General features: G+C 65.0%; 110 protein-coding genes and 3 pseudogenes (1 of these 113 only partly in view). 56 read left to right on the top strand and 57 right to left on the bottom strand.

The genetic code is table 11. From position 1 onward, the window contains the following. Positions 1-670, top strand: the 3' portion of a protein-coding gene (locus WKW80_RS14595) for an LD-carboxypeptidase (RefSeq protein WP_340364291.1). Its footprint begins 269 nt before the window's first position; only the last 670 of its 939 coding nucleotides appear in the window; the start codon falls outside the window, past its left edge; the stop codon is at positions 668-670. A 32-nt stretch (positions 671-702) separates the two neighbouring features. Here the strand turns inward: WKW80_RS14595 and WKW80_RS14590 are convergent, their stop codons facing one another. Further along, positions 703-1,035: a hypothetical protein gene (locus tag WKW80_RS14590; protein ID WP_340364290.1), complete on the bottom strand. Its 333-nt coding sequence runs from the start codon at positions 1,033-1,035 to the stop codon at positions 703-705. 321 nt (positions 1,036-1,356) lie between these two features. Between WKW80_RS14590 and WKW80_RS14585 the strand changes: the two genes are divergently transcribed. Next, positions 1,357-2,304 carry an adenylate/guanylate cyclase domain-containing protein gene (locus tag WKW80_RS14585; RefSeq protein WP_340364289.1) on the top strand — a complete coding sequence of 316 codons (948 nt, stop codon included), beginning with the start codon at positions 1,357-1,359 and terminating at the stop codon, positions 2,302-2,304. 6 nt (positions 2,305-2,310) lie between these two features. On the opposite strand, the gene nhaR is transcribed toward WKW80_RS14585, so the two are convergent. After that, entirely contained in the window at positions 2,311-3,207 is an 897-nt protein-coding gene (nhaR, locus tag WKW80_RS14580; protein ID WP_340364288.1) for a transcriptional activator NhaR, read from the bottom strand. A 138-nt stretch (positions 3,208-3,345) separates the two neighbouring features. On the opposite strand from nhaR, the gene WKW80_RS14575 reads away from it, so the two are divergent. From WKW80_RS14575 to WKW80_RS14545, 7 genes are all read left to right on the top strand, one after another. Further along, positions 3,346-4,044: a Bax inhibitor-1/YccA family protein gene (locus WKW80_RS14575; RefSeq protein ID WP_340364287.1), complete on the top strand. Its 699-nt coding sequence runs from the start codon at positions 3,346-3,348 to the stop codon at positions 4,042-4,044. 7 nt (positions 4,045-4,051) lie between these two features. Continuing rightward, positions 4,052-4,624: an Rrf2 family transcriptional regulator gene (locus tag WKW80_RS14570; RefSeq protein ID WP_340364286.1), complete on the top strand. Its 573-nt coding sequence runs from the start codon at positions 4,052-4,054 to the stop codon at positions 4,622-4,624. 149 nt (positions 4,625-4,773) lie between these two features. Further along, positions 4,774-5,856 carry a 3-phosphoserine/phosphohydroxythreonine transaminase gene (serC, locus tag WKW80_RS14565; protein ID WP_340364285.1) on the top strand — a complete coding sequence of 361 codons (1,083 nt, stop codon included), beginning with the start codon at positions 4,774-4,776 and terminating at the stop codon, positions 5,854-5,856. After that, positions 5,849-7,036, top strand: a complete 1,188-nt coding sequence (locus WKW80_RS14560) for a phosphoglycerate dehydrogenase (RefSeq protein ID WP_340364284.1) — start codon at positions 5,849-5,851, stop codon at positions 7,034-7,036. The genes serC and WKW80_RS14560 overlap by 8 nt, the downstream gene beginning before the upstream one ends. Before the next feature lie 97 nt (positions 7,037-7,133). Beyond that, a complete protein-coding gene (locus WKW80_RS14555; RefSeq protein ID WP_340364283.1) occupies positions 7,134-7,649 on the top strand; it encodes a DUF4231 domain-containing protein in 516 nt (171 codons plus the stop codon). A gap of 6 nt (positions 7,650-7,655) precedes the next feature. Continuing rightward, a complete protein-coding gene (locus tag WKW80_RS14550; RefSeq protein WP_340364282.1) occupies positions 7,656-8,231 on the top strand; it encodes a hypothetical protein in 576 nt (191 codons plus the stop codon). A gap of 6 nt (positions 8,232-8,237) precedes the next feature. Next, positions 8,238-9,581, top strand: a complete 1,344-nt coding sequence (locus WKW80_RS14545) for a TRAFs-binding domain-containing protein (RefSeq protein WP_340364281.1) — start codon at positions 8,238-8,240, stop codon at positions 9,579-9,581. Between the two features lie 14 nt (positions 9,582-9,595). Here the strand turns inward: WKW80_RS14545 and WKW80_RS14540 are convergent, their stop codons facing one another. Then, positions 9,596-10,750 carry a patatin-like phospholipase family protein gene (locus tag WKW80_RS14540; protein ID WP_340364280.1) on the bottom strand — a complete coding sequence of 385 codons (1,155 nt, stop codon included), beginning with the start codon at positions 10,748-10,750 and terminating at the stop codon, positions 9,596-9,598. Next, positions 10,747-11,541, bottom strand: a complete 795-nt coding sequence (locus tag WKW80_RS14535) for a hypothetical protein (protein ID WP_340364279.1) — start codon at positions 11,539-11,541, stop codon at positions 10,747-10,749. The genes WKW80_RS14540 and WKW80_RS14535 overlap by 4 nt, the downstream gene beginning before the upstream one ends. Positions 11,542-11,625: 84 nt before the next feature. Here WKW80_RS14535 and WKW80_RS14530 point away from each other — a divergent pair, with 84 nt between their 5' ends. Together WKW80_RS14530 and WKW80_RS14525 are read left to right on the top strand one after the other, a co-directional pair. Further along, a complete protein-coding gene (locus WKW80_RS14530; RefSeq protein ID WP_340364278.1) occupies positions 11,626-13,239 on the top strand; it encodes a hypothetical protein in 1,614 nt (537 codons plus the stop codon). Between the two features lie 48 nt (positions 13,240-13,287). Next, positions 13,288-14,874, top strand: coding sequence for a caspase family protein (locus tag WKW80_RS14525; RefSeq protein ID WP_340364277.1), 1,587 nt, complete (start codon positions 13,288-13,290; stop codon positions 14,872-14,874). A 21-nt stretch (positions 14,875-14,895) separates the two neighbouring features. On the opposite strand, the gene WKW80_RS14520 is transcribed toward WKW80_RS14525, so the two are convergent. Then, positions 14,896-15,486 (bottom strand): NADPH-dependent FMN reductase, encoded by a 591-nt coding sequence (locus WKW80_RS14520; RefSeq protein ID WP_340364276.1) that lies wholly within the window; start codon positions 15,484-15,486, stop codon positions 14,896-14,898. An 81-nt stretch (positions 15,487-15,567) separates the two neighbouring features. Here WKW80_RS14520 and WKW80_RS14515 point away from each other — a divergent pair, with 81 nt between their 5' ends. Beyond that, the gene (locus WKW80_RS14515; protein ID WP_340364275.1) at positions 15,568-16,503 is read left to right on the top strand and encodes a pseudouridine-5'-phosphate glycosidase; all 936 of its coding nucleotides are present in this window, start codon (positions 15,568-15,570) and stop codon (positions 16,501-16,503) included. On the opposite strand, the gene WKW80_RS14510 is transcribed toward WKW80_RS14515, so the two are convergent. From WKW80_RS14510 to WKW80_RS14500, 3 genes are read right to left on the bottom strand one after another with little or no spacing between them, the layout of a single operon-like run. Then, positions 16,500-17,324, bottom strand: coding sequence for an amidohydrolase family protein (locus WKW80_RS14510; protein WP_340364274.1), 825 nt, complete (start codon positions 17,322-17,324; stop codon positions 16,500-16,502). The genes WKW80_RS14515 and WKW80_RS14510 overlap by 4 nt on opposite strands. 6 nt (positions 17,325-17,330) lie before the next feature. Continuing rightward, complete coding sequence (locus WKW80_RS14505) at positions 17,331-18,338, bottom strand: NAD(P)-dependent oxidoreductase (protein ID WP_340364273.1); 1,008 nt, start codon at positions 18,336-18,338, stop codon at positions 17,331-17,333. A gap of 3 nt (positions 18,339-18,341) precedes the next feature. Then, positions 18,342-19,397, bottom strand: coding sequence for a LacI family DNA-binding transcriptional regulator (locus WKW80_RS14500; protein WP_340364272.1), 1,056 nt, complete (start codon positions 19,395-19,397; stop codon positions 18,342-18,344). Positions 19,398-19,847: 450 nt separating this feature from the next. On the opposite strand from WKW80_RS14500, the gene ligD reads away from it, so the two are divergent. The 4 genes from ligD (at position 19,848) to WKW80_RS14480 (ending at position 25,650) form a co-directional block, all read left to right on the top strand. Beyond that, positions 19,848-22,322: a DNA ligase D gene (gene ligD, locus WKW80_RS14495; protein ID WP_340364271.1), complete on the top strand. Its 2,475-nt coding sequence runs from the start codon at positions 19,848-19,850 to the stop codon at positions 22,320-22,322. A 536-nt stretch (positions 22,323-22,858) separates the two neighbouring features. Further along, a complete protein-coding gene (ku, locus tag WKW80_RS14490) occupies positions 22,859-23,797 on the top strand; it encodes a non-homologous end joining protein Ku (RefSeq protein ID WP_340364270.1) in 939 nt (312 codons plus the stop codon). Next, positions 23,794-24,663 carry a tetratricopeptide repeat protein gene (locus WKW80_RS14485; protein WP_340364269.1) on the top strand — a complete coding sequence of 290 codons (870 nt, stop codon included), beginning with the start codon at positions 23,794-23,796 and terminating at the stop codon, positions 24,661-24,663. Before ku ends, WKW80_RS14485 begins: the two co-directional genes overlap by 4 nt. Positions 24,664-24,849: 186 nt before the next feature. Continuing rightward, positions 24,850-25,650: an alpha/beta fold hydrolase gene (locus tag WKW80_RS14480; RefSeq protein ID WP_340364268.1), complete on the top strand. Its 801-nt coding sequence runs from the start codon at positions 24,850-24,852 to the stop codon at positions 25,648-25,650. Positions 25,651-25,716: 66 nt separating this feature from the next. On the opposite strand, the gene WKW80_RS14475 is transcribed toward WKW80_RS14480, so the two are convergent. Continuing rightward, positions 25,717-28,029, bottom strand: a complete 2,313-nt coding sequence (locus WKW80_RS14475; RefSeq protein WP_340364267.1) for a helicase C-terminal domain-containing protein — start codon at positions 28,027-28,029, stop codon at positions 25,717-25,719. A 188-nt stretch (positions 28,030-28,217) separates the two neighbouring features. Here WKW80_RS14475 and WKW80_RS14470 point away from each other — a divergent pair, with 188 nt between their 5' ends. Then, positions 28,218-28,391, top strand: coding sequence for a DUF3563 family protein (locus tag WKW80_RS14470; protein WP_340364266.1), 174 nt, complete (start codon positions 28,218-28,220; stop codon positions 28,389-28,391). Here the strand turns inward: WKW80_RS14470 and WKW80_RS14465 are convergent. The 17 genes and pseudogenes from WKW80_RS14465 to WKW80_RS14385 form a co-directional block, all read right to left on the bottom strand. Then, positions 28,379-28,534 carry a hypothetical protein gene (locus tag WKW80_RS14465; protein ID WP_340364265.1) on the bottom strand — a complete coding sequence of 52 codons (156 nt, stop codon included), beginning with the start codon at positions 28,532-28,534 and terminating at the stop codon, positions 28,379-28,381. The two genes, WKW80_RS14470 and WKW80_RS14465, sit on opposite strands and share 13 nt — an antisense overlap. A 9-nt stretch (positions 28,535-28,543) precedes the next feature. Then, entirely contained in the window at positions 28,544-29,233 is a 690-nt protein-coding gene (locus WKW80_RS14460) for an alpha/beta hydrolase family protein (protein WP_340364264.1), read from the bottom strand. A gap of 24 nt (positions 29,234-29,257) precedes the next feature. Beyond that, positions 29,258-29,635: a VOC family protein gene (locus tag WKW80_RS14455; protein ID WP_340364263.1), complete on the bottom strand. Its 378-nt coding sequence runs from the start codon at positions 29,633-29,635 to the stop codon at positions 29,258-29,260. 31 nt (positions 29,636-29,666) lie between these two features. Next, complete coding sequence (locus WKW80_RS14450) at positions 29,667-31,145, bottom strand: SRPBCC family protein (protein ID WP_340364262.1); 1,479 nt, start codon at positions 31,143-31,145, stop codon at positions 29,667-29,669. A gap of 22 nt (positions 31,146-31,167) precedes the next feature. Then, entirely contained in the window at positions 31,168-31,602 is a 435-nt protein-coding gene (locus WKW80_RS14445) for an SRPBCC family protein (RefSeq protein WP_340364261.1), read from the bottom strand. A gap of 4 nt (positions 31,603-31,606) precedes the next feature. Next, positions 31,607-33,295, bottom strand: coding sequence for a flotillin family protein (locus WKW80_RS14440; RefSeq protein WP_340364260.1), 1,689 nt, complete (start codon positions 33,293-33,295; stop codon positions 31,607-31,609). 25 nt (positions 33,296-33,320) lie between these two features. Beyond that, positions 33,321-34,151: a phosphoenolpyruvate hydrolase family protein gene (locus tag WKW80_RS14435; protein WP_340364259.1), complete on the bottom strand. Its 831-nt coding sequence runs from the start codon at positions 34,149-34,151 to the stop codon at positions 33,321-33,323. Positions 34,152-34,185: 34 nt separating this feature from the next. Continuing rightward, positions 34,186-35,391: pseudogene (locus WKW80_RS14430) on the bottom strand (Tm-1-like ATP-binding domain-containing protein); the annotation flags it as partial. Positions 35,392-35,940: 549 nt separating this feature from the next. Then, positions 35,941-36,435: pseudogene (locus WKW80_RS14425) on the bottom strand (ABC transporter ATP-binding protein); the annotation flags it as partial. Beyond that, a complete protein-coding gene (locus WKW80_RS14420; protein ID WP_340364258.1) occupies positions 36,435-37,274 on the bottom strand; it encodes an ABC transporter ATP-binding protein in 840 nt (279 codons plus the stop codon). The pseudogene WKW80_RS14425 and the gene WKW80_RS14420, both read right to left, overlap by 1 nt. A gap of 16 nt (positions 37,275-37,290) precedes the next feature. After that, positions 37,291-38,547 (bottom strand): ABC transporter substrate-binding protein, encoded by a 1,257-nt coding sequence (locus WKW80_RS14415; RefSeq protein WP_340364257.1) that lies wholly within the window; start codon positions 38,545-38,547, stop codon positions 37,291-37,293. 17 nt (positions 38,548-38,564) lie between these two features. Continuing rightward, positions 38,565-39,698 (bottom strand): branched-chain amino acid ABC transporter permease, encoded by a 1,134-nt coding sequence (locus WKW80_RS14410; RefSeq protein ID WP_340364256.1) that lies wholly within the window; start codon positions 39,696-39,698, stop codon positions 38,565-38,567. 46 nt (positions 39,699-39,744) lie between these two features. After that, on the bottom strand, positions 39,745-40,686 hold the full coding sequence (locus tag WKW80_RS14405; protein WP_340364255.1) for a branched-chain amino acid ABC transporter permease: 942 nt from the start codon (positions 40,684-40,686) through the stop codon (positions 39,745-39,747). After that, the gene (locus WKW80_RS14400) at positions 40,683-41,966 is read right to left on the bottom strand and encodes a metal-dependent hydrolase family protein (protein ID WP_340364254.1); all 1,284 of its coding nucleotides are present in this window, start codon (positions 41,964-41,966) and stop codon (positions 40,683-40,685) included. Before WKW80_RS14400 ends, WKW80_RS14405 begins: the two co-directional genes overlap by 4 nt. Positions 41,967-42,033: 67 nt before the next feature. Beyond that, positions 42,034-43,323: a metal-dependent hydrolase family protein gene (locus tag WKW80_RS14395; protein WP_340364253.1), complete on the bottom strand. Its 1,290-nt coding sequence runs from the start codon at positions 43,321-43,323 to the stop codon at positions 42,034-42,036. Positions 43,324-43,349: 26 nt separating this feature from the next. Continuing rightward, positions 43,350-44,147 (bottom strand): alpha/beta fold hydrolase, encoded by a 798-nt coding sequence (locus WKW80_RS14390; RefSeq protein WP_340364252.1) that lies wholly within the window; start codon positions 44,145-44,147, stop codon positions 43,350-43,352. A gap of 3 nt (positions 44,148-44,150) precedes the next feature. After that, the gene (locus WKW80_RS14385) at positions 44,151-45,017 is read right to left on the bottom strand and encodes a fumarylacetoacetate hydrolase family protein (RefSeq protein ID WP_340364251.1); all 867 of its coding nucleotides are present in this window, start codon (positions 45,015-45,017) and stop codon (positions 44,151-44,153) included. 169 nt (positions 45,018-45,186) lie between these two features. On the opposite strand from WKW80_RS14385, the gene WKW80_RS14380 reads away from it, so the two are divergent. From WKW80_RS14380 to WKW80_RS14370, 3 genes are read left to right on the top strand one after another with little or no spacing between them, the layout of a single operon-like run. Continuing rightward, positions 45,187-46,716: an alpha/beta hydrolase fold domain-containing protein gene (locus tag WKW80_RS14380; RefSeq protein WP_340364250.1), complete on the top strand. Its 1,530-nt coding sequence runs from the start codon at positions 45,187-45,189 to the stop codon at positions 46,714-46,716. Next, on the top strand, positions 46,703-47,356 hold the full coding sequence (locus tag WKW80_RS14375) for a phosphoribosyltransferase (protein WP_340364249.1): 654 nt from the start codon (positions 46,703-46,705) through the stop codon (positions 47,354-47,356). Before WKW80_RS14380 ends, WKW80_RS14375 begins: the two co-directional genes overlap by 14 nt. Beyond that, a complete protein-coding gene (locus WKW80_RS14370) occupies positions 47,343-48,290 on the top strand; it encodes a LysR family transcriptional regulator (protein WP_340364248.1) in 948 nt (315 codons plus the stop codon). The genes WKW80_RS14375 and WKW80_RS14370 overlap by 14 nt, the downstream gene beginning before the upstream one ends. Positions 48,291-48,295: 5 nt before the next feature. On the opposite strand, the gene WKW80_RS14365 is transcribed toward WKW80_RS14370, so the two are convergent. After that, positions 48,296-49,567: a cytochrome P450 gene (locus WKW80_RS14365; RefSeq protein ID WP_340364247.1), complete on the bottom strand. Its 1,272-nt coding sequence runs from the start codon at positions 49,565-49,567 to the stop codon at positions 48,296-48,298. A 14-nt stretch (positions 49,568-49,581) separates the two neighbouring features. Between WKW80_RS14365 and WKW80_RS14360 the strand changes: the two genes are divergently transcribed. Beyond that, the gene (locus tag WKW80_RS14360; protein ID WP_340364246.1) at positions 49,582-50,403 is read left to right on the top strand and encodes a metallophosphoesterase family protein; all 822 of its coding nucleotides are present in this window, start codon (positions 49,582-49,584) and stop codon (positions 50,401-50,403) included. Between the two features lie 12 nt (positions 50,404-50,415). On the opposite strand, the gene WKW80_RS14355 is transcribed toward WKW80_RS14360, so the two are convergent. Then, positions 50,416-50,898: a cyclic nucleotide-binding domain-containing protein gene (locus WKW80_RS14355; RefSeq protein ID WP_340364245.1), complete on the bottom strand. Its 483-nt coding sequence runs from the start codon at positions 50,896-50,898 to the stop codon at positions 50,416-50,418. 251 nt (positions 50,899-51,149) lie between these two features. Here WKW80_RS14355 and WKW80_RS14350 point away from each other — a divergent pair, with 251 nt between their 5' ends. The 17 genes from WKW80_RS14350 (at position 51,150) to WKW80_RS14270 (ending at position 67,499) form a co-directional block, all read left to right on the top strand. Continuing rightward, on the top strand, positions 51,150-51,662 hold the full coding sequence (locus tag WKW80_RS14350) for a cupin domain-containing protein (RefSeq protein ID WP_340364244.1): 513 nt from the start codon (positions 51,150-51,152) through the stop codon (positions 51,660-51,662). A 34-nt stretch (positions 51,663-51,696) separates the two neighbouring features. After that, positions 51,697-52,704 carry a hydroxyquinol 1,2-dioxygenase gene (locus WKW80_RS14345; protein WP_340364243.1) on the top strand — a complete coding sequence of 336 codons (1,008 nt, stop codon included), beginning with the start codon at positions 51,697-51,699 and terminating at the stop codon, positions 52,702-52,704. A gap of 59 nt (positions 52,705-52,763) precedes the next feature. Beyond that, the gene (locus tag WKW80_RS14340) at positions 52,764-54,506 is read left to right on the top strand and encodes an FAD-dependent oxidoreductase (RefSeq protein WP_340364242.1); all 1,743 of its coding nucleotides are present in this window, start codon (positions 52,764-52,766) and stop codon (positions 54,504-54,506) included. 58 nt (positions 54,507-54,564) lie between these two features. After that, positions 54,565-54,942, top strand: coding sequence for a c-type cytochrome (locus WKW80_RS14335; protein WP_340364241.1), 378 nt, complete (start codon positions 54,565-54,567; stop codon positions 54,940-54,942). 16 nt (positions 54,943-54,958) lie between these two features. Next, positions 54,959-55,423, top strand: a complete 465-nt coding sequence (locus WKW80_RS14330; RefSeq protein WP_340364240.1) for a nuclear transport factor 2 family protein — start codon at positions 54,959-54,961, stop codon at positions 55,421-55,423. Positions 55,424-55,464: 41 nt separating this feature from the next. Continuing rightward, complete coding sequence (locus WKW80_RS14325; protein ID WP_340364416.1) at positions 55,465-56,928, top strand: aldehyde dehydrogenase family protein; 1,464 nt, start codon at positions 55,465-55,467, stop codon at positions 56,926-56,928. 5 nt (positions 56,929-56,933) lie between these two features. Next, entirely contained in the window at positions 56,934-58,001 is a 1,068-nt protein-coding gene (locus tag WKW80_RS14320) for a maleylacetate reductase (RefSeq protein WP_340364415.1), read from the top strand. Positions 58,002-58,045: 44 nt separating this feature from the next. After that, positions 58,046-59,305 carry an ABC transporter substrate-binding protein gene (locus WKW80_RS14315; RefSeq protein ID WP_340364239.1) on the top strand — a complete coding sequence of 420 codons (1,260 nt, stop codon included), beginning with the start codon at positions 58,046-58,048 and terminating at the stop codon, positions 59,303-59,305. Between the two features lie 6 nt (positions 59,306-59,311). Beyond that, the gene (locus WKW80_RS14310) at positions 59,312-60,031 is read left to right on the top strand and encodes an ABC transporter ATP-binding protein (protein WP_340364238.1); all 720 of its coding nucleotides are present in this window, start codon (positions 59,312-59,314) and stop codon (positions 60,029-60,031) included. A gap of 148 nt (positions 60,032-60,179) precedes the next feature. After that, on the top strand, positions 60,180-60,881 hold the full coding sequence (locus WKW80_RS14305) for an ABC transporter ATP-binding protein (RefSeq protein WP_340364237.1): 702 nt from the start codon (positions 60,180-60,182) through the stop codon (positions 60,879-60,881). A 15-nt stretch (positions 60,882-60,896) separates the two neighbouring features. Next, positions 60,897-61,757, top strand: a complete 861-nt coding sequence (locus WKW80_RS14300) for a branched-chain amino acid ABC transporter permease (RefSeq protein ID WP_340364236.1) — start codon at positions 60,897-60,899, stop codon at positions 61,755-61,757. Next, the gene (locus WKW80_RS14295; protein WP_340364235.1) at positions 61,754-62,827 is read left to right on the top strand and encodes a branched-chain amino acid ABC transporter permease; all 1,074 of its coding nucleotides are present in this window, start codon (positions 61,754-61,756) and stop codon (positions 62,825-62,827) included. The genes WKW80_RS14300 and WKW80_RS14295 overlap by 4 nt, the downstream gene beginning before the upstream one ends. Next, entirely contained in the window at positions 62,811-63,686 is an 876-nt protein-coding gene (locus WKW80_RS14290; RefSeq protein ID WP_340364234.1) for an intradiol ring-cleavage dioxygenase, read from the top strand. Before WKW80_RS14295 ends, WKW80_RS14290 begins: the two co-directional genes overlap by 17 nt. Before the next feature lie 166 nt (positions 63,687-63,852). Beyond that, positions 63,853-65,157 (top strand): NRAMP family divalent metal transporter, encoded by a 1,305-nt coding sequence (locus tag WKW80_RS14285; RefSeq protein WP_340364414.1) that lies wholly within the window; start codon positions 63,853-63,855, stop codon positions 65,155-65,157. A gap of 125 nt (positions 65,158-65,282) precedes the next feature. Continuing rightward, positions 65,283-66,641, top strand: a complete 1,359-nt coding sequence (gene chrA, locus WKW80_RS14280) for a chromate efflux transporter (RefSeq protein WP_422822910.1) — start codon at positions 65,283-65,285, stop codon at positions 66,639-66,641. A 93-nt stretch (positions 66,642-66,734) separates the two neighbouring features. Then, entirely contained in the window at positions 66,735-66,923 is a 189-nt protein-coding gene (locus WKW80_RS14275; RefSeq protein ID WP_340364233.1) for a hypothetical protein, read from the top strand. 18 nt (positions 66,924-66,941) lie between these two features. Further along, positions 66,942-67,499 (top strand): DedA family protein, encoded by a 558-nt coding sequence (locus WKW80_RS14270; RefSeq protein ID WP_340364232.1) that lies wholly within the window; start codon positions 66,942-66,944, stop codon positions 67,497-67,499. 18 nt (positions 67,500-67,517) lie between these two features. On the opposite strand, the gene WKW80_RS14265 is transcribed toward WKW80_RS14270, so the two are convergent. The 4 genes from WKW80_RS14265 to WKW80_RS14250 are packed head-to-tail and all read right to left on the bottom strand — an operon-like array spanning position 67,518 to position 72,134. Continuing rightward, positions 67,518-68,486 carry an ABC transporter permease gene (locus tag WKW80_RS14265; protein ID WP_340364231.1) on the bottom strand — a complete coding sequence of 323 codons (969 nt, stop codon included), beginning with the start codon at positions 68,484-68,486 and terminating at the stop codon, positions 67,518-67,520. Beyond that, entirely contained in the window at positions 68,483-69,472 is a 990-nt protein-coding gene (locus WKW80_RS14260; protein WP_340364230.1) for an ABC transporter permease, read from the bottom strand. The genes WKW80_RS14265 and WKW80_RS14260 overlap by 4 nt, the downstream gene beginning before the upstream one ends. Next, positions 69,472-70,995 (bottom strand): sugar ABC transporter ATP-binding protein, encoded by a 1,524-nt coding sequence (locus WKW80_RS14255; protein WP_340364229.1) that lies wholly within the window; start codon positions 70,993-70,995, stop codon positions 69,472-69,474. The genes WKW80_RS14260 and WKW80_RS14255 overlap by 1 nt, the downstream gene beginning before the upstream one ends. A 14-nt stretch (positions 70,996-71,009) precedes the next feature. Beyond that, on the bottom strand, positions 71,010-72,134 hold the full coding sequence (locus tag WKW80_RS14250) for a sugar ABC transporter substrate-binding protein (RefSeq protein WP_340364228.1): 1,125 nt from the start codon (positions 72,132-72,134) through the stop codon (positions 71,010-71,012). Between the two features lie 331 nt (positions 72,135-72,465). Here WKW80_RS14250 and WKW80_RS14245 point away from each other — a divergent pair, with 331 nt between their 5' ends. Genes WKW80_RS14245 through WKW80_RS14235 form a run of 3 tightly spaced genes read left to right on the top strand, consistent with a single transcriptional unit; the run spans position 72,466 to position 75,067 of the window. After that, positions 72,466-73,893, top strand: a complete 1,428-nt coding sequence (locus WKW80_RS14245) for an NfeD family protein (RefSeq protein WP_422822906.1) — start codon at positions 72,466-72,468, stop codon at positions 73,891-73,893. Continuing rightward, complete coding sequence (locus WKW80_RS14240; RefSeq protein WP_340364226.1) at positions 73,890-74,648, top strand: slipin family protein; 759 nt, start codon at positions 73,890-73,892, stop codon at positions 74,646-74,648. The genes WKW80_RS14245 and WKW80_RS14240 overlap by 4 nt, the downstream gene beginning before the upstream one ends. Positions 74,649-74,704: 56 nt before the next feature. Further along, positions 74,705-75,067 carry a hypothetical protein gene (locus WKW80_RS14235; RefSeq protein ID WP_340364225.1) on the top strand — a complete coding sequence of 121 codons (363 nt, stop codon included), beginning with the start codon at positions 74,705-74,707 and terminating at the stop codon, positions 75,065-75,067. A gap of 15 nt (positions 75,068-75,082) precedes the next feature. On the opposite strand, the gene WKW80_RS14230 is transcribed toward WKW80_RS14235, so the two are convergent. Both WKW80_RS14230 and WKW80_RS14225 read right to left on the bottom strand, forming a co-directional pair. Continuing rightward, entirely contained in the window at positions 75,083-75,391 is a 309-nt protein-coding gene (locus tag WKW80_RS14230; RefSeq protein WP_340364224.1) for a hypothetical protein, read from the bottom strand. Positions 75,392-75,878: 487 nt separating this feature from the next. Further along, positions 75,879-76,142, bottom strand: a complete 264-nt coding sequence (locus WKW80_RS14225; protein ID WP_340364223.1) for a hypothetical protein — start codon at positions 76,140-76,142, stop codon at positions 75,879-75,881. A gap of 401 nt (positions 76,143-76,543) precedes the next feature. Here WKW80_RS14225 and WKW80_RS14220 point away from each other — a divergent pair, with 401 nt between their 5' ends. The 4 genes from WKW80_RS14220 (at position 76,544) to WKW80_RS14205 (ending at position 81,748) form a co-directional block, all read left to right on the top strand. Continuing rightward, positions 76,544-79,504: an ATP-binding protein gene (locus tag WKW80_RS14220; RefSeq protein ID WP_340364222.1), complete on the top strand. Its 2,961-nt coding sequence runs from the start codon at positions 76,544-76,546 to the stop codon at positions 79,502-79,504. 329 nt (positions 79,505-79,833) lie between these two features. Beyond that, positions 79,834-80,214 carry a response regulator gene (locus WKW80_RS14215; protein ID WP_340364221.1) on the top strand — a complete coding sequence of 127 codons (381 nt, stop codon included), beginning with the start codon at positions 79,834-79,836 and terminating at the stop codon, positions 80,212-80,214. Continuing rightward, a complete protein-coding gene (locus WKW80_RS14210; RefSeq protein ID WP_340364220.1) occupies positions 80,211-81,323 on the top strand; it encodes an adenylate/guanylate cyclase domain-containing protein in 1,113 nt (370 codons plus the stop codon). The genes WKW80_RS14215 and WKW80_RS14210 overlap by 4 nt, the downstream gene beginning before the upstream one ends. A gap of 125 nt (positions 81,324-81,448) precedes the next feature. After that, on the top strand, positions 81,449-81,748 hold the full coding sequence (locus tag WKW80_RS14205) for a hypothetical protein (RefSeq protein ID WP_340364219.1): 300 nt from the start codon (positions 81,449-81,451) through the stop codon (positions 81,746-81,748). A 43-nt stretch (positions 81,749-81,791) separates the two neighbouring features. Here WKW80_RS14205 and WKW80_RS14200 read toward each other — a convergent pair whose 3' ends face one another. The 8 genes from WKW80_RS14200 to WKW80_RS14165 form a co-directional block, all read right to left on the bottom strand. Beyond that, positions 81,792-82,493 (bottom strand): ABC transporter ATP-binding protein, encoded by a 702-nt coding sequence (locus WKW80_RS14200; RefSeq protein ID WP_340364218.1) that lies wholly within the window; start codon positions 82,491-82,493, stop codon positions 81,792-81,794. A 253-nt stretch (positions 82,494-82,746) separates the two neighbouring features. Beyond that, the gene (locus tag WKW80_RS14195; RefSeq protein ID WP_340364217.1) at positions 82,747-83,490 is read right to left on the bottom strand and encodes an ABC transporter ATP-binding protein; all 744 of its coding nucleotides are present in this window, start codon (positions 83,488-83,490) and stop codon (positions 82,747-82,749) included. Positions 83,491-83,668: 178 nt separating this feature from the next. Further along, positions 83,669-84,622 carry a branched-chain amino acid ABC transporter permease gene (locus WKW80_RS14190; protein ID WP_340364216.1) on the bottom strand — a complete coding sequence of 318 codons (954 nt, stop codon included), beginning with the start codon at positions 84,620-84,622 and terminating at the stop codon, positions 83,669-83,671. Positions 84,623-84,746: 124 nt separating this feature from the next. Beyond that, positions 84,747-85,616, bottom strand: a complete 870-nt coding sequence (locus WKW80_RS14185; protein WP_340364215.1) for a branched-chain amino acid ABC transporter permease — start codon at positions 85,614-85,616, stop codon at positions 84,747-84,749. Positions 85,617-85,740: 124 nt separating this feature from the next. After that, on the bottom strand, positions 85,741-86,907 hold the full coding sequence (locus tag WKW80_RS14180; protein ID WP_340364214.1) for an ABC transporter substrate-binding protein: 1,167 nt from the start codon (positions 86,905-86,907) through the stop codon (positions 85,741-85,743). Beyond that, a complete protein-coding gene (locus WKW80_RS14175; protein WP_340364213.1) occupies positions 86,904-87,701 on the bottom strand; it encodes an alpha/beta fold hydrolase in 798 nt (265 codons plus the stop codon). Before WKW80_RS14175 ends, WKW80_RS14180 begins: the two co-directional genes overlap by 4 nt. After that, positions 87,698-89,251 carry a benzoate-CoA ligase family protein gene (locus tag WKW80_RS14170; protein WP_340364212.1) on the bottom strand — a complete coding sequence of 518 codons (1,554 nt, stop codon included), beginning with the start codon at positions 89,249-89,251 and terminating at the stop codon, positions 87,698-87,700. The genes WKW80_RS14175 and WKW80_RS14170 overlap by 4 nt, the downstream gene beginning before the upstream one ends. Before the next feature lie 47 nt (positions 89,252-89,298). After that, positions 89,299-89,763, bottom strand: coding sequence for a 4-hydroxylaminobenzoate lyase (locus tag WKW80_RS14165; RefSeq protein WP_340364211.1), 465 nt, complete (start codon positions 89,761-89,763; stop codon positions 89,299-89,301). 168 nt (positions 89,764-89,931) lie between these two features. Between WKW80_RS14165 and WKW80_RS14160 the strand changes: the two genes are divergently transcribed. The 5 genes from WKW80_RS14160 to WKW80_RS14140 all read left to right on the top strand — a co-directional run bounded on the left by WKW80_RS14160 (position 89,932) and on the right by WKW80_RS14140 (position 95,922). Further along, positions 89,932-90,843 (top strand): helix-turn-helix transcriptional regulator, encoded by a 912-nt coding sequence (locus WKW80_RS14160; protein ID WP_340364210.1) that lies wholly within the window; start codon positions 89,932-89,934, stop codon positions 90,841-90,843. 144 nt (positions 90,844-90,987) lie between these two features. Then, the gene (gene boxC, locus WKW80_RS14155; RefSeq protein ID WP_340364209.1) at positions 90,988-92,667 is read left to right on the top strand and encodes a 2,3-epoxybenzoyl-CoA dihydrolase; all 1,680 of its coding nucleotides are present in this window, start codon (positions 90,988-90,990) and stop codon (positions 92,665-92,667) included. A 45-nt stretch (positions 92,668-92,712) separates the two neighbouring features. Beyond that, positions 92,713-94,140, top strand: coding sequence for a benzoyl-CoA 2,3-epoxidase subunit BoxB (gene boxB / locus WKW80_RS14150; protein WP_340364208.1), 1,428 nt, complete (start codon positions 92,713-92,715; stop codon positions 94,138-94,140). 50 nt (positions 94,141-94,190) lie between these two features. Continuing rightward, entirely contained in the window at positions 94,191-95,465 is a 1,275-nt protein-coding gene (gene boxA, locus WKW80_RS14145) for a benzoyl-CoA 2,3-epoxidase subunit BoxA (RefSeq protein WP_340364207.1), read from the top strand. 19 nt (positions 95,466-95,484) lie between these two features. Next, the gene (locus tag WKW80_RS14140) at positions 95,485-95,922 is read left to right on the top strand and encodes a MaoC family dehydratase (RefSeq protein ID WP_340364206.1); all 438 of its coding nucleotides are present in this window, start codon (positions 95,485-95,487) and stop codon (positions 95,920-95,922) included. Positions 95,923-95,946: 24 nt separating this feature from the next. On the opposite strand, the gene WKW80_RS14135 is transcribed toward WKW80_RS14140, so the two are convergent. From WKW80_RS14135 to gcvA, 6 genes are all read right to left on the bottom strand, one after another. Beyond that, positions 95,947-96,720, bottom strand: a complete 774-nt coding sequence (locus WKW80_RS14135; RefSeq protein ID WP_340364205.1) for an enoyl-CoA hydratase/isomerase family protein — start codon at positions 96,718-96,720, stop codon at positions 95,947-95,949. A 61-nt stretch (positions 96,721-96,781) separates the two neighbouring features. Then, on the bottom strand, positions 96,782-97,036 hold the full coding sequence (locus WKW80_RS14130; protein ID WP_340364204.1) for a hypothetical protein: 255 nt from the start codon (positions 97,034-97,036) through the stop codon (positions 96,782-96,784). A 354-nt stretch (positions 97,037-97,390) separates the two neighbouring features. Next, positions 97,391-97,705 carry a YciI family protein gene (locus WKW80_RS14125; protein ID WP_340364203.1) on the bottom strand — a complete coding sequence of 105 codons (315 nt, stop codon included), beginning with the start codon at positions 97,703-97,705 and terminating at the stop codon, positions 97,391-97,393. A 19-nt stretch (positions 97,706-97,724) separates the two neighbouring features. Further along, the gene (locus tag WKW80_RS14120; RefSeq protein WP_340364202.1) at positions 97,725-98,690 is read right to left on the bottom strand and encodes a Bug family tripartite tricarboxylate transporter substrate binding protein; all 966 of its coding nucleotides are present in this window, start codon (positions 98,688-98,690) and stop codon (positions 97,725-97,727) included. A 36-nt stretch (positions 98,691-98,726) separates the two neighbouring features. Continuing rightward, positions 98,727-99,632 (bottom strand): SMP-30/gluconolactonase/LRE family protein, encoded by a 906-nt coding sequence (locus tag WKW80_RS14115; protein WP_340364201.1) that lies wholly within the window; start codon positions 99,630-99,632, stop codon positions 98,727-98,729. 196 nt (positions 99,633-99,828) lie between these two features. After that, on the bottom strand, positions 99,829-100,725 hold the full coding sequence (gene gcvA, locus WKW80_RS14110; RefSeq protein ID WP_340364200.1) for a transcriptional regulator GcvA: 897 nt from the start codon (positions 100,723-100,725) through the stop codon (positions 99,829-99,831). A 101-nt stretch (positions 100,726-100,826) separates the two neighbouring features. Here gcvA and WKW80_RS14105 point away from each other — a divergent pair, with 101 nt between their 5' ends. The 4 genes from WKW80_RS14105 to leuB are packed head-to-tail and all read left to right on the top strand — an operon-like array spanning position 100,827 to position 105,026. Next, positions 100,827-101,807 carry a Bug family tripartite tricarboxylate transporter substrate binding protein gene (locus WKW80_RS14105; protein ID WP_340364199.1) on the top strand — a complete coding sequence of 327 codons (981 nt, stop codon included), beginning with the start codon at positions 100,827-100,829 and terminating at the stop codon, positions 101,805-101,807. 23 nt (positions 101,808-101,830) lie between these two features. Next, the gene (gene leuC, locus WKW80_RS14100) at positions 101,831-103,270 is read left to right on the top strand and encodes a 3-isopropylmalate dehydratase large subunit (RefSeq protein WP_340364198.1); all 1,440 of its coding nucleotides are present in this window, start codon (positions 101,831-101,833) and stop codon (positions 103,268-103,270) included. A 21-nt stretch (positions 103,271-103,291) separates the two neighbouring features. After that, the gene (gene leuD / locus WKW80_RS14095) at positions 103,292-103,900 is read left to right on the top strand and encodes a 3-isopropylmalate dehydratase small subunit (protein ID WP_340364197.1); all 609 of its coding nucleotides are present in this window, start codon (positions 103,292-103,294) and stop codon (positions 103,898-103,900) included. A 19-nt stretch (positions 103,901-103,919) separates the two neighbouring features. Then, the gene (leuB, locus tag WKW80_RS14090; protein WP_340364196.1) at positions 103,920-105,026 is read left to right on the top strand and encodes a 3-isopropylmalate dehydrogenase; all 1,107 of its coding nucleotides are present in this window, start codon (positions 103,920-103,922) and stop codon (positions 105,024-105,026) included. A gap of 15 nt (positions 105,027-105,041) precedes the next feature. Here leuB and WKW80_RS14085 read toward each other — a convergent pair whose 3' ends face one another. The 5 genes from WKW80_RS14085 to WKW80_RS14065 form a co-directional block, all read right to left on the bottom strand. Then, a complete protein-coding gene (locus tag WKW80_RS14085) occupies positions 105,042-105,215 on the bottom strand; it encodes a hypothetical protein (RefSeq protein ID WP_340364195.1) in 174 nt (57 codons plus the stop codon). A gap of 63 nt (positions 105,216-105,278) precedes the next feature. After that, positions 105,279-105,857 (bottom strand): hypothetical protein, encoded by a 579-nt coding sequence (locus WKW80_RS14080; protein ID WP_340364194.1) that lies wholly within the window; start codon positions 105,855-105,857, stop codon positions 105,279-105,281. A gap of 505 nt (positions 105,858-106,362) precedes the next feature. Further along, positions 106,363-106,872, bottom strand: coding sequence for a hypothetical protein (locus WKW80_RS14075; protein WP_340364193.1), 510 nt, complete (start codon positions 106,870-106,872; stop codon positions 106,363-106,365). A gap of 4 nt (positions 106,873-106,876) precedes the next feature. Next, positions 106,877-107,047, bottom strand: a complete 171-nt coding sequence (locus WKW80_RS14070) for a hypothetical protein (RefSeq protein WP_340364192.1) — start codon at positions 107,045-107,047, stop codon at positions 106,877-106,879. Then, positions 107,013-107,486: a hypothetical protein gene (locus tag WKW80_RS14065; RefSeq protein ID WP_340364191.1), complete on the bottom strand. Its 474-nt coding sequence runs from the start codon at positions 107,484-107,486 to the stop codon at positions 107,013-107,015. Before WKW80_RS14065 ends, WKW80_RS14070 begins: the two co-directional genes overlap by 35 nt. 100 nt (positions 107,487-107,586) lie before the next feature. Here WKW80_RS14065 and WKW80_RS14060 point away from each other — a divergent pair, with 100 nt between their 5' ends. Continuing rightward, entirely contained in the window at positions 107,587-107,736 is a 150-nt protein-coding gene (locus WKW80_RS14060) for a hypothetical protein (protein ID WP_340364190.1), read from the top strand. Positions 107,737-107,844: 108 nt separating this feature from the next. Here WKW80_RS14060 and WKW80_RS14055 read toward each other — a convergent pair whose 3' ends face one another. Beyond that, positions 107,845-108,516: a hypothetical protein gene (locus WKW80_RS14055; RefSeq protein WP_340364189.1), complete on the bottom strand. Its 672-nt coding sequence runs from the start codon at positions 108,514-108,516 to the stop codon at positions 107,845-107,847. Positions 108,517-108,659: 143 nt separating this feature from the next. Between WKW80_RS14055 and WKW80_RS14050 the strand changes: the two genes are divergently transcribed. Next, a complete protein-coding gene (locus WKW80_RS14050) occupies positions 108,660-109,028 on the top strand; it encodes a hypothetical protein (protein ID WP_340364188.1) in 369 nt (122 codons plus the stop codon). Positions 109,029-109,983: 955 nt separating this feature from the next. On the opposite strand, the gene WKW80_RS14045 is transcribed toward WKW80_RS14050, so the two are convergent. The 3 genes and pseudogenes from WKW80_RS14045 to WKW80_RS14035 form a co-directional block, all read right to left on the bottom strand. After that, positions 109,984-110,292, bottom strand: a complete 309-nt coding sequence (locus tag WKW80_RS14045; RefSeq protein WP_340364187.1) for a hypothetical protein — start codon at positions 110,290-110,292, stop codon at positions 109,984-109,986. Positions 110,293-110,404: 112 nt separating this feature from the next. Continuing rightward, on the bottom strand, positions 110,405-110,986 hold the full coding sequence (locus WKW80_RS14040; RefSeq protein WP_340364186.1) for a hypothetical protein: 582 nt from the start codon (positions 110,984-110,986) through the stop codon (positions 110,405-110,407). After that, positions 110,983-113,025 (bottom strand): annotated as a pseudogene (locus WKW80_RS14035) (hypothetical protein); the annotation flags it as partial. The pseudogene WKW80_RS14035 and the gene WKW80_RS14040, both read right to left, overlap by 4 nt.

Genomic DNA, 113,025 nt, shown 5'->3' with positions numbered 1-113,025 from the left:
CGCCAAGGCCATTGCGCATGGCACCGAATTCGTCGGACTCAGCGACTTCACCGCGTTCCAGAACGCGCTGCTCGCGAAAACCGGCGCGGTGACCTGGTCGGGCCCTGCCGTGGGGGAAGACTTCGGCGCGGAAGGCGGTGCGGACGACATCATGGAAGCCTGCTTCGACGATCTGCTGTCAGGGCAGGGCGAAGGCACCGGCTGGCGCCTGCCGGCGCGCGACGCCGAGGCTGCGAGCGGCATGCGCAGCATCCATGGTGCGCAACTCTGGGGCGGCAATCTCTGCGTGCTGACCAGCCTGCTCGGCACGCCGTACTTTCCGACGATCGACAAGGGCGTGCTGTTCCTGGAAGACGTCGGCGAGCATCCTTACCGCATCGAGCGCATGCTCGAACAACTGCGCCACGCCGGCGTGCTGGCGCGCCAGAAGGCGATCCTGATGGGCCAGTTCAACGGCTACCGCAAGGTGCCGAACGATCGCGGCTTCAGCCTGCAATCGGTCGTCGAACGCTTGCGCACGCAACTCAAGGCGCCGGTGTTGACCGGCTTGCCGTTCGGCCATGTGCAGACAAAGGTGCTATTGCCGGTCGGCGCCAACGTCGAACTGGCGGCCGACGGGCGCGATGTCTTCATGGTCTGGGGGCACCGTCATGCTCATCATCACCACTGAGCGACGGAGGGGCGCAAATGGCGCCCGCAGGGTCACATGTTGAAGCGCTGATGCGGGCGCGGGCCCATCGTGTCGGGCAGGCGGCCCTTGAACATGCTGTTGATGGGGTGCAACTGGCGGCGTGCCGCGGCTTCGCCATCGAGTTCGCTGAGCGCGGACATCATGTCTTGACGCAAATACCAGAGGGCTTCAAGATCGCCCGCAAAACGCACGCGCTGGGCGACGCGCTGGACGCCGTGGCCGCCGTGCACCTGCAGCAATGACAACATCGCGTGGCGCACGCGGCTCGTATGGCGTTGCTCCGAATCGCGCAGGCGGAAGCCTGGAAGCGAAAAAAGCCGGAGGAAACTGCTGGGTAGCACCATGACGCAAAGGCAAATAAGCCGGAGCCGTTGATAGCGTTACCTTACGAGGCGCCAAGGGCGACCACAAGACGTGGAAACATTATTTAATGTTTAAAAACAACATTGTTCACGAAAATGCTGAGGCGTTGGTTGAGGAAACAATACATTAGTTCTACATTTGGTAACCCATTGAGTGTGTGGTGGGGATTTCCTCTTGGCGAGAGTTCCAAATTGCGCGTAATTTGCGATAGTTTGCGAAGTGTTCCATGCAAGACTCCAAACCAACGGCGGGGCAGGGCCTTGCCATAACTGGCGTGCGATCGCGCCCCACAACTCTGTCCAATGGCTGCTCCCCCCACTGTCGTTTTCGCTGATCTGACTGGAAGCACGCGCGTATTCGAGGCGATGGGCAATGCGCGGGCAACAGAAACCGTGACGCGCCTGGTGCAATGGATCGGCGGCGTGTGTGAATCCCATAAAGGCCGTGTCGTAAAAAAGCTGGGTGATGGCATCTTTGCGATATTCCCGAACGCCGCTGATGCCGTCGACGCGGTGCTCGAGATGCAGCGCAATCACCAGAAGCGCCTGATGACCTGGCCAGTGCCGCTGCGGATGGACCTGCAGATTGGCGTGGCGAGCGGCGAGGTGGTGGAGGTCGATGGCGATTCGTATGGTGACGCTGTCAATCTGGCGTCGCGGCTCAGCGATCTGGCAGGGCCCGGGCAGATCTGGGCCACCGAGTCGGTCGTTGATCAAGTCGTCGATCCGGCCTTGCGGCACCGCAACCTGGGCCCAATCAACATTCGTGGCAAGACAGAAATGCCGGTCGTGCATCGCATCGACTGGCAAGAAGAAATCACGGATTTCGTGACCGTGCCGGGCCCGCTCGCGCATCAGATCCGGTCGCCGGATTCTTCATTTGGCCAGATCGAACTGTCCTGGCTCGACATGCGTTCGATGTTTCGCGCGTCGGACCTGCCGATTCATCTCGGCCGCGTCGATGAGGCCGAGTTTGTCGTCAACGATCCGCGTGTTTCCCGCCTCCATGCCCGTATCGAAGCGCGGCAGGGCAGTTGCGTGCTCGTCGATGTCAGCACTTATGGCACCTGGGTGCGCTTTCACGGCCGCGCCGGCGCCAGTGGGGAAATCGCCCTGCGACGCGACGAGTGCGTGTTGCATGGCAGCGGCGAGATCGGCCTGGGCGCACCGCTGAGCGATTTCAGTGCCCCGACGATTTCCTTCAATACCACCGGCGGCAATGTGCTGCTGGCGCGCAAGGATGCGCGCTGAGCAGCCCTAGCTTTTCAGGAACTGCAGCCGCGCGGCCTGGGTAATTGCAACCACGCAGGGATGCGTGATGCGCCGCTCCACCGAGATCGCGAAGAACTCCTCCACAAGCCCCTGCGCCCGACCCAGCACCTCGACCCCGTACTGGGCGCTGGTCTCGTCCTCCAGCACGGTGGGTGACATGAATACGCCGCGGCCCTCGCCGCCAAACGCCTTCAGCAACGCGGCGTCGTCGAATTCGCCGATCAGCCGGGGCCGCAAACTGTGCTCCGCGAGCCACAGGTCCAGGCGTTGCCGTACCGCCGATGACGCGCCCTGGATTAGCATCGGTGCGCCATCGAGGCAGGCTGGAAACGCGCCAGTGAGCGAGCGCATCAATGCAGGCGCTGCGAAGAAACTCATTGCTGTGTTGCCGAGGGTGTGGTTGAACGCCTTGACGCTCGTTTGCTTGCCCATGGGCTCGTCGGCGATCACCAGGTCGAGCCGCTGCACCGACAGTTGCGCCAGCAGGTCGCGAAAGTTGCCTTCGTGGCAGATCAGCCGAACCGGCTCGGTGATCGCCAATGCGGGCTCCAGCAATCGATAGGCGATGGCCTTGGGGACCGCATCGGCGATGCCGACGCGGAAGCTCAGTGTTCGCGTGCCTTCCCCACGGTTGCCCAGTGCCATCTCGAGTTCATCGCCGAGCGCGAAGATCTGGTCGGCGTAGCTCAGGGCGGTGCGCCCGTCGGGGGTCAGTTCGAGGCCGCGGCCGTGCTTCTGGAAGAGGTGGCAGCCAAGGCGGTCTTCCAGCAGCTTGATTTGCGTCGACAACGTTTGCGGTGTGACGTGCAGTTGTTCGCCCGCCCGGGCGATGCCGCCCGCCTTGGCCGCGGCCCAGAAGTAGTAGAGATGCTTGAAGTTCACGAGCCCTCCAGGTAACGATCGATCAGTTTAATCAGAATGATCGATGTCGAAAATGCGACTTTTCTTGAATGCTCGAAGTCCATAGATTCGGGACACGACGATTTGCATTCCTGCATCCGTCGAACTCAAAGGAAAGCCATGAACGAAAACCTCCAGACCTTCGGCCGCGCGCCCGTAGCGCCGGTCCATGAGGCAGGCCAGCGCAACGCAGTGCTTCGCAACACCTACTGGTTGCTGGCGCTGTCGATGGTGCCCACGGTGCTCGGTGCGTGGATCGGCGTGGCCACCGGCCTCGTCGGTGCGATGTCCCCCGGCATCAGCATGATCGTGTTCCTGGGCGGCGCCTTCGGTTTCATGTTCGCCATCGAGAAGACCAAGGAATCTGCGGCCGGTGTCCCGGTGCTGCTGGCCTTCACCTTCTTCATGGGACTGATGTTGTCGCGCCTGGTGGGCAGCGTGCTGGGCATGGCCAACGGCGCGAGCCTCGTGATGATGGCCTTCGCCGGCACCGGGACGATCTTCCTGGGCATGGCCACGCTGTCGTCGGTGATCAAGCGCGACTTGTCGTCGATGGGCAAGTGGCTGTTCATCGGTGCGGTGATGTTGCTGGTTGCGGGCATCGCCAATTTCTTCATCCAGTCGAGCGCGTTGATGATCACGCTGGCGGTGATAGCCGTCGGCATCTTCTCGGCGTTCATCCTGTACGACCTGAAGCGCGTGCAGGACGGCCACGAAACCAACTACATCACCGCCACGCTGGGCGTCTACCTGAGCATCTACAACGTGTTCCAGTCGCTGCTTGCCCTGCTGGGCATTGCCGGCGGCCGCGACGAGTGAGGACGTCATGCGTCTGACCACCAAGGGCCGTGTGGCCGTCAGCGCGATGGTGGACCTGGCCTCGCGCCGGCGCGGCGGACCCGTGTCCCTGGCCACAATGAGCGAGCGCCAGCAGGTGTCGGTGTCCTACCTCGAACACCTTTTCGGCAGTCTCCGGCGGCATGGCCTCGTCTCGGCGACGCGCGGGCCGGGTGGCGGCTACACGCTGGGCCGTGGTGCCGCGGCCATCAGCGTGGCCGACATCGTGCGCGCCGTCGAGTCGGGAGGGGCCGACTCGGCAGGCGCCGACTCGGCAGGCGCCGGCCCGCAAGCGGAAACGCACGCGGGCGCGGAGCGGTCGTTGGAAACACAGCGCTGCCTCACGCCCGAACTTTGGGCGTCACTCAATCGGTGCATCATGGAGTTCCTCGATGGCATCACCCTCCAGTCCATCGCGGGCGAAGTCGCGCGGGCCGACATGCAAGCGGAAGTGAAGGCCGAGGCCGGGCGGCGCCGGACTCCGGCGCGTCGCGCCCGGCCGGTTGAAGAGAATCACGCGATGCCGGTCAATTCGGTGTTCGCGCTGGGCCGCGCCAGGTAACTGCGGCTTCGATGCCTGCCGATGGCGGTCCGGCCACGGACTGTCCATCGCCCACGGGTTGCACGCCTTCGTGCTGACTCTGTTGCAATTTGCAGCGTCCTCCTGTCGAATGGCGAGCCTTTTCCTCGCCACTTCCTGGAGATTCTTCGATGACGCGTGTCTTTAATTTCAGCGCCGGCCCCGCGACGCTGCCCGAAACTGTGCTGCGCCAGGCTGCCGACGAAATGCTCGACTGGCACGGGAGCGGCATGTCGGTGATGGAGATGAGCCATCGCGGCAAGGAATTCATCGCGATTCACGCGGAGGCCGAAAAGCTGCTGCGCGAGTTGATGGGCGTGCCGGCCAACTACAAGGTGCTGTTCCTGCAGGGCGGGGCGATCGGCGAGAACGCCATCGTGCCGATGAACATGCTGCGTGGCCGCAGCGGCGCCGACTACATCGACACCGGCGAATGGTCCAAGAAGTCGATCAAGGAAGCGAAGAAGTACTGCAAGGTCAACGTGGCCGCGAGTTCGGAAGCGGACAACTACACCAGCGTCCCGAAGCAGGAAACCTGGAAGCTCGACAAGGACGCCGCCTACGTGCACATCTGCTCGAACGAAACGATCGGCGGCGTCGAATACCACTGGACGCCCGTCACCGGCGACGTACCGCTGGTGGCCGACATGTCGAGCAACTTCATCTCGCGCCCGATCGACGTGAGCCGCTACGGCCTGATCTACGCGGGCACGCAGAAGAACGTCGGCCCGGCCGGCGTGACGATCGTGATCGTGCGCGACGACCTGATCGGCCAGGCGCTGCCGATCACGCCCTCGGCCTTCGACTACAAGATCCAGGCCGACAACGATTCGATGTTCAACACGCCGCCGACCTACACCATCTACATGGCCGGCCTGGTGTTCAACTGGATCAAGGCGCAGGGCGGGCTGACGGCGATCGAGGCCAGCAACCGCAAGAAGGCGGCCGTGCTGTACGACCACCTCGAGACCACCTCGTTCTTCTACAACCCGGTCGCGCGCGAGGACCGGTCGCTGATGAACGTGCCTTTCAAGTTGCGCGACGAATCGCTCGACGAAGCCTTCCTCAAGGGCGCGCAGGCCCGGGGCATGGTGCAGTTGAAGGGGCACCGGTCGGTCGGCGGCATGCGCGCTTCGATCTACAACGCGATGCCGATCGAAGGCGTCGTCGCGTTGGTTGCCTACATGAAGGAGTTCGAGGCGAGCCATGGCTGAGCGACTTCAGATCCTGGTGCTGAACGAGATATCGGAGAACGGACTCCGGCGCCTGCCTTCCGATCGCTATGCGTCCGGAAAGAACATCGCGATGCCCGATGCGGTGCTGGTGCGCTCGGCCGACATGCACAAGATGGAGGTGCCGGCCAGCGTGCGTGCGATCGGGCGCGCGGGTGCGGGCACGAACAACATTCCGGTCAAGGCCATGACCGCGCGCGGCGTGCCGGTGTTCAACGCACCGGGCGCCAACGCCAACGCGGTGAAGGAACTGGTGCTGGCCGGCATGTTGATGGCGGCGCGCAATCTCTCGGGCGCCCTGCATTTCGTCGGTGGCCTGGCGCCCGAGCGTCCCGACCTGGAAAAGACGGTCGAATCCGGCAAGAGCACCTTTGCGGGATTCGAACTTGCTGGCCGAACCCTGGGCATCGTGGGCCTGGGCAAGATCGGCTGCCTCGTGGCGGACGCGGCCATCAAGCTGGGCATGAACGTGCTCGGCTACGACCCGGACATCACCGTCGACGCGGCCTGGAGCCTGCCGTCGCAGGTCAGGAAGGCTGGCAGCGTGACCGAGGTCTTGCGCATCGCGCAGTTCGTGACCTTGCATGTGCCGCTGGTCGACGCCACCCGCGACATGGTGAATGCGGAGAACATCCGCCTGATGCAGCCCGGCGCGGTGCTGCTGAATTTTTCGCGCGAGGGCGTGGTGAGCGACGATGCGGTGCTGGCCTCGCTGGCCACGGGCCACCTGGGGCGCTACGTGTGCGACTTCCCGAGTGCCGCACTGCTGCGGAACGAACGCATCGTGTGCCTGCCGCACCTTGGCGCGAGCACGCGCGAGGCGGAGGAGAACTGCGCCGTGATGGTGGCGGACCAACTGCGCGACTACCTCGAGGACGGCAACATCGCGAACGCGGTGAACTTTCCGAGCGTGAGCATGGCGCGCGAGTCGGCGTTTCGCGTTGCGATCGCGAATGCCAACGTGCCCAACATGCTCGGGCAGATCTCGACCGCCATGGCGCGTGCCGGGCTGAACATCCACAACATGGTCAACAAGTCGCGCGGCGACATGGCCTACACGCTGGTCGACGTCGACAGCGCAGTGAGTGATGCGGTGCTCGCGGACATCGCGGCGATCGAGGGAGTGCTGTCGGCACGCTACCTGCCGCTCGTGCCGGGTTGAGGGTACGCTGCCGCCTGCCTCTGGCTGGACGGAGCGCAAGTGGCTATGCTGGGTCGCGCCAGCGTGGCGCATGCGCAAGCCTGAGATTGGAGTACTCGTGGCCCCACAACCCGACAGCGCGGGTGCCTTCCAGGTGCCGCCCGAAATTGCCCGCCATCCGGCATGGCTGCGGCTGGAAGACCAGCTCGGCTATTACAGCCGCAGCAGCGGCACCTATCGCAAGCACTACCAGCGCGTGAAGATCGCGCAGATCGTGCTCGGCGCGGCCATTCCGGTGCTGGCTGTCCTGCCGGGCTTGCCGGAACCCGCCTTCAAGCTGCTGAGTGCGTTGTTCGGTACGTCGATCGCCGCGCTGGAGGCGCTGGTGCAGTTGTTCCAGTGGCATGCGCTGTGGCTGCAGTACCGGGGGACGGCCGAACGACTCAAGCGTGAAAAATGGCTGTTGCTTTCGGGTGCCGAACCGTACGCCGGCGGGCCGACCAACGCGGCGATGGTCTTGCTGGCCGAACGGATCGAAGCGCTGATGGCAACCGAGCATGACGCTTGGGTGGGCACGTTGTCGCAGGCGGCGTCCAAGGGGGCGGCCTCCGCCGCAGCGGCGCACAAGGCGTGAAGCGTCATGGATGCGCGCCCCGTGCCCGGACAAGTCCTGCTCTTCAGCGGACACATGATCGACGCGCCCGATCGCAAGACGCCGCGCTTTCCCGCCGACAAGGAGCCCATCGCACGCAAGGCCATCGAGGGCTTGCTGGATCGGCTGGAGGCGGGCGCGCAGGACCTGGCCATCTGCGGCGGCGCCTGCGGCGGTGACCTCCTGTTCGCCGAGTCGGCACTCGCGCGCGGCGCCGCACTGGAGATGTACCTGCCGTTCGACGTATCGACCTTCCTTCCCAAGTCGGTCACATTCGCAGGAGGCGATTGGCTTTCGCGCTTCGAAGCGGCGAAGTCGGCATGCACGTTGCACATCCTGCCGGCGGAGCGCGGCGCGTTGAAGCCGGACGAAGATCCGTACGAGCAAGACAACCTCTGGATGCTCGAAGCTGCCAGCCGCTTCGGCGCGGACAAAGTTCAGTTCATCTGCCTGTGGGACGGCAAGGGCGGCGATGGCCCGGGCGGTACGCAGCACCTCATGGAGGAGGTCCGTCGCCGGCATGGCCATGCGCACTGGCTCGACACCACGCAACTGTGGAAGTGAGGTGCCATGTTCAAACCGTTGTGCTTCATGGTGATGCCCTACGGCCGCAAGGCGACGCTGGCCGAACCGGGCAAGGGGCCGGTGGAGATCGACTTCAATGCGCTGTGGGACAAGGCCTATGTGCCCGTCATCGAGGCCCTGGGCTACCAGCCGATCCGCGCCGACCAGGACACGGGCGCGCTGATCATCACGCAGATGCTGGAGCGCCTTTACTTCGCGGACCTGGTGCTCGCGGACATGACGATTGCCAACGGCAACGTCTACTACGAGATCGGCATCCGCCATGCGGCGCGTCGCAGGGGGTGTGTGCTGCTGGCCGCGGACTGGTCGCGACAGTTGTTCGACCTGGCTCAACTGCGCACGGTTCGCTATCCGCTTCCGGAAGGAGCGATCCTCGACGGCACTGCCGTCGCGATCCAGGCCGCGATCAAGGATGCGATCGGTTCGCTCGAAGGCGGCATCTCGCCGATGCACGGTGCGATTCCGGGCTACCCGACCGAGGTCAATGAAAGCACGGCCGCCGGCATGAAGGACCAGATGGCGCAGCTGTCGGAATTCCAGGCCGAAGTGCGCGCCGTGCGCGCGGTGCCGAAGGCGGAAAGGATGGGGCGCGCGCAAGCGCTGGTGGACGCCTACTCGCGTGGGCCGATGACAGGTGCCGTGGCCATCGCCCTGATGCTGATGCTGCGCGACTGCGCCGACAAGGCCGATGACTGGAACCTGGTGCTGAAGTTCATCGATGGCCTGAACGATGAACTCAGGTCGATCGCCGAAGTCACCGAGCAGCGCGCGCTTGCCCTGTCGTATGCCGGGCGGCATGTCGACGCGATTGCCGCGCTCGAGGCGCTGATCGCCACGGCCGGACCGACGCATGAGCGCCTCGGCCTGCTGGGCGGGCGCTACAAGCGGCTGTTCGATGCCGCAACCACGCCGGGCGACAAGCAGAAGGCCCTGGCCCGCTCCATCGACAACTATGAGCGTGGGATGCAGCTGGACTTGAACGAGTACTACTGCTCCAGCAACTTGCCGAGCCTGTACCGCATCCGCAATCGCGCGGGCGATGAGAAGCTGGCGCAGTCGGTCGTGCAGTTCGTGATCGCGGCATGCGAGCGGGCCCGGCGACGCGGCGCGACGGACCCCTGGTTGCGCGCCACCCTGCTCGTCGCGGCATTCGACTCGGGCGATGCAGACAAGGCCGAGGCGCTGGCCGATGAAGTCGAGAGCGGCGACGCGGCCGAGTGGCAACTCAAGAGCATCATCGGCTCCTTGACGCTCAGCCTGTCGCACGTGACGGACGATGCGGGCAGGGCACGCCTGTCGGCAGTGATCGACAGGCTCAGGCCAGCCTGACGGCGGCGCGCGTTTCAACTGAAACCGTCGAAGTGATCGGCGCAGAGGTTTGCTTTCGCGTAGGCCCGTCCGACTTGCTGGATCTGGTCCATGTGATCGACCGAGTCGAGTTGCTGCACGTTCGCGGGATTGATGCTGGACAAGCCAAGGCTGGCCAGCCCTTCGGCCGATAGCTCGGGGTTGTATCGAAGGTAGCTGAACAGCTTCGGCACGGATGAGTTGGACAGGCCTTCGTCGGTCGGCCCGACCATCGACCCGAACTCCCGGTCGATCGGTGCCCCGAAGACGCACTCGCCGACGGTGCGGCAGGCCATGTCCCATCCGGCCGACGCGGCGTTCATCAATGCCGATGGAATCGATGTCGCGTTGTAGAGCAGGTTCATGCTGCCGGCGCTCAGTTCGGCATTGGCCAGGCTCGAGCCGCCGGTGCCGACCGACACGATCAACAGCGCTTGCTTGCCGGTCTTCCAGTTGAGCTGGTAGGGGTTCGCCGTCACCATCTGGAAGGCGAGGAAGGCCGGGTTGTTGTACGCCGTCACGCCACCGTCGACGAAGATGAAGCTGTAGCTCTTGCTCGACTGCCCCGGCGTGCCGAAGTTGACGACCTCGGGCGGGAAGTAGGTCGGTGCCGCGGTGCTGGCACGCACGAGTTGCCACAGCGGCAGTTGGAGGTTGCAGTCGTCGCGCGACAGGGCGTTGTACCGGGCGAACGGATTGTTGGACAGCGGCCACGGCGAATCGGTGGTGGCATTGCGCAGCACCATCATCAGGACGGTGCGCAGCTTGTCGCTGCCGAGCGTGGTGTCGGGGCCGAGTTCGGTGCGCAGCTTCACGGCGAGCGGTTCGTCGTTGTACTTGAAGCGCAGGCGGTTGAGCAGGGAGGCCTTGTCGAACATCTGCTTGCCGCTCGCCTCGTAGAACGTGCGCACGCGCGCCATGGGCATGCCCATCGACACGCAGGTCGCAATCACCGCGCCGGTGCTGGTGCCGCAGACGTAGTCGAAATAATCGGCAAGGACGAAATCCGGACCCTTCCCGAGCTTGATGCGCAATGCATCCTCCATAGCCGCCAGGATCTCGACGGTGATGAGGCCGCGAATGCCGCCGCCGTCGCAAGCGAGGATCTTCTTCGGCGTGTCATTGCGAATCCGGGACTGGAGCGCGTTCATTGTCGGACCTCCGCAACCCCCGTGGGGATTGCAAGAATCGAGCTGTCGGTGGCGGCGATCGCTGTGCGATACGCCTCGGCGACCCCGGCGTAGGCGGCGGCCGAAGGCATGGCGGCAAGCGGCTCCCACTGGGCAGGCGACAAGCCCGCAAGGGTCGCATGCCGCTTGATTTCAATGCGCGGCGGGGGCGATTGCTCGTGATAGCCGGGGTCGCGCGACGCGATGGCAGTCTGCCTGTCGAAGATCGCAAGCTGCATGCCGACGTGCATGCCCAACTGGTAGAGGTGTCGGTGGCGAATGCTCACGCGCTCACCGATGCGCGCCTCCATGCCGGTGTCGTCCGCCTCGATGCGCCTGCGCAGGCTGGCGGCCTCGAACACGCTCTTCGACTCGATGACGACCGGGCCTTCGACCTGCAGGAATGCGGCATTCTGCTCGGCCTTCGAGATCAGGGGCTCCAAGGCTGCACGTGCGCGCTGCTGCTCGGCGGGGGGCGAGTTGGCGAAGCCGCTGAGATATTGACTTGCGTAGCCCATGCCCAGGCCGAGGTTCCAGGCGGCGAGCCGGTGTGCCGGTGTCAACGCTGTCTCGCGCGTGGCAGACAGAATGGCGACCTGTGCTGCTTCACGTTCGAGCGCGGGCTGCGAACCGCGATCGACGTACCACATCATCAGGGGCAAGCTCAATGCGCTCCACGACTCGGCTACCGCGACATACAGCAACGCGAGCGCAAGCGTTGCGATCAGCATCCGGCGACCGCCGCCTCGCAGATGCACCGACGTGGAAGACATGCGCAAGCCCCGAAAAGCCGCTGGAGTTCTATAGTAGGTGAGAGAGCGGCGGCATCGCAAATCCAATCACGCGAGGTGCATCGGATGCTGGAAGGCGAACTGGCTTCCCACTTTTATGTAACGCTCATCGTCGGCGTGTTCGTCGTGGCGTTCGTCCAGTGGCGCTATCGGGTAGTAGTGCTCGAAGGCATGCTCTCCGTGCCGGGCGAGGTTGTCGCCGCACGCGCTGCGTCTGCGGCGCAGATGCAATCAACGGATGCGGTGGAAGCGGGCGCTGCACCCGAGGGAAGGGCGCTGGCATGGGAGCGAGCGATGCATCGGCGTGTCATTGCCGGGTGGCTGGTCTCGGTGGGCCTGCCCTCGCTGGTGCTCGCGATCACCTACAACGCCAGCGCCGGGATCGCCATCACGCTCGCGCGCATTGCGCTGGAGGTGGGCGGATACCTGTGCGTGGTCGTACCGATGGTCGCGGTATCCCTCGCATGGCCGTGGACCCGGGGCGCTTTGTCTTGCGCGGTGTTGCTGGTGGCGGGTGCCGTGGCAACCGTGCTTGCATCGCTGGTGCAGCGCGCCCTAGGAACAGGCGCTGTCTCTATCGACCAGTTGCGCGGCGCGGTCTTCTTCTTTCAGTTTGCAGCGGTGCTGCTCCCGATACCGATGGTCCTGATATTGGGCAGTGGCGTGTCGAGGATTCGGGGTGTCATGCCGATCACGTTTGCGGGGTTGCTGATTTTCGGATTCGCCCCTTTTCTTGGCGCGCACGCGACCAACGCGCTGGCCGAGTCACGCGCGGGCGGCGCGCTGGTGCTGGCGGGCTACGGCCTGCTGGGGCACTGGGCCTCGCACGCGACGTTCGTGATCCTGGCGCTGCCGGTCGGCTGGCTTGCGTGGCGGCGCCTGCATGCATTGGCACGCGCCTACGAGGCCAAGCGCTTTTCCGATGTCCAGTTGCTGGGCCGAGCGTGGTGGCTCATGTTCGTGGCCGTGCAGGCCACGACCGTCGGCGCAAGCGAACACCCTTTCTGGGGCCTTGCCGGTTGCGCGATGGCCTACTGGATGTTCGTCTTCGTGAACAACCGGGTCTTCCAGTGGCTTCACGTGGCGCGCGATTCGCCGCCGCCGCGCACGTTGCTCCTGCTGCGAGTGTTTGGCCATGCGGCACGAACCGGGCGGTTGTTCGATCGCATCGGCGCGCGCTGGCGCTACTTCGGTCCGGTGACGGTGATCGCGGCGCCGGATGTGGTCGCGCGGACCATCGACCCCGGCGACTACCTGCACTACATGCTCGGCACGGTCGACGAGACCTTCGTGCGTTCCGGCGCGGACTTGCAGCGCCGGCTGGCGGCACACGACGAGGAGCGCGACCCCGACGGGCGTTTTCGGGTCAACGAGTTCTGCTGCGCGGACACGACCTGGCAGGCAACCGTGGTCGAACTGATGGCCCGGGCCGAGGTCGTGCTCATGGACTTGCGGGGCATCTCGCGCGAGCGGCTGGGGTGCGAGTACGAATTGCGGCAACTGGCCGCTTTCGTGTTGCCGCGGCGCGTCGTGCTGGTGGTGGATGGCACGACCGACGCGGCATTGGTCCGCGGCATGCTGGGGGCGGCCGCAGGCGGCGTGACTTTCAGGGACGTGGGCAACTCGCGCGTGGTCCGCACCGATCCGTTGTTCATCGACTTGCTGCGCGCCGCACGCTGAGCACCTGGACGGTTGCAATCGCGGCGGCGCGGGGGGATAGTCAGCGGCATGTCTGTCTCGCGTCTTGCCGCATGCTGGTTGTCACGGGCCTTCGCGCTGGGGCTTCTGCTTGCACTGCAGGTCTTCGCTGCGCATGCGCAGGATCGGTCGGCTGACAGGCGCATTGCCCTGGTGATCGGCAATTCCGAGTACTCCAGGGCGCGGCTGGGCAATCCCGAGAACGACGCGCGGCTGATGGCCGGCAACCTTCGCAAGCTGGGCTTCGAGGTCAACGAGCAGCTCAACATCGGGGTGCTGCAGTTCAGGCGGGTGCTGCGCGAGTTTGCGCGCCAGGTGCAGAAGGACGACGCCACCGCGGTGCTGTATTACGCCGGCCACGGCATGCAGATCGACGGGCGCAACTACCTGCTGCCTGTCGACATCAACCTGCGCGACCAGGAGGAGGTGAAGGACGAGTCCGTCGACATCGACGAGCTGTTCCTGAGCCGTATCGACAAGGTGGGCTCGCATCCGCGCATCGTGATCCTGGACGCTTGCCGGGACAACCCGTTCCCGAAAAAGACGCGCAATATTTCCTCGGCCGGCGGCTTGGCGGAGATGGGCGCGCGCGGCACGCTGATCGCCTTCGCGTCGGCGCCCGGCGCGCCTGCCGAAGACGGCCCGGACGGCAGCAACAGCATCTATACCCGGAGCCTGGCGCAGGAAATCATGGTGCCCGGCGTCGAAGTCGAACAGATGTTCAAGAACGTGCGGGTGAAGGTGCTGCGCGATACGGCCGGGCGGCAGTTGCCATGGGTCAATACCTCGCTGACGTCGGACTTCAGTTTCAATCCTGCCTCCGGCCGTGCGGGGCCGGCGCAGGCTGCGGCGCGGCCGGCGCCGGTGCAGCGCCCGGAGGCAGCAGCCGCACCTGGGCCCGCTGCCGCGCCCCGGGAGCAGGCACCGAAGGACAAGGACATCGAGACCTTGCTGGCGCGTACGCAACGCGAAGCGGCGTCCGCGCAGCAAACTGCGCCGCAGGCGGCGCTGCCTTCGCCTTCGGTATCGCCGGCGGCATCGCCTGCATCAGCGCCAGCGCCAGCGCAAGCGCAAGCCCCAACGCCAGCGCCAGTGCCAGCGCCGGCGCCGGCGCCCCCGACGATGCGCCCGCCACCGCCCGCGGCAACGCCTCCAGCGGCGCGCCCGGCAACACCGTTGTCTCCGCCTTCGACAACCGTGGCAGCAGCCCCGCCGACGGCGCAACCGCCCCCCGCGAGCACCGCGACGCCGCTCGCGCAAGGACGCAAGTTCCTCGATCGGGACGAGGTTCAGAAGTTGCTCGCTGACAAGAAGCACACGCTCAGGGAGATCGGTGCGAAGAGTTTTTTCAGCCTGGATTTGCGCAGCGGTGGGCGCGTCTACTTCATCAGCCTGGGTTCTTCTCAAAGCAGCACCAGTGTCGCGGGCCGTTGGGAACTGAAGAGCGACGGAAGTCTCTGCGCGAAATTCAATGCGACGCTGACAGGTCTGCCAACCGACGCAAGCAAGGCGGAGGACGGTTGCTGGTTATTCTTCCGCGAAGGCGACAAACTCCTGCGCGTGAGCGCCGCTACGCCGGACGCGCGGGCCCAGGCCGAGGTCGTGGGCATCCGGTAGGCCTTCACTCACGCTGCGGCCTCAATAGGGCGGCGCCTTGCGCTCGCGTTGCGCACGCGCCGCCTCGGCCCACCACGCCAGATCATCGGCGAATCGGCCGAATGATCGGTCCAGCGCCTCGCCGGCCTTGCCAGTCGGATTGCCGGTCTCGTCGAGCGTCTGGGAAATGGGGCCGACTGCCAGCGTGCTCGAGATGACCACCATCCCCATCTCGGAGAGGATCGAGTGCCAGATCGTGCCCGAACGAACGCCGGAGAAACGTCCCGCGGAGTAACTCGCCACGGCGGCGGGGCGCCAGAACCACTCTTCCAGGAAGTGATCCGTGAGGTTCTTCAAGCCGGGTTGCGGGCCCCAGTTGTATTCGCCGGTCACGAAGACGAACGCGTCGGCAGTGCGTATCTTTTCAGCCAGTGCTTCCATGGAGTCCGGGGCGGTGCCCTTCGGGTACTCCTTGTACATCCGGTCAAGCATGGGCAGGCCGACGACCTTGGCGTCGATGAATTCGACGTCGGCCCCGCGCGCCTGAAGTCCTGCGACGATGTAGTCCGCCAGACGCACACCCATCCGGTCGGACCGGTACGAACCGTAGAACACCAGGATCCTGTCGGCCATGTTCGCTCCGTTGTCGAGTTGAGGAGAACGCGGTGAAGGCTACAGTATCGACGCCCCATCCACTGACGAAAGCATCATCCAATGGTCGCTGACCTCGCCGCTTCCTGGTTGAGCCTCAGTGCGCCTGTGGCCGCCGCAAAGGCTGCAGGGCGCCCGCTCGTGGCGCTGGAATCCACCATCATCGCCCACGGCATGCCGTACCCGGAGAACGTGTGCACGGCGCGCGAAGTGGAGGCAAGGATCCGCGAACTTGGCGCCGAGCCGGCAACGGTCGCGGTGATCGACGGGCGGATCCGCATCGGTCTGTCGGATGACGAACTGGAGTTGCTCGGCCGTTCGGGCCAGGCCGCCAAGATCAGCCGCCGCGACCTGCCGGCCGTGTTGGCCAGCGGCGGGCTTGGCGCAACGACAGTGGCGGGAACGATGATCTGTGCCGCGCTGGCGGGCATCGAGGTCTTCGTCACCGGCGGCCTGGGCGGCGTGCATCGCGGCGCGCAGGAAACCTTCGACATCTCGGCCGACCTGCAGGAGCTTGCGAAGACTTCGGTGGCCGTGGTGTGTGCCGGTGCCAAGTCCATCCTCGACATCGGCCTCACGCTCGAATACCTGGAGACGCACGGCGTGCCGGTGCTCAGTTGCGAGCAGGACAATTTCGCCGCGTTCTACACGCGCGACAGCGGCTTTCGCGCGGACTACCGGCTGGACGATGCGGCGGCGCAGGCACGCTTCATCCGCACCAAGTGGGCGTTGGGCCTTGCAGGTGGCGTGGTGCTGAGCGCGCCGGTGCCGGAAGCCGCGGCGATGCCGCGCAAGGAGATCGACGCGATCATGGAACAGGCGCTGGCCGAGGCCAAGTCGCAAGGCATCATAGGCAAGGCGGTCACGCCATTCCTGCTGGCTCGCATCAAGGTGCTGACGGGTGGGCGCAGCCTCGCGACCAACATCGCGCTGGTGAAGCACAACGCGGAAGTGGGGGCGCGGCTGGCGGTGGCGCTGGCCGCTTGCCGGGATTTCTAGAACCCGTACAGCTGCGCCGGGTTGTCGACGAGGATCTTCCGGCGCGTCTCATCGCTCGTGGCCCATGAGAACAGCAAGTCATAGAGGGGCACGATGGCCGGTACGGGGTCGCGTCCGGGGTGCGGCCAGTTGCTCGCCCACAGGCAGCGTTCGGGAAACTTCTCGGCGAGCGTGCGCGCCAGCAGGCTGACGTCGTCGTAGCCGGGCGCGCCGGTCTTCGAGGTCTCGTACGGTGCGGAAAGCTTGATCCAGACCTTGCCCGAATCCAGCACGCGCAGCAGCGACTGGAACGAAGGATGGTCCGGCGTCACCGGCTCCAGGAACTTGCCGTTGTGGTCGATGACGAGCTTGCAGGGCAGGCGCTTCACAACGGCTTCGTGCTCGGGCATCTCGCGGCCGTCGAACTGCAGGTCGATCATCCAGCCGGCATCGTCCATGCGCGCGGCCATCGGCTCCAGCGTGTCCCACGTCATCACGGACGGGTCGAGCATCATGTAGCGCACGCCGCGAATGCCCGCGGCATGCAGCCGGGCGATGTCGGCGTCGGGCGCGTCCGGCGCAATCACCGCGATGCCGCGCGCCGAATCGCCCAACTGCAGCAGCGCGGCGAGTGTGCAGCGGTTGTCGAAGCCGTAGCCGGTCGGCTGGACGATGACGGCGCGCTCCAGCCCGGCCGGAAGCTGCACCTCTCGCCGGTAGGCCGACACCGGGGAATGGCGAGGCACCCACGCCACGTTGGGTACCAGCGGGTACTGGACCTCATAGATGTGGACGTGGCAATCGCAAGCGCCGGGGTAGGTCGCGTTGACGGTGCGGTTCATGACGACTCACTCCTGTGCGGCGGCGAAAAACGCCTGTTGCCAGCGCCACGCCTCGCGCGCATTCACCGCGCCGGCCGGCACCCGTCCTTGCATCAGCGCCGCGACCTGCGACACCGTCTCCATCGCCTGGTGCTCGACGGCCGGCGGTGTCAGGCCGCCGATGTGCGGCGTGGCGATGACACGCGGGTGTGCCGCGACTGCTGGCGACGGCATCTGGTCCGGCGCGCGGCCGACGTCGAGCGCGCCTCCGGCGATGGTGCCGGCATCGAGCGCGGCGAGGAGGGCGGCCTCGTCGAGCAATTCGCCACGCGAGGCGTTGATGAAGAACGCATGCCGCTGCATCAGGCCGAACGCACGCGCATTCATCATGTCGGCGCTCGCCTCGGTGGCGGCAGCCAGGCACACGACATAGTCGGACCTGGCCAGCAGTTCGTCGAACCCGACCTGCGGCAACTCTGCGCGCCCGGTCTTCGCGAACGGATCGTGCACGATGACGTGCATGCCGAGTGCCAGCGCCACGTTGCAGAAATGACGGCTGATCTGCCCATAGCCGATCACGCCCAGTGTCGAACCCCGCAGTTCGCGCCCCATCACCGGCGCCGCTGGACGCCCGGCGTGATACGTCGCCGCGGAAGCACTGATGCCGCGGCTCAGGTCGATCATCACGCCGACAATCCACTCCGACACCGACGAAATGAATCCGGCGCTTGCCTGCGTCACCAGCACGCCATGCCGGCTCGCGGCCGCCAGGTCGATGTTGCGAATGTCGATGGCGCAGCGCACGAAGGCCTTGAGCCGGGGCAGTCCGGCGAACAGTGCCTCGTCCCCCACGGTCTGCCGGTACGACACGATGACGTCGCAGTCGTGTGCCAACGCCGCCAGCGCCGCCGACGTCAACGTTGCTTCGCCGGGATTCAGACGAACCCGCGCCAGCGCCTGCAATGCGGCCGTCGCCTTGTTGCCGTAGTACTGTGCCAATTGGCTCGGCGAGTGGCTGATGAAAACGGTCGTCATCGTCTACCTCGCACGCACCGATCCGGGAGGTGGTGCCACCGAGTCGCGCACCACCAGCGTGGGCTCGAACATGAACTCCTCGGTGGGAATGTCGGCATCGGCCAGGCGACCCATGACGCGCTCGACCATCACTTGCGCCATCTCCGGCACGGGCACGCGCACGGTGGTCATCGCGGGATACATCAGGTTCGAAAGGAATACGTTGTCGATGCCGACGACCGAAACGTCCTGCGGCACTGAAAGCCCCGCATCGCGAAAGCCCGCCATCAGCCCGAAGGAGAGGATGTCGTTCACGCCGACCACGCCGGTCGGCCTGTTCTTCGACTTCGCCAGCAGGACGGCCTGCATGCGGCCCAGTTCGCTCATCATCGAGTCGCCGTATTCATCGGGGGGCACGCCCTCGATCACCTGGGCAGTCGCCGCGACGCCACCGATCCGTGCCGCCTGGAGAAAGCCGTTGATCTTCTCGTCGCGGCTCATCGTGCGGCCCGACGGCGTGACGTACGCGATGCGCTTGTGGCCACGCTCGATCAGGTGCGCCGTCGCGAGCCGGGCCGATTCGAAGCTGTTGACCGTCACGTGATCGATTACCGACGCCACGCCCGGCGTCGCGCGCCGGTCATAGCTCACCATGATCAGGCCGCGCTCGGCTGCGCGCTCGAAGTGCTGCTCGTCGATCAGCGACGAAATGATGATCACGCCGCGCACGCCATGCGCCATCAGGTCTTCGAAGAAACGCGCTTCCTTGTCGCGGTCGCGATAGGTGTTGCCGATCATGATGCGAAAGCCGTAGCGCTCCTGCGCCAGCGTTTCGATCTCGCGCGCAATGAAGCCGTACATCGGGTTGGCCATCGACGGCACCAGCACACCGATCAACGGCGTGCGGCCGGTTTTCAACTGGCGCGCGGAAGTATTGGGCCGGTACTTCAGTTCGCGAATGGCCGCCTCGACGCGGGCCAGCGTCTCGGACTTCATGCGGTCGTTGCGGCCGTTCAATACGTTCGACACCGTGCTGGTCGACACGCCCGCGCGGTTGGCCACGTCATGAATGCTGCTCACCCGGACTCTCCGTGCCTTCTTGCGGAATTCACAAACCCATCCGTGTCGGCAACCGGCCGCGCCACGTCCCGGACGTTGGTGCCGGTGATGGCGCAGGTCGCGAACAGGGCCCAGGCCCACTGGTGGCGCAAAGAGGCCCAGCCCATGTCGCCGCCGCAACGGAAACGACCGAGGAAGCCTTGACGAACCGGCGCCGTGTCGAGGTCATCCTTGAGTCTCCTGTCTTGCGCGGATTGCGCTCAACCGCTTGCGGTGGAACGATTTACTGTATCGATACACAAAATAAGTTCAACGCGAGCAGGGTAGGTGTATTCCTTGGTGTTGACGGCACCGAGGTTGCGCTGCCGTCCTGCGCGGTTGCGATGCTTCGGCTGACGAACGGTCCCACGATGAGTACAGGACAAAAGCACAATTGCCGACTGTTTGCGGCTGTCAGACCAAGGAAAGCGCATGCCCGGCGATCCCCTGAAGCTCTATCGTTCCAAACGCAATTTCGCCATCACGTCCGAGCCTGCGGAGGGAGGTGCGACGAAGGCGGGCGCGCTGGCGTTCGTGATCCAGAAGCACTGGGCGAGCCGGCTGCACTACGACTTCCGGCTTGAACTCGACGGCACGATGAAGAGCTGGGCCGTGCCGAAGGGGCCGAGCTACGACCCGCACGACAAGCGCATGGCAGTGCAGGTGGAAGACCATCCGATGGCCTACAACCAGTTCGAGGGCGTGATTCCCAAGGGGCAGTACGGCGCTGGAAAGGTGATGATCTGGGACGAGGGCACCTGGACGCCGCTCGAGGATGCGCACAAAGGCTACAGGGAAGGCATGCTCAAGTTCGAACTGCACGGGCACAAGATGCACGGGCGCTGGGCGCTGATCCGCATCAAGGGCAACGGGGAAAAGCAGGTTCCCTGGTTGCTGATCAAGGAGAAGGACTCTTTCGTCCGGCCGGCGACCGAGTTCAGCCTGGTCGATGAAATGCCCGACAGCGTGGTCCCGTTGAGAGCGCGGGCCGTCTCGGCCGCAACCGCGCCGGCCGCCAGGAAGGCGGACAGAAAGTCGTCCGGCGCGCTGCCCGGCGTGCCGGCAGCGCTGCCCGGGAAGTTGCAGCCGCAGTTGGCCACGCTGGTTGACGGAATTCCGGCCAATGCCGCGGAATGGTCGTTCGAACTCAAGTTCGACGGCTATCGCCTGCTGGCCCGCGTCGACGGCAAGGAGGTCAGGCTTTTCACGCGCAATGGCCATGACTGGACGCACAAGCTCCAGCATCTGGCCAGCGCGATTCCAAAGCTGAAGCTCGAATCGGGCTGGCTCGACGGTGAAATCGTCGTCCTCGACGACAAGGGCCTGCCCGACTTCCAGGCGCTGCAGAACGCGTTCGACAGCAGCCGCACCGCGAACATCGTCTATTACATCTTCGACGCGCCGTTCCTGAATGGCCGCGACCTGCGCGGGGAGCCACTGGAGACCCGGCGCGCGATCGCGCATGCGTTGCTTGCCAAGCCGCCCGCAGCCCTGCGCTTCAGTGAAAGCTTCGATGCGCAGCCACAGGATCTGCTCGCGTCGGCGTGCCGCATGGGCCTCGAGGGCCTGATCGGCAAGCGGCGCAATGCGACGTATGTCATGCGTCGCGCCGACAGCTGGATCAAGCTCAAGTGCCAGCAGCGTCAGGAATTCGTCATTGCCGGCTACACCGACCCCCAGGGCGCCCGCACCGGCTTCGGATCGCTGCTGCTGGCGGTGCATGGTGACAAGGGAAAACTGGACTACGCCGGCAACGTGGGCACCGGTTTCGATGAGAAGGCGCTGGTCGACCTGAAGAAGCGCCTCGATGCCCTGGCGGCGCCCGCGTCCCCGCTCAGCGGCCCGACCGAGCTGGACCGTACGGCGCATTGGGTCAAGCCCAGCCTGGTGGCGGAGGTGAGCTTTGGCGACTGGACCCGGACCGGGCGCGTTCGTCATGCGGTGTTTCACGGGCTGCGTGCCGACAAGCCGGTCAAGGCGATCGTTCGCGAACGACCGAAAGAGGTGACTCCCATGGAAGTACGACCATCGACCGAACCGACACTCAGGGTCACGCATCCCGAGCGGGTCATCGACGCATCGACCGGCCTCACCAAGCTGGACCTCGTGCGTTTCTATGGGCTGGTGGCCCCGCTGCTGCTGGTGCACCTGAAGGCCCGCCCGGTGTCGCTGGTGCGCGCGCCGGCCGGCGTGCAAGGCGAACTGTTTTTCCAGAAGCACCTCGAAGGATCCATGCCCGGCGTGAAGCTGCTGGATACGGCGCTCGATCCCGCCCATCCCGCATACCTGGAGGTGCCGACGGCGCGGGCCGTGCTGTCGGCCGCGCAGATGAACGTAGTGGAGTTCCACACCTGGAACGCCGTCAAGTCATCCATCGACAAGCCCGACCGCATGACCTTCGACCTCGACCCAGGCGAAGGCGTGGCGTGGAAGTCGATGCAGAAGGCAGCGCATCTGGTGCGCGCGCTGTTGAACGAACTGGGGCTGGCGTCATTCGTGAAGACCAGCGGAGGCAAGGGGCTGCACGTGGTGGTGCCGCTGAAGAAGCAGCACGACTGGGAAACGACCAAGTCCTTCTCGCAGGCCATCGTGCAACATCTGGCGCGAACGATTCCGCAACTCTTCGTCGCAAAGAGCGGCCCGAAGAACCGGGTCGGGAAGATCTTTCCGGACTACCTGCGCAATGGTTTCGGTGCCACCACGGCGGCGGCATGGTCGGCGCGCGCGCGGCCGGGGCTGGGGGTTTCCATTCCGCTGGCTTGGGACGAAGTCGATTCGGTCCGCGGCGGCGCACAGTGGACCATTGCGAATGTTCACGAGCGGCTCGACCAGGGCAACGATCCCTGGAAGGACTACGCGCCCCAGGGTTTGTCCAGGGCAATGAAGCTGCTGGACTTCAAGCTATAGGATGTGGAACACCCCCGATGCGCCTGCGGCGCCTCCCCTCGAGGGGGCGCACCCAGCGGCCCGGCAAAGCCGGTGGAATGAAACACCCCCGATGCGCCTGCGGCGCCTCCCCCTCGAGGGGGCGCACCCGGCGGCCCGGCAAAGCCGGTTCCGCGGGTGCCCACGAACAGACTTCGCCGTGCTCGTCCTGGTTTCATGCGTCGCTCGTCCCGCGATAGCGTGGGGGAAATTGAACACCCCCGAAGCGCCTGCGGCGCCTCCCCCTCTAGGGGGCGATACCGGCGGCCCGGCAAAGCCGGTTTCGCGGGTGCCCACGAATAGAGTTCGCCGCGCTCGTCCTGGTTTCATGCGTCGCTGGTTCCGCGATAGTGTGGTGGACAACTGAATTGATTGGATCCGTCAGGGCTCGGCCCCGTGGGGCGGCGAGGGTGGTCGGTCGTTGGCCACCTCTGTTGCGTCGCGGCTGCGGCCGACTTGTCAAATCGACGAAAAGTGGCAAGCTGCAACGCGTTGCTTCGTAGTTCATGGAGAAATCAATGGCTGCACGCTCCCTTGCATCCCTTTCGCTCGGCTTCGGGCTGGTGTCGATTCCGGTGCGCCTCTATTCGGCGACCGAAAGCGCGAGCACGGTGCGCTTCAACATGCTGACCAAGGACGGCTCGCGCGTGAAGCAGCAATACGTCTCCGAAAAAGATCCCTCGGTGGTCGTGCCGCGGTCGGAAATGGTGAAGGGCTACGAGTTCGAGAAGGACCGCTACGTGCTCTTCGAGCCCGCCGAACTGAAGTCGCTGGAAGAGGGCGGCAGCCACCTGATCGACATCGTCTCTTTCATTCCCGAGAAGGCGGTCGACCCGATCTACTTCGACAAGGCCTACTTCCTTGCGCCCGACAAGCGTGGCGGCAAGCCCTACAACCTGCTGAAGGCGGCGATGCTGGAAAGCGGCCGCTGTGCGCTGGCACGATGGGTGTGGAAGTCGAAGCAATACGTCGTCCAGGTGCGTGCGCATGACGAGGGCCTGGTGCTGCAGCAACTGCTTTATGCGGACGAGGTTCGTTCGCTGAAAGACCTGGACATCGAGCAACTCACCCCCTCGGCGCCTGAGCTCAAGCTGGCGCTCCAGTTGATCGACCAGATATCCACCGACACCTACGACCCGACCATGTTCGAGGACGAGGAGAAGAAGCGCATCCTGGCAGCGATCGACGCCAAGATCGAAGGCAAGCAGGTGGTGGCGGTCGAACACCCGGAAGATGCGCATGGCGGTGCCGAAGTGATCGACCTCACGGAAATGCTGCGCGCCAGCCTCACGCGCGCCGCCAAGCCGCCAGCAAAGCGTCCGGCGAAGCCCGCGGCCGCCGAAGAAGTGGTCACCCCGCTCGCCAGCGCGCAAGGCAAGGGCGCCAAGCGCGCCCCGAAGGTGGCCAAGGTGGCAGAGGAAGCCGCGGCGCCCGCGCGTGCGCGCGCGAGGAAGTGAGCACGGCAGCGCCTCCCGCGCCTTCGGCCTCTTCGGCCCTCTCGGCCTCTTCGCTGCGCGGCATCCGGCAGGCGTCGGGCCTGAGCCGGCACGCAGTCGCGAAGTTGATCGAACTCGGCTTCGTCGACCCGGCACGCGAGCCGGGCGGCGCCTGGCGCTTCACATTCCAGGACCTGGTGCTGCTGCGCTCGGCCCACGACCTGCGCGCCGCGGGGATTCCGACGCGGCAAATCCTGCGCTCGCTGCGTCGGCTGAAGAGGACGCTTCCGCCGGAAGTCCCGGTCACTGGATTGCGCATCACGGCCGTGGGCGACCGCATCGCCGTGCGCGTGGAAGGCTCGCAGTGGGAGCCGGACACGGGCCAACTCGTGATGGACTTCAGCGTGGCGCCCGGCGCCGGTTCTGTCAGCCGTCTTTCGAAGCCGGCACCGAAGCAGGGCGGCAGCCCGGCGATCGATGTGGAGGCCATCTTCGCGGAGGCGGAAGACCTCGAAGAGACGGACGCGGCCGCCGCGGAGGCCTCATACCGGCGCGTGCTCGCGCTGGAGCCGTCGCACGCGCATGCGTACCTCAACCTCGGCTTCATGATGTGCGAGGCGAAGCGATGCGAGGAAGCCGTCTTGCTGCTGGACGAAGCCATCCTGCACTGCCCGGACGACCCGCTGGTTCACTACAACCGGGCGGTCGCCCTCGAAGGCCTCGACCGTGTTAAGGAGGCGCTCGAAAGCTATGAGCAATGCCTTCGCCTGCAGCCGGACATCGCCGACGCACACCAGAATGCGGCATTGCTCTACGCGCAGGAGGGGGAGAAGCAGCTTGCCATCCGGCATTTCAGCGCGTACAGGCGCCTGACGACGCACGCCTGACGACGCAGGCCCGACGACGCACGCCCGACGACGCACGCCCGACGACGCAAGCCTGACCGATGACGCTCCAGTGCTCGGCGACGCATCGCCGGTGGAGAAATTCCCGCTCGCAAAAACGCCCGCGTCTGACTTGTTCGTCTGCGCCGTTCATGCAGTCTTTGCCCACCAACGGAACCGGGCACTGCCATGGAAAGCGTTCTTCAATTCACCCCTTCGAGCTTCGAGACCTCACACTTTGAACCGCCTTCGCGCTGGCTCATGCTGGCCGAGGCCCGCGCTCTCTATGAAGCCGGGGCGGCGCTGGCGCTGTGGCCGTTGCTGCAGCTGACGCCGCGCGGCGATGGGCATGCGGTGCTCGTGCTGCCCGGGCTCGGCGCCGGCGACCGTTCCACCGAACTGATGCGCCGGTACCTCAACAGCCGAGGCCATGACGCGCACGGCTGGGGCCTGGGGCAGAACCTGGGACCGCGCGACGGCGTGGAAGCCCGGCTGCTACGCCGGCTCAGGGCACTTTACGCGGCGAGCGGCCATAAAAAGGTGAGCCTGGTCGGCTGGAGCCTTGGCGGCGTCTTCGCACGCATGATGGCCTCGCTGCAGCCCGACCTGGTGCGCAGCGTTGTGACACTCGGCACGCCATTCATCGGAAGCCCGCGCGCGACGCGGGCCTGGCAGGTGTACGAGAAAGTCAGCGGTCAGCCGGCGGAAGACGCGGCACGCCGCCAACTCGTGAGCCCGACGCCGCCGGTGCCGACGACCTCGATCTTCAGTCGCAGTGACGGCGTGGTGTCGTGGCGGTGCAGCGTCGAGCGGCCGGGAGCCGCGGCCGAGAACATCGAGGTGCTGGCGAGCCATTTCGGATTGGGTGCGCACCCGGCCGTGCTCTATGCCCTGGCCGACCGCCTCGCACAGCAACCCGAAGAGTGGCGCCCCTTCGACCGTTCGCGCCTCGGCGCATGGGTGTATCCGGACCCGGCGCGGTTGCAGTGACGTTGGAGCGCCACCCCGCCAGACGTCTTGCCGCAGCGGCCGACGGAATGCTCGCCGTGCCGCTCTCTACGTGGTGAGGCTGCAGGACCAGCTTTCGACAAGCCACCACGGCGGCAGCAGGCGACGAATTTCGGGCCGCGCAAAACGATCGTCCAGCAGGTAAAGCACGCCCGAGTCGCGCTCGGTGCGAATCACGCGGCCGGCTGCCTGCACCACCTTGCGCAAGCCCGGATAGAGGTATGTGTAGTTGTAGCCCTCCCCGAAGAGCGTCTGCATTCGCTCGCGCATGACCTCGTTCTTTGCGTTGTGTTGCGGCAGGCCCAGGCTCGCGATGAAAGCACCGATCAACCGGTCGCCCGGCAGGTCGACACCTTCGCCGAACGCGCCTCCCAGCACGGCGAAGCCGATGCCTTTGCTATCGGGCTGGAAGCGCGCGACAAACGCCTCGCGATCCGGCTCGGCCATGCGGCGCGATTGCCTCCAGGTCGGCACGCCGGGCCAGCGCCGCGCGAACGCCGCATGTGCGGATTCGAGGTAGTCGAAGCTGCTGAAGAATGCGAGGTAGTTGCCCGGCCGGCGTTCGAACTGCGCGCCGACAAGATCGGTCAACGCCTCGAGCGACTGCGCGCGGTCATGAAAGCGCGTCGAGATCTGCGGCGTGATGTGGACGCTCAGTTGATGTGCCTGGAACGGCGAGCCGACCTCCAGTTCCAGCGTGTCCTCGGGAAGGCCGAGCACGTCGCGGTAGAAGGGAAAGGGCGAAATCGTGCCGGAGAAGCAGACGGTTGACATCGATGCCGCGAAGCGCGGCTTGAGAAACGGCGCGGGCACCAGGTTGCGGATGGTCAGCGCATCGCCGCCGGCTTCAGCATCTGACGCGATCTCGAATACCGAATGCGCGGCGAAGGCGTCCGACAGCCGCAGGAAGTACAGCATGTCGAAAAAGAACTGCTGCAGCGGCCCGTGCGCGTCCTTCGGAGCGGCGGCGAAGTGTTCGGCGATGACCGACACGGCCTCCTGCAGTGCCTGCTGCAGCGCGTCTGGAATCGCATCGAGTGCCGCATAGGCGGTAGCTTGCCTGGCCTGCAGCGCGCGCCACTCCCGGCGCACCGAGGCAAGCCGGGCTTTGATGCCGGCCGGCGCGATGCGGTGCGCGTCTTCGAACGAGTGCGCGACCAGCGGCGCCGTATACATCGCGCGGGCGCGCTCCAGCAGGTTATGGGCCTCGTCCACCAGCACGGCGACGCGCCATTCTTCTTCCTTTGCCAGCGCGAAGAGAAAGGCGCTGCTGTCGAAATAGTAGTTGTAGTCCGCGACGATGACATCGCTCCAACGCGCCATCTCCTGTGCGAGGTAGTAGGGGCACACCGCATGAGCCTGCGCGATCTTGCGCAGTTGTTCGCGGCCGAGTTCGCGCGTGGCGATGGCGTTCCTTCGGGCATCGGGCAATCGGTCATAGAAGCCGCGCGCCAGCGGACAGGCTTCGCCGTCGCAGGACTTGCCGGGGTGTTCGCAAGCTTTTTCGCGTGCGGTGAGTTCGAGCACGCGCAGCGATTCGCAATCGCGGCCGACCAGGCCGAGCGCTTCGAGCGCTACCGCGCGCCCCGGGGTCTTGGCGGTGAGGAAGAAGACCTTGCTTGTCTTGTGCGCTGGCCAGCCCTTGAGCAATGGCCAGGTGGTTGCGACCGTCTTGCCGATGCCGGTGGGCGCCTGTGCGATCAGGCAGCGCCCGGCAGCGGCGGCGCGGTACACGCCCTGGGCCAGTTCGCGCTGGCCTGGCCTGAACTCCGCATGCGGGAACGACAGCGTTTCAAGCGCGTGTCGCAGTGCGCGATGGCGCTCGTCCTGATGCTCAGCCCAAGCCATGAACGTCACGCAGAGCCTCTCGAAATCGGCGCGCAACGCATCGCGCGGCCACCGCTCTTCGAGCACTGTTTCCTCGCCGCTGGCAAGGTCGAGGTAGACGAGCGCCACGGAGATCTCGTCGAGCGACTCTCGCTCGCAAAGCATCCATCCGTAGGATTTCGCCTGGGCCCAGTGAAGCGCCCGGTGGTTCCCGCGGATGACGTCGAAGTTGCCGCGAAAGGTCTTGATTTCCTCGACGCGGCAACGGCCGGCGTCATAGCCATCGGCGCGGCCGCGCACCAGGAGGCCCGCGCAGATGGAAGAGAGCGATACCTCGCTCTCGTATCCCGCGCCGCGCCGCGACTGCACCAGGCTGTGGCCGGCCATGCCTTCCTGCGCGCTGGGGGCAGGCCTGAAGCGCAAGTCCAGGTCGCCCACCTTGGCGCCGAACGCACACAGGGCCTTGACCGACACCGCAGGGCACGCGGCCACGGGCGATGGCTTCGGTGGGGTAGCAGTGGCGTCGGGTGGCATGGGCTGGATGAATATACAGCCGGCCAACGGCGGAGCCTGTCGGGCAGGAAATCACGAGTCGTGAAATATCCCCACAAGCCCCTTTGAGTCAGTCGGTTGTATACAAAGCTGAAAACACGGAATAGGGGAAAACCCTTAAAATTGAGCCCGTACCAAAGATCATTCAACTACCTCAAAGGATTACCGCCATGTCGTTTATCCACCGCGCCCTTTCCGTCCTGCAACGCAGCTTCCAGACCCAGCATGAGATCGAAGACGCCTACCTCGCTGGCTCCGTCGACATCTATGACCTCGAGCGCCGCATGCGCGAACTCGACAAGCGCGACGCCCAGGAACCGTTCCACCTCCGTCACTCGATCTGAGGCTTGCCTCCATCCGGCAGCGGGGCGCCGGCAGGTAGATCCTGCGTTTGCTCCGCAATCGGCCGTTTGAAGGTGCGCCGGCCAATGACCGCGACCAGCACCGATACCGCCACCAGATTCTTGGGTTGAAGCGCGGCCGCCACGGCCGAACATCAAGCTGCGACAAGGTTCCGAACCCAGTCGGCCACGGCGTCGAGTGCCTGCGCCAGCACCTCGCCGTCGTTGCGGCCAGTGCGCTTGAGCACGTGGAAAGAGTGGTCCGCATGCTCGATCTCGACGATCGTCGCGCGCTGGCCAAGTCCGGCGACGACGGAGCGGATTTTCTCCAGCTCCGCCAGCTTGTCGGTCGTGCCCTGGACGAACAGCATCGGCACCTTGACGTCGGACAGATGCTTCGCGCGGGTGATGGAGGGCTCTCCTGCGGGGTGCAGCGGGAAGCCGAGGAACACCAGGCCCACGACGCCCGGCAGCGGCGCCAGAGCCTGCGCCTGCGACGTCATGCGGCCACCGAAGGATTTGCCGCCAGCCGCCAGCGGAAGCGACCCAAAGAGCCTCGATGCTTCCGCCGCCGCCGCGCGCACTGTGGCATGCGCCCTGGCGGGGGTGTCCGGCCGCCTGCCGCCGGCTTCCATGTAGGGAAACTGGTAGCGCAACGTCGCGATGTTTCGCTGCGCCAAACCCTCGGCAGCAGCAGCCATGAAGGTGTGCGTCATTCCGGCGCCTGCGCCGTGGGCGAGCACGTAGCAGGCGATCGGGTCAGGCGGTGCCAGCGCAATGCCGGAGACGGTCGATTCGCCATCGACGCGGATGGTGACCGGCTGCGCAGTGAAGATCGTTGCCATGGTGGGTGGTGCAATTCAGGACGCTCAGATTTTTTCCGACGCGTCAAAGTCCAACTCCACTTTCGCGCCATTCGGATCCAGGCAAAACAGCTGCCATGTACCCGCGCCGGCCTGCTGTCGCAGGTCGTATTTGACGCCGCTCCCGTCGAAGCGCGCTTTTACCTCCCGCAGGCGTTGTGCGGTGAAGGCCATGTGGTCGATGACGCCGGTGCGCGGTTCGGGCACGGGTCGGCCGAAGTAGAGGTGCAGGACCGCTTGCGGCCCGGCGCCGTAGAGCCAGGCGCCGGGAAATCCAAGGTCCGGGCGGTGGCCGACCTTCAGGCCGAGCAGGCCGGTGTAGAAGTCGAGCGTCTTCTTCTCGTCTTCCGCGGTGACGGTGAAGTGGTTCATGCCGACGATCATCGAAGTCTCCTGTCAGGGTGTCGTGAATGTGTCAGGGCACCAGCACGAGCGCGCCTGTCGTGGCGCGCGATTCGAGCCTCGTGTGCGCTTGCGCGGCGGCCTCCAGCGAGAAGCGCTCGATGGGCGGCATTTTGATGGTGCCGTCGGCCAATGCGTCCCACACGCGCTGGGCGCGCTCTGCGAGTTGCGCCTGCGTCGATACATAGTCGAACACCACAGGTCGTGAAAAGCTCAGCGACTTGGCGACCAGCGCGTCGGGTGGGAGCGCCTTGAGGGGGCCACTCGCCTGGCCGAGGCTGATCCAGTGGCCGCGGCGGGCGAGGGCGGCGAGGTTCTCTTCGCGGGCCGCGTCGCCCAGGCCGTCGATCACCACGTCGGCGCCGCCGCAGATGCGCTGCACGGTGTCGGCAAAGCGGTAGTCGCGGGTCACGATGACGTGCTCGCAGCCGTACTCGCGCGCGACGCGGGCCTTTTGCTCGCTCGACACGGTGCCGATGACCACAGCGCCGAGCCGGCGCGCCCAGTTGCACACCAGCAGTCCGACGCCGCCGGCCGCTGCATGGACCAGCAGCCGGGTGCCGTGCTGCACGCGGCCGAGGTCGTGCAGCAGGTAGTCGGCGGTGATGCCCTTGAGCAGCAGCGCGGCGGCGGCATCGTCCTCGACGGCAGCGGGCAGGCGCACGACCCATTCGGCCGGCACGCTGCGCACGCTGCAGTACGCACCCGGCGTGTGGCCCAGGTAGGCCACGCGGTCGCCGGGCAGGAAGCCGGAGACATGCGGCCCCACATCCAGTACGCCGCCTGCGGCTTCCATGCCGGGCACGCCAGGAGAGCCCGCGGAGACGGGAAGCATCGGCGGAATCCAGCCGCGTCGCAGGTACACGTCGATGAAGTTGACGCCGATGGCGCGCTGCTGGATGCGCACTTCGCCTTCACGCGGCGGTGGCGCTTCCCCGTCTTGCGGGCGCAATTCCTCCGGGCCGCCGTAGCGCGTGATGGCAATGCGGCGCGTCGGCGCAGGCAGCGCGGTGGGCATTGCTGCCGCGCCGTTTCGCGATTGCCGGTCGCCGCCTTGCAGGAGGTGTCGCCGCAGGTCTTCGAAGCCCGCCTCGTACACGCCCTGTGCAACCCTGTCGTGCAGTTCGCGCTCCATGCCCGGCGGCGTCGCAAAGGAAGACGCCCAGTGCCAGAAGGTGCGGTTGCCGTCGGTCACCGGCTTGAGGCTCACCGTGGCCACGTAGCGTTGCAGCGGCAAGGTGGCCTCGACGATGCAATAGGTGCTCTTGTGCTCCGTGTCGTCCAGCGTCAGCAATTGCTCGCGGATGCGGTTGCCGTCCTTCAACGTGAAGCTGCGCACGCAGCCGACCTGGTCGCTGCGTTCGTTGCCTTCGATGCGGCTGGTGTCGACCGCGCTGTGCCACTGGTCGTGGCTGTTGAAGTCGCGCAGCACGGCCCACACGCGCTCGATTGGCGCGTCGATGATGGTGGAGCGCACGACCTTCTGCAGCATTCGGAGGGCAGGCGAGCTGGCCTCAGCGCATGGCCCGCTTCAACGCGTCGAAGCCGGCCTGGAACACGTCGTTGCCGATCGATTCGGTCAGCTCCCGCTCGCGGCCCGGATCGCATTCGAACTCTGCGCTCCATTCGGCAAAGCAGCGCGCGCCGTCTGTCACCGGCGTGAGCTTGAGCGTGGAGGTGTAGTCGGTGACGCCCATCGGGCTTTCGAGGATCTCGTAGGTGCAGCTGTATTCGTAGTCCGACAGGGCCAGCAGGCGCTCGCGGATCATGCCGCCGTCCTTCAGGTGGAAGTGGCGGATGCAGCCGACGCGATCGGCGGGCTGGCCGTTCTCGATGCGGCTGTCCGCGATGAGCGGGTGCCATTTCGGCATGCCGTTGAAGTCGCGGATGCGCGACCACACGTTGTCGGCGCTCGCGTCGATGACGCTCGACGTGTAGACACTCACCATGCGTTCATTCCTTTGGCGCGTTCGAGGGAAGGGCGGCCTGCGAACCGCTGGCGTTGCCGACCAGGCGCTGGATGTCGCCGCCCTCGATACCGATCTCGCGCAGCAACTGGTCGACCAGCGGCGCCTGCGCACGGAAGCGCAGTGCCGAGTTGACCATTCCGTCGGCGAAGCCGCCGCCCTCGCCATTGACCGTGCCCCCGCCCGACCCGCCGCCGAGCCCGTCGACGTGCATGATCTTGATGCTGTCGATGCGTTCCATCGGCCGAACCGATTCGCGGATGATGGCCTCGGCCTTCTCGACCAGCTTCATGCGCAGGGCTGACATGCGGGCCTCGGGCGAGAGCATGTTGTGGGCTTCGTTCATCATGCGTGCCGCTTCGGCCTCGATTTCTGCGCGCACGCGCATGGCCATCGACCTGATCTTGTCCGCGTCCGCATCGGCCTCTGCCTGCGCGCGCACCGCCGCGCCGCGTGCCGCGCTGGCATCGCTTTCGGCCTGGGCCGAAGCGGTCAGGCGCAGGGCGTCGCGCTCGGCGATCTGCGCGGCGGCGATGAGTTCGATGGCTTTCTTGCGCTCGGCCATCTCGACTTCGCGGGCGGTGAAGACCTTCTCTTCGGCCGACACGGCGAGGGCGCGTGCGGTTTCCGCCTCGGCGACGGCCTCGCTCTGCGCCTTGCTCTCGCGCGCGACGGAAATGGCGCGCTGTTGCTCGGCGAGTTCGAGCGACATGCGGCGCTCGATCTCGGCGCTCTGGATCGCGCGCTCCTTGCCGATGCGCTCTTCCTCGATGGTCTGCTCGGATCGGATGCGCGCCGCGTCGATGGTTTGCTTCGCCGCGATCTGCGCGCCCTCGGCCTCCTGCTCGCGCTGAGCGCGCTCGGTCGACACCTCGGCACGTTGGCGGGCGCGGGCCACTTCCAGCTCGCGCTGTTGCGCGAGGCGGGCGTGTTCGCTCTCGCGGTCGATGTCCAGCGACAGCTTTTCCGCTTCGAGGTTCTTGTTGCGGATGGCGATGAGCGTGTCCTGCTCGACGTCGTTGCGCTGCTTCTTGCGGTGCTCGATCTGCTCGGTGAGACGGGTCAGGCCTTCCGCGTCGAAGGCGTTGCTCGGGTTGAAGAACTCCATGCCGGTCTGGTCGAGCTGGGTGAGCGAAGCGGCTTCGAGTTCGAGGCCGTTCTTGGTCAGGTCGCCAGCTACCGCTTCGCGCACGCGCCTGACGTAGGCGCCGCGCTTTTCATGCAGCTCTTCCATGGTCATCTCGGCCGCGGCGGTGCGCAGCGCGTCGACGAACTTGCCTTCGACCAGTTCCCTCAACTGGTCCGGCTCCATGGTGCGCAGGCCGAGCGTTTGCGCCGCCGCGGCCACGGCCTCCTCGCTGGTCGCGACGCGCACGTAGAACTCGGCGATCACGTCGACGCGCATGCGGTCGCGGGTGATGAGCGCCTTGTCGCGGCCGCGGATCACTTCGAGACGCAGCGTGTTCATGTTGACCGGGATCACGTCGTGCACGATGGGCAGCACGAAGGCGCCGCCGCCGAGCACCACCTTCTGCCCGCCGAGGCCGGTGCGCACGAAAGCGCGTTCCTTCGAACTTCGCAGGTAGAGCCAGTGGAGCAGCCAGACCGCGAGGGCGACGACGATCGCCACCACGATCAGGCCGAGGATGAAACTTCCGAATTGAGCGCCAGACATAAGAGTCGTCTCCATTGATCCAGTGTTATCGCGTCATCTGCACGAATCGGCGCGTGGTCTCGGTCAGCGCCACCTCGGCGGGCAGCCGCTCCATCGAGCTTGCGCCGTAGAAGCCCGCGCACGCGGGGCAGTTGGCCAGAACGTATTGGGCGTCTTCCGGCGTCGCGATCGGCCCGCCGTGGCACAGCACGATGGCTTGCGGATTGACCGCATGCGCCGCCGCCGCCCAGGCGTTGATGCGGGGCACGCAGTCGGGCAGCGTGAGGGCGGTCCCCGCGCCGATGACGCCGCCCGTCGTCAGGCCCATGTGGCACACCACGATGTCCGCGCCCGCGCCGGCCATGGCCCGGGCGTCGGCCTCGCAGAACACGTACGGCGTGGTCAGCAGGTCGAGCGCGCGGGCGCGGCCGATGAGGTCGACTTCGAGCGAATAGCTCATGCCGGTTTCCTCGAGATTGGCACGCATGATCCCGTCGATCAGGCCGACGGTCGGAAAGTTCTGGATGCCCGAGAAGCCGAGCGAAATGATGCGGCCCAGGAACTCGTCCGGGATCATGAAGGGATCGGTGCCGTTCACGCCCGCGAGCACCGGCGTGTGCTTGACCACCGGCAGCACCTCGTGCGCCATCTCGCAGACGATTTCGTTGGCATTGCCGTACGCCATCAGTCCCGCGAGCGAGCCGCGCCCGGCCATTCGGTAGCGGCCCGAGTTGTAGATGACGATGAGGTCGATGCCGCCCGCTTCCTCGCACTTGGCCGACAGGCCTGTGCCCGCACCGCCGCCGATGATGGGTTGGCCGGCAGCGATCTTGGCGCGGAAGCGTTCCAGCAATGTCTGTCGAGCGATGCGGGGCATGGTGGTTTGGCTCTCCTCGCGTCTTGTTGCCGGGTCAGGCCCGTCGCGTGTGGGTGGCCGGTCGCGAGACTTCGTGCCACGCGGCCACCAGCGCATCAGCAAAGGCCTCGTCGTTGATGTGCAGCGGCAGACGCTGAAGCTTGCGGTCGGGGCCGGGGCGGAAGCCGCTCTCGATCGCGCCGAACAGTGCCCTGTCGGCCTGCGCATCGTGGAAGGGCTGGCCGGGCTTGTCGATCGCAGAGACACCGCCCTCGGGGATCAGGAAGCGCACCGGGCCTCGCATCGCGTTCAGCTTGACGGCGATGAACTCGCCAATGGCGCGGCACTCCTCGGCGGTGGTGCGCATCAGCGTCACGTTGGGGTTGTGCCGATACAGCCTGCGGCCCTTGAAGCGCTCCGGCACGGTGTCCCAGGCGCCGAAGTTGACCATGTCGAGTGCGCCGCAGGAGCCGACGTACGGCAATGCCTGGCGGGCGAAAACGTCGAGCCGGGTCGGGCCGGCAGAGAGCGTGCCGCCGACGATTTCGTCCGCGATCTCCGTCGTCGACACGTCGATCGCGCCGACGATCAGGCCGGAGTCGGCGAGCTTTTCCATCGACTGGCCACCGACGCCCGTGGCGTGGAAGACCAGGCAGTCGTAGCTCGCCTCCAATTGCTTCGAAACGGCCTGCACGCAGGGCGTGGTCACGCCGAACATCGTGAGGCCGATGGCCGACTTGACGACGTTCGAGACCACCGGCGGGTGCGCGATCATTCCGGCCAGCGCGTTGGCCGCATTGGCCAGCACCAGTTCGCTGATGCGGTGGATGCCCTGCACGTCGGTGATCGAATACATCATGCAGATGTCGCTCGGCCCGACATAGGGGCGGGTGTCGCCGCTGGCCATCGTCGACACCATCATCTTCGGCACGCCGATGGGCAGGGCGCGCATGCCCTGGGTCGCCATCGATGTGCCGCCGGAGCCGCCCGCGGAGATGATGCCGCCCATGTCGCGGCGCGCGAGCAGGAAGTTTTCGAAGGCGAGCGCCATGGCGGTCATGGCGCTGCCGCGGTCGTCGCTGAAAACGGCCGATTCGCCTTGCGGGTGATGGCGCGCGACTTCGCGTGGATGCACGCTGGCCGGGGAGGGCTTGCCGGATGTCGAGAGATCGACCGTGACGACGCGGATGCCGAGCTTTTCAAGGCACTGTCGAAGGAAGGAGAGTTCGCGGCCTTTGGTGTCGAAGGTACCGGCGACGTACGCCGAGCGCGCGCTGCTGGCGGCGACCGGGAACTCGAAGACCCTGGGCGACGCTGCGGCGGGCGCTGGCGGCGATGCGGGTGGCGATGCGGGTGAAGGCGGCGGCGCCGCCGCACGCGGAATGTCCGTCACGGGCGCCGCGGTGCCGCCCGCGTTCCACCGCGTGAATCCGCGCACCGTGCTCGGCGCCAGGTTGTCCAAGGACGGCGCGCCATCGCCATGCGCGCGGCGAACGGTGAACACCTGTGTGGGGGCCGGCGCTTCGGCGGCGTCCGGCCGCGCCGGCACATCGGCATCGTCTTCGGCCCCGCCGGATCGAACGCCGAGCAAGCGCTCCTGCAATTCGCGATCCGCAGCCAGTTGCGCTGCCGGCATTTCCTGGGCGATACGGCCATTGACCATCAGGCCGATGCGGTCGGCCACGGAGATCGCCACGCCCAGGTTCTGCTCGATCAGCAGCACCGCGATCTTGCCCTCGCCGGACAGGTCGCGCAGCGCTTGCGCCACCTGTTCGACGATGACCGGCGCGAGGCCCTCCGTCGGCTCGTCCATGACCAGCAGCCTGGGGTTCAGCAGCAGCGCGCGGCCGATGGCGAGCATCTGCTGTTCGCCGCCCGACAACTGCGCGCCGCCATGGCCGCGACGCTCGGCCAGGCGCGGGAACATCGCATAGACGCGGCCGATGTCCCGGCGCCTGCCGGCCACCAGCCGCAAGGTTTCGTCCACCGACAGCGAGGGCCATACCCGCCGGCCCTGCGGCACGTAGGCGATGCCGCGCCGGGTGATCTCGTTCGGCGTGAGGCCCATGATCTCCTCGCCCGCCAGCCGCACGCTGCCGCGCGCCGGCACCAGGCCGGTGATCGCGTTGCAGAGCGTGGTCTTGCCCATGCCGTTGCGTCCGACGATGCCCAGCACGCCGCGCTCCAGCGTCAGGCTCACGCCTTGCAGCGCATGGGCGCGGCCATAGAAGACGTCGAGACCGTCTATGGCCAGCACGGGCCCGCCGTCGCCAGCGACCCTGCGATCGGTGCCGAACCAGGCCATCAGTGCTTGCTCCCCATGTAGATCGACTGCACCTGCGCGTCGTTCTCGATATCGTCCGGCGTGCCGGTGCGAAGTTCGCGCCCGTTGTGCATCACCGTGACGCGGTCGACCACGCGCAGGGCGATGTCGAGGTCATGCTCGATCAGCACGAAGCTCATGTGTGCCGGCAGCGACTTCAGCAACGCGACGAGTTCGCGCCGTTCCCCCGGCGAGAGCCCCGCAGCAGGCTCGTCGAACAGGATGAGGCGCGGCGCACCGGCCAGCGCCATGCCGATTTCAAGCTGCCGCTGCTGCCCGTGCGCGAGGTTGGCCACGCGCTCGTCGGCGATGTGTGTGAGCCGTGTGCGATCGAGCAGATCATGGGTCGCGCGCGTCGACGCATGGCTGGCGCGCGCGCGCAGGAAACTGCCGCGGCCGCTGGCAACGCCGCGCACCGCGAGGAAGAGGTTGTCCCGCACCGTGAGGTCGCGGAATAGCAGCGAAGACTGGTAGGTGCGACGCAGCCCCTTGCGGATGCGTTCGTGCGGCGGCAGGTCCGTGATGTCTTCGCCGAAGAAATGGATGCGGCCCGCGGTCGGCGGGAAGTCGCCGGTGATGGCGTTGAACAGCGTTGTCTTGCCGGCACCGTTCGAGCCGAGGATGGCGTACTTCTGCCCGGCCGTGACCGTGAGCGACACGTCGTCGACTGCACGCAGCGCACCGAAGGCACGCGTCACCCCGTCCAGCCGCAACGCGTCGCCCGAGAGCAACTGCAGGCGGGCAGCTCCTGCGCCGGCGGGCGGGCCGGCATCGGTGCCGCTGCGCGACGCCCTGGACCTGAGCGGGGTGATCGATGCCATGGTCCCTCGCAGTCGGCTAGGTGCGGCAGTCCGGCACGTCGCGCGTACCGAGGCCCATCTTCTTGAAGTCGGCTTCGGGCAGGCCCAGCGTCTGCGTGATGTTGGGCACCGACTTCGTCACCTTGTTGTAGAACGATCCGTCGGCTGCCTTGGCCACTTCGGTGATGTAGGTGGTGCCCACGCCGTTGCGGTTGCCATCGATCTTCACCTGGCCCGCCGGCCCCTTGAAGTCGGTTTTCTGCAGCGCTGCGCGAAACGCCTTCTGGCCGTCCGACAGGTCGCCCTTCACCGCATCCAGCGCATCGAGTGTCGCCTTGGTGTTGATGTAGTAGAGGTAGGCGAACAGCGACGGGCTCGGGAAGCCGTCCTTGAAGGTGGCCTTGTAGTCGGCCACGAACTTCTTCCACTCGGGCGTGTCGATCGAGTCGGCCATCGGCCCTGCCGACATGGTGCCGAGCAGCGATTCGCGCCGCTTGCCCTTGTAGTTGAGCACCGTCTGGTCGACCGTGATCGAGCCGCCGATCATCGGCTTGTCGCCACCGGCCTGCTCGTACTGCGTGAGGAAGTTGACCGCATCGGAGCCACCGAGCACGACCAGCATCGCGTCGATGTCCTTCGGCGCCTTCGCGATCACCGACGCATAGTCCTTGGTGCCCAGCGGCACCCAGGCCTTGTCGACCACCTTGCCGCCCTTGGCGCAATAGCTGGCCATGAAGCCCTGCACCTGCGAGTACGGGAAGCCGTAGTCCTCTGCCACCAGGTAGATCTTCTTGTAGCCCTTGGCCAGCGCCTGCTCGCCCAGGCCCACCATCCACTGCGCGCCTTCGGTGTTGAAGCGATAGAAGTTGGGGGCCGGGTCCTGCAGCGTCGTGGCCTGCGCGCCCGAGGAGCCGTTGATGAAGGTGATGTTCGGCTGTGTCTTCGCGTAGTTCTTGACCGCGATGCCTTCGTCGCCGGACAGCGGGCCGATCATGATCGGCACCTTGTCCTGTTCGACCGCCTTGCGCGTGGCGTTCACGGCCTTGTCGGGCGTGGCGTCGGACGAGACCTTGATGAACTCGATCTTCTTGCCGCCAGCCATGCCGCCATGGTCCTTCAGGGCGAGATCGGCGCCGCGCATGCTGTCCTGGCCGGGTGCCGCGAACGGCCCCTCCAGCGTGGCCAGCAGGCCGATCTTCAAGACCTCCTGCGCCTGCGCCAGGCCGCCGATGGAAACCAGCGCTGCCGCCGCCACGATGGTGCGCGCGAACAACAAACTTCTGTCTCTGCTCATGGTCTCGCTCCTTCTTGTCATCGATGAATGCGGCCAGCGCCGCGGTTGGGGGAAGCATTGCCCACACGGTTGCGAAGGCCCTGCCACAAGCCGAGCAAACCATCCGGGGAAAACAGCACGATTGCGAGGAAGACCCCGCCGATCACGAGATTGAAGCGTTCGCGGTCGACCAGGTCGATGGCGAAGTTCTGCAGCAGGACGAAGACGATCGCGCCGATGAAGCCGCCGATGGGGTGCTTCATGCCGCCGAGCACGGCGATGATGAGGATGTTGATCATCGCGCCGGTGCCCACGGTGCCGGGCGAGATGCGGCCGTTGTACCAGACCATCAGCACGCCACCGACCGCCGCCAGGAAGCCCGCCACCGCGTACGCGCCCACCCGATGCGCCGTCACGTTGAAGCCCAGCGCCTGCATGCGGCGCGGGTTGTCGCGAATGCCTTGCAGCGCGATGCCGAAGGGCGCGCGGATCAGGTGCTTGACGAAGAAGTAGCCGGCCATCGCGCAGGCCAGCACGAGGAAGTAGAAGGGCACCGGATCGCGGAAATTGACCTCGAGCAGCGTGGGCGGCGCGATCTTGCTGAAGCCCTGGAAGCCGTTGAAGAGGGTGTAGTTCTGCTGCGCGAGATAGAAGAAGGCCACGCCCACGGCAAGCGTGATCATGATGGTGTAGATGCCTTCGGTGCGCACCGACAGCCAGCCCAGCGCCGCGGCGAACAGCGTGGCCAGCGAGATCGCGACGACGAGCGCCAGCCACCAGGGCCAGCCCAGGCTGATGACTGCATTGCTGCTGGTGCCGAAGATGGCCAGCATGTAGGCCGCGAAGCCCGCGACCGTCATCTGCGCCAGCGAGACCATGCCGCCGTAGCCGCCGAGGAAGGTGAGCGACAAGGCGATGAGCCCGAGTGCGAGCGACTGCGCACCGATCTGGAAGGTGAAGAAGGGCGTGGCGACGAACGGGTAGGCGAAGACGAAGAGCGTGACGAGGATGTGGCGCCACTTGATCGCGCGCAACATGGCGCGCCAGCGGGACCAGGGTTGCGACGGTGCAGGCGCCGACGTCGATGGCGTCGACACCGGATGCACCAGGACCGCGTTGCGCACCGCGCGCCCGCCACGCGCCGCTTCCGCCGCGGCCGCGGAAGAATTCATGGCGCGACGCCATTTCGCGGCGCTCACCGGACGGCCCCCGCGCGGCTCATGTGTTCCTCCCCATCAGCCCGCGCGGCTTGAACGCGAGGGCGATCACCATGATCACGAACGTGAATACCACGCTGTAGGTCGGTGCATAGGCAAGGCCGAACTGTTCGGCCAGCCCGATCAGCATCGCCCCGATCGCCGCCCCCACGACGCTGCCCATGCCGCCGACGATCACCACCACCAGCGACGCGAGCAGATAGCGCGTGTCTTCGCCCGGCGACACCGACAGGGCCGTTCCGCCGACCACGCCGGCCAGTCCGGCAAGTCCCGCGCCGATCGCAAAGGTCAGCGCAAACACGCGCTGCACGTTGACGCCGGACGCAGCCAGCATGCCCCGGTCATCCACGCCGGCGCGGATCATCATGCCGACTCGCGTGCGCGCGAGCAGGAGCCACAGCCCGACGCCGATCACGACGGACGCGACGAATACAAAGATGCGATAGGTCGGAAACTTGTTGACCAGCGGCAGCGTGGTCGAGCCGTAGATCCAGGAGGGCGGGTCGAAGGTGTAGATCTCGGCGCCCCAGATCCAGAGCGCGATGTCGGCCAGCACGATCGACAGGCCGATCGTCACCAGTGTCTGGCGCAAGTCCTGCCCCTGCATGTGCCGGAACACAAGCACCTGCATCAGCAACCCCAGCACCGCGGCGGCAAGAAAGCCCGCGACGACCGCGAGCACCCAGGAGCCTGTGTGCTCGCCGACATACCAGCCGATGTAGGCGCCGATCAGGTAGAGCGATCCGTGCGCCAGGTTGACGTTGCGCATCAGGCCGAAGACCAGCGTGAAGCCGCTCGCTACCAGGAAGTAGAGCGACGCGAGCGTGAGCCCGTTCAGGAAGGTCTTGAAGAACAGCGTGTAGTTGTCCCAGATCGCCCAGACCACGAACACCGCGACCGGCACGCCGAACAGGATCCACGGAAGCCAGCGTCTGAAGCTCACGCAGCACGCTCCCATGCCCGTTGCGAGGCAATCTCCGGCGCCTTGGCAAACTCGCCGTCCTTCATCACCGCGAGGATGCGCTTCGGGTCGCGCAGGATCGAGAGGTTGGCCAACGGGTCGCCGTCGACCAGCAGCAGGTCGGCGAGGTAGCCGTCCTTCAGCACGCCCAGTTCGTCGGGCTTCATCATGATCTGGCCGCCGTAGAGAGTGGTCGAGCGGATCGCCTCCATCGGAGTGAAGCCGAGGTACTTGACGAAGAATTCGAGGTCGCGCGCGTTCTGCGTATGCGGCGTGAATGCAAAACCGTAGTCGCCGCCGGGCAGCACGCGGATGCCGCGCTTGTGCATCTTGGAAAGCGAATCGAGCGCCGCTTCCCATTCGATCTCGTAGCCCATGTCCACCGCCATCGCGTGCGTGATGCCATAGGCCTCGGCCTCGTGCAGCATCGCGTACAGGATGGCAATGCCGGGCGCGACGAACACGCGGTCCTTCGCGGCCTCGAGCATGTCGAGCGCCTCGTTGTCGGCGAAGCTGGCGTGGTAGATCAGGTCGATGCCATGGCGCAGCGCCTGCTTCACGCTTTCCGACGAGCGCGCGTGGGCGATGCCGCGTTTGCCGCGGATCTTGACCTCGCGCATCGCGGCGGCGACTTCCTCATCGAGCATCCAGGTCGTTTCCGCTGGCGACTGCGGCGTGAAGTTGTCGCCCGACAGATTGAGCTTGACCGAATCGACGCCGTACTTGAGGAACATGCGAACGGCCTTGCGCATTTCGTCGGCGCCGCAGACGTTCACGCCGAAGCTGAATTCGGGGAAGGGCAGGTGCGGCAAGGTCTCGTCGCCGAGGCCGCCGAGCACGGTGATTTCCTGGCTGGCGGCGAGATAGCGCGGGCCGGGAATCTGCCCTGCGTTGATCGCGTTGCGAATCACCACGTCGAGCCGCGGCTTGGCGCACGCTGCGCCCACGCAGGAGGTGAACCCGGCCTGCAGATAGCGCCTTGCGACCTTGGCGCACCACAGCACATGCTCTTCGAGCGGCATGGTCTGGATGGCCGCGAGCGAGGCCGCGTCGTTCCACGAGAAGTGCGTGTGCGCCTCGCACATGCCGGGCATCAGGGTGGCGCCGGCACCGTCGATGATCTGCGCGCCGCCGGGCGAGATGGGCGCCGAACTCCGTCCGACCTGGCGGATGCGATTGCCCCGAACGAGCACGCTGCCGGGGTACGGGTTCTGCCCGGTGCCGTCGAGGATGCGGACATTGGTGAAGACGACATCGCTCATGTGCTTCTCCTGTCTTGTGCCCATTCCATGACGTCGGGCGTCCTGCGCACGAGGAAGGGTCGGTATTTCATGCCGCCCAGCGCGTCATTTGCGAACGCCGCACCGGCGGCGCGCGATGAAATTCGCCATCCTTCATGACGGCCATGATCCGCGACTTGTCCTGCAGCACCGTGATGTCCGCCAGCGGATCGCCGTCGATCAACAGGATGTCGGCCAGGTAGCCCTCCCGGATGTAGCCGATCACCTTGCCCATGCGCATCATCGGGCCGCCCCAGGCAGTGGCCGACAGCAGCGCTTCCATGGTGCTCATGCCCACGTACTTGACGAAGTACTCCAGGTCTTTCGCGTTGGTGCCGTGTGGCGTCCAGGCAAAGCCGTAATCGCCGCCGGGGAGGATTCGGATGCCGCGTTTGCGCATCGCGCGCATGCTTTCGATGGCCGCCTCGAGCTCACGGTGATAGCCCATCTTGCGCGTCACCTCGGGCGTCAGGCCCCATTGGCTGGCGTGATGGCTGGTGTTGATCAGCCAGGCCAGGCCCGGCGCGATGAAATGCTCCATCTTGTGCGCCTCGAGCATGTCGAGCGCCTCTTCGTCGGTAAAGCTCGCGTGGTAGATCACCTCGATGCCCTGCTTCACGCATTGCTTGATCGACCAGGTCGAGCGTGCATGCGCCGCGACGCGCTTGCCCCAGGCCTTGGCTTCCTCGACGCAGACGCGGACCTCTTCCTCGGTGAACTGGCTCGCCTCGCTCGGCATGCCCGTGATCGATTCGCCAGAGAGATTGATCTTCAGCGAGTCGACGCCGTACTTGCAGAACATGCGCACGCAGCGGCGCATTTCCTCGGCGCCGCTGACGATCGCCCCGAAGGCGAATTCGGGCTGCGGCAGGTGCGGCTGCGTGGTGTCGCCGAGTCCGCCTGGCACCGTGATCTCCTGGCTCGCGGCGAGGTAGCGCGGGCCGACGATGGTGCCGTCGTTGATCGCGTTGCGGATCACGACGTCCAGTCGCGGCTTGGCGGTGGCGGCACCGACGCAACTGGTCCAGCCCATGTCGAGATAGCGCTTCGCGACCTCGGCGCACCAGAGGATGTGTTCTTCGGGCGGCATGCGCTGGATCGCGTCGAGGCTGGGCTGGTCGTTCCAGGAGAAATGCGTATGCGCCTCGACCATGCCGGGCATCAGGAAGGCGCCGGCGCCGTCGATCACCTGCGCACCGCTGACAGGCGCCGACCTCGCGCCGTAGCCCGTCTTCACGACGCGCGAGATTCGGTTGCCTTGCACCAGCACGTCGCCCATGAACGGCGCCTCGCCGCCGCCGTCGAAGACCTTCACGTTGGTGAACATCACATCGGCCATGTTCGGCTCCTTGCCTGGCTTCCTGTTCAGCTTCTTGCAGTAGCCGCGAGAAAGTCGCGCAGTTCGCGCTGGCACTCCTCGGGCCGCTCCACCGGCGTCCAGTGCCCGCAGCGCGGCAGCACCACGACGCGCTTGCTCGCGGCGCGGTGCAGCCGGTCGGCCATGGCGCGAACGGCTTGCGGCGGCGCCACGCCGTCTTCGTCGCCGGTCACCAGCAGCACCGGTGCCTCGATCTGGTCCACCGCGGCGGGTTGTGCCTCTGCCAGCGCCTCGCAGCTGCGCGCGTAGGCGTCGCCGTCCTGCCGCATCAGGCTCTCGCGAACGTAGGCCACGGCAATCGGCAGGCGCTCACGCGTGTCGGCCGAGATCGATGTCTGGAGCAGCGCCTGCGCGATGTCCTGCATGCCGGCGGCACCTTCGCGCGCCTTTGCCGCACGTGCCTTGATGGCGGTGCGCGCGGCATCGGGCGGCGTGATCAGCGGCCCGAACATCGCCAGGCTTGCAACCCGCCTGGGATGCGCCGCCGCGATGTGCTGCAGGACGATGTTGCCCATCGAGTGGCCCACCCAGTGCGCGCGCGTGACCTTGAGCCGATCGCAGACGTCGAGCGTCGTCGCGACGTAGCGCTCGATCGTGAGGCCGCCCTCGGCCCGCTGCGACCGGCCGCTGCCCGGCAAGTCGACGCGCACCACGCGATGCCGCGCCATCGCCGGCATCAGCGGCGTGAAGGTGTTCGAACTGCCGCCCAGCCCGTGCACGCAGACGACGGCCGGGCCTTCGCCTTCTTCTTCCACCGCGATGCGGTCGATCAATTGAAAGCTCATGGTCTATTCGAACCTGTTCTCGATGACCCCGACGCCATCGATTTCAATGCGCACCACGTCGCCGGACCTGAGCCATTGCGGCGGGTTCTGCCCCATGCCGACACCGGACGGCGTGCCGGTCGCGATCACGTCGCCGGGGTGCAGCGTGATGCCACGCGAGCAGGTCTCGATCAGCGTGGGGATGTCGAAAATCATGTCGCGCGTCTGCCCGTCCTGCCGCAGCGCACCGTTGACCCAGCCGCGCACGCGGGTGGCGCGGCCGTCGAGTTCGTCGGCCGTCACGATCCACGGGCCCATCGGGCAGAAGGTGTCGAAGCTCTTGCCCAGGTCCCACTGCTGGTGGCGCATCTGCACGTCGCGCGCAGTGACATCGTTGACAACGGTGTAGCCAAAGACATGGTCCATTGCCCGCGAGGCCGGAATGTCGCGCCCGCCGCGCCCGATGACCACGGCCAACTCGGATTCGTAGTCGATCTGCACCGACACGGAAGGCGGGGGCAGCCGAACCGCGTCGCGCGGGCCGATCACGCATTCGCCGAGCTTGCCGAAGACGATGGGCCACGGATCGGTTTCGGGCATGGCGGCGCGGAACACCGTGCCGGCCAGTTCGGCTGCATGCGCGCGGTAGTTGCGGCCCACGCAAAAAATGCTGCGCAGCGGGCGCGGCAGCGGCGAGCGCAGCGTGACCAGTTCGGCCGGGAGCCGCGTGCCCGATGGAGGCGGCAAGGGCTCGCCGTCGGCCAGTGCCTGGATCAGGGGAAGGGCGCCGCGCGACGCGTCACGCACGCCCAGCGGCGTGGCCTCCCGCCCATCCGGCGAGATCGTGCCCACGTAGTCGCGACCACCCCAATTCCAGCTGGCCAGGCGCATTGACTTTTGTCTCCATGTTGCCCCGGGTCGGGCCGGCTCGGGCCGGTCGCCTCGGGATCTTGGAAGTCAGGTTTGAGACTTGCATCTCAAATCGGGATCGCTGCATCATACGGGCCGGCCACAGAAATTCACAAGCAGACCCGGGCCGCTCCGGACCCGTACAAACCCGATGGCACGACTGAAACACAAGCTGAGCGAACCGCCGACGCCGCCTGAACGCGGGGTCAAGGCCGCCACGTTCAAGCTGCTGCTCGATACGGCCATGGACATCATCAAGGAGAGTGGGCACATCCCCTCGGTGGCGGAAGCCGCGGCGCGGTCGAGGGTGTCGCGCGCGACGGCGTATCGCTACTTTCCGAGCCGCAGCGCGCTGGTGACGGCGGTGATCGACAGCTCGCTCGGACCGGTCCGCAAGCTGGCCTCGGACAACCCCAACGGCCGGGAGCGGGTGCATGAGTTGTTCCTGCAGACCTTTCCGCGGTTCAAGGAGTTCGAGGCGCAGTTGCGCGCGGCGGCGCAACTCTCGCTGGAGCAGTGGGGCCTGGAGCGCGCCGGCCTGCTCGAGGAAGAGCCCTATCGGCGCGGCCACCGCGTGCGGATCCTGGAGCACGCCATCGAGCCGCTTGCGCCGCTGATGCGTCCGTCGGTGCGCGACCGGCTTCACCATGCCCTGTCCGTTGTCTACGGCATCGAGCCGTACGTGATCCTGAAGGACATCTGGGGGCTGCGCGACCGCGAGGTGGAGCGCACGGCGCTGTGGATGGCCGACGCGCTGATCGACGCCGCGCTGCGCGAATCGGGGCAACCGACCCAAGGCGCTCGCATGCCCCGGGCAACCCGCCGGCCGCCGGAGTGGTTCGACACGCAATACAACAACCGCGCCCGCATCCCCGGGCACCCGGCCATCCTCCAGCATTGGGCCGATGCATCCGCGAGTGCATTGCAGCAACCCGGCTGGGTGCTGGACCTGGCCTACGGCGACGATCCGAGCGAGCGCCTCGACATCCTTCCCGCGCAAGGCCCCGGCGCCCCGGTTTTCGTCTACATCCACGGCGGCTACTGGCGCGCGCTGGACAAGCGCGACCATGCCTTCATCGCCCCGCCGCTGGTCGAGGCGGGCGCGACGGTCGTGATGCTCAACTACGCGCTGTGCCCGGCGGTCAGCATCGAGCACATCGTGCTGCAACTGGTGCAGGCGCTCGCCTGGGTTCACCGGCGTGCGTCAGAGCATGGCGGCGATCCCGCACGCATCGTCGTGGCCGGCCATTCGGCTGGCGGCCACCTGGCCACGATGCTGTTGGCCTGCGACTGGCCCACTGTCGCGGCCGACCTGCCGGCGGACCTGGTGAAGTCGGCCCTGTCGATCTCGGGCCTGTACGAGTTGGAGTCACTGCGCCACACGCCGTTCCTGGCTCCCGACCTCGGGCTGAGCGAAGCGTCCGCCTTGCGACTGAGCCCTGCGGCCATGCCTGCGCCCTCGTGTGGATCGCTCGTCACGGTGGTGGGCGGCGACGAGAGCGAGGAGTTCCACCGCCAGGCTGCGCTGATCTCCGGGGCGTGGGGCCCGCGCGTCGTGATCGCGGCGGAAAGCGAAACCGGTCGCAATCACATGAACGTGCTCGACGAGCTCGCCAACCCGCTTTCCTCCACGCATCGTCGGGCGCTGGAGTTGCTGGGCCTTTGCCATGGCAATCCATGAATTCCGGGACAGGCGCGCCGCCGGCCGCGCGCTTGCGCAATCCCTGGCTGCGTACGCCGACCAGCCGGACGTGCGCGTCCTGGCGTTGCCGCGCGGCGGCGTTCCGGTGGCCTTCGAGGTGGCTGAGGCGCTGCACGCGCCGCTCGATGTGTTCGTCGTCCGGAAGCTCGGCGTGCCTGGCCATGAGGAGTACGCGATGGGGGCCATCGCCACGGGACACATGCAAGTCCTCGATGACGAAGTGGTGCGCCAGCTCGGCCTCAGCGACGCCGCCATCGCCCGCGTGGTGCAGGCCGAGCGCGCCGAACTGGAACGGCGCGAGCGGCAATACCACAGCCGCCGGCCCGCGCTGGACGTGCGCGGCTGCAAGGTCTTGCTGGTCGACGACGGCCTGGCAACCGGCTCGACGATGCGCGCCGCCGTGCGCGCGCTGCGTCTGCTGCAACCTGCCTGCATCATCGTGTGCAGCCCTGTCGCCTCGGTCGAAGCGGCTGCGCTGTTGCGCGGCGAGGCGGACGAGGTGATATGCCTCTTCACGCCGGCGCACTTCCACGCCGTCGGCAAGTGGTATACGGACTTCTCCCAGACTACCGACGAGGAAGTGATGGAGCTGCTGGACCGCCCCCATGGACCGACTTGAGAACATAGAGACCTTCGTGCGCGTCGCGCAGACGCAGAGCTTTGCCGAGGCTGGCCGGCAATTGCGGGTGGCCAAGTCGGTCATCACCAGCCGGATCAAGCAACTCGAAGACCATGTCGGTGCGCCGCTGTTCCACCGCAGCACGCGGGTGGTGCGGCTCAGCGACGTCGGGCAGGCCTTCCTGCGCGACTGCACGGAACTGGTCGGGCGTGCCAACAACGTGTTCGACCAGATGCGCGACGCGCGTGCCGGCCCCACCGGCACGCTGCGCATCCATGCGCTGACCGGATTCGTGCTGGGTCACTTCGCGGCGCTGCTGCGCGAGTTCCAGACCAACTATCCGGACATCCGGCTGGAATTGATCGTCAGCGATGCGGTGGTCGACCCGGTGAAGGCGGGGGTCGATTGCGCCTTGCAGATTTTCCCGGCGGCATCCACCGAGCTGATTTCAAGGCCGCTGTTTCCGGTGCGCCGCGTGTTCTGCGCGACGCCGGAATATCTCAAGGGGCACGGCCGGCCCCAGACCCCGCGCGAGTTGCACAAGCACTCGCTGGGCCTCTACTCGGGCTATCCGACGCGCGACCGCTGGACCTTCCACCACCAGGGCGAACAGGTCACGCTCTACATGAGCGCCGCGCTGCTGACCAACAGCGTGCACTTGCTGCGCGAGTACGCGCTCGACCATGCCGGCATCGTCTGCCTGCCGACGATGGTGGCGGGCGACGCCATCCTGCGCGGCGACCTGGAGGTGGTGCTGGCCGACCACGCGCTGTCGTCGTTCTCGCTGAGCGCGGTGTACGCGGGCACGTCGCGCAATGCCTTCAAGCTGAAGCTGTTCATCGAGCAGATCGGGGCCGCGTTTGCCAAGGTGCCGCCATGGGACGCGGCGATGATCGAGAAGGAACTGATTCCCGTCGAGCTGATCTTCGACTGACCGCGTCAGTTGACGATTCGCACCGGCAAGTGCGTGAACCCGTGCACGAAGGAGGAGCGCACCCGCTTCGGCTCGTCGACGATCTCGATGTTGTCGAAGCGCTTCAGCAGTTCTTCCCACAACACCCGCAATTGCAGATCGGCGATCCGGTTGCCGACGCAGCGATGGATGCCGAAGCCGAAAGACAGATGAAGCCGCGGCATGGGCCGGTCGATGATGAACTTGTACGGATCCTTGATCATCGCGTCGTCCCGGTTGGCCGACAGGTACCACAGCGCCAGCTTGTCGCCCTTGCGGATCTGCTTGCCGCCCAGTTCGGTGTCTTGCGTGGCGGTGCGGCGCATGTAGGCCAGCGGGGTCTGCCAGCGGATGATCTCGGTGATCATGCTGCCGACAAGCGAAGGGTCGGCGCGCAGCTTCTTCATCTCCCCGGGGTGGCGCAGCATCGCGAGCAGGCCACCGGTCATGGTGCTGCGCGTCGTGTCGTTGCCGCCGACGATGAGCAGCACCAGGTTGCCCATGTATTCCATCGGCGTCATGTCGCGCGTCGTCGGGCTGTGCGCCAGCATCGAGACCAGGTCGGGGCGTGGCGGCGCGTTCACCCGCTCGTTCCACAGCTTCATGAAGTAGCCGAGCATCTCGCGCAACCCGGCCATGCGAACCTCGGGCTCCGGCGCGTCGGGGTTGGTGAGCTTGTTCGAGGTGGCGATGTCCGACCAGTAGGTGAGCTTGCGTCGCTCCTCCTGCGGAAAGTCGAACAGCGTGGCGAGCATCATGCCGGTCAACTCGATCGACACCCGGTCGACCCAGTCGAAGGTCTCGCCGCGCGGCAGGCCGTCGAGCACCTTGCAGGTGCGTTCGCGGATGAGGCTTTCCCAGCCGTCGAGATTGGGCTGCGCCGCGATGGGGCTCACCACCTTGCGCTGCTCGTCGTGCCTGGGTGGGTCCATCGCGATGAACATCTGCAATTGCTGTTCGCCCGGCGGGAAGTCCATCAGCGTGATGCCGCCGAGGCTCCAGTCCGACGAGTAGATGTCGTGGTGCGTCTCCACCTGCATGATGTCCCGGTAGCGGGTTACCGACCAATAGTCGCCGATGCCCTCGACCGGGCTGTGCGATCGGTGCACCGGGTCTTCCCGGCGCAGGCGCTGGAACAGGTCGCCGATGGTGTCGTCGACGAACCATTGCGGATCGGCCGGGTTGATGCCTTCGAGCGACATCGCTTCGATCTGCGCGCGCGAGGTTGGGGCTGCCTCTGTCGACCGGGTCAAGTCCATGGTGATGAGTCCTCGTGAACGGCTCGAGTCTGGCGCCGGATGCGGCGGCTGACAAGCTGGTGCGAACCTTGCTGGCAGCTGACTCAGTGCGCATCCTCCTTGTCTCCGACCTCCACTACACATTGCCCCAGCTCGACTGGGTGGTCCGCCTGGCACCGTCCTTCGACCTCGTGGTGCTCGCCGGCGATCACCTGGACGTGAGTTCGCCGGTGTCGCTCGACGCGCAGTCGGTCGTCCTGCTGCGCTACTTTTCGCTGATGAAGCCAGGCACCTCGCTGGTGCTTGCATCGGGCAACCACGACCTGACGGGGCCGGACCCTCACGGCGAAAAGGCGGCGCTGTGGTTGCCGGAGAGCCGCCGCACCGGTGTCTACACGGACGGCGATTCATTGGTGATCGGCGACACCCTGATCACGATCTGTCCGTGGTGGGACGGCCCGGCGGGCCGGGCCGCGCTCGAACTGCAACTGGCCGCCGATGCGCAGCGACGCCCGGCGCGCTGGGTCTGGGTCTATCACTGGCCGCCGGTCGGCTCGCCCACCTGCTGGACGGGCAAGCGGGAGTACGGCGACGCGGACGTCGCAGCCTGGATCGCGAGGTTCCAACCCGACCTGGTGTTGACCGGACATGTGCACGAGCCGCCTTTCAAACCGGCGGGCGCCTGGGCGGACCGCATCGGCACTACCTGGGTCTTCAACGCCGGAAGGCAGATCGGGCCGGTGCCCGCGCACATCGTGATCGACCTGGCGGAGGGCACCGCATCGTGGCACTCGATGATGGGCGAGGAAGCGCTGGCCTTGGGGGCGCAACGCGCGCCTGCGCGCTCGGTGTTTTGAGGAGCGCCGCCTTCAATAGTCGGGATTCGGCTCTCTCTCCGAACCCGGCCGCACCTGCGGGCCCTGGCGGTGTGCCAGTTGATTCAGCACATCCGACACCATCGCGAGGCCGGGCGAATCGCCGTACTGGTTCTTCAAATCGGCGAGATACGTCGTGACGAAGGCCAGGCGTTCGGCCAGGCCCACGGCGATGAGTCGCGTGATGGCGGGGTTGCTCATCAGCAAGGCGTGCCCATCGGCCGCGTAGCGAAGAACGCACGGCTCACTCGCCACGACGGTGGCGCTGTAGGGTGAATTCAGCAGTAGAGAGATTTCGCCGATGGCTGCGCCCGGACGGCTGACGGAACTGATGGCGGTGCCCGCCTTGCTGACCTGCAATGTCCCCGAAATGAGGATCCAGAGGCCATCGCCGGATTCGCCTTCGCGCACCAAAGTGTCGCCAGGCGCCAGCGTGATTTCAGGAAGGCCGGCGGTGCGCTGCAGGAGTTCGTGCATGCGTCCATGTTAGGCGAACTCCCCTTTTTTTCTGGCGGTCTTGTGCCGGGAAGCGGGGCAGGCGGAGCAGGGCGGAGAAATTGGGCCGGGAAGGCTGCCGGCTGCCCGCCTGTCCCCGTGTAAACCCTGCCGATTGGACGCAATCCCCGAACAATGCGGTTCGAATTTAGCGCCTACCGCTCGCAACGCCCCCTCCCTACAGTTCGGTCATCCGCAGCGCCGCTGCACCTTCGACCCCAGGAGACAACTGCATGCCAGCCACCGCCTACCAAACCCGCTTCGGGTCCTTGAAGAACTTCGAGAAGGGCCGCGTCGAGCCGATCGCCGATGACGTGCGCCACTACGCTTTCTCCAATTGCTTCGACATCGCCAATCGCAGCAAGCCGTACGAGAAGGTCGTGTTCGGCCAGAACCAGATCTATGTGCTGGAGACGCTGCGCGCCGAAGGCACTTCGCCCTGGTACACCTGTGCGCATGACGAGTTCGCGCTCGTGATGGACGGCGATGTCGAAGTGCACCTGGTGCAGCTCGATGCGAGCCAGACCGTGGCCGATGCCGAAAAGAACGGCGCGGTGCTCGTCAAGGGCGAACCCAAGGGCAAGAAGATGGGCTGGATGAAGCTGTCGCGCGGCCACCAGGGCCTGCTGCCGAAGAACACCGCCTACCAGTTCCGCACGCAGGGCGACCCCGGCGTGATCGTGCTGCAAAGCTGCAAGGGCGACCTCTCGGTCGAGAAGTGGTCCGAGATCTGCCAGATGCAATGAACCCATCGACATCGTCATCAGGAGCACACACACCATGAACGCACCCGCAGAACTCGCCAAGGTGATCGCGTCGCAGCCCGACGCCTCGCTTGGCTACAAGGATTTTTCGCTCGGCAGCTTCGGCTTCCGCCGCGACGAGTATTTCGCGCACATCACCTGGAAGACCCGCGATGGCCGGCCGATGAGCCACACGCTGGATGTCGGCAACTACCTGCGCGCCCTGATGCGCGACGTGGCCTGGGGCTTCTTCTACGGCTGGGTCAACTTCGACGACGTGGTCGGCACGGTCAACCACTACCAGTCGGTCGACATGTATGCCGGCAGCTACAACGGCACGATGAAGGAAGCGGGCATCGACATGCTGGAGAACTTCCCGACTGCGCAGATCCGCGCCACCTTCGAGGCAATGCTCGACGACTGGACCAACGAAACCTTCGACCCGTTCTCGGCGCCGCAGGAAACCGGCACGCCTTATGGCCGCAAGAACGGCAACAACACTGCCAAGATCACCCGTGCCCGCGAACTGGCCAAGCGTTGCGTGGGCCTGAAGGGCGACTTGAACCTGCGCAGCGACGAGAGCGGCGCCAAGGTCAATCGCGCCTTCGCCGACGTGCCGCAGGAGCAGCCCGAGCTGCATCCGGAGCCGGGCTTCGAGAACGACGTGCATGCGTTCAACCTGTTCGGCTTCCTGAGCCGCTCGCAGGTGACGTGGAACCCGAGCTTCACCTCGGTCGTCAAGCACAGCTACATGTGCCCGACCACCGAGGAGCACATCCTGCCGATCATCCATGGCAACGACCGCGTCGAGTGGTTCTTCCAGATGACCGACGAGATCCACTGGGACTGCGGTGACAAGAACACCGGCAAGCCCATGGCCCGCGTGATCATGAAGGCCGGCGACATGTCCGCCATGCCTGCCTACTGCCGCCATCAGGGCTTCAGCCCGAAGCGCTCGATGCTGCTGGTCTGGGAGAACGGCTCGCCGACGCTGGTGTACGAAATCCAGAAGGGCGAAAGCCCGGAAATCCCCGTCCAGTTCTAACTCGTTCGCATCCGGGGCGAAGCGGCCTCGCTGCATCGCCCCACACCAGGAGACATGACATGGCAGACCCCAAACGGTCCGATGCCGGCGCAGCTTCGCGCCGACGATTCATACAGCACGCAGGTGCAACTTCGGCGGTCGCCGCGGCCGCGACCCTGGGACTTTCCGTGGAGGCGGCCGAGCCGGCCCAGAAGTTCGACGAGACCTTCGACATGGTGGTCTGCGGGAGTGGCTGCGGCGGCCTGGCCTCGGCGCTGTTTGCGCGGTGGCAGGGCAACAGCGCCGTGATCCTCGAGAAGGCCGGCAGCATCGGTGGCACGACGGCGAAGGCGGCCTTCTGGTACTGGGTGCCGAACAACGAGGCCATGAAGAAGGCCGGCGTCGCCGATCCGAAGCCCGACTTCCTCAAGTACGTGGCCCGCCTGTCGAACCCCCAGGGCTACGACGCCTCTCATCCGCGCTTCGGACTGACGCAGTGGGAGTACGACATGTGCGAGGCCATCTACGACAGCGCCTCGCCGGCCGCCGAGTTGCTGGCCGCGAAGGGCGCGCTGCCCTATCGCCACTGCCCCGACGTGCCGGACTATTTTTCGGAACTGCCCGAGGACAAGGCGCCCAAGGGTCGCGTGCTGGTTCCCGCCGGCGCGATTCCCAGCATGTCCGATGGCGGCCTCGTCGCGGTGCGCACCATGTCCACCAAGGCCAGGCAGGAAGGCATCCCGATCCGCACCGGCATGCGCGTCGTGAAGATCATCCAGAGCCCCGCGGGCCGCGTGATCGGCGTCGAGGCCAAGGATGAGCTGGGCGCAACGGTGCGGCTGCGGGCCCGCAAGGCGGTGATCTTCGCCACGGGTGGTTTCACGCACAACGTGGAGCTGCGCAAGAACTTCCTCAACGGCCCGATCTACGGCGGCTGCGCCACACCCAGCAACGAAGGCGATTTCGTGAAGATGGCCGGCCCGCTCGGCGCGCAACTGCGCAACATGAACTATGCGTGGAGTTGCCCGATCCCGCTGGAGAAGGCGGTCGCCCGGGACGGCTCGATGTCGGGCATGTTCTCGGTGGCCGGCGACTCGATGCTGTTCGTCAACAAGTACGGCCGCCGCACCGTCAACGAGAAGCTGCAATACAACGAGCTGGCGCAGACCTTCTTCGAGTGGGACGGTGCGAAGGCCGAGTACCCCGACCTGGTCCGTGTCGCGGTGTGGGACCAGCGCTCGCAGCAGAACTCGGCCAGCGCCGAATACGGCCGGCTGATCGTGCCGCCGGGCACGGACGATCGCCACGTCATCAAGGGCAACACGCTTGCGGAGCTGGCCCGCGCGATCGACGAGCGCTTCGCCAAGTACGCCGGCGTGATCGGCGGGGCGCGGCCGTCGCCGGACTTCCTGGCGAACCTGCAGGCGTCGATCACGCGTTTCAACGGGTTCGCGAAGACCGGCAAGGACCTGGACTTCAAGCGCGGCGAGCGTGCCGTGGAACTGCTCTTCAACGGCGACGTGAAGGACGAGCCCGGGCGCGCCAATCCGACGATGTGGCCGCTGTCGGACACCGGGCCGTATTACGCCGCGCTGGTGGTGTCGGGCACGCTCGACACCAAGGGCGGGCCGAAGACCGACACGCACGGCCGCGTGCTCGACGGCAGCGACAAGCCGATCCCGGGGCTGTATGGCGTTGGCAACTGCGTGGCTTCGGCATCGGGTCGCGCGTATTGGGCAGGTGGCGCGACGCTCGGGCCGATCATCGCCTTCTCGTATCGCACAGCCAATGCGGCGAGTGCAGACGCGGGGGGTGCGGCATGAGCGGCGCACGGCTGCCCGAAGGTGCTCGCACCGCAGTGCGCAGCAAGGAGGATTTCCAATGATCGCCTTGGCTGCTTCAAGGTGGGCGCTCGGCCTGGCGCTGGCCGGCGCCGCGCTCTGCGCGCAGGCCCAGTCGCCCGGCGAGCGCCTCGCCCAGAACAGTTGCACGCAGTGCCACAGCTTCGGCAAGGGCGAGCCGAACGGCGTCGGCCCGAACCTGTACGGCCTGCTCGGCAAGCAGGCCGCCAGCAGCCCCGGCTTCACGTATTCGAAGCAATACGTCGATGCCATGAAGGGCAAGACCTGGGACAAGGCGTTGCTCGAGCGCTGGCTCACCGACACGCAGTCCGTCGCACCCGGCAGCACGATGGTCTATTTCCAGGACGACCCGAAGAAGCGCGCGGCGCTCGTCGAGTATTTGCAATCGCTCAAGTGAAAAGAGGAGACACACCATGGCACTTACACGCCTCACCATGACCGACGAGCAGCGCAAGTCGGTCGCCCTCGAATACCTCAAGGCCTACGACCACGGCGGCGTCACGTCCACCGGTGGCTCGATCCTCGACCTGTTCGCCGACGACGCCCAGGTCTACTTCCCGAAATGGGGCCTGGCCAACGGCAAGGAAGAAATCGGCCGCATGTTCGGCGACCTCGGCGGCCGCGGCAAGGCGATCACGCACGACTACGCGGGCTTCAACTGGATCATGACCGGTGGCGACATGTTCGCCTGCGAAGGCACCAGCCATGGCGAGCACGTCGATGGTCCGTGGCGCGCCGGCGTGCCCGAGTGGGCGGCGGGGCGCTGGTGCGACGTGTTCGAGGTGCGCGACTGGTTGATCCAGCGCTGCTTCATCTACCTCGATCCCGACTATGCCGGCAAGGACACCGCACGTTACCCATGGTTGAACACGAAATGAACCTCACCGACATCCAGCAGGCCGCGGGCCTCAGCACGCCGATACGGCACCAGCTCTTCATCGACGGCAAGTTCGTCGATGCGGAATCCGGCGAGACGCTGGCCACGCTCAATCCGCACGACAACTCGACGATCGCCGACGTGGCGCTCGCGGGCAAGGCCGACGTGGACAAGGCGGTGGTCGCGGCCCAGCGCGCCTTCCCGAAATGGAGCCGCCTGGCGGCGGCTGACCGTGGGCGGATCCTGCTGCGGCTTGCCGACCTGATCGAGGCGAACGGCGAAGAACTCGCGCGGCTCGAATCGCTCGACACCGGCCATCCGATCCGCGATTCGCGCAACCTCGACGTGCCGCGGACGGCGGCGTGCTTCCGCTACTTCGGCGGCATGGCCGACAAGTTCCAGGGCGAGACGATTCCGGTGGAAGCGGGCTTTCTCAACTACACGCTGCGCGAGCCCGTGGGTGTGGTGGGGCAGGTGGTGCCGTGGAACTTTCCGCTCATGTTCACGAGCTGGAAGATGGCGCCCGCGCTGGCATCGGGCAACACGATCGTGATGAAGCCGGCGGAGATCACGCCGCTGAGTTCGCTGCGCATCGCGGAGCTGATGGCCGAGGCCGGCTTGCCTGAAGGCGTGGTCAACATGGTGCCGGGGCTCGGCAGTGTTGCGGGCCAGTACATCGCGGAGCACATGGACATCGCGAAGGTGGCGTTCACCGGCAGCACCGCGACCGGTCGGCGCGTAATCCAGGCGAGCGCCAGCAACCTGAAGAAGGTGCAACTCGAACTTGGCGGAAAGGGCGCCAACATCGTGTTCGAGGACGCGAACCTCGTCGCTGCAGTCAACGGCAGCGCGTGGGCGATCTTTCACAACCAGGGGCAGGCCTGTATCGCGGGCTCGCGGCTGATCCTGCACGAGAAGATCGCGGACGCCTTCCTGGAGAAGTTCATTCCGCTCGCGAAGTCGGTGCGGCTCGGCAATCCGCTCGATGCGGCGACGGAGATGGGGCCGCTCACCAGCGCGCTGCACCGCGAGCGCGTGCTGAGCTATGTCGACGTGGCGCGCGCGCAGGGCGGCGAAGTGCTGGCCGGTGGCAAGTCGCCGGGCGGTGACCTGGCGAACGGCTGCTATGTGGAACCGACCATCGTGCGGGCTGCCTCGTACCTCGATCGCGTCGCGCAGGAAGAAGTGTTCGGCCCGTTCGTCACCGTGCTCACCTTCAAGACCGACGAGGAAGCGCTGCAGATCGCCAACGGCACCGACTACGGCCTGGGCAGCGGCCTGTGGACCACCAACCTGCAGCGCGCCCACAAGTTCGCCCGCGAACTGCATGCCGGGATGGTGTGGATCAACAGCTACAAGCGCGTGAACCCGGGCTCGCCGTTCGGCGGCGTGGGGCAGAGCGGCTATGGGCGCGAGATGGGCTTCGACGCGATGCGCGAGTACACGCAGGTCAAGAGCGTGTGGGTCAACGTCGACGCGCAGATCCCCCCGCATTTCGTGCGGTGACCGCGATGCAGGACTTCGTCTACACCAGCCAGCCGCAGCGCGTCGTCTTCGGCGCGGGCGCGCTGAAGCACCTGGGCCGCGAGATCGACGCGCTGGGCGCGAAGCGCGCGCTGGTGCTTTCCACGCCTGAGCAGCGCAAGCAAGCCGAACGCGTGGCTGACCTGCTCGGCGCGCAGGCGGCGGGCATCTTCGACCGGGCCGTGATGCATGTGCCGATCGAGACGGCGCGCGAGGCACGCGAGGTGGCGCGACAGCTCGGCGCCGATTGCGCGGTGGCGATCGGCGGCGGCTCGACCACCGGCCTCGGCAAGGCCATCGCGCTCGACTCCGGCCTGCCGATCCTGGCGATTCCGACGACCTATGCCGGCAGCGAGATGACGCCCATCTACGGCCTCACCGAAGCCGGCCTGAAGAAGACCGGCAAGGATCCGCGCGTGCTGCCGCGCACCGTGATCTACGACCCCGAGTTGTCGCGCACGCTGCCGGTCGGCCTCAGCGTGACCAGCGGCATCAACGCCATCGCGCACGCGGCCGAGGGTCTGTATGCGCAGGACAGCAACCCGGTGATGGACCTGATGGCGCAGGAGGGCATCTCCGCGCTGGCCCGCGCGCTGCCGGCCATCCGCCGCGACGCGCAGGACATGGAGGCGCGCGCCGATGCGCTGTATGGCGCGTGGCTGTGCGGCTCCGTGCTGGGCAATGTCGGCATGGCCTTGCACCACAAGCTGTGCCACACGCTGGGCGGCAGCTTCAACCTGCCGCATGCGGAGGTTCATACGGTCGTGCTGCCGCATGCCATTGCCTTCAACGCGCAGGCAGCGCCGAAGGCCATGACGCGCATTTCGAGGGCTCTCGGCTCGGCGTCCGGGCCACAAGGCTTGTATGCGCTGGCCAAGGACAACGGTGCGCCTGTCGCGCTGCGCGACATCGGCATGCGCGCCGAAGACCTCGACCGCGCCGCGGACATCGCCGTCAGCAATCCCTACTGGAACCCGCGCCCCTTCGGCCCGGCACAGCGCGACCTGATCCGCGCCCTGCTGCAACGCGCCTGGGAAGGCGTACCACCGGCGTAACGCCCCGTTTTCAAGTGCTCGATCCACAGAACAAGGAGACCATCATGGCATTCAATCGCAGACAGTTCACGCAGGCCGCGGCCGCCCTCGCAGCGACGGGCGTCACGCCGCTGGTGTTCGCGGCAGACACGATCAAGATCGGCTACGTGTCCCCGCAGACCGGGCCGCTGGCACCTTTCGGCGAGGCCGACAAGTGGGTCATCGACCAGATGAAGACCGCGTTCAAGGATGGCATCGGCATCGGCGGCAAGAAGTACGACGTGCAGATCGTGCTGAAGGACAGCCAGTCCAACCCCAACCGCGCAGGCGAGGTCGCCAACGACCTGATCCTCAAGGACAAGGTCGCGCTGGTGCTGACGGCCGGCACGCCCGAAACGGCCAACCCCGTGAGCGACGCCTGCGAACTCAACGAGGTGCCGTGCATCTCCAGCGTGGTGCCGTGGCAGCCGTGGTTCTTCGGCCGCAAGGGTGATCCGGCCAAGGGCTTCGCCTGGACCTACCACCTGTTCTGGGGCCTGGAAGACGTGATCGCGAATTTCACCGACGGGTGGAAGTCGGTGCCTACCAACAAGAAGGTCGGCGGCCTGTTCCCCAACGACGGCGACGGCAATGCGTGGGGCGACAAGGAGCTCGGCTTTCCGAAGCCGCTGTCCTCGATGGGCTTCACGCTGGTGGACCCGGGCCGTTTCCAGAACGGTACGCAGGACTTCAGCGCACAGATCGCGGCGTTCAAGAAGGAGGGCGTGGAGATCGTCACGGGCGTCGTGATCCCGCCGGATGCAAAGACCTTCCTGACGCAGGCGCGGCAGCAGGGCTTCAAGCCGAAGGTCATCACCCTGGGCAAGGCGTTGCTCTTCCCTGGCGCGATCGAGGCGCTGGGCGATCTGGGAGACGGCCTGTCGACAGAGGTGTGGTGGAGCCCGTCGCATCCTTTCACGTCGAGCCTGACCAAGCAGAGCGCCCGGGCGTTGGCCGATTCGTACGAGAGCGGCGCCAAGAAGCAGTGGACGCAGCCGATCGGCTTTGCGCACGCACTTTTCGAAGTGGCGGCCGACGCGTTGTCGCGTGCCAAGTCGCAGAAGGCCTCGGATGTGCGCGATGCAGTGGCGGCCACATCGATCAACACCGTGGTTGGCCCGGTGAAGTGGGGCGGGGCGGGTCCGTTCAGGAACGTGAGCAAGACGCCGCTGGTACTCGGCCAATGGGGCAAGGGCAAGAAGTACAAGTACGAGCTGACCATCGTCAGCGACGAGCAGGCAAAGAGCATCCCGGTCGGCGGTGCGCTGCGGCCGATGCCGGGTTGACGCGTCATGTCGCTGCTTGCATTGCATGCGGTAAGCAAGTCGTACGGCGCCCTCAAGGTGACCGACGACATCTCGCTCGCCGTGAAGAAAGGAGAGACGCTCGGCATCCTCGGGCCGAACGGCGCGGGCAAGACCACGCTGTTCAATCTGATTTCGGGGGATGCGCGTGTCGATGCGGGGCGCGTGGAATACGAGGGGCGGGACGTGACCGCGCTGAAGCCGCACCAGCGCTGCCACGCCGGCATCGGGCGCAGCTACCAGGTGCCGCAACCGTTCGGGAACATGAGCGTGTTCGAAAACCTGGTGACCGCGGCTTGCTTCGGGGCGCAGCAGACCGAGCATGAGGCCTGGGAGACGGCGCATGAGGTCTTGCAGCAGACGGGGCTGATGCCGCACGCGAACAAGCCGGCCGGTGGGTTGACCCTGCTCAACCGCAAGCGGCTGGAATTGGCGCGGGCATTGGCGACGCGGCCGAAGCTGCTGTTGCTGGATGAGATCGCGGGCGGGCTCACGGAGCACGAGGCGAAGCAACTCGTCGAAGAACTGCAACGCATCAAGTCCAGAGGCGTGACGATGATCTGGATCGAACATGTGGTGCACGCGCTGCTGTCGCTGGCGGACCGGCTGTTCGTCATCAACTTCGGGCAGAAGCTGGCGGAAGGCGAGCCGCTGGCGGTGATGAACGACGCCGAGGTCCGGCGCGTATACATGGGGATGGAAGCATGACGAGGCTTTTTTCTTTTTCCCTCTCCCTCCGGGAGAGGGCCAGGGTGAGAGCACGCGGCGTGTCCAGCGCTGCCGGCCCTTGCATCGCCCGGAGCCCCCACCCCAACGCGCTCCCGGAGGGAGAGGGAGCCAGAGAGGGAGCGCGGACATGACTGCGTTGCTCACGACCCAGGGGCTGCAAGCCTTCTACGGCGACGCCCAGGCCTTGTTCGGCGTCGACTTCACCTTGGAACAAGGCGAACTCGTCGCCGTCATCGGCGCCAACGGCGCGGGCAAGTCGACGCTGCTGAAGTGCCTGACCGGCCTGGTGCGGGCCCCGCGCGAGGCGATTCACTTCAAGGGCGAGGCCGTCGGCGGCCTGCCGCCCGGCGAGATCGTGAAGCGCGGGCTCGCGATGGTGCCGGAAGGCCGCCGGCTCTTTCCGAGCCTGAGCGTCGAGGAGAACCTGCTCATCGGCGGCCTCTCGCAGCGCAAGGGCCCGTGGGACCTCAAGCGCCTCTACAAGCTGTTTCCCATCCTGGCCGAAAAGCGCCACAACCCCGGCACTTCGCTTTCCGGCGGCCAGCAGCAGATGGTGGCGCTCGGCCGTTCGCTCATGAGCAACCCGGAGGTTCTGCTGTGCGACGAACTCTCGCTCGGCCTTGCGCCGATCGTGATCCGCGAAATCTACGCGGCCATGCCGGACATCACCCGGGAAGGCATGACGGTCGTGATCGTCGAGCAGGACGTGACGATGGCGCAGCGCGTGTCGCGGCGCATCTACTGCCTGCAGGAGGGGCGCGTGTCGCTGCAGGGCCGCTCCGACCAACTCACGCGGGACCAGATCTCGCAAGCCTATTTCGGGCTTTGACACAGGAGGCATGGCGTGATCGAAACTGTTCTCCAGGGCATCCTGCTCGGCGGCCTCTACACCCTGTTCGCGCTTGGCCAGTCGCTGATGTTCGGCGTCATGCGGCTCACCAACACGGCGCAGGGCGACTTCATCATCCTCGGCGCATTCGCGGTGATCGCGGGCACTTCGCTGTTCGGCGGCGCACCGGTGCCGGCCGCGCTCGCGGTGCTGCCGGTGGCATTCGGGTTCGGCTATGCGCTGCAGCGCTATGTGCTGAACGGAACGCTCGGCAAGGACCCGTTGCCTTCGCTGGTCGTCACATTCGGCCTGTCGATCGTCATCCAGAACCTGCTGCTCGAAGTGTTCTCGGCCGACCCGCGGTCCATCGAGACCGGCGGGCTCAACACGCAGGGCCTGCAGATCGGCGATTCGCTGTCGCTGGGCATCCTGCCGCTCATCGTGCTGGCGATTGCGCTGGTGGCCACGGGTGCGCTGCAATGGCTCTTTGCGCGAACGGCGCTGGGGCGGTCTTTCCGCGCGGTGTCGGACGACCGCGAGATCGCCGAACTCATGGGGCTCAATGCGAAGAAGGTCTATGCCCTTGCCACCGGCATCGCCTTCGTGCTGATCGCGGTCGCCGGTGCGTTGCAGGGTATGCGAACGACCGTGTCGCCTTCCGACGGCCCGCTGTTGCTGCTGTTCGCCTTCGAGGCCGTGATCATCGGCGGCATGGGTTCCTTCTGGGGCACGCTGGCCGGCGCGATGATCCTGGGCATCACGCAGCAGATCGGCTTCCGCCTGGACCCGGGCTGGGGCATCTGGTTCGGCCACATCGTTTTCCTGCTCGTGCTGGTGTTCCGGCCGCAGGGGCTCTTTCCGAAGACACGCTCATGAACCCACATACCTTTGATGTCGTGCGCGGCACTTCGGCGAGCCGCACCGCGCTGATCGTTGCCGTGCTGCTCGTCGCGCTGGCTGCCAGCCTTCCGTTCTGGGGCGAATCGAGCTGGATGCGCGAGTTCGTCGAGATCGCCTGCTACTTCATCTTCGCGATGATGTGGAACCTGCTGGCCGGCTATGGCGGCATGGTGAGCATCGGACAGCAGGCCTTCTTCGGCTTCGGCGGCTACGTGATGCTGATGCTGGGCAACTTCCTCGGGCTCAATCCGTTCGTGGCAATTCCGCTGGGCGCGGCGGCGGCTGCGCTGATCGCGGTCCCGGTGTCGTTCGTGGCGTTTCGGCTGTCGGGTGGATATTTCGCGATCGGCACCTGGGTGATCGCGGAGGTCTTCAGGCTCAGTTTCGCCAACCTGTCGGCCGTCGGCGGCGGGTCCGGCACCACGTTGACGGCCTTGCGCGGCATCGAGAAGGCCACGCGCGAAAACACGACCTACTGGATGGCGCTGGCTTGCGTGGTTGCGGCGATCGCACTGGTCTATCTCTTTCTGCGCAGCAAGCGCGGCCTGGCGCTGCTTGCCATTCGGGACAACGAAGTCGCTGGCGAATCGCAAGGCATCCCGGTCGCGCGCATGAAGCTTGCGGTGTACGTGGTCGCGGCCTTTGGCGCGGGCATGGCGGGTGCGCTGTACTTCGTCGGCAACCTGCGCATCAGCCCCGATGCGGCCTTCAGCGTCAACTGGACGGCGTTTGCGATCTTCATGGTGGTCATCGGCGGCATTGGCCGCATCGAGGGCCCGCTGGTCGGTGCGCTCATCTTCTGGGCCATGAACAAATTCCTCAGCGACTTCGGCACGTGGTACCTGCTCGGCCTGGGCCTGCTGGCGATCGTCGTCACCATCTACTTCAAGCAAGGCCTGTGGGGCTTCGCGCAGCAACGCTGGGGATGGTCGCTGTTCCCGACGCAGCGGCGGCTGGTGCTGCCGATGCCGTCCACCGAAAAGCGCCCGGCGCCCGTATCCTCGACGCCCCACCTGGAGATTCCCGCCCATGCGAAACATCAATGAAGACACGATCACGGGCGCAGTGCTCGATCGCCTTGCGGACACGCCCGATCCGCGGTTGAAGGAAATCATGTCGGCCCTCGTTCGGCACCTCCACGACTTCGCACGCGAGGTGAAGCTGACGGAACACGAGTGGATGCAGGGCATCGAGTTCCTCACCGCGACAGGCCAGAAATGCGACGACAAGCGCCAGGAGTTCATCCTGCTGTCGGACACGCTGGGCTTGTCCATGCTCACGGTCGCGCTCAACCATTCCAAGAGCGCGCAGGCGACCGAGGCCACGGTTTTCGGTCCTTTCCACGTGCCGGGCGCACCGGTGCTGTCCCTGGGGAGCGACATCGCCAACGGCGCAAAGGGCGAGCCGCTGTTCGTGAATGCCACCGTGCGCGGAACGGACGGAAAGCCTGTCGCCGGCGCGGTCGTCGACGTGTGGGAGGCCGATGCGGAAGGCTTCTACGACCTGCAGCGCCCCGGCCTGGATCATGCAGAGGGCCGCGCAGTCTTCCAGACCGACGGGGAAGGGCGCCTCTACTTCAAGGCAATCATGCCCGTGGCCTACCCGATCCCGACCGACGGCCCGGTCGGCACGATGCTCGAGGCCACGCGTCGGCACCCATGGCGCCCCGCGCATGTCCACTTCATCATCCAGGCGCCAGGCTACGAGACGCTGATCACGCACGTCTTCAAGGACGGCGACGCGTACCTCGACAGCGATGCCGTGTTCGGCGTGCGCAGCTCGCTGATCGGAGACTTCCGGTCGCAACCGGCCGGCGTCGCGCCGGACGGGTCGATGCAGGCGGGGCCGTTCCACGCGCTCGACTTCGACTTCGTGCTGGAGCCCGTGATGCAGGCGAAGCCGTAGCCGAAGCCGGCCTATCCTCCGGCGAACAGGCTGGTTGACCCGCCGGGTGCGCCGTTCCCGCTCAGCTTCCTGGCCCGATGGCCTACGTTCGAGCGCCCGCCGATCGCGCAAGCTCGCTGGCGTTTGAACAAGAGGGGCCACCGTGGCAACTGAGCGAAAACTTGCATTGGCGGCAGGGGCGCAATCGGCAGCGGCCGGGCCTGCAGACGACGAATCATGGTTGAAGAAGCTCGGCCCCGGCCTCATCACGGGAGCCGCTGACGACGACCCCAGCGGCATCGCCACCTACTCGCAGGCGGGCGCCAGGTTCGGGTTCGGGCTTCTGTGGACCATTGTCCTTACCTACCCGTTGATGGTGGCGATCCAGCTCATCGCGGCGCGGATCGGGCAGGTCACCGGCCACGGCCTTGCCACCAACATCCGCCGCCACTTTCCGGGCTGGCTGCTCTACAGCCTCGTGCTGTTGCTGCTCGTGGCCAACGCCATCAACATTGCGGCGGACATTGCCGCGATGGCCGATGCGGCGCGCCTGCTCGTCGGCGGTGGGCGCCATTGGTACGTCGTTTTCTTTGGCGTGCTGTCGATCGTGCTGCAGGTCTTCATCCCGTACTCGCGCTACGTCAGGATTCTCAAGTGGCTCACGCTGGCGCTGCTGGCCTATGTCGCGACCGTCTTCGTCATCGAGATTCCCTGGGGCCAGGTGCTGGTCCACGCCTTCGTGCCCAGCGTGAAGCTGAACGCCGACGCCATCACCATGATCGTCGCCATCTTCGGCACGACGATCAGCCCCTACCTGTTCTTCTGGCAAGCGTCGCAGGAAGTGGAGGACCAGAAGGCCGATGTCAACGCCGTCAAGCTGAAGGGCGCGCCGATGTCGTATGCGCGCAAGGTGCTGAACCGGATCAAATCCGATACCTTCATCGGCATGGGGTTCTCGAACGCCGTCGCGTTCTTCATCATCCTGACGACGGCCATCACGCTCAACGCGCATGGCGTGACGCAGATCGAGACCTCCGCGCAGGCGGCCGATGCGCTGCGGCCCATCGCCGGCGAATTCGCGTTCCTGCTGTTCAGCCTGGGCATCATCGGAACCGGTCTGCTGGCCGTGCCGGTGCTCGCGGGTTCGGCGGCCTATGCCATGGCCGGTACCTTCCGCTGGAAGAACAGCCTCGAGTTGCGCCCGATGGCCGCCAAGCGCTTCTACGGAATCATCGCCATCTCGACGATGGTGGGCGTGGCGATCAACTTCATGCCCATCGACCCCATCAAGGCGCTGTTCTGGAGCGCCGTGATCAACGGCGTGATCTCGGTGCCGATCATGGTCGTCATGATGATGCTGGCATCGCGGGGCGACGTCATGGGCAAACTGACGCCGCCGCTGCGGCTCAAGGTCATCGGGTGGATCGCGACGGGCGTGATGGCCATCGCGGTGGTCGCGATGTTCTGGACCCTGGTCGTTGCGCCGGCCTGAGCGCGGTGCATTGCGGCGCAGCGGGGCGGCCTGTATCGTTCGTGCCCAGGCCGCCTGAAATTCCGAACTTGAACGCCGATCTCGACGCCAACGCAAACGCCGACCCAGACGCCAACCCCGACGCCATTGCCGACGCCAACCTGCCGGCCGCCGCACCGGAGGCCGTCGGCTTCGGCGAGGCGTTCCGCTTCTGGCTTCGGCTCGGCTTCATCAGCTTCGGCGGGCCGGCCGGCCAAATCGCGATCATGCACACCGAGTTGGTCGAGCGGCGCCGCTGGATCAGCGAGAAGCGCTTCCTGCATGCGTTGAACTACTGCATGCTCCTGCCGGGTCCGGAAGCCCAGCAATTGGCCACCTACATCGGCTGGCTGATGCATCGCACGTGGGGTGGCATCGTGGCCGGGGCATTGTTCGTGCTGCCGTCACTGTTCATCCTGATCGGGCTGTCGTGGATCTACATGCGGTTCGGCAGCCTGCCGGTCGTGGAGGGCGTCTTCCATGGCATCAAGCCTGCCGTGACGGCACTGGTGTTGCACGCGGCGCATCGCATCGGCAGCCGGGCGTTGAGAAACGGCTGGATGTGGGGTATTGCGGCACTGGCCTTCGTGGCGATCTTTGCGTTGGACGTGCCTTTCCCCGCGATCGTTGGCGCGGCCGCGCTCATCGGCCACTTCGGTGCGCGATGGGCGCCTGCGGTGTTCGCGCTTGGCGGCGGCCACGGCGGTGCGCAGCAGGGCTATGGCCCTGCACTGATCGACGACGACACGCCCACGCCGGCGCATGCGCGCTTCTCGCGCGGGCATCTGCTCCGGCTGCTGATCGTCGGGCTCGGTGCCTGGGCGATGGCGATGGGTGTGCTGGTCGCCACCGGCGGCCTGGACGGCGCGTTGACGCAGATGGGCTGGTTCTTCACCAAGGCTGCGCTGCTGACCTTCGGTGGCGCCTACGCGGTGCTGCCTTACGTCTACCAGGGCGCGGTCGAACAGCATCACTGGCTCACGGCCCCGCAGATGATCGATGGGCTCGCGCTGGGCGAGACCACGCCCGGGCCGCTGATCATGGTCGTCGCCTTTGTCGGCTTCGTCGGCGGATGGGCGAAGCAGGTGCTGGGCCCCGATGCGCTGTTCTCCAGCGGAGCACTGGCGGCGACAGTCGTCACCTTCTTCACCTTCCTGCCGTCCTTCATCTTCATCCTTGCGGGCGGCCCGCTGGTCGAGGCCACGCACGGCAAGCTGGGCTTCACCGCGCCACTGTCGGCCGTGACCGCGGCGGTCGTCGGCGTGATCCTGAACCTGGCGCTGTTCTTCGCTTATCACGTGCTGTGGCCGCAGGGCTTTGGTGGTCGCTTCGACCTTGTGTCGGCTGTGATTGCGGTGGTGGCGGTCGTCGCGTTGTTTCGCTTCAAGGTCGGCGTGATGCCGCTTCTGGGAGGTTGTGCGGCCGTCGGGCTGGTCGCCAGCTTGCTGCTTCCCGCGCTGCGTTGACGAACGCCGCACACGCATCAGGCCGCTTGCGACCGGAGGGCTTGCGTCGACGATCGCCTTGCTGATAGCGTCAGCGGCCAGAAGGAGACATGGATGGCGACATTCGCAGGGGTTCACGGCGCATGGTCCGCCGGCTGGGCCTGGCGGAAGATGCGCCCGTTGCTGCCCGGGCAGGGACGCGAGTTGTTCGCTCCGACGCACACGGGCCTCGGCGAACGCAGCCATTTCGCGCGCCCCGATGTACGCGCGACGCTGCTACACGGCATTGCCAGCGCGTCGTGATCGCCCGGAATCACCTCGATGTCCCTTGCACACCTCGTCACGGAATACGGCTACGGTGCCGTATTGGTCGGCAGCCTGCTCGAAGGCGAAACCGTCCTGCTGCTGGCCGGCATGGCATCGCATCATGGCTACCTGTCGTTTCCGCTTGTCGTGGCCATCGCGTTTTGCGGCGGCACGCTGGGAGATCAACTGCTCTTTCACATGGGACGCCGGCACGGCGCCGCGATGCTGCGGCAGTTTCCGACGCTGGCGGTGCGTTCCGAACCGGTGGCGCGGTTGATCCGGCGCCACCAGAATTGGCTGATCTTCGGGGTTCGCTTCATGTATGGACTGCGCCTGGTGGGACCGGTGGCGATCGGCATGAGCGAGGTTTCGGCAATGCGGTTCGCCGTGTTGAACTTGATCGGCGCCGCCGTGTGGGCGCTGCTCGTCACCGGCGTGGGCTACCTGTTCGGGCAGACCCTGAGCTGGCTGATCGCCGACCTGGGACGCTACGAGGCGCTGGCCTTGCTCGCGGCCGCCGCAGTGGCAGGCGTGGTTTTGGCGGTTCGCTGGCTGAAGGCACGGCGCAACTGAAAACCGCGCTGTGAATTCTCATTGCGAATGTCGCTGGCCCCGCCCGTACACCAGCAGCATCGCGATGATCACCACGCCGTAGGTGACCTGCCGTCCCATCTCCGGTATCTGCATCACCGACAGGATCGATTGCAGCAGCGTGATGAGCATGACCCCGACGACGGTGCCAAGGTAGGAGCCGCGTCCGCCCAGGATGTTGGTACCGCCCAGCACCACCGCCGCGATGGCGGGCAGCAGGTAGGCATCGCCCATCGCCTGGTAGGCCTTGGTCGAATAGCCGGTCAGCAGCACGCCAGCCGCGGCCGAACAGGCGCCGGCGATCGTGAAGCACAGCAGCGTGACAAGGCGCGTGTTGATGCCTGACAGGTAGGCCGCGCGCTCGCGATTGCCGACTGCGTAGATCGCGCGGCCCAGCGTGGTGCGGTGAAGCATGAACATCGTCGCGGCGCCCACCACCAGCCACACCAGCAGCGCATTGGGAATGCCCAGTAGCGAACGGCCGGTAGCAATCAGGTGCATGGCCGGCGTAGCACGGTCCTGCGGAGCGAAGCCGCCGGTCTGCACCACGATCAAGCCTTGCGCCACCGCGTTGATGCCCAGCGTGAAGATCATCGAAGGCACGCGCAGATAGGCCACGCCGATGCCGTTGATCGCGCCCAGCACGCAGCCGCATGCGATGCCGAACGGTATGGCGATGAGTTCGCCCGTCTGTCCCCACCAGCCGGCCGCGGCCGCCGACATCACCCCGCCGACCGTCACGATCCATGGCACCGAAAGGTCGATGCCGCCGAGCAGGATGACCACCATCGCGCCAGTCGCGACGATGCCGAGGAACGAGGCGATCTGCAGTTGCAGCAGCAGGTATTCGGCCGACAGGAAGTTCTTCGAATAGAGACTGCCGATCAGCAGCAGCGCGACCGTGCAGGCCGCCGCCGCGATCACCGGCAACTGTCCGGACCTTTTCAGGCGAATCGCAAGCTCGCTCACTTGAACAGGTCCAGTCGATTCGTGACCTTGAGCAACTGCAGCGCGCCCAGGCTCACGGCGGTGAGCAGGATCACGCCCTGGAACAGCGGCTGCCACAGCGGCTCCAGGTCGAACACGAAGAGCAGGTCGCCGATGGTGCGCAGCACCAGCGCGCCGAACACCGAGCCGATCGCCGTTCCCGCGCCGCCTGCCAGCGAAGTGCCGCCTATGACCACCGCCGCGATCGAGTTCAGCGTGTACACGCCGCCGATGGCCGACGAAGCCTCGCCCGAATAGGTCACGAAGGTCAGCAGCAGCCCGCCGATGGCCGCAAGGAATCCGGCCAGCGTGTAGGTAACGAGCTTGGTGCGCCCGATGTTCACGCCCGACATGTACGCCGCGCCTTCGGCCGAGCCGATGGCCAGCGCCGCGCGTCCGACCGCCGAGCGCCGGTACGGCACCCAGACCAGCAGCACCACGGCGAGCAGCACCCCGAGCATCGCCGGCACGCCGCCGGGCAGGGCGCCCGTCAGGGCGTCCGCCAGTCCGGCATACACGTCGCCGCCCGGCACGGGCCGCAAGCCCAGCGCGATGCCGAAGTAGATCGTGCCGGTCGCGAGCGTCGTGATGATTGGCTGCAGCCGGCCGACGACGATGATCGCGCCGTTGACAAAGCCGCACAGGGCGCCGACGCCCAGCACGATCACCACGCCCATCGCCGCCTGCAACGGCGTGCCGACCACCAGGTGAGAAGCCAGGCAGTTGGCCAGCACGAACACCATGCCCACCGACAGGTCGATACCCGAAGTCAGCACCGGCAGCGTCTGCGCCATCGCGACGACCGCCAGCAGCACGCCCTTGTTGGCGGCAGTCGTCAGCACCGGCACGGTCCAGCCGGTCTGGTGCTTGGTGATGTACAGCGCGAAGATGACGACGAACATCGCCAGCGCGGCATAGGCGCCAAAGTGCTCGCGGAAGTGGAATCGCCAGTCCGATCGCGATGGCATCAGTGCAAGGCCTCCGTCGTGAGGTTGAGTGCGCTGGCCACCAGCGCATGTTCAGTCAACCCGGGCCCCGCCAGCCAGCGCACGATGCGGCCGTCAAGGAACACGGCGACGCGGTCGCAGCAGCCGATGAGCTCCGCGTAGTCGGTGGAGTACAGCAGCACGGCAGCGCCTTCTTCCGCGAGGCGGCGCAACAGCACGTACATCTCCTGCTTGGTGCCTACGTCGATGCCGCGCGTGGGATCGCTCAGCAGGATGATGCGCGGCGCGTTCATCAACCACTTCGCGATCACCACCTTTTGCTGGTTGCCACCGGACAGCGTGCCGACGGCATCGCCCAGTTCCGGCGCCTTGATCGAAAGCTTGCGCACCATCTCGCCGGTCGCTCGGTCTTCCTCCGAGGCGATGACCACGCCCGCGCGGCTCAAGCGCTCCAGTGCCGCAAAGCTCAGGTTGTCACGCACCGACATGGGCAGCATGAGCCCGTCGGTCTTGCGGTCTTCCGGCACCAGCGCGATGCCGATGTCCTTGTGCTTGGCCATGCGCGGACTCTTCACGCTGACCGTCTTGCCGTCGAGCAGGACTTCGCCGCCCACGCCACGCAGCACGCCGAAAAGCGCCAGGAAAAACTCCCGCTGGCCCTGCCCATCCAGCCCGCCGAGGCCAACGATTTCGCCGGGCCGCGCAGTCAGCTCGATGTCGTGCAGCCGGCCGTTCCACGACATGCCGCGCACGTCGAGCGAGGGCGCGGCCGTCTCCACGGCGGGCCGCGGCGGCGGCTTGGGTGGAAACGCATGCGCGATGTCGCGGCCGATCATCATTTCCACTGTCTGTGCATCGGTCTTGGTGCCCGCCGCGAAAGTCGCCACATGCTGCCCGTTGCGAAACACCGAGCAGTCGTCGGCAAGGTCCGCGATCTCCTTCATCCGATGCGAGATGTAGACGATCGCCAGGCCCTCGTTGCGCAGTCGCTTGAGCAGCGTGTAGACGCGCTCCACGTCGGCTGCGGTAAGGGCGGAGGTGGCTTCGTCGAGGATCAGGATCTTCGGTTCGCGCGCCAGCGCCTTCGCGATCTCGACCATCTGCCGCCGCGACAGCGACAGGCTGCCCACCGGCGCCAGCGGATGAATGCCTTCCGCACCGGCGCGCGCCAGTGCCGCCTCGGCGATGCGCCGCTGCGCCTTGCGGTCGATCAGCCCGAAGCGCTTCGTCGGATTGGTGATGCAGATGTTGTCCGCCACGCTCAAGTCCGGCATCAGCGACAGCTCCTGGAAAATGCACGCGATGCCGGCCGACACGGCCTCCTGCGGATGGGCAAATCGGCGCTCCGTGCTCTCCAGCACGATGCGGCCCTCGTCGGGCTGCACCACGCCGGCCATCATCTTGATGAGCGTCGACTTGCCTGCACCGTTCTCGCCCAGCAATGCGTGGATGCGCCCTCGCGCGCAGGCGAACTGCGCGCGCTCCAGCGCACGCACCCCGCCATAGCGCTTGGAGACGTCGACGAGCTGGAGGATCGGGTCCAAATTTCGAACCGGTGTCAGTTGTTCTTCTCGTCCTTCGACATGATGTCCGTCGCCTTCAGGTTCACGCCGCAAGGCGGGAAGTCGTTGGTGGTGAAGAAGTTGTCGGTGAGGTCGGGGAAGTAGTTCTCGCCCGCCTTGAAGTCCGGGTGCGTCGCCGTCGGGATCGGCACCGAAATCAACTGCGGCATCACCTTGCCCTGCAGCGCTGCAACCGCAGCCTTCATCGAGATCGCCACCAGTCCCGGCGACTGGCCGAGCGAGGTGCATACCAGGCCGTCCTTGGCCCGTTCCGCACACAGCTTGCGGAAGCCGTTCTCCGCTTCGCCGGCCACCGGAATCATCTTGTGCTTGGCATCGATCAGGGCGCGCACCGCGCCGGTGGAACCGCCCTGCACGAACATGCCGTCGAAGTTCTTGTGCACGGCCACGGCGTCGGCCACCGCCTTCTGCGCGGTGCCGTCGTCCCAGTTGCCGACCACCTCGACTACCTCGAACTTGTTGCCCGGCCCCTCGACCACCTTGCGGAAGCCCAGATGCCGGTCGCGGTCCACCGAGTTGCCAGGCACGCCGCGCACTTCGAGCAGCTTGCCGCTCTTGCTCGGGATGTTCTTCACCAGCCAGTCGCCGGACAGCGTGCCCATTGCGGTCTGGTCTTCATTGACCATCATCACCTCGGTGCTGTCGAGCACGTTGTCGAACGGCACCACCACCACGCCCGCGGCATTGGCGCGCTTGATCACCGGCGCAAACGCGGTCGGGTTCACCGCGATGGTGACGATGGCGTCATAGCCCGAGTTGATGAAGTTGTCGATCGCTGCGATCTGCGCCGCCACGTCGGTGCCGGTCGAGACGATCTTGAACTCCTTGAGGTTGTCCTTCATGTCCGGCGTGGCCGCATAGGCCTTGGCCATCTTGATCATCTGGATGCGCCAGGTGTTGCCCACGAATCCGTTGGCCAGCGCGAGGCGGTACGGTCCCTTCTTGGCCGGCCACTGGAAGTACTTGGTACTGGCATCCCAGGGCTTGAAACAGCCGGGGTTCTCGCCCGGACCGCTGACCACGGCCGGCCCGGCGGCATTCACTGCGGCAGATGCCACGAGCGCTGCGATGGCAGCGGCAACACGAACGCGATGGCTCATTTCTTTGTCTCCTCGGTGAGAACGGCGAGGCGCAGCGGTTGCGCTCGCCGAGGGGCCTGGCCACGTTGACGGGACTCTGCCCCTCGCACGGGCCCCGCCAGTCAGCTAACAAAGTTGCAGGATCATCATACAAATCGGGTTTGGTGTGGGTTGCGGGTATACCCTGTCCAATCGACTGGCGGAGGGCGTCGATGTGGCGCATGGGACATCGGCACCGATGGCATGCGGCGGCCTGCGGGTGTACGCTGCTTCAGGTAGCGCAAGCACCTCCTGAGGAGCGCGAAATGTCGAACCATTTCTGCCTGTCCGCCGAATCCGGCGCGCATCCGGCATGGAGCCCGCCATGACGATCCGCCGCTGGTGGCTGCGCGCGCTGGTGCCGCTGGTGCCGCTGGTGCTTTGGGCAGCGGTCCTGCAACTGGCTCCGTGCGCTGCCGCCACGGCCGACGTGGCGCCGGTGTTCCTGGTCCGTATCCAGGGCGCCATCGGCCCGGCGACGGCTGCCGAGATCAAGCGATCGCTGGAGCGGGCCGCGCGCGAGCACGCGCAACTCGTCGTGCTGCAGATGGACACGCCCGGCGGCCTCGACGTTGCAATGCGCAGCATCGTGCAGGACATCCTTGCGTCGCCGGTGCCGGTGGCCGGCTATGTCGCGCCGTCGGGTGCGCGCGCGGCCAGTGCCGGTACGTACATCCTCTATGCCTGCCAGGTTGCGGCGATGGCGCCGGCGACCAACCTCGGCGCCGCGACGCCGGTGGAAATCGGCATGCCCGACATGGGCGGCGGCAAGGCACCCGCGACCCCGCCGTCGGGCGCCGCCTCCGCGCCCGCGAAGCACGACGACACGATGGCCGCCAAGCGCGTCAACGACGCAAGCGCCTATATCCGCAGCCTGGCGCAACTGCGTGGCCGCGATGTCGCCTGGGCCGAACAGGCGGTGCGCGAATCGGTGAGCCTGGCGGCCACTGAAGCACTCACGCGCAAGGTGATCGACCTCATCGCCACGGACCCCGCCGACTTGCTGCACCAACTGGACGGTCGCGCGCTGTCTGCCTTCAACGGCGCCGGGTCTGTGAAACTCGACACCGCTCACGCGGCAATCATCGTGGTCGAGCCGGACTGGCGCGCCAGGCTGCTGTCGGTCATCAGCGATCCGGGCCTTGCGCTGATGCTGATGATGATCGGCGTGTATGGGCTGTTGTTCGAGTTCATGAACCCGGGATACATCGCACCGGGCGTGATCGGCGGCGTCGCCCTGTTGCTCGCCCTGTGGGCGCTGCAGATGCTGCCGATCAACTATGCCGGCATGGCCCTGATCCTGCTGGGCATCGCCTTCTTCGTTGCCGAGGCGTTCATGCCGACGTATGGGGCGCTCGGGCTGGGCGGCGTCGCTGCCTTCGGTTTCGGCGCGCTGTTGCTGATCGACAGCGACGTGCCGGGCTTCGGTGTTCCGCCGTCGCTGATCGCCGGCCTGGCGCTGGTCTCGGCCGCCTTCGTCATCGTCCTCGGCCGGATGACGCTCAAGGCGCGCGCGCGGCCCGTGCGCACCGGCTTGCAGCGCTTCGTCGGCGCCACGGCCGAGGTCATCGAATTCGGCGGCGGCGAAGGCTGGGCCATGGTCGACGGCGAACGCTGGCGCATCAGTGCGGCGCAGGCGTTGCAGCCAGGCCAACTGGTGCGCATCGCGCGTGCCGAGGGCTTCACGCTGGAAGTCAACGCGGCCGCACCGACCCCTTCCACAGGAGCAAGCCCAGGATGATTTCAATTTTCTTGTTGCCTTCGATCCTGGTCCTGCTGGCATTGCTCGCAGGCAGTTCGCTGCGCATCCTGCGCGAGTACCAGCGCGGCGTGGTGTTCCAGCTCGGTCGCTTCTGGCGCGTCAAGGGGCCGGGGCTGGTGCTCCTCATCCCGGGCGTGCAGCAGATGGTTCGCATCGACCTGCGCATCGTGGTGCTGGATGTGCCGGCGCAAGACGTGATCTCGCGCGACAACGTGACGCTCAAGGTCAACGCCGTGCTTTACTTCCGGGTGGTGGACCCGGAGCGCGCGGTGATCCAGGTCGAGAACTTCCTGGCCGCCACCAGCCAGTTGGCGCAGACGACGCTGCGGGCGGTGCTCGGCAAGCACACGCTCGACGAAATGCTGTCGGAGCGCGAGCGGCTGAACCTCGACCTGCAGAAGATCCTCGACAGCCAGACCGATGCCTGGGGCATCAAGGTCACCAACGTCGAGATCAAACACGTCGACCTGAACGACTCCATGATCCGCGCCATTGCGCGGCAAGCCGAGGCCGAGCGCGAGCGGCGCGCCAAGGTCATCCACGCCGAGGGCGAGTTGCAGGCTGCCGAGAAGCTTGCACAGGCCGCGGAAATTCTTGCCGCGCAGCCGCAGGCGATCCAGTTGCGCTATCTGGAAACCCTTACCGTGATTGCCGCCGACAAGAACTCGACCATCGTGTTCCCGCTGCCGATGGACATCGTCGCGCCGCTGATCGAGAGCATGAAGCGACCCTGAACTTGCGCGGGCAATCGGAGGTCGAACGAATCTTCTTCATCCTCCTGGAGGTCATCGTGAAGAAACTGTTGACCTTGGTCATTCTTGCTGCCGCCGCGGCCGCCGTACCCGTCGCGAGCCTTGCCAACAACGGAGGGCGCGGAGGAGGACACGGAGGAGGGCACGGATTTGCCGGAGGCATGCATGCAGGCGTCGGGCCGCACTTCAACCATGGGTTCTTTCCGGTGGTCCGCCCGTTTCCTTTCAGGCGCGGCGTCGTGGTCGTGGGCGGGGCTTTTCCGCTCGCCTATGGCTACTACAACTACGCGCCGGTCGGCTATCCGGCCGCGCAGCCGGTGTACCTGTACTGTCAGAACCCGCCGGGCTACTACCCGCAAATCCAGTACTGCCCGACCGGCTGGACGCAGGTAGTGCAATAGGCCAGTTGGCCGGGCTCAGCGATCCTTGACTGGGAGCCAGCCGCCCCATTTCGTGGTTGGCCGGACCGGCGGGCCCTTTACGTCCGCGATCAACTCGCGCACCGCCTGGTTCAACAGGGCGAGGTAGGCGATGTCCGCATTGCGGGAAAGAGTCAGGGCCGTCGCCAGTTGCTCGAAATCCTTTTCTGACGGCCCATCGCCGTTTCCGCCCAGTTCCGCCGCAAAAGAGCGCGCCAGGCGCTCCTGCGCATAGGCGTAGGTCACGTACCTTGCCGCGCGTTCAGCGAAGGCGACATCCAGTTGGAGTTGCAGGAGCGGGTTCATATCGGGCCCTTTCGTCGAGGCCACTTCGAACCCCGTGGAGAGCAGCGTCCGGCTTCTGAAGGCGCCTGTGTGTACGCCGAATCAAGAACGCCCCTAAGGCAAAGCGCACATCGTGTTGTAGGCATCGGCTGAGTCCGGTCCGCACTGTCTCGCGGCCACGACGAGGGTTTTCACCTAATACCCACGCCGCAGGCGCGCTTGCACCGGCGGGTTCGACTCACACGACGCAGAGCATCACTTCGATGGCCTTGGGCCGCTGACGCAAGACCGGCTGCCTCGCAAGGCAGCCGGCCTGTTGCACCATGATCGGTGCGGGCGAGCCTTCGGGCTTTCCCGCACCGTTTGCGTTTGGAGGAGGGATGCCCGGGGTTTCGCCGAGATGCTCTCGCTCGACCCCGTCGTTCGAAGCACGTCACCCCGCGTTGCACAAGCCTCGCCCGTGTGGCGAGACGAGGCCGGACCCAGATCAGTTCGCCAGCTCGTTGTTCTAGCTTGCCCGCTTGCCGTTCAGCGCATAGAGCGCAGGCTGCTCGATCACGCTGACTTCGCTGAGCGTACCCGATGAGGCGGCGGCCAGTTGGGTCTGCTGGATCTCGCGTTCGAGTCGCTTCGCCCGTTCGGCATACATCTTGGCCAGCGCGCTGTGATGTTCCGCGGCGGCCTGGTGTTCCAGGCGCGCCATGTGTGCCTCTTCCAGCAGCACGACGGCACGCCGTATGTGTTGCTTGGGTCCGGAAAACAGGTTGAACATTGCGAACTCCTTTGCAGGGTAGACGAACAACTGGATAAGCCGACGCACAAACACATTCTTCGAGGGCACGGGGCTGTGGGTCAAGCCCCCATGTGTGCGATCGTTGCGTATTGGGTCTGTTCAAACGATGTAGGCCGTGCGTCGCTTCGCTGACGGCTCCTTTGCACCACAACGTGGCGTACCTTGCGAAAAGTCGCCACCGGCGTAGCATCCGGGCGAGTGAACAAGCGCCAGTTCTCTCTGATCACCACGTGTGGTGGCCCTGCTGGCCGCTGTGCGCACGGCGTCGGCGCAGGCAATTGCGCAGTCGGTGCTGGTGCGCGCCGAGAGGGTGATCGAATGACCTCCGCCCGGCCGCCCGAAATAGCTCGCACCGTAGTGCGAAGCACGGAGCTCGCCTCATGAGCGCAGCGCCGGGCCGCGCCAAGCAAGCGAACACCTTCGTGGCGGCGCAACGAACACCTGAATCGCCGAGCGTCGGGGCTAACCCGGGGGCCGCCGCGCACTGGCGCCTGTTCCCCAAATACGCGACGTTGATCATCGCCGTGGTGGCCGGCGTGCTGGTCGTGAGCGGCGCCATCAGCATCTACTTCTCCTACCGGGAAACGCGCGCGCAACTCGTCGCACTGCAATTCGAAAAAGCGCAGGGTGCGGCCACGCGCATCGAGCAATACATGCTCGACATCGAGCATCAGTTGAGCTGGACCGCGTTGCCGCGCATCGAATCCGGCGGCGACCCGCTCGAGCAGCGGCGCATCGAATACCTCAAGCTGCTGCGCCAGACCCCGGCCATCACCGAGGTGGTCTGGATGGATCCCGCCGGCCTCGAACAACTGCGCGTCTCGCGGCTGCAGATGGACTCGACCACGACCGGCGCCGACATGTCCCGCGACCCGCGCTTCACCGGGGCTGCCGCCGGCAAGGCGTACTACGGCCCGGTCTATTTCCTCAAGGGCACCGAGCCCTACATGACGATCGCGCGCCCCGCCGGCAGCGGCGGTGGCGTGACCGCGGCGGAGGTGAACCTGAAGTTCGTCTGGGACGTGGTCTCGCGGATCAAGATCGGCAAGGCTGGCCTGGCATACGTGGTGGATTCGGGCGGCACGCTGATCGCGCACCCGGACATCAGCCTGGTGTTGAAGAAGAGCGACCTCAGTGCATTGCCGCAAGTCGCAGCGCGCGATGCACCGGAGGGCAACGCGCAGCCGGTGGCGCGCGACCTGTCGGGTGCCGAAGTGTTCGCAGCGCATGCGCGCATTCCGACCCTTGGCTGGACCGTGTTCGTCGAGTCGCCGCGGGCCGAGGCTTATGCGCCGCTTTACGCGACGATCCTGCGCACCGGCCTGTTGCTGCTGGCGGGCCTGCTGGTGGCAACGGCCTTGAGCTTCTTCCTCGCGCGCGCGCTGGTGCGTCCGATCCAGGCGCTGCAGGAAGGCGCCGCGAGGCTCGGCGCAGGCGATCTCGAGCATCGCATCGACGTCAGGACCGGAGACGAACTGGAAAGCCTGGCCGCGCAGTTCAACCAGATGGGAGACGACTTGCGTGCCTCGTACGCGGGGCTGGAGCGCATGGTCGACGAGCGCACCAGCGAGCTCACGGTGTCGCTCGCCTACCAGACGGCGACCAGCGAGATCCTGCGCGTGATCAGCGAATCGCCGACCGATGCGCAGCCGGTTTTCGATGCGGTGCTGCGCAGTTGCGAGCGCTTGTTCGGAGCGGTGCACATGGGAATTTCGATGGCGGGCGACGACGGGCTCGTGCATCTCGCGGCGCAGCACGGCACGGCTGACCGCGACGCGTTCGCAAGCACCTTTCCCGTGCCGTTGACGGCCGAATCGGGATCGGGCCAGGCGATCCTCCAGCGCCGCGTCGTGCAATACCCCGACGTCGATGCGCCCGATGTGCCTCACTTCGTGCGGCGCAGCAGTGCGTCGGTCGCTACGCGCTCGGTGGTGCTGGCGCCGTTGCTCTGGGAGGGGCGTGCCATCGGCGTGATCTTCATCGGCCGGCCCGCGCCGGGGCCGTTCTCGGAAAAGGACGTCGCGCTGTTGAAGACCTTCGCCGACCAGTCGGTCATCGCGATCCAGAACGCGCGGCTGTTCAACGACACCCGCGAGGCGCTGGAGCAGCAACGCGCATCCGCGGAGGTACTGAGCGTCATCGGTCGGTCGGTGGCTGATGCGCAGCCCGTGTTCGACAGCATCCTGCTGAGCTGCGAGCGCTTGTTCGACAACTCGCACGTCGTGATCGACCGCCTTGGAAGCGACAACGCCTGGCACCTCGCCGCCTACGCCGGGCCGCACCGCGAAGCGCTCGAAGCGCTGTACCCGACGCCGGCCAATGCGTCGATGCGCGGGCAGAGCGAATTGCTGGTGCGCAAGGTCACGCATTTTCCCGACGTTGCCAGCGCGGCCGGCATGTCCGAAACGCTTCGGCACGGCTGCGAGATCGTCGGCTGCAAGTCGCTCGCGATGGTGCCGATGCTGGCGGAAGAAGGGCGCATCGGCACGATCCTGGTCGGCCGCCACACGCGCGAGCCGTTCAGTGCCAAGGAGACGGCAATGCTGCTGACCTTTGCCGATCAGGCGGTGATCGCCATCCGCAATGCGCGCCTGATCCACGAGATCCGGACCACGAGCCGCGAGCTCGAGCAGGCCAACCAGCACAAGTCGGAGTTCCTCGCCAACATGTCGCACGAATTGCGCACGCCGCTCAACGCCATCATTGGCTTTTCCGAGGTCTTGTCGGAAAAGATGTTCGGCGACCTCAACGACAAGCAACTGGAGTACCTGAGCGACATCAACTCCTCGGGCCACCACCTTTTGTCACTCATCAACGACATCCTCGATCTCTCCAAGATCGAGGCCGGCCGCATGGAACTGGACCTGTCGTCGATCAACCTGCCGGTGCTGTTCGACAACAGCCTGACGCTCGTGCGCGAGCGCGCGCTGCGACAGGGGCTGACGTTGACGCTCGACGTCGACGAAGGCCTCGGCGACTGGGTGGCCGACCAGCGCAAGCTCAAGCAGGTGCTCATCAACCTGCTGTCGAACGCGGTCAAGTTCACGCCCGCAGGCGGCTGCGTGACGCTGCGCGCGCGCAAACTCGAGCATGCGGTGGAAATCGCCGTCGTCGACACCGGCGTGGGCATTGCCCCCGAGCAGCAGTCGCTGGTGTTCGAGGAGTTCCGGCAGGCCACCGGCGAATACCTGCGCAAGGCCGAAGGCACCGGCCTCGGCCTGGCCCTGGCCAAACGCTTCGTCGAGTTGCACGGCGGAACGATGCGCCTTGAAAGCGCGCCGGGCCAGGGATCGACCTTTGCGTTTGTCCTTCCTGAACGGGTGCTGGAGGCGACCTCATGAGCACCGCCCGGCCGCCCGAAGGTGCTCGGCACCGCAGTGCGAAGCACGGAGGTTTTCAGATGATTTCCGCCCGGCCGCCCGAAGGTGCTCGGCACCGCAGTGCGAAGCACGGAGGTTTTCAGATGACTCCGCCCGGCCGCCCGAAGGTGCTCGGCACCGCAGTGCGAAGCACGGAGGTTTTCAGATGATTCCGCCCGGCCGCCCGAAGGCGCTCGGCACCGCGGTGCGAAGCACGGAGGTCAACCAATGAGACATCCGGTGTCAGCCCCCTCGTGGAGCTTGAATGCGGCAGGCGCCGGCACCACAGTGCGCAGCATGGAGGTTTCCTCATGTCCACCATATTGATCGTCGAAGACAACGAAAAGAACATGAAGCTCGTGCGCGACATTCTCCAGTTCGAAGGCCATGCCACGCTGGAGGCGGCCACTGGTGCCGAGGGCGTGCGACTCGCGACCGAAAAGGTGCCGGACCTGATCCTCATGGACATCCAGTTGCCCGACTTCGACGGTGCCGAGGCGTTGCGCCGCATCCGCTCCGAGCGCGCGCTCGACGCCATCCCGATCCTTGCCGTGTCCGCATCCGTCATGCCGGACGAGCAGCAGAAGGTCATCAACTCGGGCTTCGATGCCTTCATCACCAAGCCGATCGACCTGAAGCATTTCCGCGCGACCGTGAAGCGGTTTCTGGGTCCGGGGAGGCAGACGCAGTGAACGCCACAGCTTCCAAGATACTCGTCGTCGATGACGTTCCGGTGAACGTCAAGCTGCTCGCCGACATCCTGACGGTGAAGGGCTTTGACGTGGTCACTGCGTTGTCCGGCCCGCAGGCGCTTGCGTTGCTGGCCACCGAGAAGCCCGACCTCGTGTTGCTCGACGTGATGATGCCCGGCATGAGCGGCTACGAGGTGTGCACGGCGATCCGCGCGGATCCGGCGCACGCGATGCTGCCGGTGGTGCTGGTGACGGCGCTCGACCCCGACAAGGAGCGCATCAAGGGCCTCGACGCCGGCGCCGACGACTTCCTGACCAAGCCTGTCAGCCAGGCCGAATTGCTGGCGCGCGTGCGCTCGCTGTTGCGCATCAAGCATCTGTACGACGAAGTGCAGCGACAGAGCGCTGAACTGGCGCAGTGGAATCGGCAGTTGGAGGAGCGGGTTGCTTCAGGTGTGCGCGAGCTGGAAAACCTGGGACGGCTGAAGCGCTTCTTCTCGCCGCAACTGGCCGAACTGATCGTTGCCGGCGGCGCCGACGATCCGCTGAAGAGCCATCGCCGCGAGATCACCGTCGTGTTCCTCGACCTGCGCGGGTTCACCGCCTTCACCGAGACCGCCGAGCCGGAGGAAGTGATGGGCGTGCTGGGCGAATACCACGCCGCCATGGGCCGGTTGATCCTGCACTATGAAGGCACGCTGGAGCGCTTTTCGGGCGACGGGATGATGGTGTTTTTCAACGACCCTGTGCCGATCCCCGACCCCGGCCTGCGCGCCGTGCAGATGGCGCAGGCCATGCAGCAGGAGGTTGCGGCGCTCAGCGCCGAATGGAAGCGGCGCGGCTACGACCTGACGATGGGCATTGGCATAGCGCAGGGCTTCGCCACCATCGGCGGCATCGGCTTTCCCGGTCGCATCGACTACGGCGCCATCGGCACCGTGACCAATCTCGCTGCGCGCCTCTGTGGCGAAGCCGCGGGCGGCGAGATCCTGATGTCGCGGCGCGTGGTGGGCGCGCTCGACGGACGGTTGGGCGCGGAGCCCGCGGGGGACCTGATGCTGAAGGGCTTTCAACGGCCAGTGCCGACATTTCGGGTAGTAATTGGCTGACAAATGCGGCGCACCAGCTTGCCCCAGCCTATCTACATGTAGAGCGAAAGATGTATTGTCCTTGCGCGCTTGGTACATACAATTTCTTACATCCAACCAACCACTGGTTTTTTAACCAGACTCCGATGCTGATGTCACCCTCCGATCTCAAGCGGGCATTGCTCGATGCCCAACGAGGAAATGGGATCTCGCCGAATGCCAGCCAGAGGCTGCTCGACGAGGGTTGGGCCGAATGGGTCGACTATGAACTCGGCACGCCCATCGACGAAAACAGCCCGCGCTCGCTGTTGCGCCTGACCCCCACGGGAATTGAGCAACTCGAGGCCCTGGAGGCCACGCCGATCGAGGCCGCCGTTGACGCTCAACCTGCGCACCCCGGATCGCCCAGCTATCCGGGCGCCTTCCGCGCGCAGCCAGCTTCCTGAGCTTTTGAGGCGAAAGGCGGCCTCGCTCGCGCCGGGCGCATCGTCAGACGCCGAGCAGTGCCGACAAGGCTTCGGGCGAGGCAGCCAGTGCGCCCGATTCAGAGGCCAGCACGATCCGGCCCTTTTCCATGACGACGGCGCGATCGGTGTGCGCAAGCACCTTGCGCCAATCGCGGTCGACGATGAGCGTTGCGATGCCGGTCGTGCGGATGTCGGCGATCACGCGCCAGATCTCCGCCACGATCAGCGGCGCCAGGCCTTCGGTGGCCTCGTCGAGGATCAGCAGGCGCGGGTTCGTCATCAACGCGCGGCCGATCGACAGCATCTGCTGCTCTCCGCCCGAGAGTTGCTGGCCGCCGTGCGAGAGCCGTTCGGTGAGGCGCGGAAACGTCGCCATCACGCGCTCGAAGGTCCATGCACGCTGGCCGTCGATGCCGGGGCGTGCGCTCATCAAGAGGTTCTCCTTGACCGAGAGATTCGGAAAGATGCCCCGGCCTTCGGGCACGTAGCCAATGCCACGCCGCGCCATCTTCTCCGGCGCCCAGCCGGTCACGTCCTGACCGTCGAGCTTCACGTGGCCCGAAGCCGGGCGCACATAGCCCATCAGCGTGCGGATCAGCGTGGTCTTGCCCATGCCGTTGCGTCCGAGAAGGCCGACGGATATCGATGCCGGCAGCTCGACATCGACGCCGCGCAGGATGTGGCTGTCGCCGTAGTAGGTGTTGATGCCTTGGACCTGGAGCATGTCAGTGCCCGCCCGGCCGCCCGAAGGGCACTGAGGCCCCCCTTCGGAGACAGCGATATACGAAGACAAAGTGATGAGCGCAGGGGCAAGTCATGTCAGTGCTCCATGACGCTGGAGCGTCTTGCGCGACGCTTGAAACCAGGACGAGCATGGCGAGGTCTGTTCGTGGGCACCCGGGGAACCGGCTTCGCCGGGCCGCTGGGTGCGCCCCCTCGAGGGGGAGGCGCCGCAGGCGCTTCGGGGGTGTTTCATCCTATTCCTCGCCCAGGTAAGCGGTTCTGACTTCGACGTTGTTGCGGATCGAGTCCGGATCGCCGGTTGCGATGACGGTGCCGTTGACCATCACCGTGATGCGGTCCGCGATGCGAAATACCGCGTCCATGTCGTGCTCCACCAGCAGGATCGCATGCGATGCCTTCAACTGCGTGAGCAGCGCCAGCATGCGTTCGGTTTCCTCGGCGCCCATGCCGGCGAGCGGTTCGTCCAGCAGCAGCACACGCGGCCGCGTGGCCAGGCACATCGCCACTTCGAGCTGCCGCTTGGCGCCATGGCTCAGCGTGCCGGCAATGCGCTGCGCGTCGGCTGACAGGCCGGCGGCGGCCAGTGCTTCCTCGGCGGCTGCATTGCTGGTGGCGCAGCGTCGCGAGGCTTCCCAGATGGCCCAGGGCTTCGGCGCCGCCGCCTGCGCCGACAGGCGGCAGTTTTCGTGCACGGAAAACTCCGGAAAGATCGTCGTGCGCTGGTAGCTGCGTCCGACGCCGTCGCGCGCCCGGCGCGATTGGGCGCGCGTCGTGATTTCCTCGCCTTCCAGCTTGATGCAGCCCTCGGATGCGGCGATTTCGCCGGAGAGCATGTTGATCAGCGTCGACTTGCCCGCGCCATTGGTGCCGATGACCGCATGCACTTCGCCCTGGTGCAAATCGATGTTCACCGCGTTCACGGCCACAAGCCCGCCGAAGCGGCGCGTCAGTTTCTCGACGCCGAGCAGTGCGTTCATTGAATAACCTCCGTGCTGCGCACTGCGTCGCGCGCACCTTCGGGCGGCCGTGCGGTGAATTCGAAAACCTCCGCGCTGCGCACTGCGGTGCGAGCACCTTCGGGCGGCCGTGCGGTGAATTGGAAAACCTCCGTGCTGCGCACTGCGGTCCGAGCACCTTCGGGCGGCCGTGCGGTGCTCATGTCGCTCCCCTCGGTGAGAAGCGCGAAGCAATGCCGATGATGCCCTTCGGCAGCAATGCGACGAACGCGATGATCGCGATGCCGAGCGTCAATTGCCAATGGTCCGCCAGCGGTCCGACGAATGCCTGTGTCGACAGGAATTCCTTCAGCAGCGTGAACGCCACTGCGCCGATCACTGCGCCGCGCAGATGGCCGAGTCCGCCAAGAATGATCATCAGCAGCACCTCGCCCGAGTTGTGCCAGGCCAGAAGCTCGGGGTTGACCACGCCGTCGCGCGAGGCCACGAGGAAGCCGGCCAGCCCGGCCAGTGCGCCCGCGATCACGAAGGCCGCAAGCTTGTAGCCATACACCGGAAACCCGGCCGCGCGCATGCGCTGTTCGTTGACGCGGATGCCCGCCAGGGCGGCACCGAAGCGCGAGCGGCGGATCAGTGCCAGCAAGCCATACGTGAAGACCAGCGCGGCCAGCACCGCATAGAACTGCGCATACCTGTTGTCCAGGTCGATCGAGCCGAGGACCGGCCGGATGTACATGTAGACGCCGTCGCTGCCACCCCCGACCTTGGTGTCGTGGAACACGAAGAAAGCCATTTGCGCGAACGCCAGCGTGACCATGATGAAGTACACGCCGCGCGTACGCAGGCTGAGCGCGCCGACGACCAGCGCATACGCCGCGGCGCAACCCATCGCCAACGGCAGCAGCGTCGAGATCGAGCCGCCTTCCTTGCCCGAGCCGAGCACGGTGGCATACGCGCCGATGCCGTAGAACGCCGCATGTCCCAGGCTCACCAGCCCCGTCATGCCGACCAGCAGTTCGAGGCTCAACGCGAAGATCGAGAGGATCATCACCTTGACGATGAAGTCCGAGACGTACGGGCTCATCATCGGCCCGAGCAGCGCGAGGATGAGCGCGCAGGCCAGGGGCAGGCTGTTCGACAGCAGGTTTTTCATATCGTTCGGTGCGCACTGGGCAAGTTCGGGAAACACCGCGGAACCAGCTTTGCCGGGCCGCTGGTGTTGCCCCCGGCGAGGGGGATGGCGAAGCGACACGAAGTGCGCGCAGCTTGGGGGTGAGTCATCTTTTTCCCATCAGGCCTTCGGGGCGCCAGATCAGCACGATGGCCATCAGCACGTACACACCCATGCCGCTCAACTCGGCGAAGAACACCTTGCCGAAGGTGTCGACGAACCCTACGAGCAGCGATGCAACCAGCGCGCCGGTGATCGAGCCGATGCCGCCGATCACCACCACAACGAAGCAGATGATCAGCACGCTCGCGCCCATGCCCGGGTACACCGACGACATCGGCGCCGCGATCATGCCGGCCAGCGCCGCGAGCGCCACGCCGGCCGCGAACACGATGCGGTACAGCCTTCGGATGTCGATACCCAGCCCGCGCACCATGTCGCGGTTGCTTGCGCCGGCCCGCACCATCATGCCGAGCCGCGTCCGGTTCACCACCCAGTAGAGCCCGATCGCGAGCACGATGCACGCAGCCGAGGCGAAGAGCCGGTACCACGGGTAGCTCATGAGGTCGCCAAGCGCGAAGCTGCCGTCCAGCCAGGGCGGCACCTTTACGCCATGCACGTCGTTGCCGATGAGGATCGAGCGCAATTCCTCGAACACCAGGATGAGCCCATAGGTCATCAGCACCTGCTGCAGGTGGTCACGCTGGTAGAGGTAGCTGAAGAATGCCCATTCGAGCAGGTAGCCGAACACCGCCGCCAGCACCACGCCGGCCACCAGCATCACGATGAACTGGTCGCCGAACAGCGGCGACAGCGCAAACGCCATGTAGGCGCCGATCATGTAGAAGCTGCCGTGCGCCAGGTTGATGACGCCCATGATCCCGAAGATCAGCGTCAGACCCGAGGCGACAAGAAACAGCAGCAGGCCGTATTGAACGGCGTTCAGGCACTGAACGAGGAAAGTTCCAATATCCACCGGGCACTTCCGTATACGCATTCATTCGTGAAACGCCGCGGAACCGGCTTTGCCGGGCCGCTGGCGTTGCAAGGGGGTGGGAGGAGCGATACGCAGTATCGCGGAGCCTGGGGGCGAGCAATACCTACAGCTTGCAGCCGCGGCCGGGGTCGCTCAGGCCCTTCACGGCGACATTCACCAGCTTGTTCTCCTTGCCTTCAACCTTGCGCAGGTAGAAATCCTGCACCGGGTTGTGCGACTTGCTCACGGTGAAAGGGCCCCGCGGGCTGTCGATCTTCGCCTTTTCGATGGCGCCGGCGAACTCGGCCTTCTTGCTCAGGTCGCCCTTCACCGCGTTCATGCCGATGGCCAGCATTTGCGCCGCGTCGTAGCCCTGCACCGCATACACGTCGGGCTGCAGCTTGAACTTGGTGGCGTAGGCCGTGCGGAAGCTGGTGTCGCGCGCGGTGTTCAGGCCATCCGCGTAGTGCAGCGTGGTCAGCATGCCTTGCGCCGCATCGCCTTGCGCGTCGAGCGTGCCGTCGGTGAGGAAGCCCGGGCCGTACAGCGGGATCGTCTTGTTGAGGCCGGCCGCCGCGTAATCCTTGACGAACTTCACCGCGCCGCCGCCGGCATAGAAGGCATAGACGGCATCGGGCTTGGCCGCCGCGATCTCGGTCAGCAGCGCCTGGAATTCCACGTTGGGGAAGGGCACCGTCAGGTCCTTGATGACCTTGCCGCCGCCTTTTTCGAAGCCTTCCTTGAACCCGGCCACCGACTCGTCGCCCGCAGCGTATTTCCAGGTGATGGTCATCGCGCGCTTCTTGCCCTGCTTGGCCGCGACTTCGCCCATCGCAAACGCCGGTTGCCAGTTCGAGAACGAACTGCGGAAGATGTTCGGCGCGCACATCGGGCCGGTCACGGCGTCGGCGCCCGCGTTGGGCACGATCAGGACGGTGCCGCTTTCCTTGGCGGCCTTCGCCATGGCCATGGCAACGCCCGAATGCACGGTGCCGATGATCACGTCGACGTTGTCGCGCTTGATGAGCTTGTTGACGTTGTCGGTGGCCTTGGCCGGGTCGGACTCGTCGTCGACCTTGACGTATTCGATCTCGCGGCCGGCGAGCTTGCCGCCGAGTTCATCGACGTGCAGCCTGAAGCCGTTCTCGATGGCCACGCCGAGCGCCGTGTAGGTGCCGCTGTAGGGCAGCATGAGGCCGACCTTCAGCTTGCCTTGCTGGGCATGGCCGAGCGTGGCAATGCAGGCCAATGCGAGCGCGGTGAGGGTGGTGCGAGCGATGCGATGACTCATGGTTTGGGGCTCCGATTCTGGTCAATGAACGTAACTGCCGAGACTATTGCCTGTTCCGGCTGATCGCGGTGTGGGGAATGCCCGCAGTCGGCCAACTCGACCCGTTGCGTTTGCGGCGCGCGGCGGGCAATGCCGCGGATCTGTTCCAGCGTGCCGTATTCGTCGTCGATGCCCTGGATGGCGAGCACCGGGCAGCGAATGCCGGCAAGTTCGGCTTCGATGTTCCATTGGCGGAAGGGCGGATGCAGCCAGATGCGGTTCCAGCCCCAGAAGGCCGAATCGGCGCTGTCGTGGTACTTGCCGAGCCGTTGCGGCAGGTCGGTGGTCTCGTAGGCCGTGCGCGCTTCCTCGATGTTGGCGACCGTCACGTCTTCCACGAAGATGTGCGGCGCGACAACCACGATGCCGGCCACCTTGTCCGGGAAGCGCGCGGCGTAGAGCAGGGCGATGGAGCCGCCGTCGCTGTGGCCGAAGAGCCAGGGCTTTTCGTGAAGGCCGATCGCTTCGAAGAACGCCGGCAGCACTTCATAAGCCTGGCGATGCATGAAGTCGATATCCCAGCGTTCGTCTTCGTCGCGCGGCGTCGATCGTCCATATGCGGGGCGTGAGAACACCAGTCCGCGAAAGCCGCCGGCATCGCACAGTTGCTGCGGAAAATCCTTCCACATCGCAACCGAACCCAGGCCTTCGTGCAGGAAGACGACCAGCGGCGCGTCGGTGCGCCCGGGTGCAATGCGCACGTATTCGATGCACACCTCACGCTCCCGCCAGCGGATGCCGGCGAATTCGGTCAAGCCTGCTTCTCCCGGTCCCGCAGCCGGAAGCGCTGGATCTTCCCGGTCGCCGTCTTCGGCAATTCCTCGATGAATTCGATGAAGCGCGGGTACTTGTATGGCGCAAGCCGTTCCTTCACGAAGGCCTTGAGTTCGTCGTCGCTCGCCGACTGCCCGGCCTTCAGCACCACGTACGCCTTGGTCTTGGTCAGCCCGTCCGCGTCTTCCTTGCCGATCACCGCGGCCTCGAGCACGGCCGGGTGCAGCATCAGCGTCGACTCGACCTCGAATGGCGAGACATAGATGCCGCTGACCTTCAGCATGTCGTCGCTGCGCCCGGCGTAGGTGTAGTAGCCGTCGGCGTCGCGCGAGTACTTGTCGCCGCTGCGGGTCCAGCCTTCCCGGAAGGTGTCGCGCGTTTTCTCGGGGTTGCCCCAGTACATCAGCGCGGCGCTCGGGCCCTTGATGAAGAGGTCACCGACCTCGCCGACGGCCACCGGCTTGCCGTCTTCGCCGCGCAGTTCGATTTCGTAGCCGGCAACGGGCTTGCCGGTGGTGCCGTAGCGAATGTCGCCCGGACGGTTTGAAATGAAGACGTGAAGCATCTCGGTCGAGCCGATGCCGTCGATGATCTCGCAGCCGAAGTGCGACTTGAAGCGCTGCGCGATTTCACCCGGCAGCGCCTCGCCGGCGGACGAGCACATGCGCAACGCAACCTTGTCCCGCGCCGGCAGGGCAGGCGACGCCAGCATGCCCGCGAAGCCGGTGGGTGCGCCGAAGAAGACGGTCGGCTTGATGTCATTCGCAGTCCAGCGCTTGAACGTGGCATCCGGCGTCGGCCGCTCGGCCATGAGCACCACGGTCGCGCCGACCGACAGCGGAAAGGTGAGGGCGTTGCCCAGGCCGTAGGCGAAGTACAGCTTCGCCGCGGAAAAGCAGACGTCGTCCTCCTTCAGCCCAAGCACCGGCTTGCCGAACAGTTCCGCCGTCCACCACGGGTTGGCATGCGTGTGCACGGTGCCCTTGGGCCGCCCGGTCGAGCCGGAGGAGTAGAGCCAGAAGGCGTGGTCCTGCGGCGCGGTCGCGGCGGGCTCGGCCAGCGGCGTGGAAGCAGCGATGGCTGCGCCGATGCTCACCGCGCCGGGCGGCAGTTCGCCCGCTGGATGCGACACGAACAACTGCCCGACCTGGTTCGGCCCCTTCGCCATCGCCTGCTGCAGCATGCCGAGCAACGCGCCCGACACCAGCGCGGCCTTGGCCCCGCTGTGGTCGAGCATGTAGGCGTAGTCGTCGGCGGTGAGCATCGTGTTGACCGCGACCGGCACGATGCCCGCATAAAGGCAGCCGAGAAAGCTCACTGGCCAGTCATTGCTGTCAAGCTGGAGCAGCAGCACGCGGTCATCCCGCCGGATGCCTGCGCCGAGCAATGCCGACGCAAAACGCCGGGCGCGGTCTTCCAACTCGCCGTAAGTCATCGCGCCGTGGTCGTCGACATAGGCGACTTTCTGCGCGCGGCCCCGGTTGAGCGCGAACAGGTGCTCCGCGAAGTTGAAGGTCTGGGGCAAGGCCATTGCGTTTGTCTCCTCGGCTTCGTTGTGCTTCTTCCTCAGGCAATGCGTCACCTGGTGAACTGGATCTGGCCTTCCGGCAGCAGATAGAGAACCAGCGCGCGGCCCGATGCAACGGTCGGGCAGTGCGCGCTGCCGGGTGGATAGACGCACCAGCCGGCGGGCCGCTCGTCGAAGGTCGCATCGCCTTCGAGCGGCATGATGAGATCGATCTCGCCGTGAGGATGGCTGTGGTGCGGGCCGGCAATGTCCTGCATGTCGACCACGTCGACGGAAAAGCGCTGCAACGCATCCTCCGGCTTGAAGACTCGCCCGTAACGGATGCCGCCGCCTTCGCGGTCGCACAACCAGCCCTGTGCTACGCCTTCGATGCAGGCTTGCTTCAAGCCTTCGAAGCTCGGCGTTCCGGCGCCATGGTGGGCGTTGAGCCACCCGTCGAGTTCCTGGTCGAGTGGCCGGCCGGCAATCTCGGCCGAGAGGCTGGCGACTAGTTGGTGAAAGGATTCTTTGGACATCGTTGGAGGGTCTTCTGGGGTGTGGAGACTTGTGGCGAGCTTGCGGTAAGTCGCCATGTGCAGTATCTTGCCTGTGAGAAACGATACGCAGGCACTCAAACGCTGTCAAGCAATATAGTGCATCCATGGTGTTAACCCCGAGATGCCATCCAGGAAGGAAGGATTCATATGAATGAGCGAGCCGACGTGGCCGTGAGCGTCGCCGAGGAAGAAATGAAGAACCCGTTGCTGGTGGCCCTGGGCGAGCGCGTGCGCAACCTGCGCGCGCGCCGGGGCCTGACCCGCAAGGCAGTCGCATTGAGTGCGGGCGTCTCCGAGCGTCACCTTGCGAACCTGGAATACGGCACCGGCAACGCGTCGATCCTGGTGCTGCAGCAGGTGTCCACCGCGCTGCAGTGTTCGCTTGCGGAGTTGCTCGGCGATGTGACGACCCGTTCCCCGGAATGGCTGCTGATCCGCGAGTTGCTGGAGCGGCGCGGCGAAGCGGATTTGCGGCGCGCGCGCATCGCATTGAGCGAACTGCTGGATTCGCCTTCCAGCGATCCGGCACGCAGCCGGCGGATTGCATTGATCGGCTTGCGCGGCGCCGGCAAGTCCACGCTCGGCCAGATGCTGGCGGACGATCTGGAAGTGCCATTCATCGAACTGAGCCGCGAGATCGAGAAGATCGCCGGCTGCAGCGTGCGCGAGATCCACGACCTCTATGGCACCAATGCCTACCGCCGCTACGAACGGCGCGCGCTGGAGGAAGCGGTGCAGATCTACGGCGAGGTGGTGATTGCCACACCCGGCGGCATCGTCTCCGACCCGGCCACCTTCAACGAGTTGCTGGCCCATTGCCTCACCGTGTGGCTGCAGGCCGCGCCCGAGGAGCACATGGGCCGTGTCGCTGCCCAGGGCGATACCCGTCCCATGGCGGCCAGCAAGGAGGCGATGGACGACTTGCGCCGCATCCTGACCGGCCGCGCCGCTTTCTATTCCAAGGCCGATCTCACCGTCGACACATCGGGCCGCGACCTCGCGCAAAGCTTCCAGGCCTTGCGCGCCGCTGTCCGCGAGAGCCTGTCCGAACCTGCCTGAGCCTTCACGGTCGCCAAATTTGTAATAAATCGATGCAAACATTGACCTGCCACAAAACATGCATAATGATGCATGTCATGGCGGAAGATTCAATCCGTTTTCTGCATTATTATTCCTATATTCATCGCCCCAGGAGACCTCGAAATGACTGAAACCGCTACCGCGCCGGCTTCCGTGGACTACCGCACCGACCCGACCCAATACCGCCACTGGAAGCTCGGCGTCGAGGGCGCCGTGGCGCGTCTGACCCTGGACATTGCCGAAGACGGCGGCATCCGCCCCGGCTACAAGCTCAAGCTCAACAGCTACGACCTGGGCGTGGACATCGAACTCAACGACGCGCTGAACCGCGTGCGCTTCGAGCATCCGGAAGTGCGCTCCGTCATCGTCACCAGCGCCAAGGACCGCATCTTCTGTTCGGGCGCCAACATCTTCATGCTGGGTGTGTCGAGCCACAGCTGGAAGGTGAACTTCTGCAAGTTCACGAACGAAACGCGCAACGGCATCGAAGACACGTCGAAGCATTCGGGCATCAAGTTCCTGGCGGCGGTGAATGGCGCTTGTGCCGGCGGCGGTTACGAACTGGCATTGGCCTGCGACGAGATCTACCTGGTGGACGACCGCTCGTCGTCGGTCTCGCTGCCCGAGGTGCCGCTGCTGGGCGTGCTGCCCGGAACCGGCGGCCTGACGCGCGTGACCGACAAGCGCCATGTGCGCCACGACCTGGCCGACATCTTCTGCACCAGCGTCGAAGGCGTGCGCGGGCAGCGTGCGGTCGACTGGCGGCTGGTCGACAAGGTGGTCAAGCCTGCGCAATTCGCGGCCACGGTGCAGCAGCGTGCGGTCGAGTTGGGCGAGAAGAGCATTCGTCCGCAAGCCGGCACGGGCGCCAGGGGCGTGGCCCTGACCCGCATCGAGCGCGAAGACGGCGAGAACGGTCTGCGCTACAAGCATGTGCAGGTCGAGATCGATCGGGCAGGGCGCACCGCAACCTTCACCATCCATGCGCCGGCCGGCGCGCAGCCGACAGACATCGCCGGCATCGAGGCCGCAGGCGGTTCGTGGTGGCCGTTCGCGATGGCGCGCGAACTCGACGACGCGATCCTCTGTATGCGTACCAACGAACTCGACATCGGCACCTGGGTGCTCAAGACCAAGGGCGATCCGGCGGCAGTGCTGGCCAGCGACGCGACGATGCTGGCCAACGAAAGCCACTGGTTCGTGCGCGAAACCATCGGCCTGCTGCGTCGGACGATGGCGCGCCTGGACGTGTCGTCGCGCAGCCTGTTCGCGTTGATCGACTCCGACTCCTGCTTCGCGGGCAGCCTGGCCGAACTGGCCTTTGCCGCCGACCGTGCCTACATGCTCGCGCTGCCCGACGATCCGGAACACGCGCCAAAGTTGTCCCTGAACGAAGTCAACTTCGGCAAGCTGCCGATGGTCAATGACCAAAGCCGCCTGCAACGTCGGTTCTACGAGGAAGAGGCGCCGCTCGCCGCCGCGCGCTCCGCGATCGGCCGCGAACTCGATGCCGACGAGGCACTCAAGCTCGGCCTCGTCACCGCCGCCCCCGACGACATCGACTGGGCCGACGAAATCCGCATCGCACTCGAAGAGCGCGCCGCCATGTCGCCCGACTCGCTGACCGGCCTCGAAGCCAACCTGCGCTTCGCCCAGCGCGAGAACATGAACACCCGCATCTTCGGCAGGCTCACCGCCTGGCAGAACTGGATCTTCAACCGCCCCAACGCGGTCGGCGAAAAGGGCGCGCTCAAGGTCTACGGCACCGGCGAGAAGGCCGGCTTCGACCTGAACCGCGTCTGAGCCAACAGTCATAACGTCCGGAAACCACTTCCCAAAGGGCCAGCGATGAGCACGATCAACTACAGCGAGAAGATTCCCAACAACGTCAACCTCGGCGAAGACCGCACGCTGCAGCGCGCGCTCGAAGGCTGGCAGCCCAACTTCATCCATTGGTGGGACGACGTCGGCCCGGACGGCTCGACCAACTACGACGTGTACCTGCGCACGGCGGTGAGCGTCGATCCGCAAGGCTGGGCCCAGTTCGGCCACGTCAAGATGCGCGACTACCGCTGGGGCATCTTCCTGAACCCGGGCGATGCCAACCGCGAAGTCCATTTCGGCGACCACAAGGGCGAGAAGGCCTGGCAGGACGTGCCCGGCGAGCACCGCGCCAACCTGCGCCGCATCATCGTCACGCAGGGCGACACCGAGCCGGCTTCGGTCGAGCAGCAGCGCCATCTGGGCCTCACCGCGCCCAGCATGTACGACATGCGCAACCTGTTCCAGATCAACGTGGAAGAGGGCCGCCACCTGTGGGCCATGGTCTACCTGCTGCACAAGCACTTCGGCCGCGACGGCCGGGAGGAGGCCGAAGCGCTGCTGCAGCGCCAGTCGGGCGACCAGGACAACCCGCGCATCCTCGGCGCCTTCAACGAGAAGACGCCGGACTGGCTGGCCTTCTTCATGTTCACCTACTTCACCGACCGCGACGGCAAGTTCCAGCTGTCGGCGTTGGCGGAGAGCGCATTCGATCCGCTGGCACGCACGACCAAGTTCATGCTGACCGAAGAGGCGCACCACATGTTCGTCGGCGAAAGCGGCGTGTCGCGCGTGCTGTCGCGCACCGCGGCCGTCATGAACGAACTGAAGACCGACGACCCGCAGAAGGTGCGCGCAGCCGGCGCCATCGACCTCGGCACGATCCAGCGCTACCTGAACTTCCACTACAGCGTGACCATCGACCTGTTCGGCGCCGACCAGTCGAGCAATGCGGCCACCTTCTACAGCTCGGGCCTGAAGGGCCGCTACGAGGAAGGCAAGCGCACCGACGACCACATCCTCAAGGGCCAGACCTACAAGGTGCTCGAGGTGAAGGACGGCCAGCTCCTCGAGAAAGACGTGCCGATGCTCAACGCGCTCAACGAAGTGCTGCGCGACGACTTCATCAAGGACTCCGTCGCCGGCGTCGGCCGCTGGAACAAGGTGCTCGAAAAGGCCGGTATCCCGACGCGCCTGGTCGTGCCGCACAAGGCCTTCAACCGCCAGATCGGCGCGCTGGCCGGCATCAAGATGTCGCCCGAAGGCCGCGTGGTCAACGAGCAGGAATGGGCCGCGAAGAAGAGCGAATGGTTGCCGACGCCCGAGGACTTCGCATTCGTGGCATCGTTGATGGGACGCGTCGTCGAGCCCGGCAAGTTCGCCGGCTGGATCGCGCCGCCGGTGATGGGCATCAACCGCCAGCCGGTCGATTTCGAGTACATCCGCTTCGGCTGATCGAAGAACGGCCCCCTCTCCCGGAGAGGAGCGGGTAAAGGAGACACACGATGAACATGGTCGAAGTCAACGTCATCAAGCAGCACCTGATCGACCCCGAGATCTGCATCCGCTGCAACACCTGCGAAGCCACCTGCCCGGTCGGTGCCATCACGCACGACGACCGCAACTACGTGGTGAACGCGGACGTCTGCAACAGTTGCATGGCCTGCATCTCGCCGTGCCCCACGGGCTCGATCGACAACTGGCGCACCATGCCCGCGGTGCGCGCGTACTCCATCGAAGAGCAACTCACCTGGGACGAACTTCCGGCCGAGCTGACGCCCGAGCAGTTGGAGGCCGAAGGCGTCTCCGCGGACGCCGAGCCGCAGATGCCGCCACCCAGCGCGGCGCCCCAGCCGCCGTCCGAACCCGGCGAACCGGTGTTCAATTCGGCCCAGTACGGCGCCACGACGCCACCCTGGTCCGCCGCGCATGCGTACACCAACCTGCATCCGCCCAAGAAGCCGACGACCGCGACCGTGGTCGGCAACTTCAACTGCACGGAAGCCGGCTTCGAGAACCAGACCCACCACATCGTGCTCGACTTCGGCTCGATGCCGTTCCCGGTGCTGGAAGGCCAGTCGCTCGGCATCATTCCGCCCGGCACGGATGCCAACGGCAAGCCGCACTTCGCACGGCAATACTCGGTCGCCAGCCCGCGCAACGGCGAACGCCCGGGCTACAACAACGTCTCGCTGACGGTCAAGCGCGTCACCGCGGATTACCAGGGCAAGCCCGTGCGCGGCGTCGCAAGCAACTACGTTTGCGACCTCAAGGTGGGCGACAAGGTGCAGGTCGTCGGCCCCTTCGGCGCATCGTTCCTGATGCCCAACCACCCCAGGTCGCACATCATCATGATTTGCACCGGCACCGGCAGCGCGCCGATGCGCGCCATGACCGAATGGCGGCGGCGCCTGCGCAAGAGCGGCAAGTTCGAAGGCGGCAAGCTGATGCTGTTCTTCGGCGCGCGCACGCAGCAGGAACTGCCGTACTTCGGCCCGCTGCAGACGCTGCCGAAGGATTTCATCGACATCAACTTTGCGTTCTCGCGCACGCCGGGGCAACCCAAGCGCTATGTGCAGGACGCGATGCGCTCCCGCGCCGCCGACCTCGCCGAACTGCTGAAGGACGGCCAGTCGCACTTCTACGTGTGCGGCCTGAAGAGCATGGAGGAGGGCGTGGTGCTGGCCCTGCGCGACGTGGCGACGGAAGCCGGCCTGGACTGGGATACCGTTGGCGCCAGCTTGAAGAGCGAAGGCCGGCTGCACCTCGAAACCTATTGAGCCCTACGATCCGGGGCGCATGAAGTTCGCTGAATTCCACGTCGGCCAGTTGATCGAGGCGGGCCCTCACCAGGTCACGGAAGAAGAGGTCCTGTCGTTCGCGCGAAGCTGGGATCCCCAGTGGTTTCACACCGATCCGGCCGCCGCCGGCGAGGGGCCGTTCCAGGGGTTGATCGCGAGCGGATGGCACACCTGCGCGATCGCCATGCGGCTGATTGCCCAAGCCGCACTGGCGGGCTCCGAATCGTTTGCTTCACCAGGACTCAAGTACGTCAAGTGGCCGAAGCCTGTTCGTCCGGGCGATGCACTAAGCCTGGTCGCGGAGGTCGTCGCCGTGCGCACGTCGCGCAGCGGGAAGGCACTTGGCATCCTTGACTGGCGCTGGCAGCTGTTCAACCAGAATGGGGTGGTGGTGCTGGACCTCGAGGCGACCAGCTTGTTCAAGCTTCCTGGTTAGGCCCCTGCGGCCTGTGGCTCGCGCTCAGGGTTTGTGCCGCACGAACGCGTCGACGCGCTGTGCGGTGTCGGGATTCGAGAAGCACGCCATCGCTGCCTGCTCCTCCAGTCCAAGCGCGGCGTCCAGTTGTGCCCGCATCTGCGACGTCATCACTTTCTTGAGTTGCAAGGTCGCCATCTGCGAGCGGTCCGCTACCTGGCCGGCCAGCTCCAACGCAGTCGACAACATTGCGTCGCGCGGAACGACGCGATTGACCAGCCCGAGACGTTGCAGGGCACTCGCATCGAGCCGCTCTCCCAGCACGATCAGTTCCACGGCCCGTTGGTAGCCGACAAGCTGCGGCAGCAGGCGCGTCACCCCGCCCGTCACGAACTGGCCAAGCGCCATCTCCGGAAAGAATGCAACCAGATCGTCGGCGGCAACCACCATGTCGCAATTGAGCACCCATTCGAAGCCTGCGCCCACGGCATATCCGTGGACGGCGCCGATCACGAGCTTGGGTCCAAAGATGATGTCGCGCGTGATCTGCTGGACCTGCGCGCCCATCGCGGCGACGGATTCGCTCGTGGCGGCCTGCTCGGCGAATTCCTTGAGGTCGTCACCGGCGCAAAAGGCGCGGCCCGCGCCGGTCAGGACGATCACCCGCGTATTCGAGTCTGCGTGGGCTTCGACCAGTGCAAGGTGCAGGTCTTCCAGCAGGCGCGCGCCGATGGCGTTGAGGCGTTCGGGGCGATCGAGGGTGACAAGGCTGGCGGCCCCTTGCGTGGCGAGGGAGACAGTGGGCGGTGTCGGCGGCATGGCTTGCTTTCAGGTGTTCAGTCGGCCAGCGAGTGTCGCCCTTGACCTTCGCGGCGCCCCCTCAACCGCCTGCGACGGGTGGCTCGTCGCGGAAGTCCGCATTGCGCGCCAGTACCTCTCGCCCCTTTGGCGTGACCGCGAGAACCTGCGCCGTTTCACGAGCCGATGACGGTGCCGAGTTGTCTGGACTGTGGGGCATCCTGGCGACGATCAACCCCGCGGCTTCCAGGATCATGACGCGGTCGATCTCGTCCTGGGTCCGAAAGGTGACCGGCAACTGCGACGCGGCCAATTGCCTGAGTATTTCCATGGTCATGTGAAGGTCCTCCGTTTCTTGCTGACCCTGCCGAACGTCACCGAAATAACTGTTAGAGGGGCAATTTCAAGAGGGGGATTTCAAGAAGTTCCGAGGGTCTTGAAATCGCGTCGGCGGACCGTAGCTCGGCCCGAAAAGGGGCCTGCTGGTCTTCGGAAAACGCAAACCGGTCGTTGTCGAGGTGAGCAGGCGCACGGCGGTCCACAACAGCGAGCGCTTCGCCGGCGCGTTTTGGCGCGCGATCGCGCTGCAACAAGCCGGACCGATCGTGGCCGCTGCAGCGGCAGCACGCGCAGGCGCAGGCGCAGGCGCGGCGGATCGACGTCAAGTCGTAGGTCGCGCTGGCCCGGTCCGTCAGGAGTTGCTGGCGGACCGCGGTGGTGTGTGCCGCCTGTCGAGGAATGCCTGGCGCCAGGGCAGGATCTGGACCGACGCAAAAAGCTGCCCTTCGCTGAATGGGTCTGCGCCCGCAAATGCCTGCGCCGTTGCCGCGTCCTGGGTGTCGACGATGATCAGGCTCCCAATTGCCTGGCCGCTGTCGTCCAGCACTGCGCCGCCGGCCAGCATCATGTCCTGGCGGGCGATGAGGTAGTCGAGATGCGCGGGCCGGAGCGTCTGCCGCAGCGCCTGGGAACCGGGCTTGTCGAGCGCGAGGATGACGAATGGCATGTGGGACTCCGAGGCTCCCTCAGCTTGGCGTGATGCCGGCTTTCGCGATGATCCTGCCCCAGGTCTGCATCTCGTGGGCGATGAAGGCCTGGAATTCCGCGGGTGTGCTGCCGACCGGCTCGGCGCCGTTGGTCGTCAGGGCTTCCCGGGTGATGGTCGTCTGCAGCGCCTTCCGGACTTCGGCGCTCAGGCGCTCGACGATCGCGGGGTCGGTGCCCGCGGGCGCCAGCAGGCCGGTCCAGGCGCTGACGTCGAAGGGCTTGCCGCTGATCTCGCTCACCGTGCGCACGTCGGGCAGCGACGGAGAACGTCGCGCCGTCGATGTCGCGAGCGCCCGCAGCTTCCCCGACTTCACGAGCGGTGCCGCCGCCACCACGTTCGCGAACATGAGGTCCACATGCCCGCCCATCACGTCCGCGAGCGCGGGGCCGGTGCCTTTGTAGGGTACGTGCGTCATGGAGACGCCCGACTGCAGCGCCAGCAGTTCCATCGACAGGTGATCGGCAGTGCCGCTGCCGGTGGATGCGAAGGCCAGCTTTTTCGTCCTGGCCAACGCGAGCGCATCGTCCATGGACTCGATCGACGATGTGGACGACGCCACCATGATGAAGGGTGCCTGCACGGCAAGGCAGATCGGCGCGAAGGCCTTGACGGTGTCGAAGGGCAGGTTCTTCATCATCCACGGGTTGGTGGCATGCGGAACGCTGGCCACCAGCAAGGTGTAGCCGTCGGGCGCGGCCTTGGCCACGTAGTCGGAGCCGATCACCGTGCTGGCGCCTGGCTTGTTGTCTACGTAGAAGGTTTGCCCGAGCGATTGGGACAGGCTGGCCGCGATCGCGCGCGCAACTACGTCGGTGCCGCCGCCGGCCGTGAAGGGAACCACCACCTTGACCTGCCGGTTCGGATAGGGGCTCGCGGCGCGCGCGGGCATCGCGTTCGAGGCGCAGGCCGCAGCCAGCGCAGTGATGAGTTCGCGACGATTCATGAGTTTCTCCTGGTGCTGTCGCCGGGCCTGGCAACGCTATGCATTGAAATGGAGCCGCAGTCCCGCCTCGGGCCACGGCAGCGACACCAGTTGACCGGTTGCGGACAGCGTGACGTAGGCCGTCTTCAGGTCCGGGCCGCCAAAGCAGATGTTGGTGACGTAGATGTCCGGAAAGGTTTGCTGGCGCAACAGTTCGCCGCTCGGGGCGATGACCGAGATGGCCCCCGTGACCAAGGTCGCCACGCAGATCCGTCCTTCCGCGTCCAGCGCCAGGCTGTCGAAGCGCTGGAAGCCACCCAATCCGCAGACCAAGCGCCCGCCATGAGGCGATGGAAACGGATGCTTCCTGACCACGCCGGGTTCGACGATGTCGAAGGCCCACAGGCGTGCGGTCTCGGTCTCGGCCACATAGAGGACCCGGCCGTCCGGCGACAGGCCGATGCCATTCGGCGACAGCAGGGAGTAGGCGACCTCGACGATGTGCGAGCCGTCGGGCAGCGCGTAGTAGACCCCGCCGCTGTCCCGTGCGCGCGTATGCTTCTTGCCGAAATCCGTGAAGTAGAAGCCCCCTTGGGCATCGAAGACGATGTCGTTGGGTGAAGAAAGCCGGTGCCCATCGCAGTGGGTGTACAGCTGCGTGCTCGACCCGCTGGCGAGGTCGACGCGCAGGATGCTGCCGCCAATGTAATCAGGCGCCGGCCCGATGGAGGTGAAGCGGCCCGGCACATAGGCGCTGCCGCCGTTGTCGCAGACATAGAGCGCGCCGTCCGGCCCGATCGCGGCGCCGTTGGGACCACCACCGCATTCGGTGACCGTGTCGATACGCCCGTCGGGCATGACCCGGATGATCCTGCCCGCACGCATTTCGACCAGCACGACCGAACCGTCGCACAGGGCCACCGGCCCTTCAGGAAATTGCAGGCCATCGGCCAATATCTTCATGTGCTTTCGAGGTCTTTTGCGGAGCGGATTGCACCGAAAAAGCCTTGTCTCCTAATGACTTAGGCTCTGAAGATAGAGGATTGATCCCCGCAATTCAATCACAATTAACTCATGTGAGAAATGACTAAAAGTCATTGCAGGCAATTTGCAGGCAGCAAAAAGAAGCACGCCGCGAGCGCGGCGGTCTCCTGGGTACTCAGGACTCGCTGGCGGCCGCTTCCGCGGCGATCCAGCTTTCGAAATCGCGCACCCGCTGCGCGACCGGACGGTCCGCGCGCCAGGCCATGAAATAGCCGCCTTCCGTGGGCACGCGCAAATCGAAAGGTGCCACCAGGCGCCCGCTGGCCAGGTCATCGCGCACGAATGCGAGTACGCCTACCATCACCCCCAGCCCCTCGGCGGCCGCCTGGTAGGCCATGGCCGCGTTCTCGAATTTCAGGCCGCGCCGGGTGTCGACGCCTTGGACGCCCGCGGCCTCCAGCCACGCCTGCCAGTCGTGTGGCCGGTTGAGCGAGCTCAGCAGCGCCTGATGGGCCAGGTCGGCCGGTTGGGCCAGCGGGGGTTCGCGCTGCAGCAGGGCCGGCGCACACACTGGCAACAGTGTTTCGCGGAACAGCAGGCGGTAGCCCTGCCCGACGGGTGGGCTCGGCTCGGAATGGATGCTCACATCGATGTCGTCCCGTTCGAAGTCCGCAGGCTTGTGCGAGGTGGTGATTTGCACATCGATGCGCGGATACATCGCATGGAAGCGCGCCAGTCGCGGAATCAGCCAGCGGATGGCGAAGGTGGGTGGCAGCTTGATGCGCAGCAGCCATTCGTCGGGGCTTTGCTGAAGCTGACGGGTGCCATGCTCGATCTGGTCCAGCGCCACCCGCATGCTGGCGAAATAGCTCTCGCCGCCGGGCGTCAGCCGGATTCCGTGGCGCCCGCGCTCGAACAGCTTCACGGAGAGCCAGTCCTCCAGCGTGGCGATATGCCGGCTGACCGCCCCCTGCGTGACGAACAGCTCTTGTGCTGCGCGCGTGAAGTTGCCGCAGCGTGCCGCTGCTTCGAAGGCGCGCAAGGCGTTGAGGGGAGGCAGTCGACGTGTCATTTGGAATGAATTTTACTCATGCCTGCATGCCTTTATTGTGATTGCTTCCCAAGCGTTGCGGCAAATAACATTGGGGCCATTACAGAGACAGGAGACAAACCATGATGAAGAAATTGCATGCCTGCCTGGTGGCGACGGTGTTACTCGGATCGCACGCGGCGGCGTCGGCCGATGACCCGGCGGCCCGCTACCCGAGCCAGCCCGTCAAGCTGATGGTGCCGTGGCCTCCCGGTGGTGGTGTCGACACCATGGCGAGGCTCGTCGCCGATGGACTTGGCCATCGTCTGGGCCAGCCTTTCGTGGTGGACAACCGCGCCGGCGCCGGCGGCAACATCGGCACCGAGGTTGCGGCGCGCCAGAGAGCCGATGGCTACAACCTCCTGATGTCCTCGATCAGCCCCAACGCGGTGAACATCAGCCTGTACAGCAAGCTGGGTTTCGACCCTGTCAAGGACTTCGAGCCGATTGTCTATGTCTCGTCCGTTCCCAATATCCTGGTCGTGCCGGCCGATTCGCCGTTCAAGACGGTCAAGGACGTGATCGACGCGGCCCGCGCAAGTCCGGGCAAGCTCAACTACGGCTCGGCAGGTATCGGTTCGTCGCAGCATCTTGCGGCCGTGCAGTTCGCGATGGCGGCGAAGGTCGACATCGTCCATGTGCCGTACAAGGGCACGGCGCCGGCCGAGGCCGACCTGGTGTCGGGCCAGATCTCGCTGATGCTCGACACCACGACCTGCCTGCCTTTTGTCGCGGGTGGCCGCATGCGTGCGCTGGCCGTGGCGTCCAAGGCCCGCAACCCCGCCTTGCCAGACGTGCCCACCTTCGATGAAGCGGGCCTGAAAGGTGTCTATGCCGCGTCTTGGTACGGGCTCTCGGCACCGGCCGGAACCCCGCGCGCGATCATCGACAAGCTCAATGCCGAGGCCAACCTGGTGCTGAAGTCACCCGAGCTGCAAAAGCGGATGCTGACGTTCGGCGCCGAGATCGGCGGCGGCACGCCCGAGGAGTACGGCCGCTTCATGGCGAGCGAAACCAGCCGCTACGCGGAGATCGTGCGCATCTCCGGCGTCAAGCTCGACTGACCTCATTTCCTGCCGAAGCCTCCATGCCATCTTCATCCTTTGCCGCGACGCCGATGCCGCGCACGCTCTTCGACAAGATCTGGCAGCCGCACGTGGTCATGCAGCGCGACGACGGGCAGAGCCTGCTGTACGTTGACCGCCACCTGGTGCAGGACGGCTCCGCGCCGGCTTTCGAGATGCTGCGCCAGCGTGGCCTCGCGGTGCGCCGGCCGGACCGCGCCTTTGCCACGCCCGATCACTACGTGCCTACCGGCTCGCGCGAACTGGCCGACATCGCCGACCCCGAGAAGCGCGCGATGGCGCAGGCCCTGCGCGACGACAGCGCGGCCTCCGGCATCCGCTTCTTCGGCCTCGACGACATACGCCAGGGCATCGTGCACGTGGTGGGACCGGAGCAGGGCCTGAGCCTGCCGGGCAGCGTGATCGTCTGCGGCGACAGCCACACCGCCACGCACGGCGCGATGGGGGCGCTGGCTTTCGGTATCGGCGCATCCGAGGTGGCGCATGTGCTGGCCACGCAGACCATCTGGCAGCGCAAGCCGCGCACGATGCGCGTCGTCGTCGACGGGCGGTTGTCCGAGGGCGTCTCGGCCAAGGACATCATCCTGGCGGTCATCGCGCGCATCGGCGCGGCGGGCGGCACCGGCCATGTGATCGAGTACGCGGGCGAGGCGATCCGCGCGCTCTCGATGGCAGGCCGCATGACCGTGTGCAACATGTCCATCGAAGCCGGTGCGCGCGCCGGCATGGTCGCGCCCGACGACACCACCTTCGAGTGGCTGGCTGGCCGTCCGGATGCGCCGCAGGGCGCCGCATGGGACGCATCGCTGGCGCGCTGGCGGCGCTTGCCCGGCGACGATGGCGCCGGCTTCGACAGGGAAGTGCGACTGGAGGCCGGCGACATCGCGCCGATGGTCACGTGGGGCAACAGTCCCGAGGACGTGTTGCCGATCACCGGCCACGTGCCCGACCCGTCCGATGCCACGAACGCGGAGCGCCGCGAGGCAATGCAGCGCACGCTGGCCTATATGGGCCTGCGGCCCGGGCAGCCGCTCACGGACCTGGCGGTGGACCGCGTCTTCATCGGCTCCTGTACCAACGGCCGCATCGAGGACATGCGCAGCGCTGCGGAAGTGGTGCGCGGACGGCGCGTGGCCGACGGTGTCGAGGCCTGGGTCGTGCCCGGCTCGGGCCTGGTGAAGCAGCAGGCCGAGGCCGAGGGGCTCGATGCCGTGTTTCGCGCCGCCGGCCTCCAGTGGCGGCATGCCGGCTGCTCCATGTGCCTCGGCACCAACGGCGACCAGGTGCCCCGGGGCCAGCGCTGCGCCTCGACCTCCAATCGCAACTTCGTCGGCCGCCAGGGGCCGGGTTCGCGCACGCACCTGCTGAGCCCCGCGATGGCCGCGGCGGCTGCCGTCACGGGCCGGTTGACCGACGTGAGAGAACTTCTCTCCCCGCGCTGACTACACGGAATTGCCACGACCATGGAAGCTTTCACACGACTCGACGCGGTGGCGGTACCGCTGGCCCGGTCGAACGTCGACACCGACCAGATCGTGCCCGCGCTCTACCTGCAGAAGCCGCGCTCCGACAACTTCGGCGACTATCTTTTTCATGACGTGCGGCGCGACACGCATGGCATGCGCCGCATCGATTTTGTGCTGAACGACCCGGCATACGTGCAGGCGCGCATCCTGGTGGCCGGGCACAACTTCGGCTGCGGCTCATCGCGCGAGCATGCGGTCTGGGCCTTGCACGACGGCGGCTTCCGGGTTGTCATCGCGCCCAGCTTTGGCGACATCTTCCACGGCAACGCATTGAAGAACGGGCTGCTGCCGATCCGTCTGCCCGAGGCGGTGGTGCTGGAAATGCTGGCGGACCTGCTCGCGGCGCCGGGTACACACCTGCAGGTGGACCTGCGGGCACAGACCGTCACCGGCCCGCGTGGGCACGCCGAGCCATTCTCCATCGATCCCTTCCCGCGCCATTGCCTGCTGGAGGGGCTGGACGAGATCGACTACACGCTGGCGCAACGCGCATCCATCGAAGCGTTCGAGCAAGCCCACGAGGCCGGCCAGGCTCTTTGCAGGTAAATACAGAAAGGTTTTGACAATGAAGATTGCAGTGATGCCCGGCGACGGGATTGGCCCGGAGGTCACGGCGCAGGCCGTGAAAGTGCTCAAGGCCGTGGTGGGCGACGCGCGGCCCCTCGAGTTGGTGGAGGCGGCGATCGGGCAGGCCGGCATCGATGCCGCCGGCGATCCGCTGCCCGCCGCCACGAGCGAGATCGCGCGCAAGGCCGATGCCATCCTGTTCGGCTCGGCGGGCATGCCGGGTGACGAGGCCATCCCATTCATGATGCGGCCGGGCGCCAGCCTGCTGCGCCTGCGCAAGGAACTGGGCCTGTTCGCCAACTTCCGCCCGGCCTTCCTGTTCCCCGAACTGATCGGCGCCTCCACCCTCAAGCCGGAAGTGGTGGACGGGCTGGACCTGATGATCCTGCGCGAACTCACCGGCGACGTCTACTTCGGCGAGCCGCGCGGAAGCGGCGTCAACGCCAACGGCGAGCGCGAGGCGTTCAACACCATGCGCTACGCGGAATCCGAAATCGAGCGTATCGCGCACGTGGCCTTCCGCACCGCGCGCACGCGCAGCGGCAAACTGTGCTCGGTCGACAAGGCCAACGTACTCGAGGTCATGCAGTTGTGGCGCGAGGTGGTCACGCGCGTGGGGCTGGACTATCCCGACGTCGAACTCACGCATCTTTTCGTCGATGCGGCGGCCATGCAACTGATGCGCGCGCCCAGGCAGTTCGACGTGATCGTCACCGGCAACATCTTCGGCGACATCCTCTCCGACGCAGCCGCGATGCTCACCGGCTCCATCGGCATGCTGCCGTCGGCGTCGATGGCGGCCGGCAGCTTCGGGCTGTACGAACCCGTGCATGGCACCGCGCCCGACATCGCGGGGAAGAACCTCGCGAATCCGTTGGCGTCCATTTTGTCGATGGCGATGATGCTGCGCCAATCATTCGATCAGGCCGGCAATGCCAATCGGGTGGAGCGCGCCGTGCGGCGTGTGCTGGCCGACGGGCTGCGCACCGGCGACATCTTCCAGCCGGGGTGCCACCGCGTGGGCACCGAGGAAATGGGCGATGCCGTGGTGGCGGCGCTCGACGCGCAAGAGGCGTTGGCCGGCCTGCGAATGGCAGTGAATTGACCGATCGACAAGCGGTCAGGCGCCGCTTGCGACAGGCATCGCCGGATTGCCGCTCCAGCGCGACGAGGGCGGAATGCTCTCGCCCTTCATCACCAGCGTCAGCGGCCCCAGTTGCGCGCCGTCATGCACGACAGCGCCGTACAGCACGATGCTGCGCGGCCCGATGTTCACGCGCGAGCCGATGTTCACGTGGGCGCCAACGTGGCCAAGCCTCCGTCGAAATATGGATTGCCTCACCCGGTTGTTAATTGTTTATGGAAAACCTATTGAAATACCACTCAGAATTTTGATTTTTTCATTTCTGGAGATGATGTCTTTATTTTTTACGTTATCTCTCAGAACAATATCGATATAAAGAAGATCTCGTTCCGAGAGGAAAGCGAAAGCGGAAAGACAGGTTCCAGTAGCTCTGTATATTTGATTTTTGTAGATGTCACAATCGTTTTCCGAAAAATAGCCTGGTTTGCCTATTTCTCTCCAAATTTTCATTGGGTACACGGCGAGTGACGTTGCTGCGTAATACAAGGCACTGCTTTCTTGCGGGTGAGCGATTTCAGCCGACGAGAAAAACCCCAATTCATTCAAAACGTCTGAATTTGAATCTAAGTTTTTAAAAATACATGCCAATCCTATTGGCTTCTTACGAAGATTGCGTAACTCTACACAATCTGCGCTTGCAAAGAGTGACGGGGCTTCGAACGACTTTTTTCTTGCGGAAATTGAAGGTGGCAAGGATATGGTTAGATAGTCTCGAAAAGACGCAATTTTGCTATCGCCAGCAAAAACCGGCGGGCTCAGGAAGAAAAGAAGAAGGTATAGAATTGTCTTCACTCAAACATCATCCATCAAAATAATTCCAAATTTCGCAAAACAAAAGAAAATCCGTAAAGTAACTTATTTGTACGGCGAGTCTTTTTGTGCCATTGAAGACATGGCAGGTTCTCATGGGGCGGGAGCGAAATGTTTTTCAATAGCGAAGGATTGCATCTTTCCGAAAGGAAAAAACAAACTGAAGCCTCTTTTAAGTACCTGGGAGATCTCCTTTGAAGCTCACAACTTGGCTTTTTGCTTTGACCGCTGAGACATTTCCTAATTTCGCTGAAGAAGGACTTGACACGTTGGGTAACCGAATGATGTGCTTTTATTAGTTTTTATGTTTTTAATTTTTTCAATTTGATTGAACGAAATAAATTTTCAATCGCATTGAGATTATCGTTGGCCATTTTGTCATTCACCTTTATTAAAGGTGATTTGTAAGATGCGGATAATTTATTTTTTCTAAAAAAAGAAAAGCTTTTCTCTAGATATTCGTCTTGCGCGATGCCGCTTTTGTAAATTATACAATATCGCCGTCGCGATTCTTCCAATGACGAATATTTGCAGTTGGCTCTATTGACTCAATTCCGGATTGCTCCAGCAATTTTGACATCTTTCTTTGATAGACAGGCCATTCGTTCACAGCGAACAAGAATCTATTTCTATCGAAATAATATTTCCCTCTTGAACGACGATATTTTACAAAATCATATATTGGGCCAGGAGGGTCAGTTTGATCTTTTCCGATGTAGAGGTGAGTGTTCAACAATTGGGAGGGTTGCTCTTTGCCGTCGGTGCTTAGAATCTGTAAATCCACAATAAGCAACGGGGATTTTGACGTTTTCCAACGACGGCATGCGTCATCGTCAGCCGAGGCTTTTATTTTTTCTTCATCAAAACCTTCCGCATTGAATGTAATCACATTACACAAGCTAATAAATCTTTTGCCTTCTGCCTTTGAGTGAAGGACGAAAGTTGGACTAAAAATTAAAATAAAGGTGAAAAATAATTTCCGTGAAAGTACGTTCATGACATCACATTGAAATCGATGTAAATTTGAACCTTATGCTCGGATCACGCAGCCATTGGTAACGCGCCTCCACGGTGCCTTGCTCCCACTCGCTGGGGAAATGGCAGATCGCGCGGCGCAGCTTCTTGCGCACGCTTTCTTCACCGAGCCGCCGACCCAGCGCCTTGGGCTTCATGCGCTCCGCATTGGCCGGGTCCGGGTCGCGTATCCAGCGCTTCATGTTCACTGAATTCGCAGCGCTGGTCATTGGGGCTGGTTTCGTCCTCGAAGCAGTTCCAGCCCATGACGTCGAGGAAGTCCGCGTCGCTGAACTTGCAACTGCCCGCCGCGTTCAGGTCGGCCCACACTTCGCCGGAGGCGCTGGGGATCTTGCGCCAGTGCGCTGCGTTGGCCGGCAGCGGGTCGGGGCCCAGGTTGCGGCCGAAGCGCAGCAGTTCGTACCAGCCGCTGGGGCTGCTGCCTTGCGAGTTCGCGCCCAGGCTGTTGTGGCGCCGGTTGGCTTCGGCGTAGAGGTCGTACTCGAAATTGGCATCCGACCCCTCCATGCCGATGTCCACTCCCAGGGCGTCGTAACTCTTCAGATAAGCCTTGCCCTTGTCATAGCGGATGGACACCCATTGCGCCACGCCAAGGGTGGTGGTTGTGCTGGCCGCTCGCAGGTGGCTGGTGGGGTTGGCTGCGCTGGTGGGCGTCGCGGCCGGCAGGTAGACGACGATGTCGCCGAAGACGCTGTCGGTGCGGCCATCGGCGGTGGGGGCGACCGGCGGTTCGATTTCGCTCCAGCACGGCTGGCGTCCGATGATCGTCCGGGCATTGGCTTCGTCGCAGCAGATCTCGAAGTGGATCTGGCCGGCGTGGCTGTAGATCCGTCCGGGACTGCCCAGTTCGTCCTTGCGGTAGATGCGCTCTCAGGTCTTCCACTGAGCGTTCGTCTGGGGGTTCCTGGCAATGGCGCTCAGATAGATGTCACGCCTATTGAAAAAGTGCATTGCACTTTTTCCCAATATCTTCAATCCCATCTCTTTCAAAAATCACACGTTTACCTCCGTCGATCTTCCATACCCCCGGGAACGCATCAGGAGAGCAATCGGGGGCGCCCCCTACTGAAACATATCGACCGTCCCGAGAAATTATGGGGGGCTTAATTTCACTAAAAGAAAATCCGTATTTTTGAAGGAGGCTTAATCTTCCTCCAACTCTATACGCCCCGGGTAATTTAAATAAATTTTTATCTGATTTTATTTTTGAGACGGTTGCCAAAAATGACAACGGAGTCAACCCGACGACGTCCAGTGATATGTAAATGCCAGAAGATAAATTTATGTCAGCGAGCAATCCCGCCTTGGGGGCCACACGTAACGGCTTTAATCGCTTTGCCTCGCATTTTTTGATATCCGCCACTGCCAAATACTCCGCATTGTCAAGCAATACAGCGGACCGATCAAAACTTAGTCTCACGGCTTTGTACTTTGGCGCGTTCTTCGAATCACTACCCTTCAGTCGACATTGATGACTTTCTGATTTGTTTGATTTTAGGTTGACAAAATTTCCGTCGTTACTGATAGAAACTTCTTCATGTGCAGAAGCATGCGCATTAATCAACGCAATAAAAAAGCACAAAGCAAAAAACGATTTAAAGTTCATAACGAAATATTTTTCGCACTCTTCGTATATGAAAGGCGCCGGTCCTCGTCGATGTATCCGCCATTGATGGCAAATGTGACTGCGCGAGAAATATTTTTCTCATTTTTAAATTCTTCGAGCGATTGATCTGTGTAGAACGCACCATGATCAAATGGCTTTCAGGCCGCGCCCTTGTTGTCATAGCGGATGGACACCCATTGAGCCGCGCCAAGGGTGTTGGTGCTGGCCGCACGCAGGTGGCTCGTGGGGTTGGCTGCGGTGGTGGGCGTTGTGCTCGGCAGGGAGCCGACGATGTCGCCGAAGACGCTGTCGAACAGGGTTCGTTACTCAACGTGCAAGTCCTCCTGCAGCGAAGCTATTTCCCTCTCACATTCGGAAATTTATCGACTCGTTTTGGCTTACTCCCGACACTTTTGCCTACATCGATCAATCATATATATGCTCGCAAGGTATTTTTTTGCGAACCACAAGGTGTCGCCTATTTTTTAGCAAAAAACATCGAAATGGCATAAAAGACCCGAACTTCGATTGTGCTCTTAATTGAATTAGTTTTGCGGGAAATCCAATCTCGGGAGCAATGAATGCATCGAGTTGCATGAAAGATTTTCCTTGAAATCTGACATCACTTGCGGCGGGTAAAAATGCACGCAGACAAGTTTGAGCATTGTTCCTTTCCAATAAATACCACGCGTAGTTCTTTGACGCCGTCCGATCCATAATCCAAATCCATGCCCCTTTACTGGTCTTGGCAATATTTGGATCATCCAACCCGCCGAGGGTCTTTTGCATAAAGGAGTCTGCGCTTTCGAAACACATACCAAGCGAGTCAATCTCAAACGGTGACGTTGTCGCCGAATTTGATGCACCCGCATTTAACGCGATCGTCAAACCGAGTAGAAGATTAAGGGATTTGGGGAGCATGGTTAACTTGAATGCTTCGTGTATTGGGAGGGTTGCCCGGAGGAAAGGTCCCGACAAGCTGGGGGGTCAAGGGTGGATAGCTCCACGTTTCGCCGGAAATATGCCGCGGCTCATCTCCAAGGATGTTGGTGAGATAGCGCGCAAATTGATGGCGTTCATCGTACCCGTTGCCTCCACCATTGACTAACCACGACACGAACCCAACATATCTGGGCGCGAGACCATAATCCGTAACTCTTGTGATATTCCCTGTCCCCCGAAAGGGTTTGGTAACTCAGTAATATCCGCCGGAATCCGCGCTTGCGTAATTGGCCGGGTCCGGGTCGCGTATCCAACGCTGCATTCGCTGAATCGCAGCGCTGGTCATTGGGGCTGGTGTCATCCTCAAAGGGGTTCCCGCTCAATCGCTGGGACTTGGACGCTTCCACTATCTATTCCAAGAACAATTTCCTTTTCCCGCGTAGGCTTCAAAATCGTCGCCAAAACTCAATTTGCGGCCAAATTTGTTTGAATAAACCAATTCTCCGACAATTCCGCCTTGGGTCGTCAAAAAATATCTCCCATTTTCTTTCCTCCGATCAATTCAATCCATTGACTCCGAATAACAGCTGGGATTCTAGTGCCCCCATGGAGAATCATTGTTGATTTTACCAATTTTATTGGAATTGACGCCTTCTCTCCCCTATATAACACAGTACCTTCTTCAAAACCATCGTTGATAGCCATCTCCACTTGAATTTCTTTCATTCGATGATATGTTTTAAAGCAAAGAAATTTCGCGGCGCGAGCAGAGATTGCGACTGCGCTCAAGGAAAGGGCAATCCAAAGTTTGGAAAAATCTTTGACTCTAGACATCTGCTCTACATTTTTCTGAATGAAGGGCTGCGAATTCGTCGAGAAGGATGTAGTGATCGGCTTTGAAGCGTAAGCGCGTCATGCAGGCTGTGATCTGCAACTCGGCAGAGATTCACTGAAACTCAATGCTACGGATAATCTTCGTGACATAAGGTGTCAAGTCTCCTTTTTTTCCATTCTTAAGAAAACCTACCGATCCATTTCCACACACTGCCTTGTTCAGATGAACTAAGCAAAAATACAATTTCTTTTCTCTAAATTTATACTCTCCAGTGAAATCTGCAACAGTTACCATCCAGCCGCGACTATTGTGATTTTCCAAGAGAGAGAATTTCGTGAAACTCTCTCTTTGTTTTTTATCCTCATTGCTGATAAAGTTGACATTCCAGGTATTTCTTTCGGGGTCGTATTGTGCCCATCCCGAATTCACAAGATCATCATTGCCTGGCAAACACTCAAGAGTCAACGGAAATGATGTACGATAATACGTCGCATCATCGAGTTTGCCGAAATGTGAATCTAAAAAATTCAATTTACATGAAACAAAATGTTTGTCGTTGTTTGCCGCAATCTCCAAAACGCGGTTTCGCCTGCCTTGCGTGATTAAAGGATCGAACTGCGCTGAAATGGCAGCGAAATTGAGCGCTGTCAGAGTGAGGAAAAAAATAAGATTGAAATGAAATTTTTTTATCATGATTGATTTCTCGGAACGTGCCCATCTGGAAACCATAAAGATAGTTGAGCGGCTTGATCCTCAAAGCGAATCTCCGTCAAAACAGCCAGGGCATAACCGTAAGCCACACATCTCGCATCAAATCCATTAATTCCGCTATAATTCTTCCGATTGACGGCTCCAGGCAAATTTACGGTAGCTGAGGCTCTCCAGAAACTTTGGCTGCGATAATAGATTTTCCCTCCCCTATCCGTTTGAATTGCGATCCTTTCAAGAATGTGTGGCGCATCAGCCTCTCTAGACATATCGTTTTTGACCCAGTAATAGCCTGCGCTGTCCGCTGGTGCGCGCAAGTCTTCAGCACCTAAAACTGGCTTGGTGCCCGCTTCCATCTGCGTTCGCCAATCCTTCATTTCCTGAGTCAATGCCGGGAAATGGATATCCTGCAACCCAGAATTACTACGTGAAACAGATACTGTCGAAGCAATGCGCTGGTAGGCGGTGACCATCGCGGTACGCAAGTTTTCCGGCACGACACGACCGCGATAGCACCAATAGTCCACGTAATTTCCAGGGTTGGTCAATTGAAGAAAGCCACGACCTTGCCATGGCGCGTACCAAAGATTGGCTCCGCCGATTTCCGCTAGACGACCGAACCACATAGTCTCTTGTATTGCGTTGCCGAAAAATGTGGCGGCTCGAAACGGAGAGGCCATTCCCCACTTTCGCATAGCTCGGTTTAGGGGAAGGCGGTGGTCTCGGGCCACTGGATTGGTCTTGAAGTTGGCATTGACAGCAGGTACTGGCTCCCACAAGTTCACTCCTTTTGAGCTTCGCATTGCGTGCTGTGGCAGTAGCTGCTGAAATTCACTTTCACTCAACCACCCACACCGCCGCATAACCGTGATGAACTCCACCGGATGAAACCGCCACTTCGCCGCGAGATAGCCGGATGGCAAGTCCGTAAAGGTCGTTGACTTGCAGTGCCTCACAAAGCGCTGCCAGTTCTTGTCATCATCCAGCCCGTAGGGGTTGCTCGGATCACGCAGCCATTGGTAGCGCGCTTCCACGGTGCCTTGCTCCCATTCGCTGGGGAAATTGCAGATCGCGCGGCGCAGCTTCTTGCGCACGCTCTCTTCTCCGAGCCGCCGCCCCAGCGCCTTGGGCTTCATGCGCTCCGCATTGGCCGGGTCCGGGTCGCGTATCCAGCGTTTCATGTTGACCGAGTCGCAGCGCTGGTCGTTGGGGCTGGTGTCGTCCTCGAAGCAGTTCCAGCCCATGACGTCGAGGAAGTCCGCGTCGCTGAACTTGCAACTGCCTGCCGCGTTCAGGTCGGCCCACACTTCGCCGGAGGCGGTGGGGATCTTGCGCCAGTGGGCCGCGTTGGCCGGCAGCGGGTCGGGCCCCAGGTTGCGGCCGAAGCGCAGCAGTTCGTACCAGCCGCTGGGGCTGCTGCCTTGCGAGTTTGCGCCCAAGCTGTTGTGGCGCCGGTTGGCTTCGGCGTAGAGGTCGTATTCGAAATCATGGTCCGAGCGTTCGGTGCCGATGGGCATTCCCAGGGCGTCGTAACTTTTCAGATAGGCCTTGCCCTTGTCATAGCGGATGGACACCCATTGCGCCGCGCCGAGGGTGGTGGTGCTGGCCGTGCGCAAGTGGCTCGTGGGGTTGGCTGCGCTGGTGGGCGTGGTGGCCGGCAGGTAGACGACGACGTCGCCGAAGACGCTGTCGGTGCGGCCATCGGCAGTGGGGGCGACCGGTGGATCGATTTCGCTCCAGCACGGCTGGCGTCCGATGATCGTCCGGGCATTGGCTGCGTCGCAGCAGATCTCGAAGTGGATCTGGCCGGTGTGGCTGTAGATCCGCCCGGGGCTGCCCAGTTCGTCCTTGCGGTAGATGCGCTCGCCGGCCTTCCATGGTGCCTGCGTCTGGGGGTTCCTGGCGATGGCGCCCAGATGCATGTACAGGCTGTAGTACCTGATCGTGGTGGATCTGGACGCTGTGTCATTGCTCGCGCCGATCTCGGTTTCGTGCTCGATGATGAGCACGCCGTTGTCGGTCCA

It is taken from the genome of Variovorax humicola, from assembly GCF_037889915.1.
In the GTDB taxonomy this organism is placed as follows: Bacteria; Pseudomonadota; Gammaproteobacteria; order Burkholderiales; family Burkholderiaceae_C; genus Variovorax; species Variovorax humicola.
The sequence above is the reverse complement of the archived record's forward strand: the minus strand, read 5'-3'. Positions and strand labels throughout refer to the sequence as shown.

Coding starts and splice junctions, on each gene's coding strand:
- WKW80_RS14590 (WP_340364290.1), bottom strand. CDS start 1,035: ATGGTGCTACCCAGCAGTTTCCTCCGGCTTTTTTCGCTTCCAGGCTTC.
- WKW80_RS14585 (WP_340364289.1), top strand. CDS start 1,357: ATGGCTGCTCCCCCCACTGTCGTTTTCGCTGATCTGACTGGAAGCACG.
- WKW80_RS14575 (WP_340364287.1), top strand. CDS start 3,346: ATGAACGAAAACCTCCAGACCTTCGGCCGCGCGCCCGTAGCGCCGGTC.
- WKW80_RS14570 (WP_340364286.1), top strand. CDS start 4,052: ATGCGTCTGACCACCAAGGGCCGTGTGGCCGTCAGCGCGATGGTGGAC.
- serC (WP_340364285.1), top strand. CDS start 4,774: ATGACGCGTGTCTTTAATTTCAGCGCCGGCCCCGCGACGCTGCCCGAA.
- WKW80_RS14560 (WP_340364284.1), top strand. CDS start 5,849: ATGGCTGAGCGACTTCAGATCCTGGTGCTGAACGAGATATCGGAGAAC.
- WKW80_RS14550 (WP_340364282.1), top strand. CDS start 7,656: ATGGATGCGCGCCCCGTGCCCGGACAAGTCCTGCTCTTCAGCGGACAC.
- WKW80_RS14545 (WP_340364281.1), top strand. CDS start 8,238: ATGTTCAAACCGTTGTGCTTCATGGTGATGCCCTACGGCCGCAAGGCG.
- WKW80_RS14540 (WP_340364280.1), bottom strand. CDS start 10,750: ATGAACGCGCTCCAGTCCCGGATTCGCAATGACACGCCGAAGAAGATC.
- WKW80_RS14535 (WP_340364279.1), bottom strand. CDS start 11,541: ATGTCTTCCACGTCGGTGCATCTGCGAGGCGGCGGTCGCCGGATGCTG.
- WKW80_RS14530 (WP_340364278.1), top strand. CDS start 11,626: ATGCTGGAAGGCGAACTGGCTTCCCACTTTTATGTAACGCTCATCGTC.
- WKW80_RS14525 (WP_340364277.1), top strand. CDS start 13,288: ATGTCTGTCTCGCGTCTTGCCGCATGCTGGTTGTCACGGGCCTTCGCG.
- WKW80_RS14520 (WP_340364276.1), bottom strand. CDS start 15,486: ATGGCCGACAGGATCCTGGTGTTCTACGGTTCGTACCGGTCCGACCGG.
- WKW80_RS14515 (WP_340364275.1), top strand. CDS start 15,568: ATGGTCGCTGACCTCGCCGCTTCCTGGTTGAGCCTCAGTGCGCCTGTG.
- WKW80_RS14510 (WP_340364274.1), bottom strand. CDS start 17,324: ATGAACCGCACCGTCAACGCGACCTACCCCGGCGCTTGCGATTGCCAC.
- WKW80_RS14505 (WP_340364273.1), bottom strand. CDS start 18,338: ATGACGACCGTTTTCATCAGCCACTCGCCGAGCCAATTGGCACAGTAC.
- ligD (WP_340364271.1), top strand. CDS start 19,848: ATGCCCGGCGATCCCCTGAAGCTCTATCGTTCCAAACGCAATTTCGCC.
- ku (WP_340364270.1), top strand. CDS start 22,859: ATGGCTGCACGCTCCCTTGCATCCCTTTCGCTCGGCTTCGGGCTGGTG.
- WKW80_RS14480 (WP_340364268.1), top strand. CDS start 24,850: ATGGAAAGCGTTCTTCAATTCACCCCTTCGAGCTTCGAGACCTCACAC.
- WKW80_RS14475 (WP_340364267.1), bottom strand. CDS start 28,029: ATGCCACCCGACGCCACTGCTACCCCACCGAAGCCATCGCCCGTGGCC.
- WKW80_RS14470 (WP_340364266.1), top strand. CDS start 28,218: ATGTCGTTTATCCACCGCGCCCTTTCCGTCCTGCAACGCAGCTTCCAG.
- WKW80_RS14460 (WP_340364264.1), bottom strand. CDS start 29,233: ATGGCAACGATCTTCACTGCGCAGCCGGTCACCATCCGCGTCGATGGC.
- WKW80_RS14455 (WP_340364263.1), bottom strand. CDS start 29,635: ATGATCGTCGGCATGAACCACTTCACCGTCACCGCGGAAGACGAGAAG.
- WKW80_RS14450 (WP_340364262.1), bottom strand. CDS start 31,145: ATGCTGCAGAAGGTCGTGCGCTCCACCATCATCGACGCGCCAATCGAG.
- WKW80_RS14445 (WP_340364261.1), bottom strand. CDS start 31,602: ATGGTGAGTGTCTACACGTCGAGCGTCATCGACGCGAGCGCCGACAAC.
- WKW80_RS14440 (WP_340364260.1), bottom strand. CDS start 33,295: ATGTCTGGCGCTCAATTCGGAAGTTTCATCCTCGGCCTGATCGTGGTG.
- WKW80_RS14435 (WP_340364259.1), bottom strand. CDS start 34,151: ATGCCCCGCATCGCTCGACAGACATTGCTGGAACGCTTCCGCGCCAAG.
- WKW80_RS14420 (WP_340364258.1), bottom strand. CDS start 37,274: ATGGCATCGATCACCCCGCTCAGGTCCAGGGCGTCGCGCAGCGGCACC.
- WKW80_RS14415 (WP_340364257.1), bottom strand. CDS start 38,547: ATGAGCAGAGACAGAAGTTTGTTGTTCGCGCGCACCATCGTGGCGGCG.
- WKW80_RS14410 (WP_340364256.1), bottom strand. CDS start 39,698: ATGAATTCTTCCGCGGCCGCGGCGGAAGCGGCGCGTGGCGGGCGCGCG.
- WKW80_RS14400 (WP_340364254.1), bottom strand. CDS start 41,966: ATGAGCGATGTCGTCTTCACCAATGTCCGCATCCTCGACGGCACCGGG.
- WKW80_RS14395 (WP_340364253.1), bottom strand. CDS start 43,323: ATGGCCGATGTGATGTTCACCAACGTGAAGGTCTTCGACGGCGGCGGC.
- WKW80_RS14390 (WP_340364252.1), bottom strand. CDS start 44,147: ATGAGCTTTCAATTGATCGACCGCATCGCGGTGGAAGAAGAAGGCGAA.
- WKW80_RS14385 (WP_340364251.1), bottom strand. CDS start 45,017: ATGCGCCTGGCCAGCTGGAATTGGGGTGGTCGCGACTACGTGGGCACG.
- WKW80_RS14380 (WP_340364250.1), top strand. CDS start 45,187: ATGGCACGACTGAAACACAAGCTGAGCGAACCGCCGACGCCGCCTGAA.
- WKW80_RS14375 (WP_340364249.1), top strand. CDS start 46,703: ATGGCAATCCATGAATTCCGGGACAGGCGCGCCGCCGGCCGCGCGCTT.
- WKW80_RS14370 (WP_340364248.1), top strand. CDS start 47,343: ATGGACCGACTTGAGAACATAGAGACCTTCGTGCGCGTCGCGCAGACG.
- WKW80_RS14365 (WP_340364247.1), bottom strand. CDS start 49,567: ATGGACTTGACCCGGTCGACAGAGGCAGCCCCAACCTCGCGCGCGCAG.
- WKW80_RS14355 (WP_340364245.1), bottom strand. CDS start 50,898: ATGCACGAACTCCTGCAGCGCACCGCCGGCCTTCCTGAAATCACGCTG.
- WKW80_RS14350 (WP_340364244.1), top strand. CDS start 51,150: ATGCCAGCCACCGCCTACCAAACCCGCTTCGGGTCCTTGAAGAACTTC.
- WKW80_RS14345 (WP_340364243.1), top strand. CDS start 51,697: ATGAACGCACCCGCAGAACTCGCCAAGGTGATCGCGTCGCAGCCCGAC.
- WKW80_RS14340 (WP_340364242.1), top strand. CDS start 52,764: ATGGCAGACCCCAAACGGTCCGATGCCGGCGCAGCTTCGCGCCGACGA.
- WKW80_RS14335 (WP_340364241.1), top strand. CDS start 54,565: ATGATCGCCTTGGCTGCTTCAAGGTGGGCGCTCGGCCTGGCGCTGGCC.
- WKW80_RS14330 (WP_340364240.1), top strand. CDS start 54,959: ATGGCACTTACACGCCTCACCATGACCGACGAGCAGCGCAAGTCGGTC.
- WKW80_RS14320 (WP_340364415.1), top strand. CDS start 56,934: ATGCAGGACTTCGTCTACACCAGCCAGCCGCAGCGCGTCGTCTTCGGC.
- WKW80_RS14315 (WP_340364239.1), top strand. CDS start 58,046: ATGGCATTCAATCGCAGACAGTTCACGCAGGCCGCGGCCGCCCTCGCA.
- WKW80_RS14310 (WP_340364238.1), top strand. CDS start 59,312: ATGTCGCTGCTTGCATTGCATGCGGTAAGCAAGTCGTACGGCGCCCTC.
- WKW80_RS14305 (WP_340364237.1), top strand. CDS start 60,180: ATGACTGCGTTGCTCACGACCCAGGGGCTGCAAGCCTTCTACGGCGAC.
- WKW80_RS14295 (WP_340364235.1), top strand. CDS start 61,754: ATGAACCCACATACCTTTGATGTCGTGCGCGGCACTTCGGCGAGCCGC.
- WKW80_RS14290 (WP_340364234.1), top strand. CDS start 62,811: ATGCGAAACATCAATGAAGACACGATCACGGGCGCAGTGCTCGATCGC.
- WKW80_RS14275 (WP_340364233.1), top strand. CDS start 66,735: ATGGCGACATTCGCAGGGGTTCACGGCGCATGGTCCGCCGGCTGGGCC.
- WKW80_RS14270 (WP_340364232.1), top strand. CDS start 66,942: ATGTCCCTTGCACACCTCGTCACGGAATACGGCTACGGTGCCGTATTG.
- WKW80_RS14260 (WP_340364230.1), bottom strand. CDS start 69,472: ATGCCATCGCGATCGGACTGGCGATTCCACTTCCGCGAGCACTTTGGC.
- WKW80_RS14250 (WP_340364228.1), bottom strand. CDS start 72,134: ATGAGCCATCGCGTTCGTGTTGCCGCTGCCATCGCAGCGCTCGTGGCA.
- WKW80_RS14245 (WP_422822906.1), top strand. CDS start 72,466: ATGGAGCCCGCCATGACGATCCGCCGCTGGTGGCTGCGCGCGCTGGTG.
- WKW80_RS14240 (WP_340364226.1), top strand. CDS start 73,890: ATGATTTCAATTTTCTTGTTGCCTTCGATCCTGGTCCTGCTGGCATTG.
- WKW80_RS14230 (WP_340364224.1), bottom strand. CDS start 75,391: ATGAACCCGCTCCTGCAACTCCAACTGGATGTCGCCTTCGCTGAACGC.
- WKW80_RS14225 (WP_340364223.1), bottom strand. CDS start 76,142: ATGTTCAACCTGTTTTCCGGACCCAAGCAACACATACGGCGTGCCGTC.
- WKW80_RS14220 (WP_340364222.1), top strand. CDS start 76,544: ATGAGCGCAGCGCCGGGCCGCGCCAAGCAAGCGAACACCTTCGTGGCG.
- WKW80_RS14215 (WP_340364221.1), top strand. CDS start 79,834: ATGTCCACCATATTGATCGTCGAAGACAACGAAAAGAACATGAAGCTC.
- WKW80_RS14205 (WP_340364219.1), top strand. CDS start 81,449: ATGCTGATGTCACCCTCCGATCTCAAGCGGGCATTGCTCGATGCCCAA.
- WKW80_RS14200 (WP_340364218.1), bottom strand. CDS start 82,493: ATGCTCCAGGTCCAAGGCATCAACACCTACTACGGCGACAGCCACATC.
- WKW80_RS14195 (WP_340364217.1), bottom strand. CDS start 83,490: ATGAACGCACTGCTCGGCGTCGAGAAACTGACGCGCCGCTTCGGCGGG.
- WKW80_RS14190 (WP_340364216.1), bottom strand. CDS start 84,622: ATGAAAAACCTGCTGTCGAACAGCCTGCCCCTGGCCTGCGCGCTCATC.
- WKW80_RS14180 (WP_340364214.1), bottom strand. CDS start 86,907: ATGAGTCATCGCATCGCTCGCACCACCCTCACCGCGCTCGCATTGGCC.
- WKW80_RS14170 (WP_340364212.1), bottom strand. CDS start 89,251: ATGGCCTTGCCCCAGACCTTCAACTTCGCGGAGCACCTGTTCGCGCTC.
- WKW80_RS14165 (WP_340364211.1), bottom strand. CDS start 89,763: ATGTCCAAAGAATCCTTTCACCAACTAGTCGCCAGCCTCTCGGCCGAG.
- WKW80_RS14160 (WP_340364210.1), top strand. CDS start 89,932: ATGAATGAGCGAGCCGACGTGGCCGTGAGCGTCGCCGAGGAAGAAATG.
- boxC (WP_340364209.1), top strand. CDS start 90,988: ATGACTGAAACCGCTACCGCGCCGGCTTCCGTGGACTACCGCACCGAC.
- boxB (WP_340364208.1), top strand. CDS start 92,713: ATGAGCACGATCAACTACAGCGAGAAGATTCCCAACAACGTCAACCTC.
- boxA (WP_340364207.1), top strand. CDS start 94,191: ATGAACATGGTCGAAGTCAACGTCATCAAGCAGCACCTGATCGACCCC.
- WKW80_RS14140 (WP_340364206.1), top strand. CDS start 95,485: ATGAAGTTCGCTGAATTCCACGTCGGCCAGTTGATCGAGGCGGGCCCT.
- WKW80_RS14135 (WP_340364205.1), bottom strand. CDS start 96,720: ATGCCGCCGACACCGCCCACTGTCTCCCTCGCCACGCAAGGGGCCGCC.
- WKW80_RS14130 (WP_340364204.1), bottom strand. CDS start 97,036: ATGACCATGGAAATACTCAGGCAATTGGCCGCGTCGCAGTTGCCGGTC.
- WKW80_RS14125 (WP_340364203.1), bottom strand. CDS start 97,705: ATGCCATTCGTCATCCTCGCGCTCGACAAGCCCGGTTCCCAGGCGCTG.
- WKW80_RS14120 (WP_340364202.1), bottom strand. CDS start 98,690: ATGAATCGTCGCGAACTCATCACTGCGCTGGCTGCGGCCTGCGCCTCG.
- WKW80_RS14115 (WP_340364201.1), bottom strand. CDS start 99,632: ATGAAGATATTGGCCGATGGCCTGCAATTTCCTGAAGGGCCGGTGGCC.
- gcvA (WP_340364200.1), bottom strand. CDS start 100,725: ATGACACGTCGACTGCCTCCCCTCAACGCCTTGCGCGCCTTCGAAGCA.
- WKW80_RS14105 (WP_340364199.1), top strand. CDS start 100,827: ATGATGAAGAAATTGCATGCCTGCCTGGTGGCGACGGTGTTACTCGGA.
- leuC (WP_340364198.1), top strand. CDS start 101,831: ATGCCATCTTCATCCTTTGCCGCGACGCCGATGCCGCGCACGCTCTTC.
- leuD (WP_340364197.1), top strand. CDS start 103,292: ATGGAAGCTTTCACACGACTCGACGCGGTGGCGGTACCGCTGGCCCGG.
- leuB (WP_340364196.1), top strand. CDS start 103,920: ATGAAGATTGCAGTGATGCCCGGCGACGGGATTGGCCCGGAGGTCACG.
- WKW80_RS14075 (WP_340364193.1), bottom strand. CDS start 106,872: ATGAACGTACTTTCACGGAAATTATTTTTCACCTTTATTTTAATTTTT.
- WKW80_RS14070 (WP_340364192.1), bottom strand. CDS start 107,047: ATGAAGCCCAAGGCGCTGGGTCGGCGGCTCGGTGAAGAAAGCGTGCGC.
- WKW80_RS14060 (WP_340364190.1), top strand. CDS start 107,587: ATGTCGCCGAAGACGCTGTCGGTGCGGCCATCGGCGGTGGGGGCGACC.
- WKW80_RS14055 (WP_340364189.1), bottom strand. CDS start 108,516: ATGAACTTTAAATCGTTTTTTGCTTTGTGCTTTTTTATTGCGTTGATT.
- WKW80_RS14050 (WP_340364188.1), top strand. CDS start 108,660: ATGATCAAATGGCTTTCAGGCCGCGCCCTTGTTGTCATAGCGGATGGA.
- WKW80_RS14045 (WP_340364187.1), bottom strand. CDS start 110,292: ATGTCTAGAGTCAAAGATTTTTCCAAACTTTGGATTGCCCTTTCCTTG.
- WKW80_RS14040 (WP_340364186.1), bottom strand. CDS start 110,986: ATGATAAAAAAATTTCATTTCAATCTTATTTTTTTCCTCACTCTGACA.